This is a genomic window from Streptomyces bullii (genome assembly GCF_042657145.1).
Taxonomy (GTDB): domain Bacteria; phylum Actinomycetota; class Actinomycetes; order Streptomycetales; family Streptomycetaceae; genus Streptomyces; species Streptomyces bullii.
The window spans coordinates 1-87903 of the sequence record NZ_JBHSNY010000017.1 but is presented as its reverse complement, the minus strand read 5'-3'; the positions used below and the strand labels follow the sequence as shown (position 1 = coordinate 87903).

The 87903-nt window shown below is 71.9% G+C and carries 74 protein-coding genes and 3 pseudogenes; 45 read left to right on the top strand and 32 right to left on the bottom strand.

Annotated features, from left to right (window positions below; translation table 11 throughout):
• The 5 genes from sucB to ACFPZJ_RS36825 form a co-directional block, all read left to right on the top strand.
• Nucleotides 1–1016 (top strand): 2-oxoglutarate dehydrogenase, E2 component, dihydrolipoamide succinyltransferase (gene sucB / locus ACFPZJ_RS36845; protein WP_381031011.1); only part of this gene is annotated, 1016 nt, incomplete at its 5' end.
• A 252-nt stretch (nt 1017–1268) separates the two neighbouring features.
• Nucleotides 1269–1892, top strand: coding sequence for a GntR family transcriptional regulator (locus ACFPZJ_RS36840; RefSeq protein ID WP_381031009.1), 624 nt, complete (start codon nt 1269–1271; stop codon nt 1890–1892).
• 283 nt (nt 1893–2175) lie between these two features.
• Nucleotides 2176–4878: a pyruvate dehydrogenase (acetyl-transferring), homodimeric type gene (gene aceE, locus ACFPZJ_RS36835; RefSeq protein ID WP_381031007.1), complete on the top strand. Its 2703-nt coding sequence runs from the start codon at nt 2176–2178 to the stop codon at nt 4876–4878.
• A gap of 77 nt (nt 4879–4955) precedes the next feature.
• Nucleotides 4956–5942 (top strand): helix-turn-helix transcriptional regulator, encoded by a 987-nt coding sequence (locus tag ACFPZJ_RS36830; RefSeq protein ID WP_381031005.1) that lies wholly within the window; start codon nt 4956–4958, stop codon nt 5940–5942.
• A gap of 53 nt (nt 5943–5995) precedes the next feature.
• On the top strand, nt 5996–6517 hold the full coding sequence (locus tag ACFPZJ_RS36825) for a DUF4240 domain-containing protein (protein ID WP_381031003.1): 522 nt from the start codon (nt 5996–5998) through the stop codon (nt 6515–6517).
• A 79-nt stretch (nt 6518–6596) separates the two neighbouring features.
• Here the strand turns inward: ACFPZJ_RS36825 and ACFPZJ_RS36820 are convergent, their stop codons facing one another.
• Nucleotides 6597–6824 (bottom strand): hypothetical protein, encoded by a 228-nt coding sequence (locus tag ACFPZJ_RS36820; protein ID WP_381031001.1) that lies wholly within the window; start codon nt 6822–6824, stop codon nt 6597–6599.
• A complete protein-coding gene (locus tag ACFPZJ_RS36815) occupies nt 6821–7687 on the bottom strand; it encodes a peptidoglycan recognition protein family protein (protein WP_381031000.1) in 867 nt (288 codons plus the stop codon). The genes ACFPZJ_RS36820 and ACFPZJ_RS36815 overlap by 4 nt, the downstream gene beginning before the upstream one ends.
• A gap of 1122 nt (nt 7688–8809) precedes the next feature.
• On the opposite strand from ACFPZJ_RS36815, the gene ACFPZJ_RS36810 reads away from it, so the two are divergent.
• Complete coding sequence (locus tag ACFPZJ_RS36810; RefSeq protein WP_381030998.1) at nt 8810–9994, top strand: MarP family serine protease; 1185 nt, start codon at nt 8810–8812, stop codon at nt 9992–9994.
• Nucleotides 9995–10004: 10 nt separating this feature from the next.
• Here ACFPZJ_RS36810 and ACFPZJ_RS36805 read toward each other — a convergent pair whose 3' ends face one another.
• The gene (locus ACFPZJ_RS36805; RefSeq protein WP_381030996.1) at nt 10005–10493 is read right to left on the bottom strand and encodes a GNAT family N-acetyltransferase; all 489 of its coding nucleotides are present in this window, start codon (nt 10491–10493) and stop codon (nt 10005–10007) included.
• Nucleotides 10494–10564: 71 nt separating this feature from the next.
• Here ACFPZJ_RS36805 and ACFPZJ_RS36800 point away from each other — a divergent pair, with 71 nt between their 5' ends.
• Together ACFPZJ_RS36800 and ACFPZJ_RS36795 are read left to right on the top strand one after the other, a co-directional pair.
• Complete coding sequence (locus ACFPZJ_RS36800; RefSeq protein ID WP_381030994.1) at nt 10565–11470, top strand: TIGR01777 family oxidoreductase; 906 nt, start codon at nt 10565–10567, stop codon at nt 11468–11470.
• Nucleotides 11471–11627: 157 nt separating this feature from the next.
• On the top strand, nt 11628–13052 hold the full coding sequence (locus ACFPZJ_RS36795) for an NAD(P)/FAD-dependent oxidoreductase (protein ID WP_381030992.1): 1425 nt from the start codon (nt 11628–11630) through the stop codon (nt 13050–13052).
• A gap of 31 nt (nt 13053–13083) precedes the next feature.
• Here ACFPZJ_RS36795 and ACFPZJ_RS36790 read toward each other — a convergent pair whose 3' ends face one another.
• Nucleotides 13084–14559 (bottom strand): regulator, encoded by a 1476-nt coding sequence (locus ACFPZJ_RS36790; protein ID WP_381030990.1) that lies wholly within the window; start codon nt 14557–14559, stop codon nt 13084–13086.
• A gap of 266 nt (nt 14560–14825) precedes the next feature.
• On the opposite strand from ACFPZJ_RS36790, the gene lipB reads away from it, so the two are divergent.
• From lipB to ACFPZJ_RS36770, 4 genes are all read left to right on the top strand, one after another.
• Nucleotides 14826–15623, top strand: a complete 798-nt coding sequence (gene lipB, locus ACFPZJ_RS36785; RefSeq protein WP_381030988.1) for a lipoyl(octanoyl) transferase LipB — start codon at nt 14826–14828, stop codon at nt 15621–15623.
• A gap of 302 nt (nt 15624–15925) precedes the next feature.
• Complete coding sequence (lipA, locus tag ACFPZJ_RS36780; RefSeq protein WP_381030986.1) at nt 15926–16891, top strand: lipoyl synthase; 966 nt, start codon at nt 15926–15928, stop codon at nt 16889–16891.
• A gap of 274 nt (nt 16892–17165) precedes the next feature.
• The gene (locus ACFPZJ_RS36775; RefSeq protein WP_381030984.1) at nt 17166–17366 is read left to right on the top strand and encodes an SCO2195 family GlnR-regulated protein; all 201 of its coding nucleotides are present in this window, start codon (nt 17166–17168) and stop codon (nt 17364–17366) included.
• Nucleotides 17367–17448: 82 nt separating this feature from the next.
• Nucleotides 17449–18150 carry a DUF4191 domain-containing protein gene (locus tag ACFPZJ_RS36770; protein WP_381030982.1) on the top strand — a complete coding sequence of 234 codons (702 nt, stop codon included), beginning with the start codon at nt 17449–17451 and terminating at the stop codon, nt 18148–18150.
• A gap of 530 nt (nt 18151–18680) precedes the next feature.
• Here the strand turns inward: ACFPZJ_RS36770 and ACFPZJ_RS36765 are convergent.
• Nucleotides 18681–19148, bottom strand: coding sequence for an RDD family protein (locus ACFPZJ_RS36765; RefSeq protein WP_381030980.1), 468 nt, complete (start codon nt 19146–19148; stop codon nt 18681–18683).
• Between the two features lie 210 nt (nt 19149–19358).
• Between ACFPZJ_RS36765 and glnA the strand changes: the two genes are divergently transcribed.
• From glnA to pspAB, 4 genes are all read left to right on the top strand, one after another.
• Complete coding sequence (gene glnA / locus ACFPZJ_RS36760) at nt 19359–20768, top strand: type I glutamate--ammonia ligase (RefSeq protein ID WP_381030978.1); 1410 nt, start codon at nt 19359–19361, stop codon at nt 20766–20768.
• Nucleotides 20769–20913: 145 nt separating this feature from the next.
• The gene (locus tag ACFPZJ_RS36755) at nt 20914–21174 is read left to right on the top strand and encodes an SCO2583/SCO2584 N-terminal domain-containing protein (RefSeq protein WP_381030977.1); all 261 of its coding nucleotides are present in this window, start codon (nt 20914–20916) and stop codon (nt 21172–21174) included.
• 154 nt (nt 21175–21328) lie between these two features.
• A complete protein-coding gene (gene htpX, locus ACFPZJ_RS36750; RefSeq protein ID WP_381030975.1) occupies nt 21329–22246 on the top strand; it encodes a zinc metalloprotease HtpX in 918 nt (305 codons plus the stop codon).
• Between the two features lie 2 nt (nt 22247–22248).
• Nucleotides 22249–22833: a PspA-associated protein PspAB gene (gene pspAB, locus ACFPZJ_RS36745; protein WP_381030973.1), complete on the top strand. Its 585-nt coding sequence runs from the start codon at nt 22249–22251 to the stop codon at nt 22831–22833.
• A gap of 36 nt (nt 22834–22869) precedes the next feature.
• On the opposite strand, the gene ACFPZJ_RS36740 is transcribed toward pspAB, so the two are convergent.
• Nucleotides 22870–23145 (bottom strand): hypothetical protein, encoded by a 276-nt coding sequence (locus tag ACFPZJ_RS36740; protein ID WP_381030971.1) that lies wholly within the window; start codon nt 23143–23145, stop codon nt 22870–22872.
• A gap of 164 nt (nt 23146–23309) precedes the next feature.
• On the opposite strand from ACFPZJ_RS36740, the gene ACFPZJ_RS36735 reads away from it, so the two are divergent.
• Entirely contained in the window at nt 23310–24947 is a 1638-nt protein-coding gene (locus ACFPZJ_RS36735; protein ID WP_381030969.1) for an alpha/beta fold hydrolase, read from the top strand.
• Between the two features lie 68 nt (nt 24948–25015).
• Here ACFPZJ_RS36735 and ACFPZJ_RS36730 read toward each other — a convergent pair whose 3' ends face one another.
• A complete protein-coding gene (locus tag ACFPZJ_RS36730) occupies nt 25016–25330 on the bottom strand; it encodes a hypothetical protein (protein WP_381030967.1) in 315 nt (104 codons plus the stop codon).
• Between the two features lie 183 nt (nt 25331–25513).
• On the opposite strand from ACFPZJ_RS36730, the gene ACFPZJ_RS36725 reads away from it, so the two are divergent.
• From ACFPZJ_RS36725 to ACFPZJ_RS36675, 11 genes and pseudogenes are all read left to right on the top strand, one after another.
• Nucleotides 25514–25873 (top strand): arsenate reductase family protein, encoded by a 360-nt coding sequence (locus ACFPZJ_RS36725; RefSeq protein ID WP_381030965.1) that lies wholly within the window; start codon nt 25514–25516, stop codon nt 25871–25873.
• 67 nt (nt 25874–25940) lie between these two features.
• A complete protein-coding gene (locus ACFPZJ_RS36720; RefSeq protein ID WP_381030963.1) occupies nt 25941–26936 on the top strand; it encodes a hypothetical protein in 996 nt (331 codons plus the stop codon).
• Between the two features lie 128 nt (nt 26937–27064).
• Nucleotides 27065–27763: an RlpA-like double-psi beta-barrel domain-containing protein gene (locus ACFPZJ_RS36715; RefSeq protein WP_381030961.1), complete on the top strand. Its 699-nt coding sequence runs from the start codon at nt 27065–27067 to the stop codon at nt 27761–27763.
• Between the two features lie 389 nt (nt 27764–28152).
• Nucleotides 28153–29184 carry a glutamine synthetase gene (glnII, locus tag ACFPZJ_RS36710; RefSeq protein ID WP_381030959.1) on the top strand — a complete coding sequence of 344 codons (1032 nt, stop codon included), beginning with the start codon at nt 28153–28155 and terminating at the stop codon, nt 29182–29184.
• 164 nt (nt 29185–29348) lie between these two features.
• Nucleotides 29349–29912: pseudogene (locus tag ACFPZJ_RS36705) on the top strand (DUF6891 domain-containing protein); the annotation flags it as partial.
• 89 nt (nt 29913–30001) lie between these two features.
• Nucleotides 30002–30124, top strand: coding sequence for a hypothetical protein (locus tag ACFPZJ_RS36700; protein WP_381030957.1), 123 nt, complete (start codon nt 30002–30004; stop codon nt 30122–30124).
• A gap of 117 nt (nt 30125–30241) precedes the next feature.
• Nucleotides 30242–30820, top strand: a complete 579-nt coding sequence (locus tag ACFPZJ_RS36695; RefSeq protein WP_381030956.1) for a winged helix-turn-helix domain-containing protein — start codon at nt 30242–30244, stop codon at nt 30818–30820.
• Nucleotides 30821–30880: 60 nt separating this feature from the next.
• The gene (locus ACFPZJ_RS36690) at nt 30881–31906 is read left to right on the top strand and encodes an NAD-dependent epimerase/dehydratase family protein (protein WP_381030954.1); all 1026 of its coding nucleotides are present in this window, start codon (nt 30881–30883) and stop codon (nt 31904–31906) included.
• A gap of 51 nt (nt 31907–31957) precedes the next feature.
• Nucleotides 31958–33223 carry a sensor histidine kinase gene (locus ACFPZJ_RS36685; protein ID WP_381030952.1) on the top strand — a complete coding sequence of 422 codons (1266 nt, stop codon included), beginning with the start codon at nt 31958–31960 and terminating at the stop codon, nt 33221–33223.
• The gene (locus ACFPZJ_RS36680) at nt 33208–33861 is read left to right on the top strand and encodes a response regulator transcription factor (RefSeq protein WP_381030950.1); all 654 of its coding nucleotides are present in this window, start codon (nt 33208–33210) and stop codon (nt 33859–33861) included. The genes ACFPZJ_RS36685 and ACFPZJ_RS36680 overlap by 16 nt, the downstream gene beginning before the upstream one ends.
• 203 nt (nt 33862–34064) lie before the next feature.
• Nucleotides 34065–35600 (top strand): DUF1996 domain-containing protein, encoded by a 1536-nt coding sequence (locus ACFPZJ_RS36675; RefSeq protein ID WP_381030948.1) that lies wholly within the window; start codon nt 34065–34067, stop codon nt 35598–35600.
• 82 nt (nt 35601–35682) lie between these two features.
• Here the strand turns inward: ACFPZJ_RS36675 and ACFPZJ_RS36670 are convergent, their stop codons facing one another.
• A complete protein-coding gene (locus ACFPZJ_RS36670; protein WP_381030946.1) occupies nt 35683–36138 on the bottom strand; it encodes a hypothetical protein in 456 nt (151 codons plus the stop codon).
• A gap of 137 nt (nt 36139–36275) precedes the next feature.
• Between ACFPZJ_RS36670 and ACFPZJ_RS36665 the strand changes: the two are divergent.
• The 3 genes and pseudogenes from ACFPZJ_RS36665 to ACFPZJ_RS36655 all read left to right on the top strand — a co-directional run bounded on the left by ACFPZJ_RS36665 (nt 36276) and on the right by ACFPZJ_RS36655 (nt 39562).
• Nucleotides 36276–36773 (top strand): annotated as a pseudogene (locus tag ACFPZJ_RS36665) (tetratricopeptide repeat protein).
• A 48-nt stretch (nt 36774–36821) separates the two neighbouring features.
• Entirely contained in the window at nt 36822–38741 is a 1920-nt protein-coding gene (locus ACFPZJ_RS36660) for an RNA polymerase sigma factor (RefSeq protein ID WP_381030944.1), read from the top strand.
• 131 nt (nt 38742–38872) lie between these two features.
• Nucleotides 38873–39562 (top strand): TetR/AcrR family transcriptional regulator, encoded by a 690-nt coding sequence (locus ACFPZJ_RS36655; protein ID WP_381030943.1) that lies wholly within the window; start codon nt 38873–38875, stop codon nt 39560–39562.
• Nucleotides 39563–39596: 34 nt separating this feature from the next.
• Here the strand turns inward: ACFPZJ_RS36655 and ACFPZJ_RS36650 are convergent, their stop codons facing one another.
• From ACFPZJ_RS36650 to ACFPZJ_RS36615, 8 genes are all read right to left on the bottom strand, one after another.
• Complete coding sequence (locus ACFPZJ_RS36650; RefSeq protein WP_381030941.1) at nt 39597–39953, bottom strand: 5-carboxymethyl-2-hydroxymuconate Delta-isomerase; 357 nt, start codon at nt 39951–39953, stop codon at nt 39597–39599.
• Nucleotides 39954–39980: 27 nt separating this feature from the next.
• Entirely contained in the window at nt 39981–45383 is a 5403-nt protein-coding gene (gene pulA, locus ACFPZJ_RS36645) for a pullulanase-type alpha-1,6-glucosidase (protein ID WP_381030939.1), read from the bottom strand.
• 160 nt (nt 45384–45543) lie between these two features.
• Entirely contained in the window at nt 45544–46050 is a 507-nt protein-coding gene (locus ACFPZJ_RS36640; protein WP_381030937.1) for a GNAT family N-acetyltransferase, read from the bottom strand.
• Between the two features lie 33 nt (nt 46051–46083).
• A complete protein-coding gene (locus tag ACFPZJ_RS36635; RefSeq protein WP_381030935.1) occupies nt 46084–47457 on the bottom strand; it encodes an alpha-amylase in 1374 nt (457 codons plus the stop codon).
• Nucleotides 47458–47597: 140 nt separating this feature from the next.
• Entirely contained in the window at nt 47598–49292 is a 1695-nt protein-coding gene (locus tag ACFPZJ_RS36630) for a glycoside hydrolase family 13 protein (protein ID WP_381030933.1), read from the bottom strand.
• A gap of 150 nt (nt 49293–49442) precedes the next feature.
• Nucleotides 49443–50354 (bottom strand): sugar ABC transporter permease, encoded by a 912-nt coding sequence (locus ACFPZJ_RS36625; protein ID WP_381030931.1) that lies wholly within the window; start codon nt 50352–50354, stop codon nt 49443–49445.
• A 13-nt stretch (nt 50355–50367) separates the two neighbouring features.
• A complete protein-coding gene (locus ACFPZJ_RS36620; protein WP_381030929.1) occupies nt 50368–51372 on the bottom strand; it encodes a carbohydrate ABC transporter permease in 1005 nt (334 codons plus the stop codon).
• Nucleotides 51373–51480: 108 nt separating this feature from the next.
• Entirely contained in the window at nt 51481–52749 is a 1269-nt protein-coding gene (locus ACFPZJ_RS36615) for an extracellular solute-binding protein (RefSeq protein WP_381030927.1), read from the bottom strand.
• A gap of 447 nt (nt 52750–53196) precedes the next feature.
• Between ACFPZJ_RS36615 and ACFPZJ_RS36610 the strand changes: the two genes are divergently transcribed.
• From ACFPZJ_RS36610 to ACFPZJ_RS36600, 3 genes are all read left to right on the top strand, one after another.
• On the top strand, nt 53197–54231 hold the full coding sequence (locus tag ACFPZJ_RS36610; protein ID WP_381030926.1) for a LacI family DNA-binding transcriptional regulator: 1035 nt from the start codon (nt 53197–53199) through the stop codon (nt 54229–54231).
• Nucleotides 54232–54383: 152 nt separating this feature from the next.
• The gene (locus ACFPZJ_RS36605; RefSeq protein WP_381030924.1) at nt 54384–55247 is read left to right on the top strand and encodes a phosphatase PAP2 family protein; all 864 of its coding nucleotides are present in this window, start codon (nt 54384–54386) and stop codon (nt 55245–55247) included.
• A 552-nt stretch (nt 55248–55799) separates the two neighbouring features.
• The gene (locus ACFPZJ_RS36600; RefSeq protein ID WP_381030922.1) at nt 55800–55934 is read left to right on the top strand and encodes a hypothetical protein; all 135 of its coding nucleotides are present in this window, start codon (nt 55800–55802) and stop codon (nt 55932–55934) included.
• Nucleotides 55935–56190: 256 nt separating this feature from the next.
• Here the strand turns inward: ACFPZJ_RS36600 and ACFPZJ_RS36595 are convergent, their stop codons facing one another.
• Nucleotides 56191–59190, bottom strand: a complete 3000-nt coding sequence (locus tag ACFPZJ_RS36595) for a bifunctional [glutamine synthetase] adenylyltransferase/[glutamine synthetase]-adenylyl-L-tyrosine phosphorylase (protein WP_381030920.1) — start codon at nt 59188–59190, stop codon at nt 56191–56193.
• Between the two features lie 143 nt (nt 59191–59333).
• Between ACFPZJ_RS36595 and ACFPZJ_RS36590 the strand changes: the two genes are divergently transcribed.
• Both ACFPZJ_RS36590 and ACFPZJ_RS36585 read left to right on the top strand, forming a co-directional pair.
• Entirely contained in the window at nt 59334–59840 is a 507-nt protein-coding gene (locus ACFPZJ_RS36590; RefSeq protein WP_381030918.1) for a pyridoxamine 5'-phosphate oxidase family protein, read from the top strand.
• Nucleotides 59841–59861: 21 nt separating this feature from the next.
• Nucleotides 59862–60311, top strand: a complete 450-nt coding sequence (locus tag ACFPZJ_RS36585) for a VOC family protein (protein ID WP_381030916.1) — start codon at nt 59862–59864, stop codon at nt 60309–60311.
• Nucleotides 60312–60420: 109 nt separating this feature from the next.
• Here the strand turns inward: ACFPZJ_RS36585 and ACFPZJ_RS36580 are convergent, their stop codons facing one another.
• Nucleotides 60421–62175, bottom strand: a complete 1755-nt coding sequence (locus ACFPZJ_RS36580; RefSeq protein ID WP_381030915.1) for an NAD+ synthase — start codon at nt 62173–62175, stop codon at nt 60421–60423.
• Between the two features lie 539 nt (nt 62176–62714).
• On the opposite strand from ACFPZJ_RS36580, the gene ACFPZJ_RS36575 reads away from it, so the two are divergent.
• A complete protein-coding gene (locus ACFPZJ_RS36575) occupies nt 62715–63602 on the top strand; it encodes a glycosyl hydrolase (RefSeq protein ID WP_381030913.1) in 888 nt (295 codons plus the stop codon).
• Nucleotides 63603–63678: 76 nt separating this feature from the next.
• On the opposite strand, the gene ACFPZJ_RS36570 is transcribed toward ACFPZJ_RS36575, so the two are convergent.
• The 3 genes from ACFPZJ_RS36570 to ACFPZJ_RS36560 form a co-directional block, all read right to left on the bottom strand.
• A complete protein-coding gene (locus ACFPZJ_RS36570) occupies nt 63679–65622 on the bottom strand; it encodes a S53 family peptidase (RefSeq protein WP_381030911.1) in 1944 nt (647 codons plus the stop codon).
• A 183-nt stretch (nt 65623–65805) separates the two neighbouring features.
• A complete protein-coding gene (locus ACFPZJ_RS36565) occupies nt 65806–66429 on the bottom strand; it encodes a DUF305 domain-containing protein (RefSeq protein ID WP_381030909.1) in 624 nt (207 codons plus the stop codon).
• Nucleotides 66426–67088, bottom strand: a complete 663-nt coding sequence (locus ACFPZJ_RS36560; protein WP_381030907.1) for a DUF3105 domain-containing protein — start codon at nt 67086–67088, stop codon at nt 66426–66428. The genes ACFPZJ_RS36565 and ACFPZJ_RS36560 overlap by 4 nt, the downstream gene beginning before the upstream one ends.
• Nucleotides 67089–67764: 676 nt before the next feature.
• Between ACFPZJ_RS36560 and ACFPZJ_RS36555 the strand changes: the two genes are divergently transcribed.
• On the top strand, nt 67765–69126 hold the full coding sequence (locus tag ACFPZJ_RS36555; protein ID WP_381030905.1) for a glutamine synthetase family protein: 1362 nt from the start codon (nt 67765–67767) through the stop codon (nt 69124–69126).
• Nucleotides 69127–69259: 133 nt separating this feature from the next.
• Entirely contained in the window at nt 69260–70000 is a 741-nt protein-coding gene (locus ACFPZJ_RS36550; RefSeq protein ID WP_381030903.1) for a VOC family protein, read from the top strand.
• Nucleotides 70001–70112: 112 nt separating this feature from the next.
• Here ACFPZJ_RS36550 and ACFPZJ_RS36545 read toward each other — a convergent pair whose 3' ends face one another.
• The gene (locus ACFPZJ_RS36545) at nt 70113–70607 is read right to left on the bottom strand and encodes an ABA4-like family protein (protein ID WP_381030901.1); all 495 of its coding nucleotides are present in this window, start codon (nt 70605–70607) and stop codon (nt 70113–70115) included.
• Entirely contained in the window at nt 70604–71527 is a 924-nt protein-coding gene (locus ACFPZJ_RS36540; RefSeq protein ID WP_381031012.1) for a hypothetical protein, read from the bottom strand. The genes ACFPZJ_RS36545 and ACFPZJ_RS36540 overlap by 4 nt, the downstream gene beginning before the upstream one ends.
• 281 nt (nt 71528–71808) lie before the next feature.
• Here ACFPZJ_RS36540 and ACFPZJ_RS36535 point away from each other — a divergent pair, with 281 nt between their 5' ends.
• Nucleotides 71809–72462, top strand: a complete 654-nt coding sequence (locus ACFPZJ_RS36535) for a MerR family transcriptional regulator (protein WP_381030899.1) — start codon at nt 71809–71811, stop codon at nt 72460–72462.
• A 56-nt stretch (nt 72463–72518) separates the two neighbouring features.
• On the opposite strand, the pseudogene ACFPZJ_RS36530 reads toward ACFPZJ_RS36535, so the two are convergent.
• The 5 genes and pseudogenes from ACFPZJ_RS36530 to ACFPZJ_RS36510 all read right to left on the bottom strand — a co-directional run bounded on the left by ACFPZJ_RS36530 (nt 72519) and on the right by ACFPZJ_RS36510 (nt 78165).
• Nucleotides 72519–73019, bottom strand: a pseudogene (locus tag ACFPZJ_RS36530) (tetratricopeptide repeat protein).
• Between the two features lie 263 nt (nt 73020–73282).
• The gene (locus ACFPZJ_RS36525; RefSeq protein ID WP_381030897.1) at nt 73283–74503 is read right to left on the bottom strand and encodes an MFS transporter; all 1221 of its coding nucleotides are present in this window, start codon (nt 74501–74503) and stop codon (nt 73283–73285) included.
• A gap of 144 nt (nt 74504–74647) precedes the next feature.
• Complete coding sequence (locus ACFPZJ_RS36520; protein ID WP_381030895.1) at nt 74648–75700, bottom strand: endonuclease/exonuclease/phosphatase family protein; 1053 nt, start codon at nt 75698–75700, stop codon at nt 74648–74650.
• A gap of 176 nt (nt 75701–75876) precedes the next feature.
• Nucleotides 75877–76527 (bottom strand): TetR/AcrR family transcriptional regulator, encoded by a 651-nt coding sequence (locus ACFPZJ_RS36515; protein ID WP_381030893.1) that lies wholly within the window; start codon nt 76525–76527, stop codon nt 75877–75879.
• A gap of 42 nt (nt 76528–76569) precedes the next feature.
• Nucleotides 76570–78165 (bottom strand): MFS transporter, encoded by a 1596-nt coding sequence (locus ACFPZJ_RS36510; protein WP_381030891.1) that lies wholly within the window; start codon nt 78163–78165, stop codon nt 76570–76572.
• 210 nt (nt 78166–78375) lie between these two features.
• On the opposite strand from ACFPZJ_RS36510, the gene panB reads away from it, so the two are divergent.
• From panB to ACFPZJ_RS36495, 3 genes are all read left to right on the top strand, one after another.
• Complete coding sequence (gene panB / locus ACFPZJ_RS36505; RefSeq protein ID WP_381030889.1) at nt 78376–79251, top strand: 3-methyl-2-oxobutanoate hydroxymethyltransferase; 876 nt, start codon at nt 78376–78378, stop codon at nt 79249–79251.
• A gap of 151 nt (nt 79252–79402) precedes the next feature.
• Nucleotides 79403–80422 (top strand): ATP-binding cassette domain-containing protein, encoded by a 1020-nt coding sequence (locus tag ACFPZJ_RS36500; RefSeq protein ID WP_381030888.1) that lies wholly within the window; start codon nt 79403–79405, stop codon nt 80420–80422.
• Nucleotides 80419–81228 carry an ABC transporter permease gene (locus ACFPZJ_RS36495; protein WP_381030886.1) on the top strand — a complete coding sequence of 270 codons (810 nt, stop codon included), beginning with the start codon at nt 80419–80421 and terminating at the stop codon, nt 81226–81228. Before ACFPZJ_RS36500 ends, ACFPZJ_RS36495 begins: the two co-directional genes overlap by 4 nt.
• Before the next feature lie 13 nt (nt 81229–81241).
• On the opposite strand, the gene ACFPZJ_RS36490 is transcribed toward ACFPZJ_RS36495, so the two are convergent.
• A complete protein-coding gene (locus ACFPZJ_RS36490) occupies nt 81242–84877 on the bottom strand; it encodes an AfsR/SARP family transcriptional regulator (protein ID WP_381030884.1) in 3636 nt (1211 codons plus the stop codon).
• 210 nt (nt 84878–85087) lie between these two features.
• Between ACFPZJ_RS36490 and ACFPZJ_RS36485 the strand changes: the two genes are divergently transcribed.
• A complete protein-coding gene (locus ACFPZJ_RS36485) occupies nt 85088–85888 on the top strand; it encodes a site-2 protease family protein (RefSeq protein WP_381030882.1) in 801 nt (266 codons plus the stop codon).
• Here the strand turns inward: ACFPZJ_RS36485 and ACFPZJ_RS36480 are convergent.
• The 3 genes from ACFPZJ_RS36480 to ACFPZJ_RS36470 form a co-directional block, all read right to left on the bottom strand.
• On the bottom strand, nt 85878–86057 hold the full coding sequence (locus tag ACFPZJ_RS36480) for a hypothetical protein (RefSeq protein WP_381030880.1): 180 nt from the start codon (nt 86055–86057) through the stop codon (nt 85878–85880). The genes ACFPZJ_RS36485 and ACFPZJ_RS36480 overlap by 11 nt on opposite strands.
• A 65-nt stretch (nt 86058–86122) precedes the next feature.
• Nucleotides 86123–86827 (bottom strand): NADPH-dependent F420 reductase, encoded by a 705-nt coding sequence (gene npdG / locus ACFPZJ_RS36475; protein WP_381030878.1) that lies wholly within the window; start codon nt 86825–86827, stop codon nt 86123–86125.
• Entirely contained in the window at nt 86824–87003 is a 180-nt protein-coding gene (locus ACFPZJ_RS36470; RefSeq protein ID WP_381030876.1) for a sialidase family protein, read from the bottom strand. Before ACFPZJ_RS36470 ends, npdG begins: the two co-directional genes overlap by 4 nt.
• Nucleotides 87004–87194: 191 nt before the next feature.
• On the opposite strand from ACFPZJ_RS36470, the gene ACFPZJ_RS36465 reads away from it, so the two are divergent.
• Nucleotides 87195–87800 (top strand): hypothetical protein, encoded by a 606-nt coding sequence (locus ACFPZJ_RS36465; protein ID WP_381030874.1) that lies wholly within the window; start codon nt 87195–87197, stop codon nt 87798–87800.
• Nucleotides 87801–87903 lie beyond the last annotated feature (103 nt).

The following is an 87903-nucleotide window of genomic DNA, read 5'->3' as shown; positions in this document are numbered from 1 at the left end:
CTCCGGCTCCGGCTCCCCCGCCCGCCGCTCCGGCGCCGGTCACCCCGGCGGCCCCGGCCCCGGCCGCCGCCCAGGCGACCGACGAGGGTGCCTACGTCACCCCGCTGGTGCGCAAGCTCGCCTCCGAGCACGGCGTCGACCTGTCCTCCGTCAAGGGGACCGGCGTCGGCGGCCGCATCCGCAAGCAGGACGTCATGGCCGCCGCCGAGGCCGCCAAGGCCGCCGCCGCTGCCCCGGCTCCGGCCGCCGCAGCGGCCCCGGCCGCGAAGAAGGCCCCGGTCCTGGAGGCGTCCCCGCTGCGCGGCCAGACCATCAAGATGCCGCGCATCCGCAAGGTCATCGGCGACAACATGGTCAAGGCCCTGCACGAGCAGGCCCAGCTGTCCTCGGTCGTCGAGGTCGACGTCACCCGCCTGATGAAGCTGCGCGCCCGGGCCAAGGACGCGTTCGCGGCCCGTGAGGGCGTCAAGCTCTCCCCGATGCCGTTCTTCGTCAAGGCCGCGGCCCAGGCGCTGAAGGCCCACCCGGTCGTCAACGCCAAGATCAACGAGGCCGAGGGGACCATCACCTACTTCGACACCGAGAACATCGGTATCGCGGTGGACTCCGAGAAGGGCCTGATGACCCCGGTCATCAAGAACGCCGGTGACCTCAACATCGCCGGTATCGCCAAGGCCACGGCGGAGCTCGCGGGCAAGGTCCGCGCCAACAAGATCACCCCGGACGAGCTGTCCGGCGCGACCTTCACCATCTCCAACACCGGTTCGCGCGGCGCGCTGTTCGACACGATCATCGTGCCGCCGGGCCAGGTCGCGATCCTCGGCATCGGCGCCACGGTGAAGCGCCCGGCCGTCATCGAGACGGAGGAGGGCACGGTCATCGGCGTCCGCGACATGACGTACCTGACCCTCTCCTACGACCACCGCCTGGTGGACGGCGCCGACGCCGCCCGTTACCTGACGGCGGTCAAGGCGATCCTGGAGGCGGGCGAGTTCGAGGTCGAGCTCGGTCTGTAGACGCCGATCAGCGGTACGCAGTGGTGCCCTCGTCCGGAACACTCCGGGCGGGGGCACTCCCTTAGGGCGCGGGGAACCGCGCGAGCAGCCACGGACAACCCGCAGTCGCCCGAGGACGGACGCGACCGAGCCGCAAGGCGCCGCAACCCCATGTGCAACATGTCTCACCTGCACGAAAGCCCCCTCACGCGCCCTTCCCGCGGAGCGAACCGGCCGTATTGTCTAAACGTCAACGCGCCCTAAGGAGCCCTCATGACCGCCCCCGTCGTCCACTCGCTGCGCGAACAGATCCGCGAGCACATCCTGGAAGGGATCATCAGCGGGCGCTGGCAGCCGGGCGAGCGGATCGTGGAGCGGCGCATCGCCACCGAGCTGGAGGTCAGTCAGACCCCGGTCCGGGAGGCCCTGCGCGAACTGGAGTCCCTGCGCCTGATCGAGTCCGCGCCCAACAAGGGCGTACGGGTGCGGAACCTGACGGCCGCCGACCTGGAGGAGAGCTACCCGGTCCGGGCCGGGCTGGAGGCCATCGCGGCCGAACTCGCGGCGGAGCAGCTGGCGGAGGACTGCTCGGCCCTCGAACCGCACGTCGCCGCCCTGTACGAGGCCGACCGCGCGTCGGACGGGACAGCGCAGGTCCGCCACACGGTCGGATTCCACCGCGAACTGGTCCGCGCGGCCGGCAACTCGGTGCTGCTGCACACCTGGGAGGGGCTGGGCATCGAGGTCTTCACGGCGCTGTCGATCCGCTGGCTGGGCACGGTCCAGCAGTCGTACGCGGAGGAGCACGAGGAGCTGGTCGCCGCCTTCAAGCGGCGCGACCCGCGCATCGCCGAGCTGGTGAAGGCCCACGTCCTGGGCTGCGCGCCGAGGGCGTGACAGGGGAGCGTACCCGCGCTCACCTGCACAAAGCCAGCCAAGGTACGTCACCGGGTGCCACCGCCGAAGGCACCCCGTGCCGACTTTCTCGTGATCAAGAGGTTTTGCCCCTCAACCCTTTGATCGATCATCGATCAGGGGGTTACAGTCGCCGACGGGCAAAGCGGCGCCAGCCGCGAGGTGTCACAGCACCGCAGCCCCACGCCCTGTCCTGCCAAAGACCAAGGGCACCCCCGAACCCTTACCGATGAGGGAACCCCCTTCGACTGAGGAAGGCGGCGACATGACCGACCCCAACGCCATCCAGCCGAGCGAGCTCGACCAGCTCCCGGACCGCGACCCTGAGGAGACCGCCGAATGGCAGGCCTCCCTGGACGCCGTCGCCAAGGCGGCCGGGCCGCACCGTGCCGCGTACCTGCTGCGCCGCACGCTGGAGCGCGCCGAGGGGACCGGCATCGCGCTGCCGAAGCTCCTCGAGACCGACTACGTCAACTCCATCCCCACCGCCGCTGAGCCGGCCATGCCCGGTGACGAGGCGATGGAGCAGCGGATCACCGCGTGGAACCGCTGGAACGCGGCCGCCATGGTGACCCGGGGCTCGAAATACGGCGTCGGCGGCCACATCGCCACCTTCGCCTCCGCGGCCTGGCTGTACGAGACCGGCTTCAACCACTTCTTCCGGGGCAAGGAGGCCGACGGCTCGGGCGACCAGCTCTACATCCAGGGCCACGCCTCCCCCGGCATCTACGCCCGCGCCTTCCTCGACGGCCGGCTGACCGAGCAGCACCTCGACAACTTCCGCCGGGAGGCGGGCGGAGGCGGCCTGCCCTCCTACCCGCACCCGCGCCGCCTGCCCTGGCTGTGGGAGTTCCCGACGGTGTCGATGGGCCTCGGCCCGCTCTCCGCCATCTACCAGGCGCGCTTCAACCGCTACCTCACCAACCGCGGCATCAAGGACACCTCCGGCTCGCACGTGTGGGCGTTCCTCGGCGACGGCGAGATGGACGAGCCCGAGTCGACGGCGGCCCTCGCGCTCGCCGCCCGCGAGGAGCTGGACAACCTCACGTTCGTCATCAACTGCAACCTGCAGCGCCTCGACGGCCCGGTCCGCGCCAACTTCAAGATCGTGCAGGAGCTGGAGGCCCAGTTCCGCGGCGCCGGCTGGAACGTCGTCAAGACGCTGTGGGGTTCGGCCTGGGACGAGCTCTTCCAGCTCGACACCACGGGCGCGCTCGTACGCCGCCTGCGCCAGGTACCGGACGCGCAGATCCAGACGTACCAGACCCGCGACGCCGCCTACATCCGCCAGGACTTCTTCGGGGCCGACCCGGCGCTGGTGGAGATGGCGAAGCTGCTGAGCGACGACAAGATCCTCGAGTGCTTCCACGTCTCGCGTGGTGGTCACGAGCCGCGCAAGGTGTACGCCGCGTACAAGGCGGCCCTGGAGCACAAGGGCGCGCCGACCGTGATCCTGGCCCAGACCGTCAAGGGCCACACGCTCGGTGAGGGCTTCGCCTCCAAGAACGCCAACCACCAGATGAAGAAGCTGACGGTGGACGAGTTCAAGGCGATGCGCGACCTGCTCGACCTGCCGATCAAGGACAGCGACTTCGTCGACGGCCAGGTCCCCTACGGCCACCCGGGCGCCGACTCCCCCGAGGTCCGCTACCTCCAGGAGCGCCGCGCCGCCCTCGGCGGCCCGGCCCCGGCCCGCCGTGTCCACCCGGTGGCCCCGCTGCCCGCCCCCGCGGAAAAGGCCTTCGCCTCCTTCGACAAGGGCTCCGGCTCGCAGAACGTCGCGACGACGATGGCCTTCGTCCGCCTGGTCAAGGACCTGGTCCGCGACAAGGAGACCGGCAAGCGCTGGGTGCCGATCGTCCCCGACGAGGCGCGCACCTTCGGCATGGAGTCGCTGTTCCCGTCGCTCGGCATCTACTCGCCGAAGGGCCAGACGTACGAGCCGGTCGACCGCGACCAGTTGATGTACTACAAGGAGGCCAAGAACGGCCAGATCCTCAACGAGGGGATCACCGAGGCCGGTTCCATGGCCGACTTCATCGCCGCCTCCACGTCGTACGCGACGCACGGCGAGCCGATGATCCCGTTCTACATCTTCTACTCGATGTTCGGCTGGCAGCGCACCGCCGACCAGATGTGGCAGCTCGGCGACCAGCTCGGCCGCGGTTTCCTCATCGGCGCCACGGCCGGCCGTACCACGCTGACCGGTGAGGGCCTCCAGCACGCCGACGGCCACTCCCCCGTCATCGCCGCGACCAACCCGGCGGCGCTGACGTACGACCCGGCGTTCGCGTACGAGATCGCGGTCATCGTGAAGGACGGTCTGCGCCGGATGTACGGCGAGGCGGCGCCGGGCGAGGACCCGAACGTCTTCTACTACCTGACCGTCTACAACGAGCCGCTGCCGCAGCCCGCCAAGCCGCAGGGCCTCGGCATCGACGAGGGCATCGTCAAGGGCCTGTACCGCTTCAACACGGCGGAGTCGGCCGGCGTGACCGTGCCGGCGAACGCCCCGCGCATCCAGCTGCTCGGCTCCGGTACGGCGATCCACTGGGCGCTCAAGGCGCAGCGGCTGCTCGCCGACGAGTGGGGCGTGGCGGCCGACGTGTGGTCGGCGACGTCCTGGAGCGAGCTGCGCCGGGACGCGCTGGAGGCCGACGAGGCGGCGCTGCGCGGCGAGGAGCGGGTGCCGTTCGTGCGCCAGGCGCTCCAGGGCGCCGAGGGTCCGGTGCTGGCCGTATCCGACTACATGCGCCAGGTCCCGGACCAGATCGCGCAGTGGGTCGAGCAGGACTGGTCCTCGCTGGGCGCCGACGGCTTCGGCCTGTCGGACACCCGTGAGGCGGCCCGCCGCCACTTCGGCGTGGACGCCGAGTCGATCGTCGTGGCGGCCCTGGCCCAGCTCGCCCGGCGCGGCGAGGTGAAGGCGACGGCCGTGAAGGAAGCGCGCGTCAAGTACGGCCTGTAGGGCCGGAGTTCGGTGCAGGGGGTACGGCGGCGGCCGTACCCCCCTGCGCTGTCGGCGGCGCCCGGCATGATGGCCGTATGCGCGCTGCCCGGCTGATCAAGATGGTGCTGTTGCTCCAGTCCCGGCCCTCCATGACGGCCGCCGAGCTGGCGCGCGAGCTGGAGGTGTCGGAGCGCACCGTGACACGGGACGCGCAGGCGCTGTCGGAGGCGGGCGTGCCGGTGTACGCGGACCGCGGGCGGGCCGGTGGGTACCGGCTGGTCGGTGGGTACCGCACGCGGCTCACGGGGCTGCACCGCAGCGAGGCCGAGGCGCTGTTCCTGTCCGGAGTGCCGGGCGCGCTGCGCGAGATGGGCCTGGAGGACGCGGCCTCGGCGGCGCGGCTGAAGGTGTCGGCGGCGCTGCTGCCCTCCCTGCGGGACGCCTCACGGACGGCGGCGCAGCGGTTCCACCTGGACGCGCCGAACTGGTTCCGGGAACCCGAGACGCCGGAGCTGCTCCCCGCCGTCGCGGACGCGGTGTGGGACGACCGGCGGATCGTCGCCCGGTACCGGCGCGGGGAGGGGGAGCGTCAGCGGGACGTGGCCCGGGAGCTGGAGCCGTACGGGCTCGTGCTCAAGGCGGGCGTCTGGTACCTGTGCGCGCGGGTCGCGGGCAGCGCGTCCTTCCGGGTCTACCGGATCGACCGGTTCACGGCGGTGGAGGCCGACCGGGAGCGTTTCGAGCGCGACCAGGAGTTCGACCTGTCCGCCTTCTGGGAGGAGCGGGCCGAGCAGTTCGCGCGGTCCCTGCTGCGGGCGCGGGTGGTGGTGCGGCTGTCCAAGGCGGGCGTGCGCAGACTGCCGTACGCCGTCGACGCGCTGGCCGCCCGGGAGGCGCTGGCCGCCGCGGGCGACCCGGACGCGGACGGGTGGGTGACGCTGACGCTGCCCGTGGAGTCGGAGGAGGTCGCCCACTCGCAGCTGTCGATGCTCGGGCCGGAGACCGAGGTGCTGGCGCCCGAGAGCCTGCGGGCACGGTTCGCCTCGGACGCGCTGCGGCTGGCCGAGCTGTACCGCCCATAACAATGCCCGCACTCCAGGTGCGCCCCTCTCCCCCAGGGCCGATGCTGGAACGCGTGATGGACGAGACCGAGTTCTGGCAGCTGGTGGACGACGCCCGCGAGGCCGCCGACGGCGACCCGGAGGAGCAGGCCGACCTGCTGGTGGAGCGGCTCACACGGCTCGATCCGGAGTCGGTCCTGGACTTCGCCCGTCACTTCGAGGCCCGCTACAACCGGGCGTACACCTGGGACCTGTGGGGCGCCGCCTGGGTGCTGCTGGACGGGGCGAGCGACGACGCCTTCGACTTCTTCCGGTGCTGGCTGATCGGCCAGGGACGCGAGGTCTTCGAGGGCGCCCTGCACGACCCGGACGCGCTCGCCGATCTCCTGGACGACTTCGACGAGGAGATCGACGGCGACGGGGAGGACCTCGGCTACGCGGCGGACGAGGCGTACGAGCAGCTCACCGGCACGGTCGCCCCCGACCTGGACATCGCACCCCCTCCCCCGGAACCGAAGGGCACACCGATCGACCTCGAGAACGAACGCCTGCTTGCCGAGCGGTACCCGCGGTTGTGGGAGCGGTTCAGAGGGTGAGCTCGGTGCAGGGTGAGGTAGGTGCAGGGGTGGCGGGGTGTGGCGGCGCCGGCGCCGACGCCTGGCCCCGGGGGCTCGCTCAGGTTTCCGTGCGCCTGCGGGTCGGGTCCGGCGGGATGTACGCCTGTGTCCGGTCGGCCTTCAGGATGTGGTGCGGGGGTGCCGCGTTGGCCTGGTCGAGGGCGGACGCGGTGGCCGCGGCCGGTCCCAGGACGACGGTCGCGAGCGCGCAGAGCACGGTCCAGGGGCTTCGCACGGCTGCGGCCCAGGTGCCCGGCTTCCGTTCCTTCGTAGGGCTGCTGTTCATGGTCCCCACCTCCGGTCGGCTTCTGCCGCAGACCGTACGGCGCGGAGCTCTGAGGGCCCTGCGGCCCGGCTGTGGCGTTCGTGTGAGCCCGGCGCCCGGCCCTGCAGCCGGGCCGCCAGCTCCCTGATCTCCGGGAGGCGGGCGCGCAGGGCGGCGCCCGGGCAGGTGGTCATGTAGCCGTCGTCGTGACCCGCCAGGGCGGGCAGCGTCGCCTTGGTGCCGGCCGCGTAACGGCTGCGGCCGTTGCTGGAGACCAGACGGACGCTCGCGCGCGGGTCGATGCCGGACAGTCCGAGTTTCCACGCGGCCAGGGCGGCGATGGCCCGGGTCATCGCGGCAGGCACGGGCACGCCCGCGGTGAAGGTGCCGAGCGCCGCGATGCCGACCGTACGGTGGTTGAAGCCCTGGGTGTGGGCGCCGGTGACCGGGCGGTCGACGCCGCCGGCGCGGCCTTCGTAGAGGGTGCCGCAGCGGTCGACGAGGAAGTTGTAGCCGATGTCGTCCCAGTCGCGGCTGCCGGTCTGGCCCGCGTACAGGTGCCGGATGATGCCGGGCGCGTCGGCGCAGTCGTAGCCGTTGGGCGAGTCGGTGTGATGGACGAAGACCGCGACGACCTCGTCGTCGTAGCGCGGGGGCGGCTGGTCCCGGGCGGCGTCGCCCAGCCAGGCCGACCTCGGCAGGATGCGCGGCTTCGGGGCGGAGTACCGGGCCGCGGAGCGGCCCGCGTCCGGGCGCCCGGACGGCGCGGCGGCCCGCTCGACCCCGTACGCGCACAGCACCAGCGCGACGGCGGCGGCGAGCCCCGGCACACACCCGAGCAGGGCGCGGGCGGCGCGGCCCCGCGGGCCGGCGACACCGGGCACACCGCGCGCCACCTTCCGGGCGCGCACCCCGAGCACACGCATCTGAGCGTGTACGGCATGTACGGCGCGTGGGGCGCGTACGGCGGACACGGCGGGCACGTGGCGTGCGCCGGGTGTGTCGCGGGGGTGTGCGTCACGGCTGTGGTGTGCGTGGGGTTCGCCACGTTCGTCGCGGTGGGGTCCGCCGTGTTCGCCGCCAGACGGGCCACGCGCACCGCCCACGCCGCCAGGGCCGCGCACACCGCCCGCGCTGCCGCCACCACGCGCACCGTCCACACGTTCAGGGCCCCGCTCGCCACCCGCACCGTCCGGGCCGCCCGCGCCCCTCGCGCCGCCCGGCCCGGGTGCGCCCAGCGGCCCCCCAGGGCCCTCGGACCCCTCGGCGGGGTGCGGCCCACGCACCCCCTCCGGCCCGCCGGGCCCGCCCGGGCCGGGTCCGCCGTCGGCATCGGCCAGCCCTGCGCCGCACCGTCCGGCCGGGCCGCCCAGGCCGACCGGGGCACCCGGGCCGCCCCCACCAACGGCACCGTCCGTCCCGCGCACGCCCCGACCGTCCAGCCCGCCTTCCCCCGACGACGCACCCACACCGAGCCCGTCCCGAGGCCCCTCCAGCCCCCCTTCACCCGGCGCCTTGTCCAGCCCCGGACCGCCCGGCACCCCATCCACCCCGAGCCCGTCCCGCGGCCCCTCCAGCCCGGGATCGCCCGGCACCCCATCCAGCCCGGGCCCGTCCGACGCGCCGTCCACCCCGCGCTCGTCCGGCGGGTCGGCCGGGTCATGGCCGGCGGCCGGTTCGGATGCGTCGTCGACCCCGCCCCTGTCGGGTGCATCGCGGCTCGCGCGTATGGCGTCCGTTGCGCCGGGTATGCCAGATATTCGGGTGGCGCGGCGCTTTCGCGCCCCCCGCGGTCTTCGGAAGACACGCATGGTCCCACTGTCAGCCCGATCCGGTCCGTCCGCGATGTGTGCTGTGCCACCTGGTGGAACCATCGTCCGGGTCCGCGACGTTTTTTCGAATGCAGGCGCGCGCGTGTGGCCGGTTCCCGGTGATCATGCGCGCGCGTACTGATCACCGGGCCCGTCCCCCACGTACTAAGGGGTCCGAGGAGAAAGGCGGCTTGCGTGGACCTGCTCGACATCCTGCTGTTGCTGGTCATCCTGGCCTACGCGGCGTCCGGCTACCGGCGCGGCCTGGTGGCCGGCTGCGTCTCGCTCGCCGGGTTCGTGGGCGGTGCGGTGGTCGGCGTGTGGGTCCTGCCGTGGGTGATGAAGTCGGTGGAGCCGGGCACCACGGCGGCGACGGTGACAGCGGTGTTCACCGTGCTGCTGCCCGCGGTGGTGGGCCATGAGCTGGCGGGGCGGCTGGCGCTGCGGCTGCGGCGGGAGCTGGACCACGGGCCGCTCAGGGCGGCGGACGGAATCGGCGGGGCGACAGCCAACTCCGCGGCCGTGCTGATCGTGGCGTGGGTGGCCGCGAGTGTCCTGGGTGCCTCCTCGTCCCCGCTGGTCACCGGCGCGATACGGGACTCGCGGCTGCTGGGCGCGGTGCAGCAGGTGATGCCGGACACCACCCCGGCCTGGTTCTCCCGGGCCACGTCCGCGCTGACCCAGGCGGGCTTCCCCCAGGTCTTCAACCCCTTCGAGAACGAGTCGACCGCCCGGGTCGCCCGGCCCTCCGGCGACAGTGTCACGGCGGCCGCCACCAACGCCGCCAAGCTCAGCACGGTGAAGGTCGAGGGCGTCGCGGGCACGCAGGGCCGCGAGGGCAGCGGCTTCGTGTACGCGCGGGAGCACGTGATGACCAACGCGCACGTGGTGGCCGGCATCGACGAGCCGACCGTGCAGATCGGCGGGGTCGGCCGTACGTACGAGGCGCGGGTGGTGCTGTTCGACCCGCAGAAGGACGTGGCCGTGCTGTACGTGCCCGGCCTCCGGGCACCCGTCCTGCGGTTCGACGACGACGCCGACCGGGGCGAGCGGGCGGTCGTCGCGGGCTATCCGGAGGACGGCGCCCTGAACCTCCAGGCGGCGACGGTCGCCAACCGGGTGCGGGCGACCGGCCAGAACATCTACAACGACGACACGGTGACCCGCGAGATCTACTCGATCCGCTCCACCGTGCGCCCCGGCAACTCCGGCGGCCCGCTGCTGACCACCGACGGACGGGTGTACGGCGTGGTCTTCGCGCGTTCCACCTCGGACGCCGAGACCGGCTACGTGCTGACGGCGGCCGAGGTGGCCTCCGACGCCCAGCGCGCGGCGGACGCGACGGCGCCGGTGGACACGGGGGACCTGGTCGAGTCGTAGCGCACCGGGCCTACAGGGACGTCCCCATGAACACGTCGTCGACGTACGCCCCCTCGACGAGGAACTCCTCCGGCAGGACGCCCTCCACCACGAACCCCTCGGACTCGTAGAGCTTGCGGGCGGGGGTGTTGTGGCCGAGGACGCGCAGGGTCAGCCGCCGTGCCCCCTGCCGCCGGGCCTCCTCGCGCGCCGCCCGCAGCAGCGCCCGCCCGACGCCCGCGCCGCGCGCCTCCTCCGCGACGACCAGGCCCTGGATCTGGCGGACATGGGCGTTGGAGGCCAGCGACGTGGGACGGCCCAGCCGGACGAAGCCGACGACGCTGCCGCCGAGTTCGGCGACGAGGTAGTCCCCCGGCACGGACCGCTCGCCGAAGAAGGGATCGTACGGCGGCTCGGGGCGGGGCTGGACGGAGTGCAGCGGGGACCAGGTGGCGCGGTCGAGCCGCCCCAGTGCCTCCTCGTCGTCGAGGCGTGCGGGACGTATGAGCGCAAGCGGCATGACGGCCACCCTACGTGCCGTGCCACGCGCGTCCCACGGGGACTTGACGCGTCGCGCGGCAGGATGGGCGCATGGAACGTGCGCGAATCGCGGTGGCCGGCGCGTCCGGTCTCATCGGCAGCGCCCTGGTGCGGTCCCTGACCGCCGACGGGCACGAGGTGGTACGCCTGGTGCGGGGCGCGCCCCGCGCCGCGGGCGAGGTCCGCTGGGCCCCCGAGGGCGGACACGTCGACAGGGCCGGGCTCGCCGGCTGCCACGCCGTGGTGAACCTGGCGGGGGCCGGGGTGGGCAACCGCCGCTGGACAGCGGCGTACAAGGCGCGGATCCGTGCCAGCCGGGTGCACGGTACGGCGGCGCTCGCCGAGGCCGTCGCCTCGCTGGACGAGGGCGAGCGGCCGCGGGTCTTCGTGAACGGCAGCGCGATCGGCTACTACGGCGAGACCGGCGACCGGGCCGTCGACGAGAGCGCACCCCCGGGCGAGGGCTTCCTGCCGTCGCTGTGCGTGGAGTGGGAGAACGCCGCGGCCCCGGCCCGTGACGCGGGTGTCCGTACGGTGTTCACCCGGACCGGGCTGGTGGTGGCCCGCGGGGGCGGGGCCTGGGGGCGGCTGTTCCCCTTGTTCCGGGCGGGACTCGGCGGACGGCTGGGCGACGGGCGGCAGTACTGGTCGTTCATCGCGCTGCACGACGAGGTGGCCGCGATCCGGCATCTCATCGACCGCGACGACCTGTCCGGCCCGTTCAACCTCACCGCCCCGCATCCGGTGACGAACCGTGAGGTCACGGCGGCGATGGGCCGGGTGCTGCACCGCCCGGCCCTGTTCGGCGTCCCCGCGCCCGTTCTGCGGGTGGTGCTGGGCGAGATGGCCGGGGACGTGCTCGGCAGCGCGCGGGTGCTGCCGAGGCGGCTGCTGGAGTCGGGGTTCCGGTTCGCGTTCCCGGAGATCGACTCGGCGATTCGTGCGGCGCTGCGATAGCGGAGGGACCGAATGCGACCGCTGTGCGACCGTGCTCTGTCGATGCGCGACTCCCCCTGACGGATCACGGCCCTACCCTCGACCAGAACTCGGGTATCCCAGGAGCGCGTTGGGGGCATGACGTCTCCAGCGCCCGCGCAACCTCGAGGAGGGGCACGTGCTTGAGCCCACGTATCAGGCCGACGTCGTCGTCGTGGGGGCCGGGGTCGCCGGACTCTCGGCGGCGCATCGGCTGGCCAGCGCAGGAGTGTCGACCGTGGTGCTGGAGGCCGCCCATGCCGTGGGGGGCCGGATGGCGACCGAGAAGGTCGACGGCTTCCGGCTCGACAGAATCGGACAGTTGCTCACGATGCCGTCGACGGCACATCCCGTGCTGCGGCGGACACCGGGCCTCGACGGGCTGGTGCTGCGCCCGTTCGCGCCCGGTGTCCTGCTGCACAGCGACGGACGTCACCACCGCGCGGGCGCCCAGTCGGGCGCGGGGGGCGCACGCGGCGCGCTCCACGCGGTGCGCGTCCTGGCCGGCGCCCCCCGGCCGCCGTCCGCGCCCAGGCCGCTCAGGCCGCTCAGGAGGCCGGTGGCCGTGCCCGGGCGGCCGGTGTCCGTCCCCCGCAGCCGGGCGGGCGCCCCGCTGGGCACCGGCCTGGACCAGGCCCGGCTCGGCGCGGCGCTGACGCGCCTCGCGGCCATGCCCGTCGAACGGCTGCTGGCCCGCCCGGAGCAGCCCGCCGGCCAGGCCCTGGCCGCGCGGGGCCTGCCCGCCCGGACCATCGACGGCTTTCTGCGCCCGCTGCTCGCCGCCCTGCTGTGCGACCCGGATCTGACCACGTCCAGCCGCTGCGCCGATCTGGCCCTGCACGCCTTCGCGAGCGGCCCGCTGTGCCTGCCGGAGGGCGGCGCCGAGGCGCTGCCGGAGCTGCTGGCGAGCACCCTGCCGCCGGGCACCGTGCACACCGGCGTCCGGGTCACCTCCGTCTCGACGACCTCGGTGACCACAGCCGAGCACGGCGAGATCCGTTGCCGGGCGGTCCTGCTGGCGACCGACGCCCGGGCCGCCGCCGAGCTGCTGCCCGGCCTTCGGGTCCCGGACTTCCACCCGGTGACGGTGGTCCACCACACCACGGACGAGCCGCCCGCGACCGGTGCGTCGCTGCTGCTCGACTCCGACCGCGGCGGCCCGGTCGCGCACACGGCGGTGGTCAGCCGCGTCGACCCGTCCCGCGCCCCGGCGGGCCGGACGCTGGTCTCCTCGACGGTCCTCGGACCTCCGCCGGACGACGTCGACACCGCCGTCCGCATGCACCTGGCCCGCCTGTACGGCACCTCCACCACACGCTGGGAGACGCTCGCCGTCCACCACACCGCCGAGGCCGTGCCCGCGATGCGGCCGCCGCACGACCCGCGGCGGCCGGTGCGGCTGCTGGCGGGCCTGTACGTGTGCGGCGACCACCGGGACGTGAGCACGGTGGTCGGTGCGCTGCACTCCGGTCAGCGGGTCTCCTCGGCGATCCTGGCGGATCTGGGCGCGGACGGCTCGATGCACGTGGCCGACCCGCTGCCGAGCGTGCCGAGGGCGGCGTGAGCAGGGGCCCCCGCGGTGGGGACAGGGCGGGTCAGCCGAGGGCCGCCACCCTGTCCCGGTAACTCCGCACCGGTGCCGCGTCCTTGTACGGCTCCAGGCGTCGCTCGAAGTCCCGGACGTACTCCACCGCCCGCACCGACCGCATCTCCGCCGCCTGCCCGGCCGCCTCGGAGGCCAGCTGACAGGCCTGGTCGAGTTCGCCGAGGCCGAGACGGGCGGTGGCCAGGACGACCCGGCAGAACAGGCGGCTGCGGGCGTAGGCGGGGGCCCGCAGCTGCAGGGAGCGTTCCGCGTGCTGCGCGGCGGCGCGGAACTGCTGGAGGTCCCGGTGGCAGTGCCCGAACTCGTCGGCGAGCTGGGCCTCGTCGAAGAAGCGCGCCCAGTACGGCACCTCGTCCCCGGGCCGCGCCGCGTCGAGGGCGCGCTCGGCGCGCACCAGCGCCGAGGTGCAGGCCCTGACCTCACCGAGCACGCCGTGTCCGCGCGCCTCGGCGGCGTGCAGCAGCGCCTGCACGACCGGTGGCACGGACGTCCCGACACCCTGCTGCGCCACCCGGGCGAGCTGCACGGCCTCCCGCCCGTGCCCCAGGTAGACGGCCTGGCGACTCATGGTGACCAGTGTGAACGCGCCGTACGCCCGGTCCCCGGCCGCCTGCGCGAGCCGCAGCGCCTGCACGAAGTAGCGCTGGGCGAGGCCGTGCGCGGCGATGTCGTACGACGTCCAGCCCGCGAGCCGGGTCAGGTCGGCGGCCGCCGCGAACAGTCTGCGGCCGGTCTGCTCGCCGTAGGTGCCGCGCAGCATCGGCTCGCACTCGTGCTCCAGGTAGCGCACGAGGGCCTGCCGGGCGTGGCCGCCGCCGTAGGCGTCGTCGAGAGTGCGGAACAGCTCGCCGACCGAGCGCAGCGCGGCGATGTCACCGGCGGTGATCTTCTGGCCGGGGCCGCGTTCGGCCTGGCCGCGCCGCCGGGGCGGGACGCGGGCCGCGTCGGGCGGCGCCACGGGCCTGACGGCCGGGCGGCCCTGGGCCGGGATCCGGGCGGCGGGCGCCTCCCCGCGGGCCACTCTCTCGTCGGGGCGGCCGATCAGCCAGTCCCGGCTGGGCACGACGAGCCCCGCCGGGGTGAAGGCGATCTTGCGCAGCTCGGCGTGGCTGCCCGAGTCCTTGCGCCACAGCCCGCTGACGATGTCGACGGCCTCCTCGGGGGTGGCGGCGAACTCCAGCCCCGCGTAGACGGGGGCGCAGGCGTCCAGGCCGAGGTCCTGGGCGGTCAGCCGGCGGCCGAGCCGCCGGGTGAAGACCTCGGCGATGAGCGCGGGTGTGGTGCCCCTCGGCTGCTGGCCGCGGAGCCATCGCGTGACCGAGGTCTTGTCGTATCTCAGGTCGAGCCCGTGTTCCAGACCGAGCTGGTCCACCCGACGGGCGAGTCCCGCGTTGGAGAACCCCGCTTCTGCGATGAGCGCGGCGAGCTGTCGGTTGGGGGTGCGCTGCGCGGGTCGTTCCGTCATCTGCGGTGCGGTCTCCTGCCTTCCGGTGTGTGGACGTGCCCGGATCGCCTGTGAGCAGCCCATATGGCCTCGTGGACGGCGCGAATGTAGCGGAGAGTAAGCGCCCGATCGCACCCTTCCGCAGGCATTCATCCGATCGTGTGAGGATTGGCCGCGAAACTGACGGGTGACCACCAGGCCACAGCCGGACGACCGACGGCACGACGGCGGTCGTACAGTGGCGTAGGCGCGTTTCGTGCCTTACGACTTCCAGGGAGGCGCTTGCCGTGAGTGAGTTGCGGTTCGTCCGTATGGGTTTCGGTGCCGAGGCCGTTGACTACCAGGTGGCCTGGGACGAGCAGCGCCGGGTGCACGCGGCGCGCTTCGCGGACGAGATCCCCGACACCGTACTGCTCCTGGAGCACCCGCCGGTCTACACGGCCGGACGGCGCACCGCCCCGAACGAGCGTCCGCTCGACGGCACGCCCGTCATCGACGTGGACCGCGGCGGCAAGATCACCTGGCACGGGCCGGGCCAGCTGGTGGGCTACCCGATCCAGAAGCTGCCGCGTCCGGTGGATGTGGTGGCGCACCTGCGCCGCCTCGAAGAGGTGATGATCCGCGTCTGCGCGGAGTTCGGCGTCGAGACCAGCCGGGTCGAGGGCCGGGCGGGCGTCTGGGTGCTGGGCGACCCGGTGGAGCAGCGGCCCGGCCTGGGCGGGCTCTCCCTCGACTTCGACCCGCGGCTGACGGACGAGGAGTTCGACCCCCGCCTCAACGGTCCCGAGTACGCGCCCTCCAACGCCGGCCAGCGCCGCGAGGACCGCAAGATCTGCGCCATGGGCATCAGGGTCGCCAAGGGCGTCACCATGCACGGCTTCGCACTGAACGTGAATCCGGACACGTCCAACTTCGACAAGATCATCCCGTGCGGCATCCGCGACGCGGGCGTGACGTCCCTCGCACACGAGCTGGGCCGGGAGGTCACGATCGAGGAGGTGCTGCCGGTGGCGGAGCGGCACCTGCGGGACGTCCTGGAGAACGCCGACCTGAAGCCGCGGGAGATCGAGCGGTCGGCGGTGTAGCGGGCACCGGGGTCTTCGCCGCCCTCACCCGCCCACCCGGGGCTCCGCCACCGGGTCCCACGAAGGGCCGGCCCCTGGACCTTTCCGGCCTGGACGGCATCGCCCTCGGTCGCCCGACGGGCCGGATACGGCGCGGCCCGCGCCTCGGGCCGCGCCGCACGCAGGCCGAAGGGGCGGAACCCCTCGGACGGGTCGGGCAGCCGGGAATGCCCGCCGCAGACCGAAGGTTGCCCACCCCGGAGGCCGGGAAGCGCACGGGCGTACCCTGGTGTACGCCGAAGAATCGAAGCTAGGGAGCCGACGTGTCCGCAGTCGCACCCGACGGACGCAAGATGCTGCGCCTGGAGGTCCGCAACAGCCAGACCCCCATCGAGCGCAAGCCCGAGTGGATCAAGACCCGGGCGAAAATGGGCCCCGAGTACACCAAGATGCAGAACCTCGTCAAAAGCGAGGGCCTGCACACGGTCTGCCAGGAAGCCGGCTGCCCGAACATCTACGAGTGCTGGGAGGACCGCGAGGCGACCTTCCTCATCGGCGGCGACCAGTGCACCCGGCGCTGCGACTTCTGCCAGATCGACACCGGCAAGCCCGAGGCGCTCGACCGCGACGAGCCGCGCCGCGTCGGCGAGTCCGTGGTCACCATGGACCTGAACTACGCCACCATCACCGGCGTCGCCCGCGACGACCTGGAGGACGGCGGCGCCTGGCTGTACGCCGAGACCGTCCGCCAGATCCACCAGCAGACGGCGGACCGCGAGGGCGGCCGGACCAAGGTGGAGCTGCTCGCGCCCGACTTCAACGCGGTCCCGGAGCAGCTGGAGGAGGTCTTCTCCTCGCGCCCCGAGGTCTTCGCGCACAACGTCGAGACGGTTCCGCGGATCTTCAAGCGCATCCGCCCCGGCTTCCGCTACGAGCGCTCGCTGAAGGTCATCACGATGGCCCGCGACCACGGCCTCGTCACCAAGTCGAACCTCATCCTCGGCATGGGCGAGACCCGCGAGGAGGTCAGCGAGGCCCTCAAGCAGCTGCACGACGCCGGGTGCGAGCTGGTGACCATCACGCAGTACCTGCGGCCGTCCGTGCGCCACCACCCCGTGGAGCGCTGGGTCAAGCCCCAGGAGTTCGTGGAGCTGAAGGAGGAGGCCGAGCAGATCGGCTTCTCCGGTGTGATGTCCGGCCCGCTGGTGCGCTCCTCGTACCGCGCCGGGCGGCTGTACCGGATGGCGATCGAGAAGCGCGACGCGTACGTCGCCGCGCAGGCCGTCTGACACGGAATCAGCCCGCCGTTCCCGTACGACACTCCGGCATGCGTGTGAATTCGCGCACAAGAACCTACTGACTGGTAGCGACCGAGAAGACGCGGTCCCGGCCGTCCTCGCAGATGAGGGCCCGGTCGGGGCCGCGTCGGACGTTTCATGCGGTCGTAGAAAGGCTTCATGGGCGTTTGACCGGTCGGTCACGCCCTGGTAACACCAATCAGTGACGCTGAAATCACACCACGTACACCCGTACCCGGAGCCGTACCGAGGGGGGACCTCCACGATGCAGGCCGCGCCCGTCCGCGCCACAGCGATTCCGTCGTTCACCACCGCACTGCGTGCCGTCGAGTCGCTGCTGCTGAGCAGCGGCCAGCGCACCGCCCGCCGCAACGCCTGGACCTCCGTCCTGGAGGACCGCCGACGCGCCAAGGACCGGGTCGAGGCCCAGCGCGTCCTGGAGCAGACGCTGTCCGCCCGCTCCTGACCGCCCGCTCCCCGCGGCACGTTGCGGCCCTCGCCGGGCACCGCCGTCGTCGGCGCTTCCATGGCCACGTAAACTTCGTGGCATGGCGAGGAAGGACAACGCAGCGGACGCTGCGAACCCCGGGCGACTGAAGCAGATCGCCCTGACCTACAAGATGACCCGCAGGGCCGACAAGAAGATCGGCCTTGTACTCGCGGCTGTCGGAATCGTCACCTTCGGTGTCTTCCTCGCGATCGGTTTCTTGATCGGTCACCCCATCTATCTCGGCATCCTGGGCCTGCTGCTCGCCTTCCTCGCGACGGCGATCGTGTTCGGGCGCCGGGCCGAGCGAGCCGCCTTCGGGCAGATGGAGGGACAGCCGGGCGCCGCCGCGGCCGTGCTCGACAACATCGGCCGGGGCTGGACGACGACACCCGCGGTGGCGATGAACCGCAACCAGGACGTGGTGCACCGCGCGGTCGGCAAGGCCGGCATCGTGCTGGTCGCCGAGGGCAACCCGAACCGGGTGAAGTCCCTGCTCGCCGCCGAGAAGAGGAAGATGAACCGCATCGTCGCGGACGTCCCGGTGCACGACCTGATCGTGGGAACCGGCGAGGGCCAGGTCGAGCTGAAGAAGCTGCGCACCACCATGATGAAGCTGCCCCGCGTGCTGACCGGCCCGCAGGTGACCGCGACGAACGACCGGCTGCGCGCCCTGGGCGACCTCATGAGCAACATGCCGCTGCCGAAGGGCCCGATGCCGAAGGGCATGAAGCTGCCGAAGGGCGGGCAGCGGCCGCGCTGACCCACCCTCGAACGACAAGGGGCGCCCGGATCACTCCGGGCGCCCCTTGTCGTGTACGGACACCGCCCGCTTCACGCGGGCGCTGCGGGAGGCGGAGTCGGGCGGACGCGAGCCTCGGCTGGGTGCGGGCCCCGGCGGGACACGGACTTCAGCTAGATGCGGACCTCGGCCAGATACGGATACCGGCCGGACACGGACCCCGGCAGCAGTCACGGACCCTGCCACGACACGGGCCTCGGCCGGATGCGGAACTTCGGCTGGGTGCGGGCCCCGGCGGGACACGGACTTCTAGATGCGAACCTCGGCCAGACGCGGGCCTCAGCCACGGACCCTGTCAGACACGGACCCTGCCAGCAGACGCGGGCCCCAGCCGGACACGGACCCGACCTCGGCTGGATTCGGACCCCGGCCGGACACGGGCACCGGCCAGATGCGGGCCCCGGCCGGACGCGGAGTTCGCCAGCGGACGCGGGCCCGGCCGGACACGGACCCCGCCAGCAGACACGGCCCCTGCCAGACACGGCCCTCGGCTAGATGCGGACCTCGACCGTGCGCGCCAGCCGGTCGTGGAGGCCGCGGCCGTCGCGGTCCCAGATCAGCGCCGGGACGGCCAGGCACAGCAGGACCGAGCGCAGCAGGGCGCGCAGCGGGTTCACGGTGCCCGTCTCCAGGGCGAGGACCCGCAGACCGAAGAGGCGCTTGCCGGGGGTGAAGCCGACGGTGCCGACGGTGAGGACGCTCAGCAGGAAGAAGATCAGCAGCGCCCAGTTGCTGGTCGCCTGATCGTAGCCGTGCGTGATGAGACCGTATGCGATCAAGAGGCACAGCCCCCAGTCCACGGCCAGCGCGCCGAGCCGGCGGCCGGGGCGGGCGATCGAGCCCGGTCCCTCCTCCGGCAGACCGAGCCTCTGGCCCCGGTATCCAAGGTCGGCACCGGCGTCTTCCATGGCCGCACGCGGCCCGGAAAGCCACGATCCGATTGCTTGCCTGTTGTCCACCCGTCCACGGTACTGCGGCCGTAAATGACCGGGGGACGTCGGGGTCGGTCAGGGCTACCGTGAGAGGGGAGCCGGTTAACTTGTGCGAAACAAATGGGTCACGCCAGAGAAATCACGCGTCCCTAGGGTCGAGGTCAGCGTGTGCCACCCGCACTGGCCGCACGAACGATCTACCACCCCGGCGGGACGGTCGGGAGTAGGAGGAGCTGGATGTTCCAGAACGCCGACGAGGCCAAGAAGTTCATCGCGGACGAGGACGTCAAGTTCATCGACGTCCGCTTCTGCGACCTCCCGGGCGTGATGCAGCACTTCACGGTGCCTGCTGAGGCGTTCGACGCGGACGAGGAGCTCGCCTTCGACGGCTCGTCCATCCGCGGCTTCCAGGCCATTCACGAGTCCGACATGGCGCTGCGCGCGGACCTGTCGACCGCCCGGGTCGACCCGTTCCGCCGCGACAAGACGCTGAACATCAACTTCTTCATCCACGACCCGATCACGGGCGAGCAGTACTCCCGTGACCCGCGCAACGTGGCGAAGAAGGCCGAGGCGTACCTGGCGTCCACCGGCATCGCCGACACCGCCTACTTCGGTCCCGAGGCCGAGTTCTACGTCTTCGACAGCGTCCGCTTCGCGACCAGCTCGAACGAGTCCTTCTACCACATCGACTCCGAGGCGGGTGCCTGGAACACCGGCGCCCTCGAGGACAACCGTGGCTACAAGGTCCGTTACAAGGGCGGTTACTTCCCGGTCCCGCCGGTCGACCACTTCGCCGACCTGCGCGCCGAGATCTCCCTGGAGCTGGAGAAGGCCGGCCTGAAGGTCGAGCGCCAGCACCACGAGGTGGGCACCGCCGGCCAGGCCGAGATCAACTACAAGTTCAACACGCTGCTCGCCGCCGCCGACGACCTGCAGCTGTTCAAGTACATCGTGAAGAACGTCGCCTGGCGCAACGGCAAGACGGCGACCTTCATGCCGAAGCCGATCTTCGGTGACAACGGCTCGGGCATGCACGTCCACCAGTCGCTGTGGAGCAACGGCGACCCGCTGTTCTACGACGAGGCAGGTTACGCGGGCCTGTCGGACACCGCCCGCTACTACATCGGCGGCATCCTCAAGCACGCCCCGTCGCTGCTGGCCTTCACCAACCCGACGGTGAACTCGTACCACCGTCTGGTGCCGGGCTTCGAGGCGCCGGTCAACCTGGTGTACTCGCAGCGCAACCGTTCCGCGGCCATGCGGATCCCGATCACCGGCTCCAACCCGAAGGCCAAGCGCGTCGAGTTCCGCGCCCCTGACTCCTCCGGCAACCCGTACCTGGCCTTCTCCGCCCTGCTCCTCGCGGGCTTGGACGGCATCAAGAACAAGATCGAGCCGGCCGAGCCGATCGACAAGGACCTGTACGAGCTGGCTCCCGAGGAGCACGCGGGCGTCCCGCAGGTTCCGACGTCCCTGTCGGCCGTGCTCGACTCGCTGGAGGCCGACCACGAGTTCCTGCTCCAGGGCGACGTGTTCACCTCCGACCTGATCGAGACCTGGATCGACTACAAGCGCACGAACGAGATCGCTCCGCTGCAGCTGCGTCCGCACCCGCACGAGTTCGAGCTCTACTTCGACGTGTGATCGACGCGCCTCACCAGCGCTTCGGGGCCGCCACCCACACCGGGGTGGCGGCCCCGCCGTCGTAGGGGCGGAACCCGCTTCACAGACCGGGCCCGGACAGGGGATCCTGGTGACCGGGGACCGGTGTTCGAGAGAGGGAACGGGGATGTCCGAGCGGGACGATTTCGATCAGCGGGAGTTCGACCTGAAGTGGGCGGACGGCGCCGCGCACAAGGAGCCTTCCGCCCGGGCCCGGATGCTCGCCGCGCGCTGGAAGCACGACCCGCCCGGTCCGGTGCCGTTCCGCCCCGAGCCGGCACGCAAGGCGCACCGCCCCCGCTCGCCGTGGGTGTCGGCGGCCATCGTGTTCGGCGCCATGGCCGCGCTCATCCTGCTCCTCGGCTACGCGAACTTCCGTCCCCACTAGTCGGGGACCCGCACCAGACAGGGGCCCTCACCAGGCAGGCCCTGCCCCGGGCAGAAACCTTTTGCTCCTCCTGGAGACGTTCGCGACCCGTTCATGGGTGGTGCCGGGTGCACACTGGCAGTGGGACGAGTGCCTGACTGCGGGGTGGTGCACCATGCAGAGCCGCTTCCGGAGCGACCGGCGGTTGACCGCGCGTATGGCGGTCACGCTGTTCCTGCTCGGACTGGTGTACGTGGCGTTCGTCGCCGCGTTGATCGTGCTGCTGAAGTCGTGGGTGCTGGTCGTGGTGGTCGCGGCGGCGCTGCTCGGCGCGCAGTACTGGTTCTCCGACCGGATCGCGCTGTACGCCATGCGCGGCCGGGTCGTGGAACGGGAGGAGTACCCCGAGCTGCACGCGGTGATCGACCGGCTGTGCGCGCTCGCCGACATGCCGAAGCCGGTGGTCGCCGTCTCCAACATGGACATGCCCAACGCGTTCGCGACCGGGCGGAATCCCGACAACGCGGTGGTCTGCGTGACGACCGGGCTGCTGCGGCGGCTGGAGCCTGCGGAGCTGGAGGGTGTGCTCGCGCACGAGTTGTCCCATGTGGCGCACAAGGACGTCGCCGTGATCACGGTCGCGTCCTTCCTCGGCGTCATCGCCGGGCTGATCGTGCGGTTCGCCTTCTACTCGCAGCTGTTCGGCGGGGGCCGGAGGGACCAGAACACGGCCGTGGTGTTCGCCGCGGTGATGGGCGTGTCGGCGGCGGTGTACGCGCTGAGCTTCCTGCTGATCCGGGCGCTGTCCCGGTACCGGGAGCTGGCGGCGGACCGGGCGGCGGCGCTGCTCACCGGCCGGCCCTCGGCGCTGGCCTCCGCGCTGACCAAGGTCTCCGGCGACATCGCCCGCATCCCGACGAAGGACCTGCGCACGGCCCAGGCCTTCAACGCCTTCTACTTCACGCCGGCGCTGGGCCGCGAGCCCGGCATCGCCCGGCTCTTCTCGACCCACCCGAGCCTGGACCAGCGGCTCGACCAGCTGGGCCGGATCTCCGCCGAACTGGGCGAGGCGGCGACACCCGGAGGGGCCTGAGCATGGGGCTGCTGGACATTCTCCTGGGCCGTACGAAGCCGGTCGCCGCGGACCTGGACCGGTTGTTCGCCCTGCCGTCGGCGGCCGTGACCCTGGAGGTGGCCGCGGGCTTCACGCCGACCGGACAGGGCGCGGTGTGCTTCGCCACCGTCGAGGGCGCGGCCTTCGAGCAGACCCACCAGGAGGTACGGGCGCTGCTGGACGCGGACACCGAGCGGAAGGGCCCGCCCGTGGAGCTCACGCGGGACCGGTACGGCTACTCCTGGCTGGTCTCCCGCCGCTCCCCCGAGCAGTTGCCGGTCCTCGTCAACGACCTGCACGCGGTGAACAGCCAGATGGAGGTCAACGGCTTCGGCCCGCAACTGCTGTGTTCGCTGGCCGGTTTCCGGGACGGCGCCGGGCGGCGGCTCGCACTGGTCTACCTCTACAAGCGCGGCACCTTCTACCCGTTCGCGCCGCTGCCCGGCGAGGCACAACGGCGCGACAACCCCCTGGAGTTGCAGGTCAGGGCCGCGCTCGCCGACGACCTGCGGATCGAGCAGGACCTGGGACGCTGGTTCCCGGTGTGGGGCGCCCCCGGCCTGTGACGGCCGGGGGCCACCCCTTTCGACGGACGCGCCGGCCTACCTGCCGCGCTCCTGGCGGCGGGCCTCGAGAGGGCGCTCACGGCGGTAGCGGCGCTCCCACTTGGCCTGCTGGTCGCGGCGCTGGCGGTACGCCCGGTACGTCGTGGGCGCGGTCTGCGACGGGGCACCCCCGGCGGACGAGGACGTCGAGGTCGCGTCGGCGCCGTACCGCACGTACAGGAAGAGCAGGGCGACGGCGGCGAGCCACCAGACGTGGTTTCCGAAACCGAGAATCACCAGGACGACGGTCCCGGACAAGACGATGGTGCCCATCACGGACCTCCTCCGCTGGTGTGGATCGGGGCTGCTTCGAGCGTAGTGATCCGGTCACACCGCGTGCATCCGCTTTTTTCTCCCGTGGCACATGTGAACCAGGCACGAACGGACGCATGAGTGAACGGACGCCGGAGGGAACGGGCCCGTGAGTGAATGGGCGCATGACAGAAGCGGTCTTCACGCACGGGCACGAGGGCGAACGGCTCGACGGTGTCTACGGCGGCGGTGATCCCGCAGCAGGGTCCGGGGCCACCGCCGTCGTGCTGCACGGCGCGGGCAGCAGCAGCAAGGAGCGGCTGAAGCCGCTGCTCGCGGAGCTCGCCGCCCGGGGTTGCCGGGCTCTCGCCTTCGACTTCTGCGGGCACGGCGGCAGCACGGGCGCGCTGCGGGAGTCGAGTCTGCGCCACCGCTTCGAGCAGGCCGTCTCCGTCATCGACGCGTGCGTTCCCGCCGACGGGCCGCTGGTGCTGGTCGGGTTCAGCATGAGCGGCCAGACGGTGGCCGATCTGGTCCGCCACTACGGGGACCGGGTGGTGGCGCTGGGGCTGTGCGCGCCGGCGGTGTACGCGGCCGAGGCCTGGGACGTGCCGTTCGGTGCGGGCGAGGGCCTGTTCAGCGAGATCATCCGGAGGCCCGGCAGCTGGCGTTCGTCACCCGCGTTCGAGGTGCTGCGCGGGTACGAGGGCCGGGCGGTGCTGGCAGTGCCCGGCACCGACGCGGTCATCCCGTCCGCCGTGACGGAGTCCGTCCAGGACGCGCTGGCCGCCCGGGCGCAGTTCACCCGTTTCGAACTGCCGGAGGCGGACCACCACCTGGGGTCGTGGTTCCGGGAGCACCCGGACGACCTGGCCGCGTTCGTCACCGCCGTACTGGCCGGCCTCGGCGAGCAGGGCTGGACGGCGACCCGGGGCTGGGTGGCCAAACAGCTCCCGGAGGGCCGCACGGTTCTCACCTCCCGCTTCTTGTCGGGCGGTTGGAGCTCCCAGCAGCGGGCGCTGACCCTCGACGACGGCACCGGCCTGGTGCTGCGGACCTTCGTGAAGCCCTTCTTCCGGCATCACGCCCCGGGTCTGCTGACCCGCGAGGCGGGCGTGCTCACGCTCCTCGCCGGGCAGGAGGGCGTGCCCGCCCCCGCGCTGGTCGCCGTCGACGCGACCGCCGAGCACGGCGACCACCCGTCCCTGCTGATGTCGCTGCTGCCGGGCCGGGTGCGGGTCGACGGGACGGACCTGGACCGCCGGACGGACCTGCTGGCGGCCCAGCTCGTACGGATCCACGCGGTCGTCCCCGAGGAACGCCCGCGCCCGTACCAGGCGTGGACGTCTCCCGAGCGGGTGCGCACGCCGGGCGGCGCGCTGTGGAAGCGGGCGGTGGACGTGATCCGGCACGATCCCCCGGCGTACGAGGGGTGCTTCCTGCACCGGGACTTCCACCCCGGGAACGTGCTGTTCACCGGGGAGGGCGCCCAGCTGCGGATCAGCGGTGTCGTCGACTGGGTGGAGACCTCGTGGGGCCCCGCCGACCTGGACGTCGCCCACTGCTCGACGGCGCTCGCGCTGCTGCACGGCCCGGAGCACGGTCTCGCCTTCCGCGCACGGTACGAGGCGCACGGCGGAAGCCGGCTCGCCGACGGGCCGGACCACCTGTACTGGCGGCTGCTCGACGCCCTTGCCTACTCCCCCGACGCGGCGAAGCTGGCCGGGCCGTGGCGCGAACTGGGCCGCACGGACCTGACGCCCGAGGTGCTGGGCGGGCGGTTGGAGGCGTACGTGGGCGGGCTGCTGGAGCGGTACGGCTGAGCGCCGCGGGGACGGGTCCGTGACGCCGACGCCGGGCACCCCGCGAACGGGGTGCCCGGCGCCACGGCTCAGCGGGCGTACCGCATCAGCGCCCGGACCATGTGGCACGTGGTGTCCGACGGCGGGTGGACGCCGATCAGCTCCGCCGTGCTGCGGATCGTCTCGTTGCGTGCCTGGTTGGGAACGTAGACACCGGAGTCGAGCAGGGCGATCGCCAGGCGCATGGCCTTCAGGCGACGGTTGTGGGTGATGTACCACTCGCGCGGACGGCCCGGCGGCAACGGCCGCTTCTCCACGGGCTCGTAGGGCAGGTCGAGCAGGACGGAACGCTTCGCGGTGGACTGGGTGGGCAGCGGCTTCTGCTTGAGTGCGGCAGCGGGCACAGGCATCCTCCTGTCGCGGTCAGGGCATACGGCGAAGACGTCGGCGCCTCCGGCGATTCCCTCGAACACTGCTTCTATTCTACTGGCCGCCACTGACAAAAGCCCCTGGCCACAGGGGCTTTGGGGGTGCAGTGACGCAGGTGGAGAACGGGTTTTCCGGCCGTCGGCGATACCGTGTGCGGCATGGAGATCTGGATCAACCCCGCCTGTTCGAAGTGCCGCAGCGCGATCAGCCTGCTCGACGCCGAGGGCGCCGACTACACCGTGCGCCGCTACCTGGAGGACGTGCCGAGCGAGGGCGAGATCCGCGACGTCCTCGCGCGCCTGGGCCTCGAACCGTGGGACATCACGCGGACGCAGGAGGCCGCCGCGAAGGAACTCGGGCTCAGGGAATGGCCCCGTGCCGAGGCGTCACGCGACCGCTGGATCAAAGCGCTCGCCGAGCACCCGAAGCTGATCCAGCGCCCGATCATCACGGCGGACGACGGCACGGCGGTCGTGGCCCGCACCGAGGAGGCCGTACAGGACGCCTTGTCCCGATAGACGGCGTAGTCAACCCTTTGTCCTGCGGAGGGAGTTCGGCCGGTGAGCGGTGTTACCCTCCGCCGCCATGACCTTCGGTGATCAAGAAACGCCGTTCGGGCCGCATGAGCCCCAGGGTTCACATGGACCGCAGCGGGCCCGGCAGCCGCACGGACCCCACGGAGGACCGCAGGGGCCGCAGGAGCCGCTCACGCCGCACGGTCCGTACGGTCAGCCCACCCCCTACGGACAGCCCGACCCCTACCGGCAGCCCGACCCCTACCGACAGCCCAACCCCTACGGACAGCCCAACCCCTACGGACAGTGGCCGGCGCAGCAGGAGCGCATACGCAGACGGCGCAGAACCCGGCTCGCGGTGGCCGCCGCGACGGGCGTCGTCCTCGTCGCGGCCATCGGCGCCGGCGCCGTGATGTACGCGGGCGGGGACGGCGACCGCCCGGCGACCGCGGCGCCCGCGACGTCCGCCCCCGGCGGCGCGGCCGTCCCCACGGTCGGGGCCACCCTTCCCCCTGACGCGCCCAGCGCCCTGCCGTCTCTGCTCGCGCGCCCCGTCATCCGCCCGGAGCAGGCGTTCCCGGAGCAGCACGTGCGGCTGACGGACGGCTCGCGGTACACGCGTGTCGACCTGGCCACCACGACCGACTGCGCGCGCGCCATGTCGCATCAGCTCGCCGAGCTGATCGAGCAGGGTGAGGAGTGCGTGCGGTTGTCCGCGGCCCTGTTCACGGATGCCGAGCGACGCTCGCAGGTGACGGTGACCGTGCTGAGCTTCCGGCGCGTCGAGGACGCCTCCCGCGTGTTCGCGATGGCCTCGATGGACCCGGTGACGTTCCAGGTCGTCGCGCTGGACCCGCCGCCCGAGTCGGGGCTGCCGACCGTGGCGCCGGGCTCGCCGGGGGTGTTCCGGCGGCTGATGACCGTGCGGTCGGTGGTGTTCGCCAGCGGGCAGTGGGGCGACGGGGCGGAGACCCGGGAGGCGGAGATCACCGGGCAGACCGAGGACCTGCTGCGGTACGCCAACGCGAAGGTGGTGGCGTACGAGCAGGGGCGGACGGAACGGTGAGGCCCATGTGAGCCGGCTCCCGCCGATGTGACGCAGGTTACTCAAGTGACTCCCGGAACCACTGAGTAACCGCGTTCGGTATCTCGTACATAGCGGCGTACGCTCCCCTACCTCTTCAGGAGGCGCGCATGTCGCGCAGGAGAACTCTCGGCACGAAGAAGAAGCTCGCGCTGTTGGTGAGCGCGGCGGCGGTGGCGGGCGGCGGCGCCTTCGCCATGGCGAGCACCTCGAACGCCGCCCCGACCCCCAAGTCGGCCGCCGAGTCGACCGTCTGTCAGGGACTCGCCACCGCGCTCGGCAACAACCAGCGGTTCATCGACGGCCAGCGGGCGAATCCGGACGCGCAGTCCGAGGCGCGGATCGCCAACCGTGAGGCTGTCATCGAGGAGATCAAGCGCAAGCAGGAGGCGTCCGGGTGCGCGGTCGGGGAGTCGGCTCAGGGCTCCCAGACCGAGCAGCCGGCGCAGAACGGCGGGCAGCAGGCGGGAGGCGGTCAGCAGGCCGGTGGCGGTCAGCAGGCCGCCGAGCCCTCGCAGAGCGCGTCCACGGGAAACCCCGGCGGAGGTGCCGCAGCCTCAGGCCAACAGGTGTGCAACGGGTCGACCGTCACGCTCTCCGGCGAGGGCGGTGCGCCTGCGGCGTCCAGCAACCAGTTCCCGGCCGGCACGAAGCTGAAGGTCACCAACCTGGACAACAACAAGTCCACGACGGTGGAGGTCACCTCGGTCTCGGGCAGCTGTGTCCTGCTCAACAACGCGGCCTTCGAACAGGTCCGTGAGCCCGGCAAGTTCCTGATCCGCCGCGCGGTGATCGAGAAGGTGGGGTGAGGCTCGGACACATAGGAGACCACTGAGGCGACGGGTGGGCGGTCACCGGCTTGACGGAGGGGAGCCGGTGACCGCCCCCTGCTCTTCCCGCACGCCTCCGCACCCCTCATCCCCGCAAGCCCCCTCGCCCCTCGCACCCCTGCCGCCCCTTCGCATACGAGTCACCGCGCCGGGGTGCCGCGTGGCCTGGAGACGGCCTCTCCCGCACCGCGCACACCCTCACAGGGTGAGCTGCGACACAGAATCACCAGGTAACACGGGGTTCACATACGAGCAATGGCCGGGAAATCGCCCGTTGACAGGCTGCCGGGCATCAGCGCGGCGCCTCAGTGCCGCAGCGCCGCAGCACCCGCACAACGCGCCTAGACCCACCCCGAAGGATGTGGCCCGTGACCTTCAAGGCTGAGTACATCTGGATCGACGGCACCGAGCCGACGGCCAAGCTGCGTTCCAAGACGAAGATCATCCCGGGCTCGCCCGCCGGTCTGGACGCGCTGCCGATCTGGGGCTTCGACGGGTCCTCCACCAACCAGGCCGAGGGCCACGCCTCGGACTGCGTGCTGAAGCCGGTCTTCACCTGCCCGGACCCGGTCCGCGGCGGCGACGACGTGCTGGTGCTGTGCGAGGTCCTCAACACGGACATGACCCCGCACTCGACCAACACGCGTGCCGCGCTGGTCGAGGTCGCGGAGAAGTTCGCCGCGCAGGAGCCGATCTTCGGCATCGAGCAGGAGTACACCTTCTTCAAGGACGGCTACCCGCTCGGCTTCCCCAAGGGCGGCTTCCCGGCCCCGCAGGGCGGCTACTACTGCGGCGTCGGCTCCGACGAGATCTTCGGCCGTGACGTCGTCGAGGCCCACCTGGACAACTGCCTGAAGGCGGGCCTGGGCATCTCCGGCATCAACGCCGAGGTCATGCCCGGCCAGTGGGAGTTCCAGGTCGGTCCGCTGTCCCCGCTGGAGGTCTCCGACCAGCTGTGGGTGGCCCGCTGGCTGCTCTACCGCACCGCCGAGGACTTCGGCATCGCCGCCACCCTCGACCCCAAGCCGGTCAAGGGCGACTGGAACGGCGCCGGCGCGCACACCAACTTCTCCACCAAGGCGATGCGCGAGAACTACGACGCGATCATCACCGCGTGCGAGTCGCTCGGTGATGGCTCCAAGCCGCTCGACCACGTCAAGAACTACGGCGCCGGCATCGACGACCGCCTGACCGGTCTGCACGAGACCGCCCCCTGGGACAAGTTCTCCTACGGCGTCTCCAACCGCGGTGCCTCGGTCCGTATCCCGTGGCAGGTCGAGAAGGACGGCAAGGGCTACATCGAGGACCGCCGTCCGAACGCCAACGTCGACCCGTACGTGGTGACGCGTCTGCTGGTCGACACCTGCTGCTCGGCGCTGGAGAAGGCCGGCCAGGTCTGATCCGCCCACGGCTCCGTGCGAAGGGGCGCCCACCAGGACGGTGGGCGCCCCTTCGCGCTTCCCGTCCTGGCACTGCCCGCCCGCGCCCCGTCCTAGCGCTGCCCGTCCTCCTCGCGGGCGAGGACGGCTTCTTCGGCACGGACCTCACCGGCCAGGAGCGGATCGGCGAACTGCCGGACGCGGTGCGCGACAAGGTCGAGGCACGGATCCGGGAGCGGCTGCGCTGCGGCTACGAATCCCGGCGGGAGCTGGTCGACATCGCCGGGGACCACCCCGTCGGCGGTGACGAGCGGGTGTCGAAGGCCCGGGCCCGGCGGCTGGTGGGCCGGCTGTGGGCGGAACGGGTCGCCGAGCAGCGGACGTGGAAGGGCGTCACCGACCCCGACCGGCTCACCCGGGCCTTCGACGCCCTGGAGGCGAGCGGGATCACGGCCCGGGAGAACTTCACGTGCTGCCACGGCTGCGGCACGGCGGAGACAGGCGCCGAGCGCGAGGGCGCCCGCGGGTTCGTCTTCTTCCACCAGCAGACCACCGAGCACGCCGCCGAGGGGTACGGACTCTCCCTCTGCTACGGCGCATTCGACGGCTCGCAGGACACCACCACGGCCGTCGGGCACGAGGTCGTGGCGGCGCTCGCGGCCGCCGGGCTGTCCACCCGGTGGGACGGCGCCCCGGGGCAGGCGATCAGCGTCACCCCGCTGGACTGGCGCAAACGCCTGGTGGAGTGACGTACGCGACCGCCGGCTCCCGCGGGGGCGGCGTCCACACAGTGAGAGAAGGGGTCCTGCCGACGGCGGGTGTCTGCTTCAATGGGGCCATGGCCAGCTTCGAGAAGCACTCCGCGACAGGTCGCCATGACCTCGAGCCCTTCTGGCCCTCCCGTCAGCACCACGACTTCGACCGGGTGTGTCGCCGCGCGACCGACGCGCCGGCCCTCTGAAGCCGTACACCCCGGCCTTCGGCCAGCGCGACCGGCGTACGTCCCCGACGGGCCCGACCACCCACTCGGCCCGTCGGCCCTTCCGTCGAACCTCTCGCGCGAAAGAGCTGACCTCTCATGGCGACCACCCGTTCCCTGTCCACCGCCCCCCTCGCCACCGCGTCCTCGCACGGCCCCCGGCACCGGCTGCGCGCCGTCGACCGGGACGAGGCCGTGACCGTCGCCGACCTCCTGCCGCCGGGCGCCACCTGGCTGCCCGCGCCACAGCACGCCCTGCCCTCGCTGCCGGGGCAGCCGCCCATGATCGGCTACCTGGTGCTGGTCCCGGCCGACCAGCAGCCGCCGTTCCCGCCGCCGATCGCCCCCGACCGGGCCCAGACCCCCGGCACCGGGCCCGGCGGTGACCCGCTGATCCGCGTCGACACCGCGCAGCGCACCGCCGAGGTGGCCGGGCGGGCGCTCGACCTGACCTACCTGGAGTTCGAGCTGCTCGCCCACCTCGTGACCCACCCGGGCCGGGTGCACACCCGCGACCAGTTGGTCGGCACGGTGTGGGGCTACGGGCATGTCGGCGACGGCCGTACCGTCGACGTGCACATCGCCCGACTGCGCCGCAAGCTGGGCGCCGAGCACCGCGAGAGCATCCGGACGGTACGCCGGGTCGGCTACAAGTACGTGCCGCCGGGCGGGCGCTGACCGTCTGCCGACAGCAGAGCGCCGTTCCCTCCCGCCCGTCCACCGGGCAGGGTCACCGGCATGAGGTTTCTGATGCTGGGCGGTACGGAGTTCGTGGGTCGGGCCGTCGTGGAGGCGGCCCTCGGGCACGGCTGGGACGTGACCGTCTTCCACCGGGGACGTCACGACCCTCCGGCCGGGGTGCGGTCGTTGCACGGCGACCGCACCGCCCCGGAGGGACTGGCCGCCCTGGCCGGGGACACGGACGACTGGGACGTCGTCGTCGACACCTGGTCGGCGGCGCCCCGCGCGGTGCGGGACGCGGCGCGGCTGCTGCGGGGCCGCGCCCGCCGGTACGTGTACGTGTCGAGCAGCTCGGTGTACGCCTGGGCCCCGCCCGCCGGGTACACCGAGGACGCGCCGCTGGTGGCGGGAGCCTCGGCCGACGCAGGGCAGACCGCGTACGCCCGGGACAAGCTCGGTGGCGAACTGGCCGCCGTCGACGCCTTCGGCGCGCGGCGGTCGCTGCTGGTGCGGGCCGGGCTGATCCTCGGGCCGTACGAGAACGTCGGCCGGCTGCCCTGGTGGCTGGTCCGTACGGCGCGCGGCGGGGCGACCCTCGCGCCCGGGCCGCGGGACCTGCCCCTCCAGTACGTCGACGTCCGCGACCTCGCCGAGTGGATCCTGCAGGCGGCCGAGCGGGAGTTGAGCGGGCCGTACAACCTGATCAGCCCGCGGGGGCACGCCACGACGGGCTCGCTGCTGGACGCCTGTGTGCGGGTCACCGGCGGCACGGCCGAACTGCGGTGGACCGCGCCCGAGGTGATCCTGGAGGCGGGCATCGAGCCGTGGACCCAGCTGCCGGTGTGGGTGCCGCCGGGCAGCGACCTGCACGACGCCCTGCACGGCGCGGACGTTTCCCGGGCCGTCGCGGCGGGCCTGCGCTGCCGGCCCGTCGAGGAGACCGTGGCGGACACCTGGAGGTGGCTGCGCAGCATCGGCGGCACGGCCCCGCACCGCCCGGACCGCCCCACACCGGGGATCGATCCGGAGACGGAGGCCGAGGTGCTCGCGGCCGCCGGAGGTGTACCTGGCACCACCCCCTGACCGGGGCCTCGGGCCAGTGACCCCCGCGGCCCGCTCGGCGAGACTGACGCCATGACCATCGACTCGAAGAACGGCAGTGCGCGGACGAAAGGGCGGGGCATCGGGCTCGCCGCGGTGCGGGGGCTGGCGCTGGCCCTCGTCGCCTTACCGGGGTCGGTCCTGTGCTTCGTGCTGTCCGCCGTGTCCATCGCGCTCATCCCGGTCGGCGTCGGCATCGTGACGACGCCGTACGTGCTGACGGGGGCACGGGCGTACGCGAACGGGCGGCGGGTGCTCGCGGCGGAGTGGGGCGGGGTGCGGATCCCGCCGGCGTACCGGCCGCTGCCCGAGGACGCCAACCCCTGGGCACGCACCTTCGGGCTGCTGCGCGACCCGGCGACCTGGCGGGACCTGAGGTGGCTGCCGGTCGACATGACGGCGGGCTTCGTCACCGCGCTGCTGCCGGCCGCGCTGCTGCTGTACCCGTTGGAGGGGTTCGCGCTCGCGGCCGGGCTGTGGCGGGTCTTCCCGGACGGGTACTGGTACGGGTTCGTGCCGGTCACCGGGCAGGCGTCCGCGCTCGGCGCCGCCGCGCCGGCCCTCGTCCTGCTGTTCTTCGCCCACTTCCTCACCCCGCGTCTGCTCCTGGTCCACTTCCGGCTCACCCGGGCCGTCCTCGGCTCCGGCCAGGGCGAACTGGCCGAGCGGGTGCGGGTGCTGACCGAGACGCGACGGGACGCGGTCGACACCTCCGCCGCCGAACTGCGGCGCATCGAGCGGGACCTGCACGACGGGGCGCAGGCCCGGCTGGTCGCGGTGGGCATGGACCTCGGCACCGTCGAGGCGCTGCTCGACAAGGACCCGTCCCGGGCCAAGGCGCTGATCGCGCAGGCCCGCACATCGTCCGCCGAAGCCCTGTCCGAGCTGCGTGAGCTGGTGCGCGGCATCCACCCGCCGGTGCTCGCCGAACGCGGACTGGGCGATGCCGTACGGGCGTTGGCGCTGCGGATGCCGGTGGCGACCGAAGTGGACGTGGACCTGCCCGGGCGTGCGGAGGCGCCCGTGGAGTCGGCCGCGTACTTCGCCGTCAGCGAGGTGCTCACCAACGCCGTGAAGCACGCGGAGGCCGACCGGATCTGGATCGACCTGCATCACGCCGACGGCAGGCTGCGGGCGACCGTCACCGACAACGGCAAGGGCGGTGCGGTGACCGGGGCCGGTTCCGGGCTGGCCGGAGTGGAGCGGCGGCTGGGTACATTCGACGGCGTCCTGGCCGTCAGCAGCCCCGCGGGCGGCCCCACCCTGGTCACCGTGGAGATCCCTTGCGCGTTGTCCTAGCCGAAGACCTCTTCCTGCTGCGCGACGGACTCGTCCGGCTGCTCCAGGCCCACGGCTTCGAGATCGCGGCGGCCGTGGAGTCCGGCCCTGAACTGGCCCGCGCCCTGGCCGAACTGGAGGCGGACGTGGCCGTGGTGGACGTACGGCTGCCCCCGACGCACACCGACGAGGGGCTGCAGTGCGCGCTGCGGGCCCGCCGGGCGCGGCCGGGGCTGCCGGTGCTGGTGCTCTCCCAGCACGTGGAGCAGCTGTACGCGCGCGAGCTGCTGGCCGACGGCAGCGGCGGGGTGGGCTATCTGCTGAAGGACCGGGTCTTCGACGCGGAGCAGTTCGTGGACGCCGTACGACGGGTCGCCGCCGGCGGTACGGCGATGGATCCGCAGGTCATCCAGCAGCTGCTGACCCGGCGGGCGACCGGCGACCAGCCGCTCGGGCGGCTCACACCCCGTGAGCTGGAGGTGCTGGAGCTGATGGCGCAGGGCCGGTCCAACGCCGCGATCGCCGCGAAGCTCGTCGTCACCGAACGGGCGATCGCCAAGCACACCGCGAACATCTTCGCCAAACTGGGTCTTGAGGTCTCGGACGACGACAACCGGCGCGTGCTGGCGGTTCTCGCGTATCTCGACCACGGCCGGTGAAACCGGACCCGTGCGTTCACCCGCCGTGCGGGATCAACAACTCCTGGTGTTCCAGGGCCTGTTGAGCGCACAGTGCCCTCACGAACTTCTCAACAAATGCCGGGACGGCTGAACACCCGTGGGACGGGCTCCGTATGGAAAGGAGCCGCTTCACTCCTGTCGGGCGCCTCGATGCCCCCGAAAAAGGAAGTTAGAGGAGTTCCATGGGACGCAACACAAGAAAACGCCGTACGCCGCTGGCCACCAAGGCCGTAGCCGCATCGGCGGCCCTAGCGCTCGGTGGGGGCGGGCTGATCTGGGCGAACTTCTACGCATCGGCACACGAGGAGAACTCGGCACAGGACTACACCAAGGCCACGGCCGCGCAGATCGCGACGATCAACTGCCCGGACGTCGGCCAGAAGCTGACGGACGTGCCGGAGAGGGCACGCCAGGGCGTCGCCAAGGAGCTGGCGCTGCTCGACCGGCAGATCACGGACGCCTACACGCGCCTCGCGGAGACGCGCCAGGCCCAGGCGGGTGACCCCGGCTTCGTCAACAACGCCATCCTCGGCCCGCTGAAGTCCAAGCGCGTGGCCACCCTCGACCGGATCGGCATCAACATCAAGCGCGCCGGTGGCGAGGCCCCGCGGGGCATGGACCGGCTCGCCGACTGCCAGGGCGTCCCCGTCGACCAGCCGGAGACCAACGACGGTGAGGGCCAGGACCAGAACAACGGCGGTCAGGACCAGGGCGACGGCCAGAACCAGGGCGGCGACGGCCAGGACCAGGGTCAGGACGGCGGTCAGGACCAGGGCAACGGCGGCCAGGCCGGCAATGGCCCGGTGGCCGACGACTTCATCAACATCGAGGACGTCCAGCCGGGCTCGCGCAACCTGCCGAACGGCCTCGCCGCGAACGGCGACACCGGTTCGACGGGCAGCTTCACCACGGTCTGCGGCACCAACGAGAACGAGAACCGCAACTCGGACAACGTGATCGTCGCTCCCGGTGTCAGCAACGGTGCGCAGCACCAGCACGACTACGTCGGCAACCAGGGCAACAACGCGTTCGCGAGCGACGAGGACCTGGCGGCGGCGGACACCACCTGCCAGAACCAGGGCGACAAGTCGTCGTACTTCTGGCCGGTGATCCGTCTGCAGGACGGCACGCAGGACATCGACCAGAACCAGCCCGGTGGCGGTCAGGACGGCAACGTCGGCAAGATCGTCGAGCCCGCCGAGGCCCAGCTGAAGTTCGTCGGCAACCGGACGAGCGACGTCGTCGCGATGCCGAAGGCCCTGCGCATCATCACCGGTGACGCCAAGTCCTTCACCAACGGTCTCGGGAACGCCAACACCTCCTGGAGCTGCACCGGCTTCGAGGACCGGCAGGTGACGGACAAGTACCCGATCTGCCCCGAGGGCAGCTCCGTGGTGCGCACGTCCAACTTCCAGAGCTGCTGGGACGGCCAGAACATCGACAGCGCCAACCACCGCACGCACGTGGCCTTCGTGCAGGCGGACGGCAGCTGCGGCAACGGTTTCCAGGCGATCCCCCAGCTGCAGGTCCGACTGGTCTACGACATCCCGGCCCCGCAGATCGAGAACGGACAGGTCGCGAACGCGTACGCGATCGACTCGTTCCCGGAGCAGCTGCACAAGCCGATCACCGACCACAACGACTTCATCAACTTCTTCGACGAGGACCTGATGAACGAGATGGTCCAGTGCATCAACAACGGCGAGGACTGCCAGTAGTCCCGACCCGTAGAAAGCCGGCGGTGGGAACTCCCACCGCCGGCTTTCGCTCGTTCCCCGCCTGGTCCCGCTACCCGCGCGGTCAGCCGCCGTGACCGGAATGCGAGCCCTCGCCCCCGCCACCCCTGTTGTGGCTGCCACCGGGGTTCATGTGCTCGGACCCCTCCTCCAGGGTCCCGCCGAGTGCGCCGCGCAGCGCCATCACCGTCTTCTGCTCGCCGACGGCGACCCATTTGCGGCCGACGAGGTAGTAACCGCCGTAGTCCTTGGCCTGGTTGATCCACTCGCGCTGGCCGCGGTCGGTGGAGAACGTGGCGAGGATGTACTTCTCCTCGCCCTTCTTGCAGATGGCCTGGCGGATCGTGTCGGCGTCGGTCTGCATGTTGGGCTCGCACTTCGCCTCGGCGGCCAGATGCTCCAGGCTTCCCGTCGCCGTCTTCGGCACGGCGGTCTCGCCGTGCCCGCCGGATCCGCAGCCCGCCAGCGCCAGTACCGCCACCGCGCCGGTCAGCGCGAGCATCGGTCGAGTCAACCTCATCTGTTCTTCCTCCGGATCCTTCCGGCGACATGCCGCACGGGGCCCCGGCGAGGGGCCCTCGTCCTCGATACGGCTGCGGGGCGCGGAGCGCTCAAATCACCGTGCCGCAGCGGGCACGCCCGTGCGAAGGTAACCCGGTGGATCAGGACTGGGAAGTCCGGGTGGCCGCCGCGCGGGCCGCGTACGCCGACCACGCCGAGCAGGGCACGTCGAGGTTCCGCGCCGTGATCGACGCGCTCGCAGCCGAGCTGCCGTACGGCCGCCCCCTCAGCCCGTTCGAGCAGGCGTGCGCCGGGGAATCGACGGGCCACTCGGACAAGGCCGCCGCCGTACCGGGAGGCTCCGGCGCGCGGCATCGACGGCCACCGTCGCGACCGCACCAAGATCCAACTGGCCGGCTCGCTCGGGAGCACCGGGCGGGCCGAGGAGGGCGTCAAGCCGCTCACGCCCGAACTCGACGCTGCGGAGGACGAGTCGGGCGACGCCGTACGGGCGGCCCTCGCGCTGTGCCTGTCCGACCTGGGCCGCGACCGCGGGGGTTTGCCCTGGTACTGGGCGCCCTGGCCCGCCCTCTGCCGCGCCACCAGCGCTCGACCGCGCACCACGCCCGCCTCCTCGTGGAGCCCGGGCGGTAACGCCGCGCAGTCAGGTGACCTACCGCCGATTCGCTCGTTCTGCTGAACGTGCAGTCACAGGATGTCGCCCAGCGCACCACCCCCACTCCCCCGGCCGGCCCGGTCGTCGACGTCGAACAGGCCGAGGCGGCGCTCGTCGAGCACTACCCGCGGCTCGTCCGGCTCGCCTACCTCGTACTGCCGCCGGGCCTGGGCCGGGGCAGGCGCGTGATGACCGCGCACGCCCTCACCCAGCGCGCCCTGCCCAGGGGCCGGACACCGGCCCCCGCGATCCCGGCCCAGTCGACGGGACGCGACGGCGACCCGGGGTACGCCCTGGTCCGCCTCCAGGTGGTGCGTACCGCACTGGAGGCGGGCCTGCCGCTGTGGCGCCGGGCCCGACCCAGGCGGTCCCAGCTGCCGCCGCTGCTGCCCCAGGTCTGGGGGCTGCGCCTCTTCCCGCGGTCCGGAGGCGCCGACGAACTCGCCCTGGACCAGCGGCTGTCCGCCCTGTCCGGACCGGGCCGCGCGGCCTACGTGCTGCGCGGCCTGGAGCAGCTCCCGGACGATGAGGTGCGCGAGGTGCTCGGGGCCGCCGGCGTGTCCGACGTGGACGCCGCGCTGCGCGAGGCCGACGAGGTGCCCGCCCAGTACCCGCTGCTGGACTCCGCCGAGTTCGACCCGTGCTCGCTCCAGGCCCGGCCCACCGACCTGATGCGACGCCGGCAGCACCTGAGGGCCGCGCTGGCCGGAGGGGCGGCTCTCCTGGTGTGCGGGGCGCTGCTCGGCCTGCCCGGCGAGGGCTGGGGTCCCGACGGCGCCGCCGCCCCCGTGTACGCGAAGAACCCGGCGGCGCAGGCCGCCCTGGACCCGGCCGAGCTCACCAAGGTCGCCCCCACCGCGTGGCGGGCCGCCGCGCGCACCGACTTCTCGGTGTGGCCGGCGCGCGGCGACCTGACCGGCGACACCGCCCTGCTGCGCCGCGCGCTCGCCGTCTGGGCCCGCCCCGGCGCGACCGTGAAGGTGTCGGCGACACCAGGCACCCCGACCGGCGGCCCGTCCGGCCCGCCCCAGCTGCTGTACGCGGGGACCGTCGACACGGCGCGCGTGGTGCTCCTGTACGACGGTCTGCGCATCGCCCGGTACGCCGAACCGAAGGAGGGCACACGGGGCGCCGCGCTCGACTTCGCCCGGGTCGACGGCGCGTCCCAGGCCGACGCCGGCGCGGTGGTCCTGGGCCGGACCGACGGCAACGTCCGCTATCTGACGGCGCCCTGGGTGCGCGACGCCAGCCAGCGCGATCTGCTGAAGCCGGGCTCCTCCGCCCTGGCGATGTCCCTGACGGGCGGGGTGACCTCGCCGATGGCCAGCCCGGCGCTGCGGACCGGGGCGTGCACGTCGTGGCATGTGCTCCAGCTGACCGACGACACCGGTACGCGGGTGCTCACCGACCTCGGTGAACTCATCCCGGCCCGCCTGACCGCCGGACGGCCCGGCTCCGCCGTTGACGCCTCGGGTGAGGCGCTGCGCACCTGGGCCCCGTACGCCTGCTCGCTCGGCGCGGTGCGCGGCGGGGGCGTACGGAGCGTGAACGTCTGGCAGTTCGCCCTGCAACCGCTGCCCGACGCGAGCGGGTCGGCCGCATGGGTGTGCACACGCGCGGAGACCTGGCGCGGGGGCGGGGCCCTGGTGCTGGCGCAGTTCCGCATGCCGGGCGGGTCGAACGGAGCGGTGGCCGCGAAGGCCGCGAACGTTTCGGCGTGCGGGGCGCGGGATCCGCATGTGCTCGCCGGTGTGCTGTGGAAGTCGGCGGCCGGGAACCGGTACCTGCTGGCCGCCGGCAGCCCCGACACCGCGTCGGTGCGGGCCACGGGCGGCGTCGACGGCGCCACGCGGGGCAACCTGCTGGCCGTGCGGGCCGGGCAGGGGGCCCGCGCCGAGCTGAAGGGCACCCTGAAGGACGGGCGGTCGATCAGCGGTCTGAACTAGCGGCACGGCCGACCGTCCGTGCGGACCCGGGCACGCAGTGATCGTCTCGCGCCGGACAGGTGACCGAACCGGCGAACATCCGTGGCGACTCCGGCCCGTTCGAGGCCGGAATCGATCGGTAAGGTGTTCGCATGACTACCGGGGTACGCCGCAGAATGGGAGTCGAGGAGCGGCGGCAGCAGTTGATCGGCGTCGCCCTCGAACTGTTCAGCCGCCGCTCGCCCGACGAGGTCTCCATCGACGAGATAGCGTCGGCCGCGGGCATCTCGCGGCCGCTGGTCTACCACTACTTTCCCGGCAAACTCAGCCTGTACGAGGCGGCGTTGAAGCGCGCCTCGGACGATCTGGCGGCCCGGTTCATGGAGCCGCACGAGGGTCCGCTGGGGGCGCGGCTGCTGCGCGTGATGGGCCGGTTCTTCGACTTCGTGGACGAGCACGGCCCCGGTTTCTCGGCCCTGATGCGGGGCGGTCCGGCGGTCGGCTCCTCGACGACGAACGCGCTCATCGACTCCGTACGGCAGGCGGCGTATGTCCAGATCCTTTCGCATCTGGGTGTGACGGATCCGCCCGCGCGACTGGAACTGGTCGTCCGCTCCTGGATCTCGCTCGCCGAGTCGACGGCCCTGATCTGGCTGGACGGCCGACGCATCCCGCGCGCCGAACTGGAGGCGCAGCTCGTCCACGACTTCGCCGCGCTGGCCGCCGTCAGCGCCGCCTACGACGAGGAGATGAGCGCCCTGCTGCGCCGCGTCCTCAAGGACGAGCCGGCCGACGGTCCCTTCACGGACCTCGCCGGCCGGCTCATGGCCCTGGCGTTCTGACGCCTGCCGGGCCCCCTGCTCCCGAGAACAGGCCCTAGCTGTCGAACTTCCGGTAGGACGGGTCCAGGTCGCGCACCTCCGCCGAGGCGTGCAGCGCCAGATCCTCCGCCGGCTTCACGTACTGCCGCAGCAACTCCAGCACCGCCTCGGTGAGCCGGGCCTTGGTCTCGTCGGTGCGGCCGGCGAGCAGCCCGATGTGGACGTGCACGACGGCGTGCCCCTCGGTGTCGGGGCCGACCGTGGTCTCCTCCGTCCTGCGGAACTGCGTCTTGCACGCCGGCGGCTTCGCCGCCGCGATGTCGACCACCGCGGTGTGCAGCGCCTTCGCGAACCCGGGCCGGTCGAAGCCGTCCGCGAGCCGCGCGGAGTAGTCGACGGTGATCTGCGGCATGAGCACTCCTGTTCTACGACGACGGGATCACCGTAGCTGGCGGAAGACCGCGACCGTACGGCCCGGCACGGCGAACGAACCGGTCCCGGCCTCGTACGACGCGGACGTCACCACCGGGTCCGCGCCCGTCGCCTGCACCGGGTGCAGCCCGTACCCGGTCCCGGCCAGTGCCGCGATCCGCTGCTCCTGCCGCTCGGGCGTCGCGTTGAACACGACGACCAGATCGCCCAGCTGCATGGTGATCACGCCGGGTGTCTCGTCCTTCCCGGACAGCGGGAAGGAGAGCCGGGACCGCACCTGCTCGGCCGTGCCGAGGGAGAAGTCCTTCTCCGTCGTACGGATCTTCAGCAGGTCCCGGTACGCGGCCGAGGCGCCCTCGATCTGCGCGCAGCCCACGCCCACCGTCTTCAGCAGCGGCTTGGCGTACGGCCACTTCGGCTTGTTGTCCGCCGCCATCGGCAGTCCGCGGCCGAAGCCGTTGCCGTCGGAGCAGTCCCAGTGGATGGCGTTGAACCAGTCGCCGCTGTCGTAGGAGTTGCGGTCCAGGGACTTCGAGCGCAGCAGGTCGGTGCCGGCCTGGGAGAGGGCCGGGCCCTGCGAGAGGGTGGCCGTCGCCATCGCCAGGACCTGCATCCGTGCCCGGTCGGCGGCGCTCGTCGAGGCGGGCAGTTTGAAGGCGAGCGCGTCGAACAGGGTCTCGTTGTCGTGCGCGTCGGCGTAGGCGAGGGCGTCGCCGGGCGCGTGGGCGTATCCGGCGGGAGCGCCGTTGTAGTCGACCTCGGAGCCCTTGACCTCCTTGCCGCTGGTGTCCGTGAAGGTGAACGACGCGAGGTTTCCGCTCAGGCCCACCTTGATCAGGTCCTGGTAGTGGAGCAGGCGGGCCCGCTGCTGGGCCGGAGTGCCGTTGTGCTCCGAGGAGTTGGGCTCGGTGTACAGCCCGCTCGCGAAGCCCTGCACGCCGGGGTCCTCGTCGAAGGGGCCGCCGCCGCGCACGGCGTCACGGGCCCGGTCGGAGAAGGTGGCGACGCCGGTGCCGGCCATGTTCTTCTGCGTGGCCTGCTCGAAGCGGGCGTCGTCGGCGACCTCGCCGAAGTTCCAGCCCTCGCCGTACAGGATGATCTTCTTGCCGTCGACGCCGTCCTTCTCCACGGTCAGTGCGTCGAGGGCCTTGCGGACCGCCAGGATGTTGGCCTTCGGGTGGTGGCCCATGAGGTCGAAGCGGAAGCCGTCGACCTTGTACTCCCTGGCCCAGGTGACGAGGGAGTCGACGACCAGCTTGCCCATCATGGCGTTCTCGGTGGCGGTGTTGGCGCAGCAGGTGCTGGTGGCCACCGAGCCGTCGGCGAGGAGCCGCTGGTAGTAGCCGGGCACGATCCGGTCCAGGACACTGGTGTCCGCCTGGCCGCTGGCCGCCGTGTGGTTGTAGACGACGTCCATGACGACCCTGAGGCCGTCCTCGTTGAGCGCCTTGACCATCTTCCGGAACTCGACGGTCCGCTCGGTGCCGTCCGGGTCGGTGGCGTAGGAGCCCTCGGGGACCGTGTAGTGGAAGGGGTCGTAGCCCCAGTTGTAGGCGTCCTTGGCGGCGGCCTTCGCCACGCACTCCTGCTGCCGCTCGGAGTCGGCAGGGAAGGAGGCCAGGTCGCAGTCGACGGTGGCCTGCTCGGCCTTCCGCTCGGGGATCGTGGCGATGTCGAACGCGGGCAGCAGATGGACGTACGACGTGCCCGCCTTCGCCAGCTCCCTCAGGTGCCTGCTGCCGTCGCTGTCCTTGTCGGTGAAGGCGAGGTAGGTGCCCGGGTGCCGCGCCGTGCGGTCCTCGACCGAGAAGTCCCGGATGTGCAGCTCCTGGATCTGGGCGTCCTTCAGCGGTACGGCCCTGGGCTTGCGGTAGCTCGACCAGCCGTCGGGCTGCAGCGCCCGGTCGCCGAGGTCGACGACGAGGCTGCGCTCGGAGTCGGCGGTGAGGGCGACCGAGTACGGGTCGGTGACCTTGTTGGTGACCACCTTGCGGGCGGCGGGCGCCCACACCTTCACGACGTACCGGTACGGCTTGTTCTTCCAGGACGCCGGGCCGGTGACGGACCAGACGCCGGTGGCGGCGTCGCGGTGCATCGGCCGGAGGGACCCGCCGAGCTCCAGGGACACGCTCTGGGCAGTGGGGGCCCAGACCGCGAGGGTGGGACGGCCCTTGGCGAAGGTCGGCCCGAGGTCGGCGGCCGTCGCGTCGTACAGGTCGTCGAGGACGCCCGCGATCTGCACGCCCGTCGCCGCGAGGACGGCTCCGTTGGCGGCCTGCTGCGAGGCGACGAGCTGTCCGCGCAGGGCCTCGCGGACCCGGTCGCGGTCGCGCGGGTCGACGGACCAGGCGGTGTAGTCCTTCAGATGCGGGAACTTCGCCTTCTGGGCGTCGGTGAGGGACGTCCTGTTCAGGCGCAGCCAGCGCTCGTCGGTGCTGGTCAGCACCCCGTCCTCGGCCTTGATCGAGCCGGTGCGGGAGGAGCGCAGCTGGGTGGAGGCGGCCGCGTCGGAGCCGTTCCAGGCGACGGTGTCCCGGTCGATCCAGACCGCCTTGGAGGTGGTCAGGTCGACGGCGGCCGCGGAGCCCGCTGGCTGCGGCAGCAGGTACTTCTCCTGCCCGTTCACCAGCCACACCTCGTGGCCGTCGGCCCTGAGGTCCAGCGACTGGTCGGCGGGCAGGTCCTTCTCGTCGCCCTTGTGGACGATGTAGCTGAGGCTGGTGGCACCCTCGGTGAGCGGCACCTCGAAGACCGCGCCATAGGAGTCAGTCTTCACCGGCTTCAGGGGGTTCGACCACTCGGTGGGGTGTGCGGCACCGGTCCAGACGTGCAGGCCCCAGCCGTCGTAGTCGCCGTCGGCACGGTGGTAGTGCAGGACGGCCTTGCTGGTGTCCTGCGCCGGGTACTCGGGCCGCTCGGTGCGGACCGTCTCCTTGCCCTGCTCGATCCAGACCTCGCCGGTCCGGGTGACGTCGATCGAGCGGTCGGCGGAGACGTCCTTGTTGCCCTCCTTGTCGATGACGAGGAAGCCGACGTTGGAGGCGCCGGGCTTGAGCTTGACGTAGGCGAAGGCGCCGTAGGCGTCGCGGCCGATGAACGGGTGGCTGTCGGGCCAGGTGGTGGACTCGCCGTCGGCGAGGTCGCCCCACGCGTACAGGCCCCAGTCGGCGTAGTTCCCGTCCTCCCGCTGGTAGTGGACGATCGCGTAGTCGCGGGAGGAGGCGGTGGGGATCTCCTCGGCGGGCGGGGTGCCGGTGGCGGAGGCCGCCGTGGCGCTCGCCGTGCGGCCCTCGAAGTCGACGACGACGGCCTTGTAGCGCAGGGCGGTACCGGCCGGTACGTCCTCGCCGATGGTGTGGGTGACCTTGTACGGGGCGTGGTCCGCGGAGCCGAGGACCCGCCACTTCCCCTCGCCGGTCTGGGCGGCGAAAACCACCCTGTTGAGCTGTCCGCCCTCGACGTCGGCCGTCAGCTCGACGGTGCCGGTCGCGCCGGGGGCCGGAGCCTTCAGGGTGAGGGAGGGCCTGGCGGCCGGGGCGGTGAGCTCGCCGGCCGCCTTGTAGACGACGGCGGATCCGGCCGGGACGGTGACGGTGACCTTCCGGTCGGCGTCCGACGTCACGTGGTGGTCGGTTCCGTATATGCCGTCGAAGCGCATGTCGGCGGAGCCGGTCGGGAAGGTGGCCGTCTTCGCCTCGCCGGCGTTGTTGAAGGCGACGAGGTACTCGGTGCCGGTGCGGGCGTCGGTGCGGGAGACGGCGTAGACGCCGGGACCGTCGGCGGCGTGGCGCTCGGTCTGGACGCCGTCGGCGAGGGCCGGGTGGGCCTTGCGGAGCTTGGCGAGAGCACTGATCTGCCGGTAGAGCGGCGCTCTCGTGTCGTAGGCCTCCGCGGCGTGGGTGCGGCCGGTGCCGAGCTGGTCGTCGTCGAGGTAGTCGGCGACCTTGGAGGCGAACATCGTCTGGCGGGCGTCCTTGTCGCCGCCCGCGCCGGTGAAGCCCTGCTCGTCGCCGTAGTAGACGACCGGGTTGCCGCGGCTGAGGAACATCAGCTCGTTGGCGAGGGAGGCCTTCTTCACCAGCGCGGCGTCGCTCGCGCCGGGGTTGTCCTGCTTGAGGAAGGTCCCGATGCGCCCCATGTCGTGGTTGCCGAGGAAGGTGACCTGCTCGTACGCGTTGGCCTTGTCGGTCGTGTACTTGTAGTCGTCGCCGAAGACCGAGGCCAGCTTCCGGGCGCTGCCGCCCTGGGAGGCGTACTGGCGGGCCGCCTCCTGGAAGGGGAAGTCGAGCGTGGAGTCGAGGCGCCCCCGCGTGACGTACGGGGAGGTGACGGAGGTGTCGGCCGAGTACACCTCGCCGAACATGAAGAAGTCGTCACGCCCCTGCCGGGCCGCGTACGCGTCGAGGGCGGTGGCCCACTGCGTCCAGAACTCCATGTTCACGTGCTTGACGGTGTCGATGCGGAACCCGTCGATGCCGAAGTCCCGCACCCACCGCTGGTAGATGCGCTCCATGCCCTCGACGACCTCGGGACGCTCGGTCCACAGGTCGTCGAGCCCGGAGAAGTCGCCGTACGTGGTGGACTCGCCGGCGTACGTCGAGTCGCCCCTGTTGTGGTACATCGCCGGGTCGTTGAGCCACGACGGGACCTTGAGCTTCTTCTTGGCGGCGGGGACGGCCGGCGTGCGCGGGAAGGAGTCGCGGTCGACGGCCGGGAAGTCCCGTGCGGCGTCCGCGTAGTCGGTGTCGTCGAAGGGCTCGCCGTCCTTGGTCAGGTACGGGAAGGCGCCCTTGGACAGGTAGTCGTAGGACTTCTCCTCGTAGTCGATGACGTCGGCGGTGTGGTTGGTGATGACGTCGAAGAAGACCTTCATGCCCTTGGCGTGGGCCTTGTCGATGAGGGTCTCGAGGTCCTCGTTGGTGCCGAAGTGCGGGTCGACCTGGGTGAAGTCGGTGATCCAGTAGCCGTGGTAGCCGGCTGAGGCGTTGGCCCCGGTGCCCTGCACGGGCTGGTTCTTGAAGATGGGGGCCATCCAGATGGCGGTGGTGCCCAGGCCCTTGATGTAGTCGAGCTTCCTGGTCAGGCCCTTGAGGTCGCCGCCCTGGTAGAAGCCCTTGTCGGTGGGGTCGTACCCGGTGCTGAGGCGGGAACCGGTCAGCCCGCCCCGGTCGTTGGCCGCGCTGCCGTTGGCGAAACGGTCCGGCAGGACGAAGTAGAACTGCTCTCGGGTCAGGTCGTGCCGGGCGGCCGCCTGGGCCAGTCGGGCGTCCGACGGGGGCGCGGGCGGTGCGTCGGCACGCGCGGCCGGCGGCTGGACGAGGGCGGCGGTGAGCGCGGCGCCGGTGACGGCTGCGACTCGTCTCGCTCGCCGGGTGCGGCGCCTCTCGGGCACCGGCCATCTCGGTATCACGGGCGGGAACTCCTTGCGATTGCGGCTCTTTGGGTCCGACCCCGCGCGACCGTATCGCTGCCGAAACCTTTACAGCAAGAGTCCTGAAAGCATGAGCAAGGGATTTCAAAAGCCCGGCCACCGGAGGGGTGGCCGGGCTTCTCGGGCGGTGGGGCGGCGGTTACCGCTTGACGGTGCAGGTGACCAGCGAGCGGGCCCTGGGGCTTTCCCCACTCACGAGCCGCTCACAGGGGACGGCCCCCAGGGCGTCGAGCAGTCGGCGGGAGGGCAGATTGGACTCCTCGGTGACGGCGACCAGATCGCCCGGCCACCACTCGACGACGGCCCGCAGCGCCTCACGCGCGTAGCCGCACCCCCAGTACTCGGGCAGCAACTGATACGCGACCGCGGTACGGCCCTGCCTCGCCCCCGGCTCCCCGAGCACCGCGCCGACGACCACCGGGTCCTCGGCGCGCACCACGCTCAGCGGCCCGGGCACGCCCACGCACCGCTGCCGGCGGGCGCGGGCGACGTCCTCAGGGACGGGTCCGCCGAGGTGACGGCGGACCTCCGGGCCGGTCGACAGGCGGCCGTGGGCCGGCACGTCCGCCGGCTCCACGGGCCGCAGCGTCAGCCGCTGTGTCGTGAGCGACACCGGCCCCTGGGCGAAGGGGAGCACGGCAGGCACGGCGAAGATCGTGCCACTGCCTGCCGTGGGGGGTCAGCAGCTCGACTTGCCCGCGTAGACCGCCAGGGCGGTGTTGCTGCCCAGGGTCGCCGTGAGCTGGCCCGAGGAGTTCACTGTCACCGGCCTGTTGCTCTGCACGTCGCAGTACGTGCCCGCCGGGAGCGACGTCTGGTAGGTGCGGGTCAGCGCACCCGGCTCGTGGTTGATGGCCACGAAGCCCTTGCTGCCCCTGCCGAAGGCGATGGCGTCGCCTCCGTTGTCCCACCAGTCGGTGACCGCCTGGCCCCGCGTGGCGTTGCGGAAGGCGACCATGGACTTGATCTCCGGCCAGGCGTGCTGGCACTTCCAGCCGCTCTGCCAGCAGGCGTCCACCCGGCCCCCGTTGGGCGGCCCGGCGTCGTGGTCGGTGAACTCGTAGCCGGAGTTGATGTCGGGGGCGCCGTACGGCCAGGCCAGCATGAAGACGTTGGCCAGGGTGTAGGAGGCGCCGTCCTTGTAGTTCAGGGTCGAGCCGTTGCGCTCGGTGTCGTGGTTGTCGACGAAGACACCGGAAACGCCGCTGCTCATGTAGCCCCAGCCCTCGCCGTAGTTCTTCAGGTAGGCGAGGTTCTCGTTGGTGAAGACCCGCTTGAGGTCGTAGGCGTAGCGGAACTCCTGGACGTCGCCGTTGCCCGTGTACTCGGTGGGCTGCACGGCCTCGCCCGCGCCGTAGATGACCTCCTGCTTCCAGTAGGCGGACGGGTTGCTCAGGCGGGACTTGATGTTCGCCAGGTCGGCGGCCGGCATGTGCTTGGCCGCGTCGATGCGGAAGCCGTCCACGCCGAGCGAGAGCAGGTCGTTCATGTAGCCGGCGATGGCCCTGCGGACGTAGTCCTCGCCGGTGTCGAGGTCGGCCAGGCCGACCAGTTCGCAGTTCTGGACGTTCCAGCGGTCCTGGTAGTTGGTGATCTGCGAGGTGCAGTTGTCGAAGTCGTAGGAGGAGTACAGGCCGGGGTAGGTGTACTTCGTGTACGACGAGCCGCCGGTGCCGGTGCCGCTGCCCGCCGACATGTGGTTGATGACCGTGTCCGCGACCACCTTCACACCGGCCGCGTGGCAGGTGTTCACCATGTTCTGGAAGGCCGCGCGGTCACCGAGGCGACCGGCGATCTTGTAGCTGACCGGCTGGTACGACGTCCACCACTGCGCGCCCTGTATGTGCTCGGCAGGCGGGGAGACCTGCACGTAGCCGTAACCGGCGGGACCGAGGGTCGTGGTGCACTCGCGGGCGACCGAGGCGAAGTTCCACTCGAAGAGGACGGCCGTGACGTCCTTGGTGCCGGGCGGGGAGGCCTGCACGGTAGTCGGGTTCATGACAACCGCAGCTGCGGCGAGGGCGACAGCGGCGGAGAGGGTTCTGCGTGCCATGTGGGGTTCCTTCTCCATCGAAGGTTCTTGCTGCAAGATTTCAGCAACCTTGCGGTGACGCAGATGGTAAAGGCCCGCCACCCGAAAGGGCAGCGGGCCGTACCAACTTCAATGAAAAAAGTTGCGGAGCCGACGAGGGGTCAGGCGGTCGTCCACCAGACCGTGGTGTCGGCGGGCACCTTCGCCTCGTCGTTCACCTCGGTCACCTCGCCACTGGCGAGCAGGACACGGCCGTACGCCGGCATCGCCACCGACTCGCCGGTGGTGTTCGCGACGCACACGAACTCCCCACGCCGGAAGGCCAGCACGCCCTCGGGCGCGCGCAGCCATTCGACCGCGTCGCCCGCGCCCAGGTCGGGCTGCTCCCGGCGCACGGCGAGCGCGGCCCGGTACAGCTCCAGGGTCGAGCCGGGCACACCGGTCTGCGCCTCGACGCTCAGCTCGCCCCAGCCCTCCGGCTGCGGCAGCCAGCTGCCGCCGCTGCCGAAGCCGTACGACGAGCCCTCACGCGTCCAGGGGATCGGCACGCGGCAGCCGTCGCGGAAGCCGTCCTGGCCGGCGCCCCGGAAGTAGGCCGGGTCCTGGCGCACCTCGTCGGGCAGGTCGACGACGTCCGGCAGGCCGAGCTCCTCGCCCTGGTAGATGTAGGCGGAGCCGGGCAGCGCCAGCATGAGCAGGGTCGCGGCGCGGGCCCTGCGCAGACCCAGTTCGCGCTGTCCGGCCAGGCGGATCTGGGTGCCGAGGCCGGGCGGGTTGGCGAACCGGGTGGCGTGCCGGGTCACGTCGTGGTTGGACAGGACCCAGGTGGCGGGGGCGCCGACCGGGCGCATGGCCTCCAGGGTGCGGTCGATGACCTCGCGCAGCTCGCCGGCGTCCCAGTGGGTGCTCAGGTACTGGAAGTTGAAGGCCTGGTGCAGCTCGTCCGGGCGGACGTAGTTGGCGGTGCGCTCGATGGTCGGGGTCCATGCCTCGGCGACGAAAATACGCTCTCCGGCGTACTCGTCGAGGATCAGGCGCCACTGCCGGTAGATCTCGTGCACGCCGTCCTGGTCGAAGAACGGCATGACATCGTTGCCCAGCAGCCTCACCTGGTCGTGGGAGCCGAGGTCGGGCAGGCCCTCCGCCTTCACCAGGCCGTGGGCGACGTCGATGCGGAAGCCGTCGACGCCCATGTCGAGCCAGAAGCGCAGGATGGAGCGGAACTCGTCGCCGACGGCCGGGTGGTTCCAGTTGAAGTCGGGCTGCTCGGGCGCGAACAGGTGCAGGTACCACTCGCCCGGGGTGCCGTCGGGTTCGGTGACCCGGGTCCAGGCCGGGCCGCCGAAGATGGACTCCCAGTCGTTGGGCGGGAGTTCGCCGTTCTTCCCCTTGCCGGGGCGGAAGTGGTAGCGCTCCCGCAGGGGGGAGCCGGGGCCCTCGGCGACCGCCCGCCGGAACCACTCGTGCTGGTCGGAGGAGTGGTTGGGCACGAGGTCGACGATGATGCGCAGACCCAGCTCGTGGGCGTCGCGGATCAGCGCGTCGGCGTCGAGCAGCGAGCCGAACATCGGGTCGACGGCCCGGTAGTCGGCGACGTCGTAGCCGGCGTCGGCCTGCGGGGAGGCGTAGAAGGGGCTGAGCCACACGGCGTCCACACCCAGGTCGCGCAGGTACGGCAGGCGGGTGCGGACACCGTCCAGATCGCCCATGCCGTCGCCGTTGCTGTCGGCGAAGCTGCGCGGATAGACCTGGTAGATCACCGCGTCCCGCCACCAGTCGCGGCGCTTGGTGACGGTGGCGACGGCCGAGTCGGTCGAAGGGGCGGGGGCCGGGGCGGCGGAGTGCTGCTGGCTCATGTCGTCCTTGAGGCGTAAACGGTGTGGGGTCATGGAGGCGTGGTCGGGCGGCTGGGTGACGAGGCGGCCGCGGTGACAGCGGGGTCGGATGGGCACCGCGGCCGCCACCCCGCGCGCCACAGCGCGCGGGAGTCCGCGTAGGAAGGGGGGTCAGCCCTTCGTGCCGCCGGCGGTGAGGCCGGTCACCAGGTTCTTCTGCACGAGGTAGAAGAACGCGGAGACGGGTATCGCGATCAGGACCGCGGTGGCGGCCATGAGGTTGCGCTGGGCGTCGTGCTCGCTCACGAAGCTCTGCAGGCCGACGGCGAGGGTGTACTTCTGGTCGTCCAGCATGAACGTCGTGGCGAAGGCGACCTCGCCGAACGCGGTGATGAAGCTGTAGAACGCGGCGACCGCCAGCCCGGGCTTGGCGAGCGGGAGGATCAGCCGCGCGAACGTGCCGAAGGGGGTCAGCCCGTCGACGCGTCCCGCCTCGTCGATCTCGAACGGGATGGTGTCGAAGTAGCCCTTGAGGAGCCAGGCGCAGTACGGCACCGCCGTCGAGCAGTAGACGAGGATGAGACCAAGGTAGCTGTCGATGAGCTGCAGCTCGGACAGGATCTGGTACATCGGCACCATCAGGACCGCGACCGGGAACATCTGGGTCACAAGGAGCACCCACATGAACTTCTTGTAGCCCGGGAAGCGCATGCGGGAGACCGCGTAGCCGGTGGTGGCGGCGACCAGAACGCCGATGACGGTGGTGCCGAGCGAGACGATCAGGGAGCTCTTCAGCCAGTCGAAGAAGCTCGTCTCCTGCAGCACGAAGGCGTAGTTGTCCAGCGTCATCCTGCCCCAGATGCGTCCGGGGTGGAGGTAGTCGTCCTTGTCCGGGCCGAGGGACAGGAAGACCAGCCAGGCGACCGGGAACAGCGCGATGACGCTGGCCAGGACCAGGATGCCGTGGGAGGTCAGGGACGCCAGGGGGCCGCGCTCGCCGCGGCCGCGCACCACGCGGGGCGGGGTGGGTGTGGCGGCGGGCCGGTCCGCCTGAGCAGCGGTCTGAACGGTGGTGGTGCTCATGGGAACTCCTGCCTCAGATCGCGAGCTGCTGCTCGTTGCGGTTCAGCCAGCGGCGGTAGAAGGAGGTGAAGACGATCAGGATGGCCAGCAGCAGCATGCCGTAGGCCGCGGACTCGGCGAACTCGCGCGGCTGCTGCCCGAAGCCCAGGAAGTACGCCCAGGTTACGAGGATGTCGGCCTCGGGGGCGGTGTTGCCGAACAGCAGGAAGATGACGGTGAACTGGTTGAAGGTCCAGATGACGCCGAGCAGGACCACGGTGGAGCTGACGGACCTCAGGCCCGGCAGGGTGACGTAGCGGAACCGCTGCCAGGCGTTGGCTCCGTCCATCTCGCTGGCCTCGTAGAGGGAGGCGTCGATGGACTGCAGCCCGCCGAGCAGCGAGATCATCATGAACGGCACACCGCACCAGGTGTTGACCATGATCGCTGCGAACCGCTGCCAGAAGGTGTCCTCCAGCCACGCCGGCGTCGGCAGGTGCAGGGCCTCCAGGCCGGAGTTGATGATGCCGGTGTCGGCGAGCATGAACCGCCACCCGAAGACGGTGACGAAGGTTGGCACGGCCCACGGCAGGATCAGGATCAGCCGGTAGAAGGTGCGGCCGCGCAGCTTCTGGTTGAGCAGCAGGGCGAGGCCGAGTCCGATGCCGTAGTGCAGGGCGACACAGGCCGCCGTCCAGACGATCGTCCAGATGAAGTGCGACCAGAAGCGGTCGTACGCCGTCGGGCCCCACAGGATGTCGGCGTAGTTGTCGAGGCCGATGAACTTGTACGTGGCAGCGATCTCGTTGACGCCGATGGTGCGGGCGCTGTTGAGGCTGTCGGCGTCGGTGAGCGTGAGGTAGAAGCCGTACGCCAGGGGGTACAGCACGATGACCCCGAGGACGACCGCCACCGGGGCGATCATCGCGTAGGCGTACCAGTTCTTCTGGTAGCTGTGCTTCAGGCGCCGGCCCAGCCCGGGCCGCGGGGCGCGGTCACCGCGGCGCTTGCCGGTCGCGCGGTCGATGGCGACTGTCATGGTTCGACAACCTTCTCGGAGTCCTGCGGATCAAGGGGTACGGCACACAGGCCGGTGGCCGCCGGATCCCTCCCCCCATGAGCCGGGGGATCCGGCGGCCACTCGGGTCTACTTGCTGAAGTCGGGCACCAGCTTGGCGATGGCGACCTCAGCGTCGCTCAGGCCCTTGTCCAGGGACTTCTTGCCGCCCGCGATCGAGTTGAGCTCGGTGTCCAGCGGGCCCCACAGGGAGCTGTACTCGGGCAGCTCCGGGCGCGGCTGGGCGGCGGCCAGGACCGTCTGGTACCCGGCGATGCCCGGGTCGGCCTTGACCTCGGCGGTGTAGGCGTCGTCGCGCGTGGGCAGCGTGGCGTTCTTCAGGGCGATGGTCTCCTGGGCCTTCGCCGAGGTCATGAACTGCACGAACTTCAGCGCGGCCTTCTGGTGTGCCTCGTCGGAGCCGGCGTAGACGGACAGGTTGTGTCCGCCGGTCGGGGCGCCCGCCTTGCCGGAGGAGCCGGCCGGGACGGTGGCGATGCCGAGGTTGTTCTTGTCCTTGAAGGCCGAGCCCTTGTAGAAGTTCGTGATCTCCCACGGGCCCTGGATGATCGAGGCGACCTTGCCGCTGACGAACGCCTCCTGGATGTGGGCGTAGGCGTCGGCGGTGGTGTCGGCCTTGTGCAGCCCCTTGCCGCTGAACAGGCTCTTCCAGGTGCCGTAGGCCTTCTTGGCCTCGGGTGAGGTGACGGTGATCTTCTTGGCGTCGACGTCGACGGTGTCGGTGCCCTCGCCGTAGAGGAAGGGCTGGGCGTAGTAGGCCTGGGTGGAGCCCCAGTAGCCGTCCACGCCGGTCTTGTCCTTGATGGTGGCGGCGGCCTTCTTCAGGTCGTCCCAGGTCTTGGGGGCCTCGACGCCGGCCTTCTTGTACAGCTCCTTGTTGTAGACGAGGGCGAGGGTGTCCGTGGTGAAGGGGACGCCGTAGGTCTTGCCCTCGTACTTGGCCTGCTCGATCAGGTTGGGCTTGAACTTGTCCTGCTCGGCGAGGGCCTCGGTGCCGTCCAGCGGGAGGAAGAAGCCCTTCTTGGCGAAGGCGGGGGTCCAGCCGACCTCGGAGCGCAGCAGGTCCGGGGCGCCCTTGGAGCCGGCGGCGGTGTCGAACTTGTTCTGCGCCTGGTCGAAGGGGACGTTGACGTACTTGACCTTGATGCCCTTGTTGGCGGCCTCGAACTCCTTGACCAGGGCCTTGTAGGTGGGCGCCTCGTTGGTCGCGTTGGAGGTGTCCCACCAGGTGATGGTGACCGGACCGGCCGTGTCGCCGCTGTCGCTGTCTCCGCCGCACGCCGTCGCCGTGAGGGCGAGGGACGCCACCAGCGCGGTGGCCGCTATGCCACGCCGCATGAGTTCTCCTTGAGGGTGAAAGCCCGTGGGGTGCGAGGGCGGCCCCGTCTGCCGCTCCCCGCCGACTTGCCGACTGCGCCGTTGCGGCGGCCGGGCGACCGTGAACGTAACAGCGATGTAAGCGTCGCGAAAGACCTTGCAGCAAAAAAGTGCAAGCCCTGCCGATGGTTATCCGGCCGTGACCTCGCCTCGATCGCCGTGAGACCCGGTTTTCCCGCTGATCCGCGGGGGGTCGGACACTTGTGCAAGAGTCTGCAAGCACTTGCCATCCGTTTCCGTCGGGGGAATCATCCGTTGCGGACCGGACGCCACACCACGACATGACGTCGCACCACGACTCGAGGGATCGCCATGACGCAGCAGCCCGCAGCGGGCCGTCCGACGGCGGCGCGCACCAGGCGTCCCGTCGGTGTGCAAGGGGAACCACGGCCGCTACAGTCCAGTGCTGTGACCACACGGCTTGCCGACATCGCTGCTCAGGCGGGGGTGAGCGAAGCGACCGTCAGCCGCGTCCTCAACGGGAAGCCGGGCGTCGCCGCCACCACCCGCCAGTCCGTGCTGGCCGCCCTCGACGTGCTGGGCTACGAACGCCCGGTGCGGTTGCGGCAGCGCAGCGAGGGTCTGGTGGGCCTGATCACCCCCGAGCTGGAGAACCCGATATTCCCGGCGCTGGCGCAGGTGATCGGCCAGGCGCTGACGCGGCAGGGCTACACGCCGGTGCTGGCCACCCAGACCCCCGGCGGGTCGACCGAGGACGAGCTGACGGAGATGCTCGTGGACCGCGGGGTCGCCGGCATCATCTACGTCTCCGGACTGCACGCCGACACCACCGCCGACATGCAGCGCTACGAGCGGCTGCGCGCGCAGGGCGTGCCGTACGTGCTGGTGGACGGGTTCTCCCCGAAGGTGCAGGCGCCGTTCATCTCCCCCGACGACCGGGCGGCGATGACGCTGGCGGTCACGCACCTGGTGTCGCTGGGGCACACCCGTATCGGCCTGGCGCTGGGGCCGAAGCGGTTCGTGCCCGTGCAGCGCAAGATCGAGGGTTTCGTCCGCACCATGCAGGACCTGCTGGGGCTGGGCGCCGAGGCGGTCGAGACGGAGCTGATCCAGCACTCCCTGTACACGCTGGAGGGTGGCCAGGCCGCGGCGACGGCGCTCATGGAGCGCGGCTGCACGGCGATCGTGTGCGCCAGCGACATGATGGCGCTGGGCGCGATACGGGCGGCGCGGCAGCGCGGCCTGGACGTGCCGAAGGACGTCTCGGTGGTCGGCTTCGACGACTCCCCGCTGATCGCCTTCACCGACCCGCCGCTGACGACGATCCGCAAGCCGGTCCCGGCGATGGGCCAGGCGGCCGTGCGTACGCTGCTGGAGGAGATCGGCGGGACGCCCGCGCCGCACAGCGAGTTCGTGTTCATGCCGGAGCTCGTGGTGCGCGGTTCAACTGCTTCAGCCCCTGGGGACCGGACTCGTCCGTGAATCGCCCGTAATCGTCCTCCGGGTGGAGAACTCGCGGTCCGCGGCCCTGCGATGGGAGGAGGCCGGGGCCTGCCCAGGCCGTAGAAGGTGCGGCCCGAACCAGACGAGAGGATGATCGGGGAAGCAGGTCTTTTCTGGCAGACTCTGTGCCTATGGGTGACACGACCGTGACGACACTGGAAGGCCGCGAGGCGGCCGTTCCACATCCCGTCGCGGAGGAGGCGGGGCGGGGTCTCGTGCGCCGGTTGCGCACCCCGCGTCGGCCCCGTTTCTGGTTCGAGATCCTGCTGATCGCGGTGAGTTACTGGACGTACTCACTCATCCGCAACGCCGTGCCGGAGCAGAAGGCCGAGGCGCTGCGCAACGCCGACTGGATCTGGAAGGCCGAGCACCAGCTGGGCATCGCCGTCGAGCAGACGGTCAACCATGCCGTGAACTCGGTGACTTGGCTGATCGTCGGCATGAACTACTACTACGCGACGCTGCACTTCGTGGTGACGCTGGGTGTCCTGGTGTGGCTCTACCGCGGCCACCCGGGCCGTTACTCCGCGACCCGGCTGGTGTTGTTCGCGACGACGGGTGTCGCCCTGGTCGGTTACTACCTGTATCCGCTCGCCCCGCCCCGGCTGATGAACGGCGGCCACTTCGTCGACACGGTCCTGGTGCACGACACCTGGGGTTCGATGGCGTCCGGCGACCTGAAGAACATGTCGAACCAGTACGCGGCGATGCCGTCGATGCACATCGGCTGGTCCCTGTGGTGCGGCCTGACGATCTTCGCGCTGGCGACGGTGCCGTGGGTGCGGGTGCTGGGCCTGGTGTACCCGGCGGCGACGCTGGTGGTCATCGTCGCCACCGCCAACCACTTCTGGCTGGACGCGGTGGGCGGGGTGCTGTGCCTCGGCTTCGGGTTCGCGGTGGCGGGGCTGTGGTACGGGAGCGTGCCGTACGCGCTGCCGCGGCGGGTGGCGCATGAACGCAGGAGGGACGGCCGGCTGCGGCCGACCGGCACTTAGTCGGCTGCAGCCGAGGGGGAGGGCTGCACGGCTCGCGGCGGGAGGCCAGTCGGCTCCAGGCCCCTTTCCGCCGGCTCACCGCCGACGGGGCCGAGCCGACCCGCCGCCGCGGTCAGCGATCCCGTGCCGGGCACGGCCTCTCCCCGGCCCGGACCACCATCACCCGCTGCGCCCTGGGGACCGCCGTCCTGCCGCTCCTCGCCCGCTGGGCCGGGCAGCAGCGCCTGCCCCGCTCCCGCCGCACCCGGGGCCACCTCGTCATGGCCGCACTTTCTGCAACGCCCTGCCGTTCGCCCTGTTCGGCGGGGGGCGAGCAGACCGCCGACTCGGGCATCGCGGGCGTCCTGAACGCCACGCCACCGCTCTACCGTGGTGCCCGCTGATCGGCCTCGTCCTCGGCACGGACCGGGACCTGCGCCCCGTACGGCTGACCGGTCTCGTCCTCGGCTTCGCCGGTACGGTCCTGCTCCTCGCCCCCTGGCACGTGAGGGCCCCTGGGGCACACGGGCCCTGCTGGCCGCCGCCGCGAGCCACGCCGCGGTCTTCGCCCGCGTGGTCCGCACCCTCACCGGCGACGAGGCGCCACCGGCCCCGCTGCCGGTGGTCTCGGTGACCCTGGGAGCGGTGGTCCTGGACGAGCACGTCGGCGCACGGGTCGTGGCGGGCACGCTCGTCGTCCTGACCTGAGGGGGACTGACGCGCAGGCGACCGCCGAAGCCCCCCGCCCCCCGCTACCCGCGCCCCGCGCCGGCGAGACGACGGAGGCGGGCCGTGGCGGTGCGGCTGCACCAGCAGGCCGTACCGCTGCCCCACGGCGTGCAACCGCGGCACGTCCGCGGGCCGTCCGCAGCGGTGTACCGCAGTCCGACGCCTCAGCCGGTCCCACCGCACTGCCGCCCAGCCGCACCACCGCCGACCACGCGAGCGCCCGACCGCCGGAGTCCTACGCCCCGTAGAACAGCTCCTCCACCACGGTCCGAGCCCGTCGCGCCGTACGCCGGTACGCGTCCAGCATGTCCCCCACCCGGCCCGGCCCGTATCCCAAGTACCGCCCGACCGCGGCGAGTTCGCGGCTGTCCGACGGGAAGGTGTCTCCCGCACGCCCCCGCACCAGCATCACCGCGTTGCGCACCCGCGTCGCCAGCACCCACGCCTCGTCCAGCGTCCCGGCGTCCTCCTCGGAGATGAGCCCGGCCTCCCGGGCGGCCGCCAGCGCCTCCCGGGTCCGGGTGGTGCGCAGCCCCGGCTGAGCCGCCCCGTGCCGCAGTTGCAGCAGCTGCACGGTCCACTCCACGTCGGACAGCCCGCCCGGCCCGAGCTTGGCGTGCAGTTTCGGGTCGGCGCCGCGCGGCAGCCGTTCGGACTCCATGCGGGCCTTCAGCCGCCGGATCTCCCGCACGGCGTCGTCCCCGAGCCCGTCCGCCGGAAACCGCAGCGGATCGACCAGCTCGATGAAACGCCGCCCCAGATCCTCGTCGCCGGCGACCGGTTCGGCCCGCAGCAGCGCGTGCGACTCCCACACCAGCGACCACCGGCGGTAGTACGCCTCGTACGACTTCAGGGTGCGGACGAGCGGCCCGGACTTGCCCTCCGGACGCAGGTCGGCGTCGATGAGCAGCGGAGGATCGGCACTGGGGAGCTGCAGCAGGCGCCGCATCTCGGAGACGACCTTGTTGGCGGCCTGTGCGGCCTCCCGCTCGTCGACCCCCTCCCGCGGCTCGTGCACGAACAGCACGTCCGCGTCGGACCCGTAGCCCAGCTCGTGCCCGCCGAACCGGCCCATGCCGATGATCGCGAACCGGGTCGGCAGGGCGTCGCCCCACCCCTCCCGTACGACCGCCCGCAGGGTGCCCGCCAGGGTCGCCGCCGTCAGGTCCGACACCGCACGGCCGACCCGGTCCACCAGGGCGCCCTGGTCGGCCTCGGCCGGCTGGGACTCCGTGCCGTAGGAGCCGACGATGTCGGCGGCGGCGGTGCGGAACAGCTCGCGGCGCCGTACGCCCCGCGCGGCCGTCACCGCCTGGGCCGCGCCGTCGGCCCGCCCCACGGCCGCGAGGATCTCCTGCTCCAGAGGGGCGCGGGACCGCGGTTCGAGTCCCGCGCCGTCCCCGTCGCCGAGCAGCGCGACCGCTTCCGGCGCGCGCATCAGCAGGTCGGGGGCGAGCCGTCCGGCCGACAGCACGCGCGCGAGGTTCTGGGCCGCCGCGCCCTCGTCGCGGAGCAGCCGCAGGTACCAGGGCGTCTTGCCCAGCGCGTCCGACACCTTGCGGAAGTTGAGCAGTCCCGCGTCCGGGTCGGCCGAGTCGGCGAACCAGCCGAGCAGCACCGGCAGCAGGGTCCGCTGGATCGCGGCCTTGCGGCTCACTCCGGAGGCCAGCGCCTCCAGATGGCGCAGGGCGGAGGCGGGGTCGGCGTACCCGAGCGCGACCAGCCGCTCACGGGCCGCCTCGGCGCGCAACCGGACCTCACCGGGGGCGAGTTGGGCGACGGCGTCGAGCAGCGGCCGGTAGAACAGCTTCTCGTGCAGTCGGCGTACGACGCCGGCGTGCCGCTTCCACTCGCGGTTGAGGTCGGCGACCGGGTCGGTGCGCAGCCCCAGCGAGCGCCCGATGCGCCGCAGATCGCTGTCGTCCTCGGGGACGAGGTGGGTCCGCCGCAGCCGGAACAGCTGGATCCGGTGCTCCATGGAGCGCAGGAACCGGTACGCCTCGTCGAGCTGGGCGGCGTCGGCGCGCCCGACGTACCCGCCGGCCGCCAGTGCCTTCAGCGCGTCGAGCGTGGTGCCGCTCCTGAGCGAGGTGTCGGTGCGGCCGTGCACCAGTTGCAGCAGCTGAACGGCGAACTCGACGTCCCGCAGGCCGCCCGGCCCCAGCTTGAGCTGGCGGTCGATCTCGGCGACGGGGATGTTCTCCACCACGCGGCGGCGCATCTTCTGCACGTCGGTGACGAAGTTCTCGCGCTCGGCCGCCTTCCACACCAGGGGCCGCACGGCGGCGACGTACTCCTCGCCGAGCCCCGCGTCACCGGCCACCGGGCGGGCCTTGAGCAGCGCCTGGAACTCCCAGGTCTTGGCCCAGCGCTGGTAGTAGGCGAGGTGGCTGGAGAGGGTGCGCACGAGCGGGCCGTTCCTGCCCTCGGGCCGCAGGTTGGCGTCGACGGGCCAGATCGAGCCCTCGACGGTGGTCTCGGAGCAGATCCGCATCATGTGCGAGGCGAGCCGGGTCGCGGCGCGCAGGGCCTTGCCCTCGTCGGCGCCGTCGACGGCCTCGCCGACGAAGATGACGTCCACGTCGGAGACGTAGTTCAGCTCGTGGCCGCCGCACTTGCCCATCGCTATGACCGCGAGCCGGCACAGTGCCGCGTCGTCGGGCGCGGCGGCCCCGGCCAGGGCGAGGGCGGCGCGCAGTGTGGCGGTGGCGAGGTCGGCGAGTTCGGCGGCGGTCTGGGCGACGTCGGTGGTGCCGCAGACGTCGCGGGCCGCGATGGACAGCAGGCAGCGCCGGTAGGCGACGCGCAGGGAGACCGGGTCGGTCACGTCGGCGAGGCCGCGTTCGAACTCCTCCACTCCCGGGTGCAGGTCCCGGGGCTCGTACATGACGAGCGCGTGCCAGTCGCCGGGGTGCCGGGCGAGGTGGTCGGCGAGGGCGGTGGAGGCGCCGAGCACGCCGAGCAGCCGGTCGCGCAGCGGCTTGGCCGCCGTCAGGGTGTCGAGCAGTTCCCGGCGGGCGGTGGGGCCCGGCTGGGCCTCCAGCAGCCGGACCAGTCCGAGCAGCGCGAGATCGGGGTCGGCGGTCGCGCCGAGCGCGTCCAGCAGGACCGGGTCGTCGCGCAGCGGCGCCAGCTCGGGGCTGTCCAGGAGCCGCTCGGCGGCGGTGGCATCGGTGAAGCCGTGCCGCAGCAGTCGCGTGAAGGTACTGCTTCTGCGTCCCGGCCCCGCCGTCATCCTCGGCCTCCCTCCGGATCAAGCTCGTACGGCCTTGAGCCTAACCGGAGACCTGGGGGGAAGCTCCGGGACGGGTTCCGATGAGTTCCGGGCCCGGCCGGGGTCCCTCCTGCGGGGCACTCGTCGATGCGGAGGTGGGCACCATGCGGGAACCCGAGGCCGAGCTGGACCCCCGGTACAGCAGCGAGGGCGCCGCCGCGCCCGGCTGGTCCGAGGCCGAGGCGCTGCTGGCCGGAGCCGAACTCTTCTGGATCTCGACGGTCCGTCCCGACGGACGGCCGCACGTGACACCACTGCCCGCGGTCTGGGCGGACGGCGCGCTGCACTTCTGCACCGGCCCCGAGGAGCGCAAGGCGCGAAACCTCGCGGCCAACCCGCACGTCGTGCTGACCACCGGCACCAACACCTGGGACAAGGGCTACGACCTGGTGGTCGAGGGCGAGGCGGTGCGTGTGCCGGACGACGCCCGGCTGCGCGAGCTGGCCGCGGCGTGGGAGGCGAAGTACGGCAGCTTCTGGCACTTCGAGGTGCGGGACGGCTGCTTCCACCACGGTCCCGGCCGGGCCGTCGTCTACTCGGTGGCGCCGCGCACGGTTTTCGGCTTCGGTAAGGGGGAGCCGTTCAGCCAGACCCGCTGGCGGTTCGTCTGACGTCGACGAAGGAGTCACGCCGTGGAGTACACGCTCGAAGTGATCCCGCTGCCCGTGAGCGACATCGACCGGGCCCGGGACTTCTACCGGGACAAGGTCGGCTTCCACGTCGACATCGACCAGGAGGTCATGCCCGGCATGCGGATCGTCCAGCTGACCCCTCCGGGCTCCGGCTGCTCGATCGCCCTGGGCGACAGCATCTGGGAGATGGCCCGGGGCCCGCGCCCCGCTCCCGGCTCCTACCAGGGCCTGCAACTGTGCGTCGCCGACATCGAGGCGGCCCACGCCGAACTGCGCGAACGCGGCCTCGACGTCTCCGAGCCGGTCCGCTACGCCCCGGACGACGGCGCGACGTTCCTGTACTTCCAGGACCCGGACGGCAACGGGTGGGCGATCCAGGAGTACCGGCGGAGGGCTTCCGAGCCGCTGCATCAGGTGCTGGCGGACCTGGCGAAGACGCGGGTGCGGTAGCGGCAGCCACCGCACCAGGACGAGACGCCGCACGACACGGTCCAGGGGGACGGCGACGTACTCCCGCCCCCCTCGGCCGTCGGCTCTCGGCTCTCGGCCGCCGGTTCGGCTACGCCGTCTCCCGCCACCCGTTCGTGATCGGCAGTCGGCGGTCCTTCCCGAAGCCCTTCACCGAGATCTTCGTGCCCGGCGGGTACTGGCGGCGCTTGTACTCGGCCGTGTCGACCATGCGCAGCGTCCTGGTGACCAGGTCGCGGTCGTAGCCGGCGGCCACGATCTCGTCCGCGCCCTTGTCGCGGTCGACGTACAGGTCGAGGATCGCGTCGAGGACCGGGTAGTCCGGCAGCGAGTCCGTGTCGACCTGGCCCGGGCGCAGTTCCGCGCTCGGCGGCTTGGTGATGGAGTTCTCGGGGATGGGCGGGGTCTGGCCGCGTTCCCGCGCCGCCCGGTTGCGCCATTCCGCCAGCCGGAAGATCGACGTCTTGTACACGTCCTTGATGGGGCCGTACGCGCCCACCGAGTCGCCGTACAGGGTCGAATAGCCGACCGCCAGCTCCGACTTGTTGCCGGGGGCCAGGACGATGTGGCCCTCCTGGTTGGAGATCGCCATCAGGAGCGTGCCGCGCAGGCGCGACTGGAGGTTCTCCTCCGCCAGGCCCGTCAGGCCCAGGGAGTCCATGTACGCGTCGAACATGGGGGCGATCGGGACCGTACGGAAGTTCAGGCCCGTGCGGCGGGCCAGTTCCGCCGCGTCGTCCTTGGAGTGCTCGGAGGAGTACTTGGACGGCATCGACACGCCGTACACGTTCTGCGCGCCCAGCGCGTCGCACGCGATGGCGGCGACGAGGGAGGAGTCGATGCCGCCGGACAGGCCGATGAGGACCGACTTGAAGCCGTTCTTCTCGACGTACGCCCTCAGGCCCACGACGAGCGCCGAGTAGACCTCCTCGTCGTCGTCCAGCCGGTCCGCGTAGCCGCCGGTGTGCCGCGGCTCGTACGCCGGCAGGGGCTCCTCCGACAGGACGACCCGGTCGATGCGCAGTCCGTCGTCGACCACGCCGGTCGGCGCGTCGGCCGCCGCGGCCGGCAGGTCGAGGTCCAGGACCACGCAGCCCTCGGAGAACTGCGGTGCCCGCGCGACGACCTCGCCGTCCCGGTCGACGACGATCGAGTCGCCGTCGAAGACCAGCTCGTCCTGGCCGCCGACCATGGCGAGGTAGGCCGTGGTGCAGCCGGCCTCCTGAGCCCGCTTGCGGACCAGTTCCAGACGGGTGTCGTCCTTGTTGCGCTCGTAGGGGGAGGCGTTGATGGAGAGCAGCAGGCCGGCCCGTGCCGAGCGGGCCGCCGGGACGCGGCCCCCGTCCTGCCACAGGTCCTCGCAGATGGCGAGGGCGACGTCCACGCCGTGGACCCGCAGGACCGGCATGCTGTCGCCGGGCACGAAGTAGCGGAACTCGTCGAAGACGCCGTAGTTGGGCAGGTGGTGCTTGGCGAAGGTGAGCACCACCTCGCCGCGGTGCAGCACCGCCGCCGCGTTCTGCGGGGCGCCGGCCGGCTGGCCGTACTTCGGCTGCGCGGTCTCGCAGCGGTCGAGGTAGCCGACGATCACCGGCAGCTCTCCGAGGCCCTCCTCGGCGAGACGCCCGGCGAGCGAGCGCAGGGCCGCGCGGGACGCCTCCACGAAGGACGACCTGAGGGCCAGGTCCTCGACGGGATAGCCGGTCAGCGCCATCTCAGGGAACGCCACGAGATGCGCTCCCTGCTCGGCGGAGTGCCGTGTCCAGCGGACGACGGTCTCGGCGTTCCCGGCGAGGTCACCGACACGGGAGTCGATCTGGTTCAGGGCGAGGCGTAGTTGAGGCACGCGGCCCAGTGTAATCGTCAAAGCGACGCGATGGGGTGGCCCATGTCACCCGGGGCCGCTCACACCCGGCTCAGCGCGAGGAAGAGGGCCCAGGCCGGCGGGCCGGTGCGCGGTGAGGCGTCGTGTGAGATGCACCATGCCGCATACGGCGTCAACGATGGCCGATAGCAGTGGAGAACCTTGGGCGAACACGAGCAATTCGCCCATAACGACCACAGCCGACATGTCTGTGCGAACCAGTGCGGTGGCTGCTGGGAATCGCTCTCGTTCTTACTGCCCTGTCCCCACCTTTGACGGCACGGCAGATGCCTGGGAAGTGGTCCGGTGCGGGGCAGCACGCCGCTGGCCCGGTGGCAAGGCTCCCCTTTTTCTGCGAATCCGCATAGTAGCGATCTCTCATTGCCTGCGTACGGGGGCCTTCTGAAAATGACGGGCGAGCGGCACCGGAATGCCGGCCCTGCCGTGGCCGGTCGACAAGGATGAGAATGAAACGAAAACTGGCAACGATACTGGCCGCGGTCGCGGTTATCCTCGCGTTCATGGCCATGCCGTCCGAGGGTGCCACCCCAGCCTCCCGCCTGGGTGTCTACGTGGGTCCGGGCAAGACCGCCGAGGTGAACGGCTTCCAGACATGGCTGAGCCGGTCGCCGGTGGACGCCACCGACTATCTCGACCCGTCCGAGAACACCCTGTGGAACCAGTACGCGACCCAGTACTGGGGCGAGTGGAAGAAGGCCAGGGCCGACCGGCGGTTCGTGCTCGGGCTGCCGCTGCTGCCCAAGGGCGGGAACTTCGCGGCCGGGCTCGCCGGTCAGTACGACAGCCAGTTCCGGGTCCTTGCCGACCTGATGATCAAGAACGGCCTGGGCGACTCCGTCGTCCGCCTCGGGTACGAGGGCAACAACAAGAACATCGGAGCCTGGCAGGGAACCGACGACCCGGCGGCTTACCGGGCGATGTTCCGGCGGGTGGTCACCCTTATGCGTGCTCGCAGCGGGGCGAACTTCAAATTCGACTACAACATGGCTGTCGGCCCCGCGGGGAAGGTCACGTCGTTCGAGACGCTTTACCCCGGGGACGCCTATGTCGACATCGTGGGTCTGAACATCTACGACGTGTGGTGGGGCCACCCGGAGGCCACGCCGTCACAGCGGTGGAACCACACCCTCACCACCACCATGGGGGTGAATCAGTTCAAGGCGTTCGCCGCCGCCCACAACAAGCCGAAGTCGTACCCGGAATGGGGCCTTTACCGCAAGGGCGACGCGTATGCGGGCGGAGGCGACTCGCCCTACTTCATCGACCGCATGGCCGAACTGGTCCAGGACTCGACGTACCAGGCGTATTTCGACTTGGACTGGGGCGGCGGAACCCTGGACGAATTCCCGAACGGCAAGGCGCAGTACAAGCTTCGCTTCGGCGGCTAGGCGCTCCGGCTCCCGGCGGGGTTCCCGCCGGGAGCCGGACGCGGGCAGCGCCGACGGTCGCGGCCGAGGGCGGGCCTCAGCGGCGGCGGTACGACTCGACGTAACCGTTCGCGGGCGTGCCCACGCCCGTCACGTCGTCGTAGCCCCTCACGGCCTTGAGCGAACTGTCCTTGCCCAGGCTGCGGACGGACGTCGTCAGGCCGTTCGTCGCGTCGTAGCCGTTCACGAAGTCGACGCGTGCCACCGCCAGGCCGGAGCCCGTGGGGTCGTCGGTGACGTCGTGGTAGAGCTTCGAGCCGTACCTGGCGTAGATCACCGGGTTGGCGAAGCCGATCAGCTTGCCGCCGCGGGCCTCCTGGGCGAGGGCCTGCACGGCCGCGATGACCGGGGCGGCCAGCGAGGTGCCGCCGATGCGGTACTCGTCGTACGCCTGGCTCTTCCCGTCCGGCAGGGTCTGCGTCTGGCCGACGAGGAAGCCGGTGTTCGGGTCGGCGATCGCCGCGATGTCCGGGACGACCCGGTTGCCGGCCGCGCCGTACGCCTTGGCGAGCGAGTCCGGGACCACGCCCTTCTGATACGTGGGCTCGGCGACCGTCCGGCTGGTGCCGCCGCCCGCGCCCGAGGTGAAGGCGCCGGGGAAGTCCGTCCAGCTCTTGCCGTCGGCCGACAGCACCGCCTTCTCCGTTCCCCAGCCGGTCTCCCACCGGTACGTGTTGTTCCTGCCGACCGCGAGCGAGGTGCCGCCCACCGCCGTCACCCACGCCGAGTCGGCCGGGGTGTCGACCTGCTGCGTCCCGGTGCTGGCGACCTCGTCGCCGTTGTCGCCGGAGGAGAAGTAGAAGCCGATGCCCTCGACCGCCCCCAGCTGGAAGACCTGGTCGTAGGCGGCGGCGAGCTCCGGGGTCTGGTCGGCCTCGATGTCGCCCCAGGAGTTGGAGACGATGTCGGCGAGGTGGTGGTCGACGACCTTGCCGAGGGCGTCGAGCAGGTCGTCGTCGTAGCAGGAGGCGGCGCCCACGTACGTGACGTCGGCGGCGGGCGCCACCGCGTGCACGGCCTCCACGTCGAGGGTCTCCTCGCCGTACCAGCCGGCGGCGCCGCACTCCTTGGTCTGCGTGTAGTTCTTGGGCAGCACCTGGTGGAGCTGGCCGCTGCGCCAGGCGGCGTCGCCGTGCTTCCCGGCGTACGTGGCCGCGTCGAAGGCGATGGTGGGCGAGGCGTAGGCGTCGGTGATGGCGACGCGCACGCCCTTGCCGGTGCGGGTGCCCGCACCGTACGCGGCCCGCAGCTGCCTGCCCGTGTAGCCCTTGACCGCGTACGGGATCTTCTTGCCGTACGCCTCGGGCAGCGTGCTCGCGACGTTCGAGCCGTAGTACGAGGAGAACGGTCCTGCGTTGCGGAACACCGTCCCCGGCGGCGGAAGTTGATCGTCGTGGGTCGCCTTGTGGGGCGCGTCGTCCAGCCCGGTCACGGTCAGGACGGCCTCAGCCAGGCTCGCCGGGACGGAGGCGGTGTGCGCGGGGGCCCGGTAGGTCCGGGAGCCCTTGACGTAATCGTGCATCTGGGTGCCGAACGCCTGCTCCGCCGCGGCCACGTCACCGGTGACGGCGACGTAGTGCGGTGTGACGTCCGTGACCTTCAGGCCCGCCGACGTCAGCCAGGAGTTCACGGCCGCCACCTGCTGCGCGGTCGCGCCGAAGCGGGCCTGCGCCTGCCGGGCGCTGAGGTACTTGCCGTACGAGGCCGAGGCCGGGTCGGACACGGCCTTGGCGTACGCGGCGAGGCCGGCCACGTCCCGGCCGGCGAGGTAGACCCGGGCGGTCACCCGGGCGCTGTCGGAGGTGGCACCCCGGTCGGCCTTGGGCGTGGCCCACGCGGGCTTGGTCCCGGCCAGCGTGTCCCGTGCCGGAGTGTCCGCGGCGTGTGCCGCGGGTATGCCGAGCGCCAGCGCACCGACGATCATGGGCAGTGTCGCCGCCATGCTCACTCCGGCGCGCACCTTGGCGCGGTTGGATCTCATGGAACCCCCTGTGCGGTTCGTCGCGAGTGGATCACTCGACGCTCGCCACTCTTGCGATGAACCGTTCATGCCAGGGGAATGCCCGCCCCAAGAAGCGCCCTACCGAAGCCAAGAAGAACCCAAGTCATCAGCGGGCAGGGCAATTCGAGGCTTACGTGCTGCCCCCCCGGGAGGCCGACGGCGCTACGGCCTCGGCTCGGCGCCCCGCGCCTTGAGCATGTCCGACATCAGCGCGATCTCCGACTCCTGCGCGTCCACCATGCCCTGCGCCAGCCGCTTCTCCACGCCGACCGCGCACTTGTCCACACAGCCCTCGGCCATGTGGACGCCGCCCTTGTGATGGTCCGTCATGAGCTGGAGGTAGAAGACCTCCGCCTGCTTCCCGCTGAGCGTGCCGAGCTTCTCCATCTCGGTGTTGGTCGCCATGCCCGGCATCAGCGCGCCGTCCTTGCCGGAGGCCATGTCGCCCATGCCCATCCAGGTCATCGGCGGCTCGGACGACGACACCTTCGGCAGCCCCCACAGGTCCAGCCAGCCGAGCAGCATGCCGCGCTGGTTGGCCTGCGTCTGGGCGATGTCGTACGCGAGGCGGCGCACCTCCTCGTCCTTCGTGCGGTCGCGCACGATGTACGACATCTCCACGGCCTGCTGGTGGTGCACCGCCATGTCGCGCGCGAACCCGGCGTCGGCGGAGTCGGCCGCGGGGGTGTCGGCGGAGCCGTCGTCCTCGGCTACCGCGTAGGTGATCGCGCCGGCCGCGACGAGCACGGCCGCCGCGGCACCCGCGACCAGTCCCGCGTGCCTCACTTCGACAGACCGTTCGTGCAGGCGGCACCCGGCTCGGGCGTCTGCTGCCCCTGGACGTACTTCTCCAGGAACGCGTCCACGTTCGGGTCGTCGGCGCCCGTCACCGTGCGCTGGTGGCCCCACGCCGTCAGCATGATCGGGTCCTGCTGGTCGTCGACCGGGCTCATCAGCGTGTACGGCGTTTTCCTCACCTTCGCCGCGAGCGCGTCGACGTCGGCCTTCTTCGCCTCGCTGTTGTACGTCACCCACACCGCGCCGTGCTCCAGCGAGTGGACGGCGTTGGTGGTGTTGATCTGCTCGGTGTAGACGTCCCCGTTGCAGTTCATCCACACCGGGTTGTGGTCGCCGCCGACCGGGGGCTGCACCGGGTACTTCACTGCCTTGGTGACGTGGTTGCGGGAGAGGGTCCCCTTCCAGGTCTTCACCCCGTCCTTGCCCGTGACGAAGCTGCCGGTGGACTTCGAGTCGCTCGCCACGCTGCCGCTGTCGTCGGACTGCGACTGCACCAGGACGACACCGCCGACGACGAGCCCGGTGACGATCACCACGCTGGCCCCGATGGTGAGGATGCGGTTGCGGCGTTCCCGAGCCTGCTCGGCGCGCCGCATCTCCGCTATGCGCGCCTTGCGTGCCGCACTGCTCTTCTTGGCGGTACCCATGAGGTGTGTCCTTCGGGGTGGGGTGGGACGGGTGGGGGTGGGACAGGTGGGTCGGACGAGGGGTGCGCTGATCGTAATGGGGGAGGTGGTGCCGCTCGTAGAGAGCCCACAGGAAGGGGGCTGAATCGATACGGCACTGACAGCCTCCCGACAGGTTCCCGGCCCCGTTCGGGGACGGCTGGAGAGGCGCTCGGGGACGGCTTCCGGATTCCGGGCGGCTCCGGGGCAGGCACCGCCCGGATCGTTTGAAGCCCGGGTTCCCATTATCTACGCTGCGGGAATGCGGCTGCCGCGCTCCACCGACCTCGCCCCGCGGGTCCTCGTGCGGCTCGCCGTCGCGGGCGGGTCCAGACCGGCGGCCCGCGCGCCTTGCAGGGTGTCGGCGGCGTGATCGACTGCGAGGGCGCCACGCTCTGCCCCCCGAGACGAACCGACCCGGGCGCCGGGTACCGCAAGGCGTCGCGGATCGGCCATTACCAATGTCAGTCCGAGCAGGCAAGATGGTCGGCAGAGCGGTACACCTGCCGTACGCCCAGCGTTCAGGCCGGGGTCGGTCGGCCGATCAAGGTCCGCAACGCGCATGAAATGCTGTTGTGGTGTGATGCCCAGGTGCCCGACCGCCTCCTGTGGTACGCGAGTGAAGGCGGCCTGACCAGCAAGGATGGGGAAGCGGAAGATGGACAAGCAGCAGGAGTTCGTGCTCCGGACGTTGGAGGAGCGCGACATCCGGTTCGTACGCCTGTGGTTCACGGACGTGCTGGGCTTCCTGAAGTCCGTGGCCGTGGCCCCGGCCGAACTGGAACAGGCCTTCGACGAGGGCATCGGCTTCGACGGCTCCGCCATCGAGGGCTTCGCCCGGGTCTACGAGTCCGACATGATCGCCAAGCCGGACCCGTCGACGTTCCAGATCCTGCCGTGGCGCGCGGAGGCCCCCGGTACCGCCCGCATGTTCTGCGACATCCTCATGCCGGACGGCTCCCCGTCCTTCGCCGACCCGCGCTACGTCCTCAAGCGCGCCCTGGCCCGCACCTCCGACCTGGGCTTCACCTTCTACACGCACCCCGAGATCGAGTTCTTCCTGCTGAAGGACAAGCCGGTCGACGGCTCCGTGCCGACCCCCGCCGACAACTCCGGTTACTTCGACCACACCCCGCAGAACATCGGCATGGACTTCCGCCGCCAGGCGATCACCATGCTGGAGTCGATGGGCATCTCGGTCGAGTTCTCCCACCACGAGGGCGCGCCAGGCCAGCAGGAGATCGACCTGCGGTACGCGGACGCCCTCTCCACGGCGGACAACATCATGACGTTCCGCCTGGTCATGAAGCAGGTCGCGCTGGAGCAGGGCGTACAGGCAACCTTCATGCCGAAGCCGTTCTCCGAGCACCCGGGCTCCGGCATGCACACGCACCTCTCCCTCTTCGAGGGCGACCGCAACGCCTTCTACGAGTCCGGCGCCGAGTACCAGCTCTCCAAGGTCGGCCGCTCGTTCATCGCGGGCCTGCTGCGGCACGCGGCGGAGATCTCCGCGGTCACCAACCAGTGGGTCAACTCCTACAAGCGCATCTGGGGCGGCACGGAGCGCACGGCGGGCGCCGGCGGCGAGGCCCCCTCCTACATCTGCTGGGGCCACAACAACCGCTCGGCCCTGGTCCGCGTCCCCATGTACAAGCCGGGCAAGACGGGCTCGGCGCGGGTCGAGGTCCGCTCCCTGGACTCGGGCGCGAACCCCTACCTGGCGTACGCGGTGCTCCTGGCCGCCGGTCTGAAGGGCATCGAGGAGGGCTACGAACTCCCGCCGGGCGCCGAGGACGACGTCTGGGCCCTCTCCGACGCCGAACGCCGCGCCCTGGGCATCGAGCCCCTCCCCCAGAACCTCGGCGAGGCCCTGACCCTGATGGAACGCAGCGACCTGGTCGCCGAGACCCTCGGCGAACACGTCTTCGACTTCTTCCTGCGCAACAAGCGCCAGGAGTGGGAGGAGTACCGCAGCGAGGTGACGGCGTTCGAGCTGCGGAAGAACCTGCCGGTGCTGTAGGCGCAGGTCAGAGCAGGTTTCCCGCTGATTCGGCGGGTGGGGCCGACGGTCGTGGACCGTCGGCCCCACGGTGCCCCAGTGGCCCTGGGCCGTCCGGAGCCGTACCGGTGAGCGGGACCATAGGATCGCCGGCATGGCACTGCGACCGGTTCAGGTGAACATCAAGGCGCTCGACGCCTCGGCAGTCGGCCGGTTCTGGGCGGAGGCGCTCGGCTGGAGTGCCTACAGCCCTGGTGTGACGACCTACGTCGGCCCCGTCGGTGGCCTGGTGTGGCCGGACCCGGTCGCCGTCGGCGTCGACGTCGTTCCCGTTCCGGAACCCAAGACCGCCACGAAGAACCGTGTGCACCTCGATCTCGCCACCGCCTCCACGGCCCATCAGGCGGAGTTGGTCGCGCGCCTCCGGGCTCTCGGTGCGACGTCCGCCCACGTGGGCCAGGGCGAAGTGCCGTGGACGGTCCTCGCCGACCCGGAGGGCAACGAGTTCTGCGTGCTGGAGCCTCGGGAGATCTACCGGGACACCGGGCCGATCGCCGCGGTGGTGGTCGACTGCTCGGATCCGCGGGTCATGGCCCGGTTCTGGGACGAGGCGATGGACTGGACCCTGCACGAGGTGACCGACGGTCGTGCGCGGTTGCGCTCCGCCGAGGGTGTCGGCCCTTATCTCGAGTTCCTCCGCACGCCCGACGTGAAGACCGTGCCGGACCGCGTCCATCTTGACCTGCTGCCGTACCCCGGCGACGACCGAGCGGCGGAGCTGGCCCGGCTGCGGGCCCTCGGCGCCACCGACCTCGACCTCGGGCAGGGCGACGTCCCGTGGACGTGCCTGGCCGACCCGGAGGGCCACGAGTTCTGCGTCCTTACCCCGTCGTGACGCGCAGCATCAACGCGATGGGGCAGTCCCTCCGTGGGAATCCGCCGGTGCTGCAACCGGAAGCTGACAGCGGGAGGGGGACGGCCTGACGGCCTCGCAGGGCCGTCCCCGTTCAGCCGTCCGCCTCGACTCGCACCGCTCCCCCGGCTCCGGCCCCGACCTCATCCCCCCGGACACACTCCCCCGCCCGGCGCCGCGTCAGCGCCGTGCGCGCGGCCAGGAACACCAGGAGACCGAGCGGGGACAGCAGGATCGTGAGCACCAGCAGGGGGCCCATCAGCAGGGGGGAAAGGCCGAGCCTTCTGGACTCCAGGTACATCCACTGGCCGATGAGGAGGTCCCAGGCGATGACCTGGGCCCAGATGGCGCCCGCGCCGTTCGCCTGTGCGGTCAGCTCGCGGAAGGTGTCCAGGTCCGGGCTGCTGACCGCAGCCCAGAGGGTGGGGAACACCGGGGCCGCGAGCGCGAGGTAGACCAGCAGTACGGGCACCGCGGTCAGGGGCGACCTGGCGATGCGGACGGTCGGGCCCCACCCGGGGGCGAAGATCATGAGCAGCCAGACGGGGGCAGCCGCCCAGAAGGAGAGCTCGAAGAGGAATCCGGTCATGACGCGAACTCCCTGGGGGTGTCGGTGGCTGCCGCGCCGGTTGCCGTGACACGGGTCGGGGCCGGGGTCGGGGCGCGCAGGGAGCCGTACGTTCCGAGGGCGGCGGCCGCCAGGACGACGCCTGCCGCTGCCAGCGTCACGCCGTCCGGGTGGATCAGCGGCTGACCCCGCAGCGCCTGCCAGAGGACCAGGGCGAAGGCGGCGGCATACACCCCGGAGGCGAGCAGGACCAGGCGCAGCCGTACCCGCTCGTCGGCGAGGCGGCGGAAGCGGGGTGCGAGGGCGGCCAGCACCATGACCAGCAGCGGCAGGAGTTGCAGCGCGTGCATGCCGACGAAGTGCGCGATCCGCAGATCGCCACCGGTCGTCGACCAGCCGGTCAGCGGCATGGCGGGGCCACCGTCCGGGACCCCCACGCTGTGCGCGCCGACGACCTCGGAGACGCCCCGCCGCTGCCCGGGTGCGGGCCGTGTCATCAGGAAGCCGACGGCGGCCCCGGCCAGTGCCAGGACGATGCCGCAGCGCATCGCCCAGGCGGACGCGCGGTCGGCGATACGGGCGCGCAGCAGCAGCACGGCCACGGCGAGCGTGCCCAGCCACAGGAAGACGACCGTCACGGCCATCGCGTTGAACAGCGCCTCGTCGAAGGGCGTGGCGTGGTTGAAGTGGCTGCGCTTCCCGCGTAACACCTGCCCGACGATGATCAGCATCTCGACGAGGCTCGCCAGGGCCACGACCGTCCCCGCCCACCAGCCCACGCGCCGGCCCCGCGGCAGCAGCGACAGCATCCAGGCCAGGGAAAGGCAGTACGCCACGAACGAGACCGCGAACTTGAACGGCTTGGACCAGATCGGTGCGCCGACCAGGACGCGGTCGTCGACGACGAGTCCCACCGCGGACGCGACCGCCGTCACCACCATCGCCGCCGAGAACAGCACCAGCGGCCGGTGCCATGACCGCCACGGAGGCGAGGGCCACCGCGACGGCGCGAACCATGAACGCGCAGGAGACGACGACGGAAGCGATGAAGGTGGAAACGACGCGGGTGGAAGCGACGACGGAACCGGTGCGGACATGAGCCCTCCCCCATGTATGGATAGCGGCACTATCCGCTATCTGATAGCGCCACTATCTATGATGGAGGCGTGGTCGGCAAGGGCCGGCACGGCGCACAGGGCGAAGGTCAGGGAGTGAACCGGCGTTGCGTATCGGAGAGTTGAGCCGGAAGACCGGAGTGCCGGTGCCGACGATCAAGTACTACGTCCGTGAAGGGCTGTTGCCTCCGGGGGAGTTGACCAGTCCGAACCAGGCGAACTACGGCGAGGCGCACGAGCGCCGGCTGCACCTCATCCGCGCCCTGCTCGATGTGGGCGGCATGAAGGTGGCCGACATCGCGGACGTACTGGCGGCCGTCGACGACCCGGCGCGTCCGCTGCACAAGGTGCTCGGCGCCGCCGCGGACCGCCTCGGCGCCGGGCACACCGAGCGCGACGACACCGAGTCGGCGGCAGCGCAGGCCATCGTCACCGACCTCATCGCCCGGCGCGGCTGGCGGACGCACACGTCGAACCCGGCGGCGGCCGACCTGTCGAAGGCCCTGGCCGCGCTGGTGCGGCTGGGGCACGGAGCGTTCGTCGAGGTGCTCGACGACTACGCCGACGCCGCCGAGCGGGTCGCCCGCGCCGACCTCGCCTACGTGGACCGGCGGGCGGCTGTCGACGACATGGTGGAGAGCGTGGTGATCGGGACCGTCCTGGGCGAGGCGGTGTTCAGCGCGCTGCGCAGGCTGGCCCATGTGGACGCCTCGGCGAAGCTGTACGGCACGGACGGTCCGCCGGAGGGCAGGGCGAGGTGAGCGGACGTCACCTCGTGGACGTCCCACGTCACCTCGTGAACGTCACAGCGTGAACGTCACACCGTGGCGTCGAGATCCTCGGCGTAGTGCTCGATGGCGCGCCGGTAGAGGCGTAGGTGCGGGTCCTCGCTGGTGTCGGCGAGCAGCTTCAGCAGGATGCGCATGGCTTCGTGGTGGTCGCCGGTGTTGTACGAGGCCATGGCGAGGAAGGTCCGCAGGGCACCGTCCCCGGGGAACTCCTCCAGGCCGAGGCGGAGGGTGGTGACGGCCTGCGGGTACCGGCCGAGCACCCGGTAGGTGCTTCCGAGTCCGAGGTACGCGCCCCGGCGGTCCTGCGCCGACAGCCCGTCCCCGCTGAGGGCGCGTTCGTAGAAGGGGACGGCTTAGGCCTCCAGGCCCAGGACGTCGTGCGTCCACGCGGCCTGGTAGGCCACCCGGGCGTCCTCGGGGTGCGCGGCGGCGAGGGCCAGCAGTCGGCTCCGGGCCTCCTCGGGCTTGCCTTGCTCGCGCAACCGGACAGCCGCCGCGAGGAGTTCGTCTCTCGTGCCTTCGCTCATGCGGTCATCCTCGCAGGCCGCAGGCCGCAAGGGCAGCGGGCCGCTCGGTCCGTGGACCTCACCCGGCCCCCGGCGTACGGCGACCGGGCCCGGTCCGCCCCGGGCGCCCGCGCGAGCTCCTCCGCGTCCGGCAACCGAGCCCGGTCGGTGCCGGTCGTCCCAGAACCCCGTGCACTCGCCGCGGTCCCGCGGAGGGCCGCGCAACGGGGAGTGCGCCCAGGGCCCTGCCGGCAGTGGCGCAGCGGCTCAGGCCGCCGGCGCCCTCAGCGGCGCACCTCCTCCGACTCGCGCGGAACGTACCCGGCGACGACACGCTCCCGTACGGCCCGAGCGGCACCGTGTCGCACGTCCACCGCGTACGCCACCGCCGCCACCGCCACACCGAGCACGGCCAGCACCGCCCCGGCCAGTGCCGGGGACGTCACGCCGAAGCCCGCCGCCAGGGCGAGGCCGCCGATCCAGGCGCCGCCGGCGTTGGCCAGGTTGAAGGCGGCCTGGTTGGCGGAGGACGCCAGGGACGGGGCCGCCGACGCCTTCTCCATGACCATCAGCTGGAGCGGGGAGCCGGTGACGAAGGCCGCCGTGCCAAGCAGCACGACCGCCAGCGCGGCGGTGAGCTCCGTACGCATCAGGAGCGGGAAGAGGGACAGGACCACGGCCAGCGCGGTCAGTCCGCCGAACAGCGTGCCGCGCAGGGAGTGGTCGGCCAGCCGGCCGCCCAGCAGGTTGCCGGCCGTCGCGCCCACGCCGAACAGGGCCAGCAGGAGCGTCACGCTGGCGTCGGCGTACCCGGCGGCGTCGGTGAGCATCGGGGTGATGTAGCTGTAGGCGGCGAAGAGCGCGCCGAAGCCCGCGACCGTCGTGCCCAGCGCCAGCCACACCGGCGTCGACGCCAGCGCGGCCAGTTCGCCGCGCAGGCCCGTCGCGGCAGACCGGCCCCGGTCGCGCGGGATCAGCAGGGCCAGCGACGCGATGGCCGCGAGGCCGATGACGCCGACGCCGAGGAACGTCGCGCGCCAGCCGAGGTGCTGGCCCATCAGGGTCGCCACCGGCACGCCCACGATGTTGGCGACCGTCAGGCCCAGGAACATCAGGGAGACGGAACGGGCCCTGCGTTCGGGCGCCACCATGGCCGTGGCGACCACCGCGCCGACACCGAAGAAGGCGCCGTGCGGCAGGCCGCTGAGGAAGCGGGCGGCCAGCAGCCAGTGGTGGTCGGGGGCGAAGGCGGACAGCGCGTTGCCCACGACGAAGAGCCCCATCAGGGCGATCAGGACGGTGCGGCGGGACATCCGCGCCGTCGCCGCGGCGAGCAGCGGGGCGCCGATGACGACGCCGAGGGCGTACGCCGACACCAGATGGCCGGCGGTGGGGATCGAGATGTTCAGGTCGTCCGCGACTTCGGGGAGCAGCCCCATCATCACGAACTCGGTGGTACCGATGCCGAAGGCACCCACGGCCAGGGCGAGCAGGGCCAGGGGCATGAAGAGCCAGCCTTTCGAGACTTTCGGGGGTGGTGATCCGTACGACGTATGTTCAAGTACGGAACAAAGTCTCTCAGGCGCGGTATTCCGGCGCGTGACGCCCTGCTGGCCGGAAGGTGACGAGAAGTTGCTGACCTGCGGTTTTCAGGAGCCGGATGTGGTGACCTTCACACGCGCCGCGACCGGCAGATGGTCGCTGCCCGTCTGCGGAAGGGTCCACGAGCTCTCCGGCTCGATCCCCCGGACCAGGATCTGGTCGATCCGCGCCATCGGGAACGTCGCCGGCCAGCTGAATCCGAAGCCGTTGCCCGCCGCGCCCTGCGTGGAGCGCATCTGGGAGGTGACGGCGTTGAGGGCGCGGTCGTTCATGGTGCCGTTCAGGTCGCCGAGCAGCACCACCTTCGCCAGTTGTTCGTCGGCGATGGCCTCGCCGAGGGCGTCGGCGCTCTTGTCGCGCTGGCGGGCGGTGAACCCGGCCTCCATCTTCACGCGCACGGACGGCAGATGGGCGACGTACACCGCGATCTGCCCGTCCGGCGTGGTGACGGTGGCGCGCATCGCGCGCGTCCAGCCGAGCTTGATGTCGACGGCGCGGACGTCGCTCAGCGGGTACTTGCTCCACAGCCCGACCGTGCCCTGCACCGAGTGGTACCGGTACGTCGACGCCAGCGCCTTCTCGTACGCCGGGACCGCGCTCGCCCGCAGCTCCTCCAGGGCCAGGACGTCCGCGCCGGACGCGGCCACGTCGCGGGCGGTGCCGGACGGATCGGCGTTGTCCGCGTTGACGTTGTGCGTGGCGACGGTGAGGTCGCCGCCCGTCGCCGACTTGTCGGTGAGCAGGCCGCCGAAGAGGTTCAGCCACACGACCGCCGGCAGCACCACCGCGATCAGCGCGGTCGCGGACCGGCGGACGAGGGCGACGAGCAGCAGGACCGGGACGAGGAGCCCCAGCCAGGGCAGGAAGGTCTCGACCAGGCTGCCGATGTTGCCGACCGCGTTGGGGATGTACGAGTGGACCAGCATGACCACGGCCAGCAGCACCGCGCACAGGGCCGTGACCAGGCCGCGCCGCCAGATGCGCGGGTCGCCGCGCCGGCCCGCGGCGGGACGGCTGAACAGGCTTCGCAACCGGACTCCCCGGCGCTCGGGCCCCGAGCCGCCGCCCGCCGTCTCCGTCACGTATGCCTGCTGCGCCATTCCGTCGCCTCACTGCCTGCCGTGCATACCGTCTCCCCCGTGCCTACGACCCTAGGGGATGATCGGCTCCGTTCCTGCCGTCCCTCGACGGCCGTACGGGGGCGAGGACGTACGAGCCGCTCGCGTGAGTTCCGGTCACCGGCGTGGAAAGCGCCCACTGTGACGAAACGCGCACATTAGGGCTGGTGCGGCGGCGAACTGACGACCGGTGAGCTGACGGGCCGCAGCCCTTGGAGGAGCGTGTCCACGATCTGTTCGGCCAGGCCGTCCGGGAGGTCGGCGTCCGGGTGCAGGACGGCACGGACGAGCAGGGGGCCGACAACCATGTCGTACAGCAGCTCCGGGTCGATGTCCGGGCGCAGTTCGCCGTTCTCCTGGCCTCGGCGCAGTACCTCCAGGCCGACCCTGCGGCGCGGGGCGACGACGGTCTTGTGGTACGCCGCCCAGATCTTCGGGCTGCTCTTCATCTGGGTGCGCACGTTGTGCAGGATCGCCGAGGAGCGGTCGGCCAGGCCGCGGCGGCGCAGCGCCTCCAGCAGGACGACGAGGTCGTCGCGCGCCGAGGTGCCCGGGAGTTCGGGGTCCGGGGGCTCGGCGGCGCGCAGGACGTCGACGAAGAGCTCCTCCTTGCCGCTCCAGCGGCGGTAGATGGTGGCCTTGCCGACGCCGGCGGTGCGGGCGATGCGCTCGATGGACAGCTCCGCGAGGGACACGCCCTCCTCCAGGAGCCGCATGACGCCGTCGAGGATGGCGCGTTCCACGGCCTCACTGCGGGGGCGGCCCCGGGTGGGACCGTCCTGCCGGGGGCGGCTGTCGGCGAGGCTCACGTCACTGCGTCCTTTCACGGGCCGGGGCTGTTGGACCGGCGGCTACTCCGCCGTCACCCACTCTGCCTCCTCGTCGCGCCTGTCGGGCCGGGGCGGCTTCCCCGGCAGGAAGAGGGCCACCACCAGCGCGCCGAACAGGGCCACGCCCGCGCCCCACAGGGCGGTGACGTGCATGGCGTGCAGGAAGGCATCGTAGGCGGGTTCGACGAGGGACCTGCCCCGCGGGCCGAGCCGGTCGGCGACGCCCAGGGTGGCCTCGATGGACTCGCCGGCGGCGTGGCGCAGGCCGGCGGGCAGCGCGCCGAGCCGGTCCTCGATGCCCGTACGGTACGCGGCGGACAGCACCGATCCGAGGACGGCGATGCCGAGGGCGCCGCCGACCTGCCGGAAGGTGTTGCTGAGCGCGGAGGCCGAGCCGGCCTTCTCGCGGGGCAGGGCCTGCATGATGACGACGCTGACCGGCGTCATGATGTGCGCCATGCCCGTGCCCATGAGGAAGAAGATCACCTCCAGGACCCAGATCGGCGTGTCGGCGTCCAGCGTGGCGAAGGCGGCCAGCATCGCGGCGATGACCAGCATGCCGGCGGTGGTCGTGGCTCGGTTGCCGAAACGGTCGACGAGCAGCCGGGCACGCGGGGCGAAGATCATCTGGGCGGCGGCCAGCGGCAGCATCAGCAGACCGGTCTGCAGCGGCGAGTAGCCGCGCACGCTCTGCGTGTAGAAGACCGAGAAGAAGGTGACGCCCATCAGCGCGAAGAAGACGAGCGCGATGGCGGCGATCGCCGCCGAGAAGACCTTGTTCCGGAAGTAGGTGACGTCGAGGGAGGGGTGGTCGCTGCGCTTCTCGTGCACCACGAAGAGCACGAGGACGGCGAGCCCGGCGCCGATCGCCGCCGGCACGGCCGGGTCGGTGAAGTCGGCCAGTTCGCCGCCCCTGATGATGCCGTAGACGATCAGGACCAGGCCGACGACGGACAGCACGACGCCGACGGGATCGATCCGGCCCGGGTTCGGGTCGCGCGAGTCGGGCACCAGCCACAGCATCAGCGCGAGCGCGAGCAGCACGATCGGCACGTTGACCAGGAAGACCGAGCCCCACCAGAAGTGGTCCAGGAGAACACCGCCGGTGATCGGGCCGATGGCGATGGCCAGGCCGACGCCGCCGGCCCAGATGCCGATGGCCTTGGGCTGCTCCTCGCGCTCGAAGACGTTCATCAGGACGGCGAGGGTGGCCGGCATGACGAACGCGGCACCGAGGCCCATGACCGCGCGGAAGCCGATCAGCTCGCCGGGCGAGCCGGAGAAGGCGGCGAGCGCGGAGCCGGCGCCGAACACGGCGAGCCCGCCGAGCAGCACCTTCTTGCGCCCCAGCCGGTCGCCCAGCAGCCCCGCGCTGAACAACAGGCCCGCGAAGACGAGGGTGTAGGCGTTGATGGCCCACTCCAGCTCGCTCTGAGTGGCGCCGAGACCGGTCGGGGCGGGTGTGGAGATCGTCTTGACGGCGACGTTGAGGATCGAGTTGTCCAGCACGACGATCAGCAGGCTCAGCATCAGCACGCCGAGGATCGCCCAGCGGCGCCGGTGCACGGCTTCCGGCACCCGGGAGCCGCGGTCCGCGCGGTCGGCAGGAGTTGTCATGTGGGCGAGCCTAGACGATTTACGATACGAGACCGTTCCGTATTGGAATTCCCTTACCCGCTTCTTGCATCCGGTTTCCGCGGCGCCGCACGCGCGCCGGTTTCGGCGTGACGAGGGTCCCCTAGCCGTCGGTGGCACGAGGTGCCACCATGGACGTGGTCCGGGGACGCCGTCAGGGCGCCTCGAGATGACGTGTTAGGAGCCGACGCAATGACGCAGCTTTCGGCTGCCCAGTCCGCGCAGCAGAAGTCCTCCGACGGCACCAGGGCGCTGTACGGGGGCAAGAGCACCCGCCGAGTCACCGTGCGCGACATCGCCGCCGCCAAGGAGCGCGGCGAGAAGTGGCCCATGCTCACCGCGTACGACGCGATGACCGCGTCCGTCTTCGACGAGGCCGGTATCCCGGTGATCCTCGTCGGCGACTCCGCGGGCAACTGCCACCTCGGGTACGACACCACCGTGCCCGTCACCCTCGACGAGATGACCCTGCTGTCCGCCGCGGTGGTACGCGGCACCAGGCGCTCCCTGGTCGTGGGCGACCTGCCCTTCGGCTCGTACCAGGAGGGGCCGGTGCAGGCGCTGCGCTCGGCGACCCGGCTGGTGAAGGAGGCCGGGGTGCAGGCCGTGAAGCTGGAGGGCGGTGAGCGGTCGCACGAGCAGATCCGGCTGCTCGTGGAGTCCGGCATCCCGGTGATGGCCCACATCGGCCTGACCCCGCAGTCCGTGAACGCCATGGGCTACCGGGTGCAGGGGCGCGGCGAGGAGGCGGCCCAGCAGTTGCTGCGGGACGCCAAGGCCGTGCAGGACGCCGGCGCGTTCGCCGTGGTGCTGGAGCTGGTGCCGGCGGAGCTGGCGGCCGAGGTCACGCGGACCCTGCACATCCCGACGGTCGGGATCGGCGCGGGGGCGCAGACGGACGCGCAGGTGCTCGTGTGGACCGACATGCTGGGGCTGACCCCCGGGCGGGTGCCGAAGTTCGTGAAGCAGTACGCCGATCTGCGCGAGGTCATGAGCGGCGCGGTGCGGGCGTTCGCCGAGGACGTCGTCGGTGGAACGTTCCCGCAGGAGGAGCACTCCGTCCACTGAGCCACTGCGGTACCAGACAGCCCCGCCGATCGTCCCCCGTCGGCGGGGCTGTCGCGTGTGCCGGTGGCGCGCGGGCGGCTGCCAACGAGCTGTCGGTCATCTGTCGGCGGCTTGCCGGTGGTTTGTCGGTGGGGGCTGACACCGTCGTGGCATGACGCGAATCGACAAGAACCCCGGCGGTTCCGCCGTGACCGTGCGGGGGCTGGTCAAGCATTACGGCGAGACGAAGGCGCTGGACGGGGTCGACCTGGAGGTGCGGGAGGGCACCGTGATGGGGGTGCTCGGGCCGAACGGCGCCGGGAAGACCACCCTCGTGCGGATCCTGTCGACGCTCCTGGCCCCCGACGCCGGGCAGGCGGTCGTCGCCGGTTACGACGTCGTACGGCAGCCGCGGCAGCTGCGACGGGTGATGGGGCTCACCGGGCAGTACGCCTCCGTCGACGAGAAGCTCCCGGGGTGGGAGAACCTGTACCTGATCGGGCGGCTGCTCGACCTGTCCCGCAAGGAGGCGCGGGCCCGGGCCGACGAACTGCTGGAACGGTTCTCCCTCACCGAGGCCGCCAAGCGGCCGGCGCGCACCTACTCCGGTGGTATGCGGCGGCGGCTCGACCTGGCCGCCTCGATGATCGGCTGGCCCGTCGTGCTGTACCTCGACGAGCCCACGACCGGACTGGACCCGCGCACTCGCAACGAGGTGTGGGAGGAGGTCAAGCGGATGGTCGGGGACGGTGTGACCGTGCTGCTGACCACGCAGTACATGGAGGAGGCCGAGCAGCTCGCCTCCGAGCTGACGGTCGTCGACCGCGGCAAGGTCATCGCGAACGGCGGCATCGAGGAGCTGAAGGCGAAGGTCGGAGGGCGGACGCTGCGGATCCGGCCCGCCGATCCGGCGCAGTTGCGGCCGCTCGCCGCCGCCCTGGACGACCTGGGCATCACCGGACTGGCGACCACGACCGTGGACACCGACCGGGGTGCCGTCCTGGTGCCGATCCTCAGCGACGAGCAGCTGACCGCGGTGCTCGGCGCGGTCACCGAGCGCGGCATCACCCTCGCCGCCGTCACCACCGAACTGCCCAGTCTGGACGAGGTGTTCCTGTCCCTGACCGGCCACCGCGCCAGTGCCCCGCAGGACGCCGTACCCGCCGACGACCTCCAGGAGGTCGCCGTATGAGTGCCACCGCCGTGACGACCACGGACGCCCGTATTCCGCTGAGGGGGCATCTGCGCCACACCGGTGCGCTCGTCCGCCGCAATCTGCTGTGGATCCGGCAGGACCCGGAGTCGATGTTCGACGCCGTGCTGTTCCCCGTCGTCTTCACGCTGCTGTTCGTCTACGTCTTCGGCGGCTCCATCGGGCAGGCGCTGGGCGGCGGACAGGAGGCGTACGTGCAGTACGTCGTGCCCGGCCTGATGGCCATGATGGGCATGAACATGGCCATGGGGGTGGGCACCGGGTTCAACCAGGACTTCAACACCGGTGTGATGGACCGCTTCAGGTCCCTGCCGATCGGCCGCGGCTCGGTGCTGTTCGCGAAGATCGCCGTGGAACTGTTCCGGATGTTCATCGCGACGACGATCATGCTGGTCGTGGGCGTGCTCGTGGGCTTCGACATCGAGAACTGGACGGGACTGCTGGCCGCCGTGGGCCTCGCCGCGGTGTTCGGCACGGCCCTGATGTGGGTGTTCATCACCCTCGGAGTGGTGATGAAGAACGCCCAGTCCGTGCAGGCGATGGGCTTCCTGGTGCTGGTGCCGCTCCAGTTCGGCTCGTCGATCTTCGCACCGACCGCTTCGATGCCCAACTGGCTGCAGAACTTCACCGACTACAACCCGCTGTCGGCGCTCGCGGACGCCGCCCGCGGACTGATGGTGGGCGGCCCGGTCGCCCACGCCCTGTGGGTGACGCTGGCCTGGTCGGTGGCGATCACGGCGGTGATGGCGCCGATCGCCGTCCACAAGTTCCGTACGAAGAACTGACCGCCCGCGCGCGTCAGACGAGGGCGACGGCCTCCTCGGGGGAGAGGCCGCCGCCTTCCGCGTACGCGGCCCGGTACACCGCGTCGCCGAGCGCCTCCCGGGCCCGGCGTACGGCGCTCGCGCGCGCTTCGCGTTCCTGCCGCCCGGCGACATGGCCGGGCGGCAGCAGCACGTCGGCGGCGCCGAGGCAGCGGGCTGCGTCCCGGGCGCGCTCCCCGCCGAGGGCGGCGAGGGCCAGGGAGGCGACGGTCAGGTACGCGGAGCGCATGTGCGGCGCGATGGCCGCGCACAGGGGATCGGCGGTGTGCCCCAGCGCCTTGCGCATCGTGTCCAGACACTCCTCGTTGCGGCCGTCGAGCGCGTCCAGCCAGCCCTCCGAGCCGAGGATGAACGCGTCGAAGACGACGTAGTGCGCGATACGGAACTCCTTGCGCAGCAGCCGCAGTTGCTCGCGGGCCTCGGCGGTCCGGCCGGTCATGCCGAGCCGGCCCGCGAGGAACAGCCGGGCGGCGGGCAGGGCCTCGTTGTGCCCGGAGTCCGTCCCGGCGATCACGTCGCGCAGCAGCCACTCGCCGCGCTCGGTGTCCCCTGCCTCCAGCAGCGCGCTGCCCAGACGGGCCCGGAGCACGGCCACCTGGGCGTGTGCGCCGAGCCGTTCGGCGTGCTCGATCGCCGCCTCGAAGTCGGCCGCCGCCGCGCCGTACTCGCCCCTGCGCTCGCGGGCCTCGGCGCGCGCCGCGAGCGCCTCGGCGGTGCCCCAGGCGTCCCCGAAGCGCCGGTAGATCTCCAGCGCCTCGTCGGCGTCCCGGCTCGCGTCGCCCACCCGGTCGACGTCGTTGGCGAGGAAGTTGGCGCGGGCCTGCAGAGCGCTGGCCAGCTCCCACTCGTATCCCGGTGTCTCCCGGCTGGTGCGGACGGCCGCGTCGACGACCTGGCGCAGCCGGTCCATGTCGCCCGTCAGCAGCACGGCGAAGAGCCAGAACATGCCCGGCGGCCGGCAGATCTGCGGCAGACCGGGCTCGTAGGTGCCGACGATCGCGCGGAGCTTCTGCCGGGCCGCCGGGGTCTGCCAGCTGTCCAGCTCGGTGTCCATGCAGGCGAGGTGCACCAGGTGCACGCCGCGCCGCGCCTCCCAGAGGACCTCGCCGGTCAGCGGGGGCGGTGCGGACGTGCACCTCTCCTCCACCGGGGCGGCGCGGCGGACCGGCTCGGTGAACGGGTCGGGGCCGAGGTCCATGACCTCGCGGCACCAGTGACGGGCCTCGATGCGCAGGTCGCGCGTCTGCCAGTACCAGGCCAGCGACAGCACCAGGCACAGCCCTTCCTGCTCGTCGCGCCGGGCCACGGCGTGGCGCAGCGCGGTGCGCAGATTCTCGTACTCCCGCTCCAGCCGCTCGATGGCGGCGAGCTGGTCCGGGCCGCGCAGCAACGGGTCGGTGGTGCGGGCGACTTCACGGTAGTACGTCAGGTGGGCGCGTTCCACGCGCTTGCGCTGCCCGGCCTCGTCCAGGCGTTCGGCGGCGTACTCGGCGACGGTCTCCAGCAGCCGGTAGCGCATCTCGCCGTCGCCGGCCGGGGCGGCGACCACGAGGGACTTGTCGACGAGCGAGCCGAGCGCCTGAAAGGCGGCGGGCCCGCACACGGCCTCGGCGGCGTCGAGGTCGCAGCCGCCCGCGAAGACCGACAGCCGCCGCAGTACGTCCCGTTCGTCCTCGTCGAGGAGGTCCCAGGACCAGTCGACGACGGCCCGCAGGGTCTGCTGGCGGGGCAGGACGGTACGGCTGCCGGAGGTGAGCAGACGGAAGCGGTCGTCGAGCCGGTCGGCGATCTGGCGCGGTGTGAGCATCCGCAGCCGCGCCGCCGCGAGTTCGATGGCCAGGGGCAGGCCGTCCAGGCGGCGGCAGATCTCGGCGCAGGCCGCCGCGGTGGTCTCGTCGGCGTCGATCCGGAAGCCGGGGCGGGCGGCCGCGCCCCGGTCGGCGAGCAGCCGCAGCGCGACCGGTTCGGGCAGCGGCTCCACCGGCCGCAGCACCTCCCCCGGTACGCCGAGGGGGGCACGGCTGGTGGCGAGCACGGTCAGGCCCGGACAGCGGGCCAGCAACTCCTCGACGAGCCGGGCGGCCGCGTCGACGACGTGCTCGCAGTTGTCGAGGATCAGCAGCATCCGGCGCCTGCCGCAGTGCTCGGCGAGCCGTTCGACGGGGTCGTCGCGCCGGTCGGCGACGGCGGCCCGCATGCCCTCGGCGCCGGCGCCGTACAGCACGGTCTCGCGGGCACCCACGGCGGTGAGCACGGCCTCCGGTACGGCACCGGGGTCGTCGACCGGCGCGAGCTCGGCGAGCCACACACCGTCCGGTGTGGCGTGCCGGACGGTCTCGGCGGCCTCCTGCGACAGCCGCGTCTTCCCGGCCCCGCCGGGCCCGAGCAGCGTGACCAGCCGCGCAGCCGCCAGGTCCGCCCGGATGGCCTCGATGTCGGCCTCCCGGCCGACGAAGGAGGTCAGACGGGCGCGCAGGTTGCCGGGGGGCGGGGGTGGCGGCGGGGCTGCCGGGGGGTGTGCGGGGGCGGGGCGCGCCGACGCGGGGGCGTGGGAGAGGGCGGTGGGGGCCGTCGGTGTCGTGGCGGGTCCGGTGGCGCCCGGCGGGTCGGCCGGGCCGGTGGCCGGCAGATGGGTGGGGGCGCGGTGCTGTGCGGCTCCCGGTGCTGCTCCGCCGTCGGGGCTCGCAGGGCTGATGCCCGGCCGGGTGGGACGCACGGCCGCGCCCGGCTCATCGGCTGCGCCGAACCCGGCCGCTGCACCCGGCCCGCCCGGCCCGCCGGGCCTCGCGGGGCCGGCCACCCCCACGGGCATGCCCGCGGTTCCCGTGCCGCTCGTCCCCGAGACGCCTCCCCCTCTCCGGGGGCGGTCCGGCCGGCGCTCCGCGGGGTTCAGCAACTCCGTGTGCAGGGCACGCAGCTCCGGGCCCGGGTCCGTGCCCAGACGGGTCACCAGGAGGCGTCGTACGCCCTCGTACGCGGCCAGTGCCTCGGCGGTGCGGCCCGCGTCGCGCAGGGCGCGCAGCCGGAGGGCCTGGAGGGGTTCGTCGAGGGGGTGGCTGTCGCACAGGGCGGTCAGCTCGGGCAGGGACCGTTCGGCGTGGCCGAGGGCGAGGGCGGCGGTGTGGCGGGCGCGCAGCGCGTCCAGGCGGCGGGTCTCCCAGCGGGCCGCCTCGGCGGTGCGGTCGGGGAGGTCGGCGAGGGCTGGGCCGTGCCACAGGGCGAGGGCGTCGTCCAGGACGACGGCCGCCTTTTCGGGGTCGGCGTCGGACAGCGCGCACAGGCCCTCGCCGACCAGCCGCTCGAACCGGTGCAGGTCGACCTCGTCGGGCGTGGCGGTGAGGCGGTAGCCGCCCTGGGCCGAGGCGACCGCGTGCGCGCCGAGCGCCCGGCGCAGCCGTCCGACCAGCGCCTGCAGCGCCCCGGGCGCGTCGGCGGGCGGGGCGCCGCCCCACACCTCGTCGACCAGGAGGTTCGCGGGTACGGTCCGGCCGGCCCGCAGGGCGAGCACCGTCAGCAGGGCGCGCAGCCGTGCCCCGCCGACGGGCAGGACGGTGCCGTCGGCGCGGAGGGCCTGGGTGGTGCCGAGGATGCGGTAGCGCACGGGGTCCATTGTCTCCAGGGAGTCGGCCGGGGGGACCGGGGCGTGGCGCGTGCCCGGTGTCACGGCCGGCGGTGCCCGAAGGACCGAGCCCCCGTGCGCCCACCCTCTCCGGAACCCACGGCCCCGCGCGAGACGTTTTCCCCCTGTGCCCGGTACGGTCGGGCAGTCCGCCATGTCCGCTCACACGTCCGAGCACTGCACCAGAGTCCAGGGAGCCCGATGACCACCGCCACCACCCGCCACAGTGACCGGCGGATCAGCCCCGTGTTCGTCGGCATCCTGGCCATCACGGCGGTCACCGGATGGGCGACCTGGACCGGCTTCGCCGCGCAGCCCGGTGTGGCCGTGTTCCTCTTCGTGACGGCCGCCTGGATCGTCTCCCTGTGTCTGCACGAGTACGCGCACGCGCGGACCGCCCTGCACAGCGGGGACATCTCGGTCGGCGCGAAGGGCTACCTCACGCTCAATCCGCTGAAGTACACGCACGCGCTGCTGAGCATCGTGCTCCCGGTCGTCTTCGTGATCATGGGCGGCATCGGGCTGCCCGGCGGGGCCGTCTTCATCGAGCGCGGACGGATCCGGGGGCGGTGGCGGCACAGCCTGATCTCGGCGGCGGGCCCGCTGACGAACGTGCTGTTCGCGGTCGTGTGCACGGCCCCATTCTGGCTCGACGCGCTGGACGGCGTGCCGGCCGACTTCCGGTTCGCGCTGGCCTTCCTGGCCCTGCTCCAGGTGACGGCCGCGATCCTGAACTTCCTGCCGGTGCCCGGTCTGGACGGCTACGGCGTCATCGAGCCGTGGCTGTCGTACGGCATCCGGCGCCAGGTGGAGCCGTTCGCCCCGTTCGGTCTGCTCTTCGTGTTCGCGCTGCTGTGGGTGCCGTCGGTGAACAGCGTGTTCTTCGACGTGATCGACTCGGTGCTGAGCTCCCTGGGCATCCACGAGTTGGACACCTACTGCGGGTACGAGCTGTTCCGCTTCTGGCAGGGCACCAACGAGTTCTGCTCGGTCAGCGGGTGACGGACCTGCCGGACCTGCCGCGCTTGACGTAATACCAGGTCATGTTGGACGACAGCCCGGCCAGCAGCACCCAGACGATGCCCAGCCAGCTGCCCTGCACGAAGGAGACGACGGCCGCGGCCACCGAGAGGACGCAGACGATCAGGGCGTAGAGGGCGAGGCGGGGCATCGTGGTGGGCTCCTGTCGGGGGACACTTCCGGCACTGCTGGTGCCGTCCAGTGTCCCCCATCGGCTCAGACGTCCGTGACGCGGAGCCCCGCGTGCGCCTTGTAGCGGCGGTTGACGGAGATCAGGTTCGCGACCAGCGACTCCACCTGGTGGGCGTTGCGCAGCCGCCCGGCGAAGATGCCGCGCATGCCGGGGATGCGGCCGGCCAGGGCCTGGACGATCTCCACGTCGGCCCGCACCTCGCCGAGCACCATCACGTCGGTGTCGATCTCGTCGATCTCCGGGTCCTGGAGCAGGACGGCCGACAGGTGGTGGAAGGCGGCGGTGACCCGGGACTCCGGCAGCAGGGCCGCGGCCTGCTCGGCGGCGCTGCCCTCCTCCGGCTTCAGCGCGTAGGCGCCCTTCTTGTCGAAGCCGAGGGGGTTGACGCAGTCGACGACGAGCTTGCCCGCCAGCTCCTCACGCAGGGACTCCAGGGTCTTGCCGTGCCCGTCCCACGGCACGGCGACGATCACCACGTCGCTGCGGCGGGCGCACTCGGCGTTGTCGGCGCCCTCGATACCGTGCCCGAGCTCCTCGGCGGCGGCCCGGGCGCGCTCCGCCGCCCGGGAGCCGATGATCACCTTCTGGCCGGCCTTGGCGAGCCGGTAGGCAAGGCCCTTGCCCTGCGGTCCGGTCCCGCCGAGCACGCCGACGACGAGCCCGGAGACGTCGGGCAGGTCCCAGGGGTCCTTGGCGGGAGCCTTCTGTGCACTGTCGGTAGAGGTCATGAACACGACCCTACGTCCGCTCCGGCGCCCTCACCGGACCGGGTGAGCCGGCTCACGGACACCCGCCGGAAGCCGATCGTCTCGTAGGCGCTGAAGTCACCGGTCTCGTACGACAGCCCCACGGTGTCCGCGCCGATCCGTACGAGGTCGCGGTACGCGGCGGGTGGGCCGTTCACGGTGTGCACCGGGCGTCAGGTGGTGCCGCGTCGGTGGCGGCGCGGACCGTCATCGGAGCGGAAACCGGGGTCGGCGCCGGCTCCTCAGGACGTTCGACGGCGGTACGGGTGATCCGGCGCCTTGCCCGAGTCGGGCGAATGCGGGGTGAACTCCACGTCGCGCGTGACCGGTTGGGGCAGGATGCGGTCGTATGGATGCCGTACGGGTCGCGTTGCTGAGGGAAGTGCTCGCCGGGACCGAGTGGTTGGGTGCCACGCGGCGGTTCGCGGGGGTGCTGCGGGGGTCGGTGGTGTCGCACGGGGGCGGGCTGCTGCTGGTGGGCACGGAGGAGTACGAGCCGTGGCATCTGGCGGCGCACCTGGTGGACGAGGCCGCGTGGTCGGGCACGCCGGAGCTGGCCCCGACCCTCGTACGGCATGACGCGCGCCCCTCGGACCCGGCGCACCTGGCGGTCGGGCCGGGGCGGCTGGCGGCGGCACGGCGCGGGGAGACGCTGCTCGTGGTGGCGCCGCGGGGGCCGGGCGCTCCGCTGCTGGAGCGGGTGTACGACGCCCGGCGGGGCGGGGCGACGGTGCTGGCGCTCGGCCCCGGGGAGGGGGAGCTGACGGCGATGGCCCACGAGACGCTGGCCGTGCCGGACGGCTCCGAGCTGGACCTGGACACCGTGCAGCACCTGGTCAGTGCGGCGGCCGGGGAGAACGCGGTGCCGTCCGCCCCGAGGGTGCGGCGGCGTTTCCGGGACGGGCTGTCCCGGCTGGCGGAGTCACTGACGGCACCGCCACCGGCCCGCTGGTAGCCGCCCGCCGCCCGCGGGGGTAGCCGCACCCGGCCCGCGCCGGCAGCCGCAGCGCTGCGGCTGCGGCTGCGGCTGCGGCTGCGGCTGCGGCTGCGGCTGCGGC

What these genes read in the sequence shown, in the direction of transcription:
- ACFPZJ_RS36840 (WP_381031009.1), top strand. Translation starts at nt 1,269, where the DNA reads ATGACCGCCCCCGTCGTCCACTCGCTGCGCGAACAGATCCGCGAGCAC.
- aceE (WP_381031007.1), top strand. Translation starts at nt 2,176, where the DNA reads ATGACCGACCCCAACGCCATCCAGCCGAGCGAGCTCGACCAGCTCCCG.
- ACFPZJ_RS36830 (WP_381031005.1), top strand. Translation starts at nt 4,956, where the DNA reads ATGCGCGCTGCCCGGCTGATCAAGATGGTGCTGTTGCTCCAGTCCCGG.
- ACFPZJ_RS36820 (WP_381031001.1), bottom strand. Translation starts at nt 6,824, where the DNA reads ATGAACAGCAGCCCTACGAAGGAACGGAAGCCGGGCACCTGGGCCGCA.
- ACFPZJ_RS36805 (WP_381030996.1), bottom strand. Translation starts at nt 10,493, where the DNA reads ATGCCGCTTGCGCTCATACGTCCCGCACGCCTCGACGACGAGGAGGCA.
- ACFPZJ_RS36800 (WP_381030994.1), top strand. Translation starts at nt 10,565, where the DNA reads ATGGAACGTGCGCGAATCGCGGTGGCCGGCGCGTCCGGTCTCATCGGC.
- ACFPZJ_RS36790 (WP_381030990.1), bottom strand. Translation starts at nt 14,559, where the DNA reads ATGACGGAACGACCCGCGCAGCGCACCCCCAACCGACAGCTCGCCGCG.
- ACFPZJ_RS36775 (WP_381030984.1), top strand. Translation starts at nt 17,166, where the DNA reads ATGCAGGCCGCGCCCGTCCGCGCCACAGCGATTCCGTCGTTCACCACC.
- ACFPZJ_RS36770 (WP_381030982.1), top strand. Translation starts at nt 17,449, where the DNA reads ATGGCGAGGAAGGACAACGCAGCGGACGCTGCGAACCCCGGGCGACTG.
- glnA (WP_381030978.1), top strand. Translation starts at nt 19,359, where the DNA reads ATGTTCCAGAACGCCGACGAGGCCAAGAAGTTCATCGCGGACGAGGAC.
- ACFPZJ_RS36755 (WP_381030977.1), top strand. Translation starts at nt 20,914, where the DNA reads ATGTCCGAGCGGGACGATTTCGATCAGCGGGAGTTCGACCTGAAGTGG.
- htpX (WP_381030975.1), top strand. Translation starts at nt 21,329, where the DNA reads ATGCAGAGCCGCTTCCGGAGCGACCGGCGGTTGACCGCGCGTATGGCG.
- pspAB (WP_381030973.1), top strand. Translation starts at nt 22,249, where the DNA reads ATGGGGCTGCTGGACATTCTCCTGGGCCGTACGAAGCCGGTCGCCGCG.
- ACFPZJ_RS36740 (WP_381030971.1), bottom strand. Translation starts at nt 23,145, where the DNA reads ATGGGCACCATCGTCTTGTCCGGGACCGTCGTCCTGGTGATTCTCGGT.
- ACFPZJ_RS36735 (WP_381030969.1), top strand. Translation starts at nt 23,310, where the DNA reads ATGACAGAAGCGGTCTTCACGCACGGGCACGAGGGCGAACGGCTCGAC.
- ACFPZJ_RS36725 (WP_381030965.1), top strand. Translation starts at nt 25,514, where the DNA reads ATGGAGATCTGGATCAACCCCGCCTGTTCGAAGTGCCGCAGCGCGATC.
- ACFPZJ_RS36720 (WP_381030963.1), top strand. Translation starts at nt 25,941, where the DNA reads ATGACCTTCGGTGATCAAGAAACGCCGTTCGGGCCGCATGAGCCCCAG.
- ACFPZJ_RS36715 (WP_381030961.1), top strand. Translation starts at nt 27,065, where the DNA reads ATGTCGCGCAGGAGAACTCTCGGCACGAAGAAGAAGCTCGCGCTGTTG.
- ACFPZJ_RS36700 (WP_381030957.1), top strand. Translation starts at nt 30,002, where the DNA reads ATGGCCAGCTTCGAGAAGCACTCCGCGACAGGTCGCCATGACCTCGAG.
- ACFPZJ_RS36695 (WP_381030956.1), top strand. Translation starts at nt 30,242, where the DNA reads ATGGCGACCACCCGTTCCCTGTCCACCGCCCCCCTCGCCACCGCGTCC.
- ACFPZJ_RS36690 (WP_381030954.1), top strand. Translation starts at nt 30,881, where the DNA reads ATGAGGTTTCTGATGCTGGGCGGTACGGAGTTCGTGGGTCGGGCCGTC.
- ACFPZJ_RS36685 (WP_381030952.1), top strand. Translation starts at nt 31,958, where the DNA reads ATGACCATCGACTCGAAGAACGGCAGTGCGCGGACGAAAGGGCGGGGC.
- ACFPZJ_RS36675 (WP_381030948.1), top strand. Translation starts at nt 34,065, where the DNA reads ATGGGACGCAACACAAGAAAACGCCGTACGCCGCTGGCCACCAAGGCC.
- ACFPZJ_RS36670 (WP_381030946.1), bottom strand. Translation starts at nt 36,138, where the DNA reads ATGAGGTTGACTCGACCGATGCTCGCGCTGACCGGCGCGGTGGCGGTA.
- ACFPZJ_RS36655 (WP_381030943.1), top strand. Translation starts at nt 38,873, where the DNA reads ATGACTACCGGGGTACGCCGCAGAATGGGAGTCGAGGAGCGGCGGCAG.
- ACFPZJ_RS36650 (WP_381030941.1), bottom strand. Translation starts at nt 39,953, where the DNA reads ATGCCGCAGATCACCGTCGACTACTCCGCGCGGCTCGCGGACGGCTTC.
- ACFPZJ_RS36635 (WP_381030935.1), bottom strand. Translation starts at nt 47,457, where the DNA reads ATGGCACGCAGAACCCTCTCCGCCGCTGTCGCCCTCGCCGCAGCTGCG.
- ACFPZJ_RS36630 (WP_381030933.1), bottom strand. Translation starts at nt 49,292, where the DNA reads ATGAGCCAGCAGCACTCCGCCGCCCCGGCCCCCGCCCCTTCGACCGAC.
- ACFPZJ_RS36625 (WP_381030931.1), bottom strand. Translation starts at nt 50,354, where the DNA reads ATGAGCACCACCACCGTTCAGACCGCTGCTCAGGCGGACCGGCCCGCC.
- ACFPZJ_RS36620 (WP_381030929.1), bottom strand. Translation starts at nt 51,372, where the DNA reads ATGACAGTCGCCATCGACCGCGCGACCGGCAAGCGCCGCGGTGACCGC.
- ACFPZJ_RS36615 (WP_381030927.1), bottom strand. Translation starts at nt 52,749, where the DNA reads ATGCGGCGTGGCATAGCGGCCACCGCGCTGGTGGCGTCCCTCGCCCTC.
- ACFPZJ_RS36605 (WP_381030924.1), top strand. Translation starts at nt 54,384, where the DNA reads ATGGGTGACACGACCGTGACGACACTGGAAGGCCGCGAGGCGGCCGTT.
- ACFPZJ_RS36595 (WP_381030920.1), bottom strand. Translation starts at nt 59,190, where the DNA reads ATGACGGCGGGGCCGGGACGCAGAAGCAGTACCTTCACGCGACTGCTG.
- ACFPZJ_RS36590 (WP_381030918.1), top strand. Translation starts at nt 59,334, where the DNA reads ATGCGGGAACCCGAGGCCGAGCTGGACCCCCGGTACAGCAGCGAGGGC.
- ACFPZJ_RS36575 (WP_381030913.1), top strand. Translation starts at nt 62,715, where the DNA reads ATGGCCATGCCGTCCGAGGGTGCCACCCCAGCCTCCCGCCTGGGTGTC.
- ACFPZJ_RS36570 (WP_381030911.1), bottom strand. Translation starts at nt 65,622, where the DNA reads ATGAGATCCAACCGCGCCAAGGTGCGCGCCGGAGTGAGCATGGCGGCG.
- ACFPZJ_RS36560 (WP_381030907.1), bottom strand. Translation starts at nt 67,088, where the DNA reads ATGGGTACCGCCAAGAAGAGCAGTGCGGCACGCAAGGCGCGCATAGCG.
- ACFPZJ_RS36555 (WP_381030905.1), top strand. Translation starts at nt 67,765, where the DNA reads ATGGACAAGCAGCAGGAGTTCGTGCTCCGGACGTTGGAGGAGCGCGAC.
- ACFPZJ_RS36550 (WP_381030903.1), top strand. Translation starts at nt 69,260, where the DNA reads ATGGCACTGCGACCGGTTCAGGTGAACATCAAGGCGCTCGACGCCTCG.
- ACFPZJ_RS36545 (WP_381030901.1), bottom strand. Translation starts at nt 70,607, where the DNA reads ATGACCGGATTCCTCTTCGAGCTCTCCTTCTGGGCGGCTGCCCCCGTC.
- ACFPZJ_RS36540 (WP_381031012.1), bottom strand. Translation starts at nt 71,527, where the DNA reads ATGGTGGTGACGGCGGTCGCGTCCGCGGTGGGACTCGTCGTCGACGAC.
- ACFPZJ_RS36525 (WP_381030897.1), bottom strand. Translation starts at nt 74,503, where the DNA reads ATGCCCCTGGCCCTGCTCGCCCTGGCCGTGGGTGCCTTCGGCATCGGT.
- ACFPZJ_RS36520 (WP_381030895.1), bottom strand. Translation starts at nt 75,700, where the DNA reads ATGGCGCAGCAGGCATACGTGACGGAGACGGCGGGCGGCGGCTCGGGG.
- ACFPZJ_RS36510 (WP_381030891.1), bottom strand. Translation starts at nt 78,165, where the DNA reads ATGACAACTCCTGCCGACCGCGCGGACCGCGGCTCCCGGGTGCCGGAA.
- panB (WP_381030889.1), top strand. Translation starts at nt 78,376, where the DNA reads ATGACGCAGCTTTCGGCTGCCCAGTCCGCGCAGCAGAAGTCCTCCGAC.
- ACFPZJ_RS36500 (WP_381030888.1), top strand. Translation starts at nt 79,403, where the DNA reads ATGACGCGAATCGACAAGAACCCCGGCGGTTCCGCCGTGACCGTGCGG.
- ACFPZJ_RS36495 (WP_381030886.1), top strand. Translation starts at nt 80,419, where the DNA reads ATGAGTGCCACCGCCGTGACGACCACGGACGCCCGTATTCCGCTGAGG.
- ACFPZJ_RS36490 (WP_381030884.1), bottom strand. Translation starts at nt 84,877, where the DNA reads ATGGACCCCGTGCGCTACCGCATCCTCGGCACCACCCAGGCCCTCCGC.
- ACFPZJ_RS36485 (WP_381030882.1), top strand. Translation starts at nt 85,088, where the DNA reads ATGACCACCGCCACCACCCGCCACAGTGACCGGCGGATCAGCCCCGTG.
- ACFPZJ_RS36480 (WP_381030880.1), bottom strand. Translation starts at nt 86,057, where the DNA reads ATGCCCCGCCTCGCCCTCTACGCCCTGATCGTCTGCGTCCTCTCGGTG.
- npdG (WP_381030878.1), bottom strand. Translation starts at nt 86,827, where the DNA reads ATGACCTCTACCGACAGTGCACAGAAGGCTCCCGCCAAGGACCCCTGG.
- ACFPZJ_RS36465 (WP_381030874.1), top strand. Translation starts at nt 87,195, where the DNA reads ATGGATGCCGTACGGGTCGCGTTGCTGAGGGAAGTGCTCGCCGGGACC.